At 64.4% G+C, this 113,660-nt stretch carries 105 protein-coding genes and 1 pseudogene (2 of these 106 running past the window's edge); 49 read left to right on the top strand and 57 right to left on the bottom strand.

Features of this window, described 5'->3' with window-relative positions:
* Positions 1-920, bottom strand: partial view of a branched-chain amino acid ABC transporter permease gene (locus ABIB00_RS01580; protein WP_354103144.1) — the 5' portion only. It extends 232 nt beyond the left edge of the window; only the first 920 of its 1,152 coding nucleotides appear in the window; its start codon is at positions 918-920; the stop codon falls past the left edge of the window.
* A gap of 5 nt (positions 921-925) precedes the next feature.
* Positions 926-1,801 (bottom strand): branched-chain amino acid ABC transporter permease, encoded by an 876-nt coding sequence (locus ABIB00_RS01585; RefSeq protein WP_354051374.1) that lies wholly within the window; start codon positions 1,799-1,801, stop codon positions 926-928.
* Positions 1,802-2,064: 263 nt separating this feature from the next.
* Between ABIB00_RS01585 and ABIB00_RS01590 the strand changes: the two genes are divergently transcribed.
* The 7 genes from ABIB00_RS01590 to ABIB00_RS01620 all read left to right on the top strand — a co-directional run bounded on the left by ABIB00_RS01590 (position 2,065) and on the right by ABIB00_RS01620 (position 7,706).
* The gene (locus ABIB00_RS01590; RefSeq protein ID WP_354103145.1) at positions 2,065-2,814 is read left to right on the top strand and encodes an ABC transporter ATP-binding protein; all 750 of its coding nucleotides are present in this window, start codon (positions 2,065-2,067) and stop codon (positions 2,812-2,814) included.
* Positions 2,811-4,337, top strand: coding sequence for a permease (locus ABIB00_RS01595; protein WP_354103146.1), 1,527 nt, complete (start codon positions 2,811-2,813; stop codon positions 4,335-4,337). Before ABIB00_RS01590 ends, ABIB00_RS01595 begins: the two co-directional genes overlap by 4 nt.
* Positions 4,338-4,424: 87 nt before the next feature.
* Entirely contained in the window at positions 4,425-4,679 is a 255-nt protein-coding gene (locus tag ABIB00_RS01600; RefSeq protein WP_354103147.1) for an AbrB/MazE/SpoVT family DNA-binding domain-containing protein, read from the top strand.
* Positions 4,676-5,080, top strand: coding sequence for a type II toxin-antitoxin system VapC family toxin (locus tag ABIB00_RS01605; RefSeq protein ID WP_354103148.1), 405 nt, complete (start codon positions 4,676-4,678; stop codon positions 5,078-5,080). Before ABIB00_RS01600 ends, ABIB00_RS01605 begins: the two co-directional genes overlap by 4 nt.
* Before the next feature lie 59 nt (positions 5,081-5,139).
* On the top strand, positions 5,140-5,952 hold the full coding sequence (locus ABIB00_RS01610) for an MBL fold metallo-hydrolase (RefSeq protein ID WP_354103149.1): 813 nt from the start codon (positions 5,140-5,142) through the stop codon (positions 5,950-5,952).
* 65 nt (positions 5,953-6,017) lie between these two features.
* Positions 6,018-6,539, top strand: a complete 522-nt coding sequence (locus ABIB00_RS01615; protein WP_354103150.1) for a hypothetical protein — start codon at positions 6,018-6,020, stop codon at positions 6,537-6,539.
* A 117-nt stretch (positions 6,540-6,656) separates the two neighbouring features.
* Entirely contained in the window at positions 6,657-7,706 is a 1,050-nt protein-coding gene (locus ABIB00_RS01620) for an amidohydrolase family protein (protein ID WP_354103151.1), read from the top strand.
* 97 nt (positions 7,707-7,803) lie between these two features.
* Here ABIB00_RS01620 and ABIB00_RS01625 read toward each other — a convergent pair whose 3' ends face one another.
* Positions 7,804-8,259: a cupin domain-containing protein gene (locus ABIB00_RS01625; protein WP_247344256.1), complete on the bottom strand. Its 456-nt coding sequence runs from the start codon at positions 8,257-8,259 to the stop codon at positions 7,804-7,806.
* 237 nt (positions 8,260-8,496) lie between these two features.
* Here ABIB00_RS01625 and ABIB00_RS01630 point away from each other — a divergent pair, with 237 nt between their 5' ends.
* On the top strand, positions 8,497-9,051 hold the full coding sequence (locus tag ABIB00_RS01630; protein ID WP_354103152.1) for a hypothetical protein: 555 nt from the start codon (positions 8,497-8,499) through the stop codon (positions 9,049-9,051).
* A 157-nt stretch (positions 9,052-9,208) separates the two neighbouring features.
* Here ABIB00_RS01630 and ABIB00_RS01635 read toward each other — a convergent pair whose 3' ends face one another.
* Entirely contained in the window at positions 9,209-10,465 is a 1,257-nt protein-coding gene (locus ABIB00_RS01635; protein WP_354103153.1) for an aminopeptidase, read from the bottom strand.
* Positions 10,466-10,578: 113 nt separating this feature from the next.
* On the bottom strand, positions 10,579-11,940 hold the full coding sequence (pcaB, locus tag ABIB00_RS01640) for a 3-carboxy-cis,cis-muconate cycloisomerase (protein WP_354103154.1): 1,362 nt from the start codon (positions 11,938-11,940) through the stop codon (positions 10,579-10,581).
* A gap of 302 nt (positions 11,941-12,242) precedes the next feature.
* On the opposite strand from pcaB, the gene ABIB00_RS01645 reads away from it, so the two are divergent.
* Positions 12,243-13,802, top strand: coding sequence for a winged helix-turn-helix domain-containing protein (locus ABIB00_RS01645; RefSeq protein WP_354103155.1), 1,560 nt, complete (start codon positions 12,243-12,245; stop codon positions 13,800-13,802).
* 49 nt (positions 13,803-13,851) lie between these two features.
* Here ABIB00_RS01645 and ABIB00_RS01650 read toward each other — a convergent pair whose 3' ends face one another.
* Both ABIB00_RS01650 and mddA read right to left on the bottom strand, forming a co-directional pair.
* A complete protein-coding gene (locus ABIB00_RS01650; protein WP_354103156.1) occupies positions 13,852-14,274 on the bottom strand; it encodes a GFA family protein in 423 nt (140 codons plus the stop codon).
* 227 nt (positions 14,275-14,501) lie between these two features.
* A complete protein-coding gene (mddA, locus tag ABIB00_RS01655) occupies positions 14,502-15,287 on the bottom strand; it encodes a methanethiol S-methyltransferase (RefSeq protein ID WP_354103157.1) in 786 nt (261 codons plus the stop codon).
* A 134-nt stretch (positions 15,288-15,421) separates the two neighbouring features.
* Here mddA and ABIB00_RS01660 point away from each other — a divergent pair, with 134 nt between their 5' ends.
* On the top strand, positions 15,422-16,972 hold the full coding sequence (locus tag ABIB00_RS01660) for a winged helix-turn-helix domain-containing protein (protein ID WP_354103158.1): 1,551 nt from the start codon (positions 15,422-15,424) through the stop codon (positions 16,970-16,972).
* An 18-nt stretch (positions 16,973-16,990) separates the two neighbouring features.
* On the opposite strand, the gene ABIB00_RS39045 is transcribed toward ABIB00_RS01660, so the two are convergent.
* A complete protein-coding gene (locus ABIB00_RS39045) occupies positions 16,991-17,224 on the bottom strand; it encodes a hypothetical protein (protein WP_502917783.1) in 234 nt (77 codons plus the stop codon).
* 172 nt (positions 17,225-17,396) lie between these two features.
* On the opposite strand from ABIB00_RS39045, the gene ABIB00_RS01670 reads away from it, so the two are divergent.
* The 7 genes from ABIB00_RS01670 to ABIB00_RS01700 all read left to right on the top strand — a co-directional run bounded on the left by ABIB00_RS01670 (position 17,397) and on the right by ABIB00_RS01700 (position 24,173).
* The gene (locus tag ABIB00_RS01670) at positions 17,397-18,947 is read left to right on the top strand and encodes an ABC transporter substrate-binding protein (protein WP_354103159.1); all 1,551 of its coding nucleotides are present in this window, start codon (positions 17,397-17,399) and stop codon (positions 18,945-18,947) included.
* Between the two features lie 199 nt (positions 18,948-19,146).
* On the top strand, positions 19,147-20,118 hold the full coding sequence (locus tag ABIB00_RS01675; protein ID WP_354103160.1) for an ABC transporter permease: 972 nt from the start codon (positions 19,147-19,149) through the stop codon (positions 20,116-20,118).
* Positions 20,115-20,954, top strand: coding sequence for an ABC transporter permease (locus tag ABIB00_RS01680; protein ID WP_247344285.1), 840 nt, complete (start codon positions 20,115-20,117; stop codon positions 20,952-20,954). The genes ABIB00_RS01675 and ABIB00_RS01680 overlap by 4 nt, the downstream gene beginning before the upstream one ends.
* Positions 20,955-20,956: 2 nt before the next feature.
* Positions 20,957-22,576 carry an ABC transporter ATP-binding protein gene (locus ABIB00_RS01685; protein ID WP_354103161.1) on the top strand — a complete coding sequence of 540 codons (1,620 nt, stop codon included), beginning with the start codon at positions 20,957-20,959 and terminating at the stop codon, positions 22,574-22,576.
* 187 nt (positions 22,577-22,763) lie between these two features.
* Complete coding sequence (locus ABIB00_RS01690) at positions 22,764-22,928, top strand: hypothetical protein (RefSeq protein ID WP_354103162.1); 165 nt, start codon at positions 22,764-22,766, stop codon at positions 22,926-22,928.
* A complete protein-coding gene (locus ABIB00_RS01695) occupies positions 22,925-23,134 on the top strand; it encodes a hypothetical protein (RefSeq protein WP_247344293.1) in 210 nt (69 codons plus the stop codon). The genes ABIB00_RS01690 and ABIB00_RS01695 overlap by 4 nt, the downstream gene beginning before the upstream one ends.
* Positions 23,135-23,237: 103 nt before the next feature.
* Positions 23,238-24,173: an AEC family transporter gene (locus tag ABIB00_RS01700; protein WP_354103163.1), complete on the top strand. Its 936-nt coding sequence runs from the start codon at positions 23,238-23,240 to the stop codon at positions 24,171-24,173.
* A gap of 17 nt (positions 24,174-24,190) precedes the next feature.
* Here the strand turns inward: ABIB00_RS01700 and ABIB00_RS01705 are convergent, their stop codons facing one another.
* Positions 24,191-24,481 carry a hypothetical protein gene (locus ABIB00_RS01705; protein WP_247344298.1) on the bottom strand — a complete coding sequence of 97 codons (291 nt, stop codon included), beginning with the start codon at positions 24,479-24,481 and terminating at the stop codon, positions 24,191-24,193.
* A gap of 444 nt (positions 24,482-24,925) precedes the next feature.
* Here ABIB00_RS01705 and ABIB00_RS01710 point away from each other — a divergent pair, with 444 nt between their 5' ends.
* The 6 genes from ABIB00_RS01710 (at position 24,926) to ABIB00_RS01735 (ending at position 34,921) form a co-directional block, all read left to right on the top strand.
* Positions 24,926-25,246, top strand: a complete 321-nt coding sequence (locus tag ABIB00_RS01710; RefSeq protein ID WP_247344301.1) for a hypothetical protein — start codon at positions 24,926-24,928, stop codon at positions 25,244-25,246.
* A gap of 222 nt (positions 25,247-25,468) precedes the next feature.
* Complete coding sequence (locus tag ABIB00_RS01715) at positions 25,469-26,194, top strand: outer membrane protein (RefSeq protein ID WP_247448423.1); 726 nt, start codon at positions 25,469-25,471, stop codon at positions 26,192-26,194.
* Positions 26,195-26,357: 163 nt separating this feature from the next.
* Positions 26,358-28,517 (top strand): methyl-accepting chemotaxis protein, encoded by a 2,160-nt coding sequence (locus ABIB00_RS01720; RefSeq protein WP_354103164.1) that lies wholly within the window; start codon positions 26,358-26,360, stop codon positions 28,515-28,517.
* Between the two features lie 128 nt (positions 28,518-28,645).
* Entirely contained in the window at positions 28,646-29,707 is a 1,062-nt protein-coding gene (locus ABIB00_RS01725; RefSeq protein WP_354103165.1) for an MBL fold metallo-hydrolase, read from the top strand.
* A 201-nt stretch (positions 29,708-29,908) separates the two neighbouring features.
* Complete coding sequence (gene hemA, locus ABIB00_RS01730; RefSeq protein WP_247448421.1) at positions 29,909-31,138, top strand: 5-aminolevulinate synthase; 1,230 nt, start codon at positions 29,909-29,911, stop codon at positions 31,136-31,138.
* Positions 31,139-31,411: 273 nt separating this feature from the next.
* Entirely contained in the window at positions 31,412-34,921 is a 3,510-nt protein-coding gene (locus tag ABIB00_RS01735; RefSeq protein ID WP_354103166.1) for a PAS domain-containing hybrid sensor histidine kinase/response regulator, read from the top strand.
* Positions 34,922-34,931: 10 nt separating this feature from the next.
* Here ABIB00_RS01735 and ABIB00_RS01740 read toward each other — a convergent pair whose 3' ends face one another.
* From ABIB00_RS01740 to ABIB00_RS01750, 3 genes are all read right to left on the bottom strand, one after another.
* Complete coding sequence (locus ABIB00_RS01740; protein ID WP_354103402.1) at positions 34,932-35,435, bottom strand: cytochrome P460 family protein; 504 nt, start codon at positions 35,433-35,435, stop codon at positions 34,932-34,934.
* 119 nt (positions 35,436-35,554) lie between these two features.
* A complete protein-coding gene (locus ABIB00_RS01745) occupies positions 35,555-36,586 on the bottom strand; it encodes an alpha/beta fold hydrolase (RefSeq protein WP_354103167.1) in 1,032 nt (343 codons plus the stop codon).
* Positions 36,587-36,626: 40 nt separating this feature from the next.
* Positions 36,627-37,046 carry an organic hydroperoxide resistance protein gene (locus ABIB00_RS01750; protein WP_354103168.1) on the bottom strand — a complete coding sequence of 140 codons (420 nt, stop codon included), beginning with the start codon at positions 37,044-37,046 and terminating at the stop codon, positions 36,627-36,629.
* 198 nt (positions 37,047-37,244) lie between these two features.
* Here ABIB00_RS01750 and ABIB00_RS01755 point away from each other — a divergent pair, with 198 nt between their 5' ends.
* Positions 37,245-40,082: an ATP-binding protein gene (locus ABIB00_RS01755; RefSeq protein WP_354103169.1), complete on the top strand. Its 2,838-nt coding sequence runs from the start codon at positions 37,245-37,247 to the stop codon at positions 40,080-40,082.
* 744 nt (positions 40,083-40,826) lie between these two features.
* Here ABIB00_RS01755 and ABIB00_RS01760 read toward each other — a convergent pair.
* A complete protein-coding gene (locus tag ABIB00_RS01760; protein WP_354103170.1) occupies positions 40,827-41,498 on the bottom strand; it encodes a response regulator in 672 nt (223 codons plus the stop codon).
* A gap of 330 nt (positions 41,499-41,828) precedes the next feature.
* On the opposite strand from ABIB00_RS01760, the gene ABIB00_RS01765 reads away from it, so the two are divergent.
* Entirely contained in the window at positions 41,829-43,454 is a 1,626-nt protein-coding gene (locus tag ABIB00_RS01765; RefSeq protein WP_354103171.1) for an MFS transporter, read from the top strand.
* A gap of 67 nt (positions 43,455-43,521) precedes the next feature.
* On the opposite strand, the gene ABIB00_RS01770 is transcribed toward ABIB00_RS01765, so the two are convergent.
* Positions 43,522-43,995 (bottom strand): secondary thiamine-phosphate synthase enzyme YjbQ, encoded by a 474-nt coding sequence (locus ABIB00_RS01770; protein ID WP_354103172.1) that lies wholly within the window; start codon positions 43,993-43,995, stop codon positions 43,522-43,524.
* Positions 43,996-44,003: 8 nt separating this feature from the next.
* The gene (locus ABIB00_RS01775; RefSeq protein WP_354103173.1) at positions 44,004-44,525 is read right to left on the bottom strand and encodes a hypothetical protein; all 522 of its coding nucleotides are present in this window, start codon (positions 44,523-44,525) and stop codon (positions 44,004-44,006) included.
* Positions 44,526-44,884: 359 nt separating this feature from the next.
* Between ABIB00_RS01775 and ABIB00_RS01780 the strand changes: the two genes are divergently transcribed.
* From ABIB00_RS01780 to ABIB00_RS01800, 5 genes are all read left to right on the top strand, one after another.
* Positions 44,885-45,259 (top strand): AtpZ/AtpI family protein, encoded by a 375-nt coding sequence (locus tag ABIB00_RS01780; protein WP_018459992.1) that lies wholly within the window; start codon positions 44,885-44,887, stop codon positions 45,257-45,259.
* A 112-nt stretch (positions 45,260-45,371) separates the two neighbouring features.
* On the top strand, positions 45,372-46,121 hold the full coding sequence (locus ABIB00_RS01785) for a F0F1 ATP synthase subunit A (protein WP_247448414.1): 750 nt from the start codon (positions 45,372-45,374) through the stop codon (positions 46,119-46,121).
* Between the two features lie 53 nt (positions 46,122-46,174).
* Positions 46,175-46,405 carry a F0F1 ATP synthase subunit C gene (locus ABIB00_RS01790; protein ID WP_007599451.1) on the top strand — a complete coding sequence of 77 codons (231 nt, stop codon included), beginning with the start codon at positions 46,175-46,177 and terminating at the stop codon, positions 46,403-46,405.
* 59 nt (positions 46,406-46,464) lie between these two features.
* Positions 46,465-47,031: a F0F1 ATP synthase subunit B family protein gene (locus ABIB00_RS01795; RefSeq protein ID WP_247352371.1), complete on the top strand. Its 567-nt coding sequence runs from the start codon at positions 46,465-46,467 to the stop codon at positions 47,029-47,031.
* Positions 47,032-47,036: 5 nt separating this feature from the next.
* Positions 47,037-47,522: a F0F1 ATP synthase subunit B family protein gene (locus ABIB00_RS01800; RefSeq protein WP_247352370.1), complete on the top strand. Its 486-nt coding sequence runs from the start codon at positions 47,037-47,039 to the stop codon at positions 47,520-47,522.
* Between the two features lie 201 nt (positions 47,523-47,723).
* Here the strand turns inward: ABIB00_RS01800 and ABIB00_RS01805 are convergent, their stop codons facing one another.
* The 5 genes from ABIB00_RS01805 to ABIB00_RS01825 all read right to left on the bottom strand — a co-directional run bounded on the left by ABIB00_RS01805 (position 47,724) and on the right by ABIB00_RS01825 (position 53,060).
* The gene (locus ABIB00_RS01805; RefSeq protein WP_354103174.1) at positions 47,724-48,380 is read right to left on the bottom strand and encodes a hypothetical protein; all 657 of its coding nucleotides are present in this window, start codon (positions 48,378-48,380) and stop codon (positions 47,724-47,726) included.
* 137 nt (positions 48,381-48,517) lie between these two features.
* The gene (locus ABIB00_RS01810) at positions 48,518-49,105 is read right to left on the bottom strand and encodes a GNAT family N-acetyltransferase (protein WP_247448411.1); all 588 of its coding nucleotides are present in this window, start codon (positions 49,103-49,105) and stop codon (positions 48,518-48,520) included.
* 39 nt (positions 49,106-49,144) lie between these two features.
* Positions 49,145-50,434 carry a M16 family metallopeptidase gene (locus ABIB00_RS01815; RefSeq protein WP_247352364.1) on the bottom strand — a complete coding sequence of 430 codons (1,290 nt, stop codon included), beginning with the start codon at positions 50,432-50,434 and terminating at the stop codon, positions 49,145-49,147.
* A complete protein-coding gene (thrC, locus tag ABIB00_RS01820; protein ID WP_247352362.1) occupies positions 50,431-51,849 on the bottom strand; it encodes a threonine synthase in 1,419 nt (472 codons plus the stop codon). The genes ABIB00_RS01815 and thrC overlap by 4 nt, the downstream gene beginning before the upstream one ends.
* Before the next feature lie 566 nt (positions 51,850-52,415).
* Positions 52,416-53,060 (bottom strand): response regulator transcription factor, encoded by a 645-nt coding sequence (locus ABIB00_RS01825; RefSeq protein WP_247352361.1) that lies wholly within the window; start codon positions 53,058-53,060, stop codon positions 52,416-52,418.
* An 85-nt stretch (positions 53,061-53,145) separates the two neighbouring features.
* On the opposite strand from ABIB00_RS01825, the gene ABIB00_RS01830 reads away from it, so the two are divergent.
* The gene (locus ABIB00_RS01830; RefSeq protein ID WP_354103175.1) at positions 53,146-54,486 is read left to right on the top strand and encodes a histidine kinase; all 1,341 of its coding nucleotides are present in this window, start codon (positions 53,146-53,148) and stop codon (positions 54,484-54,486) included.
* On the opposite strand, the gene ABIB00_RS01835 is transcribed toward ABIB00_RS01830, so the two are convergent.
* The 9 genes from ABIB00_RS01835 to coxB all read right to left on the bottom strand — a co-directional run bounded on the left by ABIB00_RS01835 (position 54,483) and on the right by coxB (position 61,575).
* Positions 54,483-54,848 (bottom strand): nuclear transport factor 2 family protein, encoded by a 366-nt coding sequence (locus ABIB00_RS01835; RefSeq protein WP_247352356.1) that lies wholly within the window; start codon positions 54,846-54,848, stop codon positions 54,483-54,485. The two genes, ABIB00_RS01830 and ABIB00_RS01835, sit on opposite strands and share 4 nt — an antisense overlap.
* A gap of 114 nt (positions 54,849-54,962) precedes the next feature.
* Positions 54,963-55,715 carry an SURF1 family protein gene (locus tag ABIB00_RS01840; RefSeq protein ID WP_354103176.1) on the bottom strand — a complete coding sequence of 251 codons (753 nt, stop codon included), beginning with the start codon at positions 55,713-55,715 and terminating at the stop codon, positions 54,963-54,965.
* Positions 55,712-56,113: a DUF983 domain-containing protein gene (locus ABIB00_RS01845; RefSeq protein ID WP_354103177.1), complete on the bottom strand. Its 402-nt coding sequence runs from the start codon at positions 56,111-56,113 to the stop codon at positions 55,712-55,714. Before ABIB00_RS01845 ends, ABIB00_RS01840 begins: the two co-directional genes overlap by 4 nt.
* A 96-nt stretch (positions 56,114-56,209) precedes the next feature.
* Positions 56,210-57,106, bottom strand: a complete 897-nt coding sequence (locus tag ABIB00_RS01850) for a cytochrome c oxidase subunit 3 (RefSeq protein ID WP_247352351.1) — start codon at positions 57,104-57,106, stop codon at positions 56,210-56,212.
* 79 nt (positions 57,107-57,185) lie between these two features.
* Positions 57,186-57,836 carry a cytochrome c oxidase assembly protein gene (locus ABIB00_RS01855; RefSeq protein WP_247352349.1) on the bottom strand — a complete coding sequence of 217 codons (651 nt, stop codon included), beginning with the start codon at positions 57,834-57,836 and terminating at the stop codon, positions 57,186-57,188.
* 5 nt (positions 57,837-57,841) lie between these two features.
* A complete protein-coding gene (locus tag ABIB00_RS01860) occupies positions 57,842-58,018 on the bottom strand; it encodes a cytochrome c oxidase system small membrane protein (RefSeq protein WP_247352347.1) in 177 nt (58 codons plus the stop codon).
* Entirely contained in the window at positions 58,015-58,959 is a 945-nt protein-coding gene (locus ABIB00_RS01865) for a heme o synthase (protein WP_354103178.1), read from the bottom strand. Before ABIB00_RS01865 ends, ABIB00_RS01860 begins: the two co-directional genes overlap by 4 nt.
* A gap of 61 nt (positions 58,960-59,020) precedes the next feature.
* Positions 59,021-60,646 carry a cytochrome c oxidase subunit I gene (ctaD, locus tag ABIB00_RS01870; RefSeq protein ID WP_247352344.1) on the bottom strand — a complete coding sequence of 542 codons (1,626 nt, stop codon included), beginning with the start codon at positions 60,644-60,646 and terminating at the stop codon, positions 59,021-59,023.
* Between the two features lie 89 nt (positions 60,647-60,735).
* On the bottom strand, positions 60,736-61,575 hold the full coding sequence (coxB, locus tag ABIB00_RS01875) for a cytochrome c oxidase subunit II (protein WP_247352342.1): 840 nt from the start codon (positions 61,573-61,575) through the stop codon (positions 60,736-60,738).
* 449 nt (positions 61,576-62,024) lie between these two features.
* On the opposite strand from coxB, the gene ABIB00_RS01880 reads away from it, so the two are divergent.
* A complete protein-coding gene (locus ABIB00_RS01880) occupies positions 62,025-62,570 on the top strand; it encodes an invasion associated locus B family protein (RefSeq protein WP_247352340.1) in 546 nt (181 codons plus the stop codon).
* A gap of 53 nt (positions 62,571-62,623) precedes the next feature.
* Here the strand turns inward: ABIB00_RS01880 and ABIB00_RS01885 are convergent, their stop codons facing one another.
* The gene (locus ABIB00_RS01885) at positions 62,624-65,584 is read right to left on the bottom strand and encodes a TIR domain-containing protein (RefSeq protein ID WP_354103179.1); all 2,961 of its coding nucleotides are present in this window, start codon (positions 65,582-65,584) and stop codon (positions 62,624-62,626) included.
* A gap of 219 nt (positions 65,585-65,803) precedes the next feature.
* Positions 65,804-66,028 carry a DUF433 domain-containing protein gene (locus ABIB00_RS01890; protein WP_354103180.1) on the bottom strand — a complete coding sequence of 75 codons (225 nt, stop codon included), beginning with the start codon at positions 66,026-66,028 and terminating at the stop codon, positions 65,804-65,806.
* Between the two features lie 149 nt (positions 66,029-66,177).
* Here ABIB00_RS01890 and tldD point away from each other — a divergent pair, with 149 nt between their 5' ends.
* Positions 66,178-67,605 carry a metalloprotease TldD gene (gene tldD / locus ABIB00_RS01895; protein ID WP_026233924.1) on the top strand — a complete coding sequence of 476 codons (1,428 nt, stop codon included), beginning with the start codon at positions 66,178-66,180 and terminating at the stop codon, positions 67,603-67,605.
* A complete protein-coding gene (gene lepB / locus ABIB00_RS01900; RefSeq protein WP_247448401.1) occupies positions 67,602-68,378 on the top strand; it encodes a signal peptidase I in 777 nt (258 codons plus the stop codon). The genes tldD and lepB overlap by 4 nt, the downstream gene beginning before the upstream one ends.
* Positions 68,379-68,459: 81 nt before the next feature.
* Here lepB and ABIB00_RS01905 read toward each other — a convergent pair whose 3' ends face one another.
* The 3 genes from ABIB00_RS01905 to ABIB00_RS01915 all read right to left on the bottom strand — a co-directional run bounded on the left by ABIB00_RS01905 (position 68,460) and on the right by ABIB00_RS01915 (position 71,115).
* Entirely contained in the window at positions 68,460-69,032 is a 573-nt protein-coding gene (locus ABIB00_RS01905; protein ID WP_247352332.1) for a PAN domain-containing protein, read from the bottom strand.
* Positions 69,033-69,145: 113 nt separating this feature from the next.
* A complete protein-coding gene (locus ABIB00_RS01910) occupies positions 69,146-70,516 on the bottom strand; it encodes a glutamate--cysteine ligase (protein WP_354103181.1) in 1,371 nt (456 codons plus the stop codon).
* 101 nt (positions 70,517-70,617) lie between these two features.
* The gene (locus ABIB00_RS01915; RefSeq protein WP_247352328.1) at positions 70,618-71,115 is read right to left on the bottom strand and encodes a MarR family winged helix-turn-helix transcriptional regulator; all 498 of its coding nucleotides are present in this window, start codon (positions 71,113-71,115) and stop codon (positions 70,618-70,620) included.
* 127 nt (positions 71,116-71,242) lie between these two features.
* Here ABIB00_RS01915 and gstA point away from each other — a divergent pair, with 127 nt between their 5' ends.
* Positions 71,243-71,857: a glutathione transferase GstA gene (gene gstA, locus ABIB00_RS01920; RefSeq protein WP_247448398.1), complete on the top strand. Its 615-nt coding sequence runs from the start codon at positions 71,243-71,245 to the stop codon at positions 71,855-71,857.
* Between the two features lie 72 nt (positions 71,858-71,929).
* Here gstA and ABIB00_RS01925 read toward each other — a convergent pair whose 3' ends face one another.
* From ABIB00_RS01925 to ABIB00_RS01940, 4 genes are all read right to left on the bottom strand, one after another.
* Positions 71,930-74,143 (bottom strand): FAD-dependent oxidoreductase, encoded by a 2,214-nt coding sequence (locus ABIB00_RS01925; RefSeq protein ID WP_354103182.1) that lies wholly within the window; start codon positions 74,141-74,143, stop codon positions 71,930-71,932.
* Positions 74,144-74,161: 18 nt separating this feature from the next.
* Complete coding sequence (locus ABIB00_RS01930) at positions 74,162-75,370, bottom strand: acetyl-CoA C-acetyltransferase (RefSeq protein WP_354103183.1); 1,209 nt, start codon at positions 75,368-75,370, stop codon at positions 74,162-74,164.
* A gap of 70 nt (positions 75,371-75,440) precedes the next feature.
* Complete coding sequence (locus tag ABIB00_RS01935) at positions 75,441-77,231, bottom strand: acyl-CoA dehydrogenase C-terminal domain-containing protein (RefSeq protein WP_354103184.1); 1,791 nt, start codon at positions 77,229-77,231, stop codon at positions 75,441-75,443.
* A 38-nt stretch (positions 77,232-77,269) separates the two neighbouring features.
* Positions 77,270-77,653, bottom strand: a complete 384-nt coding sequence (locus ABIB00_RS01940) for a nuclear transport factor 2 family protein (protein WP_247448394.1) — start codon at positions 77,651-77,653, stop codon at positions 77,270-77,272.
* 206 nt (positions 77,654-77,859) lie between these two features.
* On the opposite strand from ABIB00_RS01940, the gene ABIB00_RS01945 reads away from it, so the two are divergent.
* The 4 genes from ABIB00_RS01945 (at position 77,860) to ABIB00_RS01960 (ending at position 84,252) form a co-directional block, all read left to right on the top strand.
* A complete protein-coding gene (locus tag ABIB00_RS01945; RefSeq protein WP_354103185.1) occupies positions 77,860-78,450 on the top strand; it encodes a PadR family transcriptional regulator in 591 nt (196 codons plus the stop codon).
* Between the two features lie 344 nt (positions 78,451-78,794).
* Complete coding sequence (locus tag ABIB00_RS01950) at positions 78,795-82,256, top strand: tetratricopeptide repeat protein (RefSeq protein WP_354103186.1); 3,462 nt, start codon at positions 78,795-78,797, stop codon at positions 82,254-82,256.
* Between the two features lie 311 nt (positions 82,257-82,567).
* Positions 82,568-83,485, top strand: coding sequence for a sulfite exporter TauE/SafE family protein (locus tag ABIB00_RS01955; RefSeq protein ID WP_247352313.1), 918 nt, complete (start codon positions 82,568-82,570; stop codon positions 83,483-83,485).
* On the top strand, positions 83,482-84,252 hold the full coding sequence (locus tag ABIB00_RS01960) for a TIGR02186 family protein (RefSeq protein WP_354103187.1): 771 nt from the start codon (positions 83,482-83,484) through the stop codon (positions 84,250-84,252). The genes ABIB00_RS01955 and ABIB00_RS01960 overlap by 4 nt, the downstream gene beginning before the upstream one ends.
* Before the next feature lie 103 nt (positions 84,253-84,355).
* Here the strand turns inward: ABIB00_RS01960 and ABIB00_RS01965 are convergent, their stop codons facing one another.
* Together ABIB00_RS01965 and ABIB00_RS01970 are read right to left on the bottom strand one after the other, a co-directional pair.
* Positions 84,356-85,147, bottom strand: a complete 792-nt coding sequence (locus tag ABIB00_RS01965) for an MBL fold metallo-hydrolase (RefSeq protein ID WP_354103188.1) — start codon at positions 85,145-85,147, stop codon at positions 84,356-84,358.
* Between the two features lie 11 nt (positions 85,148-85,158).
* Complete coding sequence (locus tag ABIB00_RS01970) at positions 85,159-86,073, bottom strand: DMT family transporter (RefSeq protein ID WP_354103189.1); 915 nt, start codon at positions 86,071-86,073, stop codon at positions 85,159-85,161.
* A 96-nt stretch (positions 86,074-86,169) separates the two neighbouring features.
* On the opposite strand from ABIB00_RS01970, the gene ABIB00_RS01975 reads away from it, so the two are divergent.
* Complete coding sequence (locus tag ABIB00_RS01975) at positions 86,170-87,033, top strand: LysR family transcriptional regulator (protein ID WP_354103190.1); 864 nt, start codon at positions 86,170-86,172, stop codon at positions 87,031-87,033.
* Here ABIB00_RS01975 and pdeM read toward each other — a convergent pair.
* The 4 genes from pdeM to ABIB00_RS01995 all read right to left on the bottom strand — a co-directional run bounded on the left by pdeM (position 87,030) and on the right by ABIB00_RS01995 (position 92,818).
* A complete protein-coding gene (gene pdeM, locus ABIB00_RS01980) occupies positions 87,030-87,701 on the bottom strand; it encodes a ligase-associated DNA damage response endonuclease PdeM (RefSeq protein WP_354103191.1) in 672 nt (223 codons plus the stop codon). The two genes, ABIB00_RS01975 and pdeM, sit on opposite strands and share 4 nt — an antisense overlap.
* A 53-nt stretch (positions 87,702-87,754) precedes the next feature.
* The gene (locus ABIB00_RS01985; protein ID WP_354103192.1) at positions 87,755-90,343 is read right to left on the bottom strand and encodes a ligase-associated DNA damage response DEXH box helicase; all 2,589 of its coding nucleotides are present in this window, start codon (positions 90,341-90,343) and stop codon (positions 87,755-87,757) included.
* Positions 90,344-90,546: 203 nt separating this feature from the next.
* Positions 90,547-91,776, bottom strand: a complete 1,230-nt coding sequence (locus ABIB00_RS01990; protein ID WP_247338625.1) for an ABC transporter substrate-binding protein — start codon at positions 91,774-91,776, stop codon at positions 90,547-90,549.
* Between the two features lie 115 nt (positions 91,777-91,891).
* Entirely contained in the window at positions 91,892-92,818 is a 927-nt protein-coding gene (locus ABIB00_RS01995; protein WP_354103193.1) for a methyltransferase domain-containing protein, read from the bottom strand.
* Positions 92,819-92,885: 67 nt separating this feature from the next.
* On the opposite strand from ABIB00_RS01995, the gene ABIB00_RS02000 reads away from it, so the two are divergent.
* The 5 genes from ABIB00_RS02000 to ABIB00_RS02020 all read left to right on the top strand — a co-directional run bounded on the left by ABIB00_RS02000 (position 92,886) and on the right by ABIB00_RS02020 (position 98,551).
* Positions 92,886-93,923: a ligase-associated DNA damage response exonuclease gene (locus ABIB00_RS02000; protein WP_354103403.1), complete on the top strand. Its 1,038-nt coding sequence runs from the start codon at positions 92,886-92,888 to the stop codon at positions 93,921-93,923.
* A complete protein-coding gene (locus ABIB00_RS02005; protein ID WP_354103194.1) occupies positions 93,920-95,794 on the top strand; it encodes an ATP-dependent DNA ligase in 1,875 nt (624 codons plus the stop codon). Before ABIB00_RS02000 ends, ABIB00_RS02005 begins: the two co-directional genes overlap by 4 nt.
* 314 nt (positions 95,795-96,108) lie before the next feature.
* A complete protein-coding gene (locus ABIB00_RS02010) occupies positions 96,109-96,411 on the top strand; it encodes a DUF6460 domain-containing protein (RefSeq protein WP_354103195.1) in 303 nt (100 codons plus the stop codon).
* Between the two features lie 78 nt (positions 96,412-96,489).
* Positions 96,490-97,224, top strand: coding sequence for an MBL fold metallo-hydrolase (locus ABIB00_RS02015; RefSeq protein WP_354103196.1), 735 nt, complete (start codon positions 96,490-96,492; stop codon positions 97,222-97,224).
* 1 nt (position 97,225) lies between these two features.
* Positions 97,226-98,551: an MATE family efflux transporter gene (locus tag ABIB00_RS02020; RefSeq protein WP_354103197.1), complete on the top strand. Its 1,326-nt coding sequence runs from the start codon at positions 97,226-97,228 to the stop codon at positions 98,549-98,551.
* A gap of 9 nt (positions 98,552-98,560) precedes the next feature.
* Here the strand turns inward: ABIB00_RS02020 and ABIB00_RS02025 are convergent, their stop codons facing one another.
* Positions 98,561-99,658 (bottom strand): quinone-dependent dihydroorotate dehydrogenase, encoded by a 1,098-nt coding sequence (locus tag ABIB00_RS02025; RefSeq protein ID WP_247448381.1) that lies wholly within the window; start codon positions 99,656-99,658, stop codon positions 98,561-98,563.
* Positions 99,655-99,999: a DUF952 domain-containing protein gene (locus tag ABIB00_RS02030; protein ID WP_247338639.1), complete on the bottom strand. Its 345-nt coding sequence runs from the start codon at positions 99,997-99,999 to the stop codon at positions 99,655-99,657. The genes ABIB00_RS02025 and ABIB00_RS02030 overlap by 4 nt, the downstream gene beginning before the upstream one ends.
* A gap of 279 nt (positions 100,000-100,278) precedes the next feature.
* On the opposite strand from ABIB00_RS02030, the gene ABIB00_RS02035 reads away from it, so the two are divergent.
* The gene (locus ABIB00_RS02035; protein ID WP_354103198.1) at positions 100,279-100,932 is read left to right on the top strand and encodes a S24 family peptidase; all 654 of its coding nucleotides are present in this window, start codon (positions 100,279-100,281) and stop codon (positions 100,930-100,932) included.
* A gap of 187 nt (positions 100,933-101,119) precedes the next feature.
* Here the strand turns inward: ABIB00_RS02035 and ABIB00_RS02040 are convergent, their stop codons facing one another.
* From ABIB00_RS02040 to ABIB00_RS02060, 5 genes are all read right to left on the bottom strand, one after another.
* A complete protein-coding gene (locus ABIB00_RS02040) occupies positions 101,120-102,763 on the bottom strand; it encodes a lysine--tRNA ligase (protein ID WP_354103199.1) in 1,644 nt (547 codons plus the stop codon).
* 180 nt (positions 102,764-102,943) lie between these two features.
* Positions 102,944-103,879, bottom strand: coding sequence for a transporter substrate-binding domain-containing protein (locus ABIB00_RS02045; RefSeq protein WP_354103200.1), 936 nt, complete (start codon positions 103,877-103,879; stop codon positions 102,944-102,946).
* Positions 103,880-103,972: 93 nt separating this feature from the next.
* On the bottom strand, positions 103,973-104,563 hold the full coding sequence (locus ABIB00_RS02050) for an SCO family protein (protein ID WP_354103201.1): 591 nt from the start codon (positions 104,561-104,563) through the stop codon (positions 103,973-103,975).
* A 24-nt stretch (positions 104,564-104,587) separates the two neighbouring features.
* Positions 104,588-104,782, bottom strand: coding sequence for a hypothetical protein (locus ABIB00_RS02055; RefSeq protein ID WP_354103202.1), 195 nt, complete (start codon positions 104,780-104,782; stop codon positions 104,588-104,590).
* Between the two features lie 110 nt (positions 104,783-104,892).
* Positions 104,893-105,417, bottom strand: a complete 525-nt coding sequence (locus ABIB00_RS02060) for a hypothetical protein (RefSeq protein ID WP_354103203.1) — start codon at positions 105,415-105,417, stop codon at positions 104,893-104,895.
* Positions 105,418-105,692: 275 nt separating this feature from the next.
* Between ABIB00_RS02060 and ABIB00_RS02065 the strand changes: the two genes are divergently transcribed.
* From ABIB00_RS02065 to ABIB00_RS02075, 3 genes are all read left to right on the top strand, one after another.
* Positions 105,693-107,351 (top strand): FAD-binding dehydrogenase, encoded by a 1,659-nt coding sequence (locus tag ABIB00_RS02065; protein WP_354103204.1) that lies wholly within the window; start codon positions 105,693-105,695, stop codon positions 107,349-107,351.
* Positions 107,352-107,354: 3 nt separating this feature from the next.
* Positions 107,355-108,272, top strand: a complete 918-nt coding sequence (locus tag ABIB00_RS02070) for a CE1 family esterase (protein ID WP_354103205.1) — start codon at positions 107,355-107,357, stop codon at positions 108,270-108,272.
* Between the two features lie 94 nt (positions 108,273-108,366).
* On the top strand, positions 108,367-108,717 hold the full coding sequence (locus tag ABIB00_RS02075; protein ID WP_247338655.1) for a RidA family protein: 351 nt from the start codon (positions 108,367-108,369) through the stop codon (positions 108,715-108,717).
* A 70-nt stretch (positions 108,718-108,787) separates the two neighbouring features.
* Here ABIB00_RS02075 and ABIB00_RS02080 read toward each other — a convergent pair whose 3' ends face one another.
* The 6 genes and pseudogenes from ABIB00_RS02080 to xylA form a co-directional block, all read right to left on the bottom strand.
* Positions 108,788-109,630 (bottom strand): amidohydrolase family protein, encoded by an 843-nt coding sequence (locus tag ABIB00_RS02080; protein ID WP_354103404.1) that lies wholly within the window; start codon positions 109,628-109,630, stop codon positions 108,788-108,790.
* 6 nt (positions 109,631-109,636) lie between these two features.
* Positions 109,637-110,611: pseudogene (locus ABIB00_RS02085) on the bottom strand (aldo/keto reductase); the annotation flags it as partial.
* A gap of 136 nt (positions 110,612-110,747) precedes the next feature.
* A complete protein-coding gene (locus ABIB00_RS02090; RefSeq protein ID WP_354103206.1) occupies positions 110,748-111,680 on the bottom strand; it encodes a sugar-binding protein in 933 nt (310 codons plus the stop codon).
* 94 nt (positions 111,681-111,774) lie between these two features.
* Positions 111,775-112,857 carry an ABC transporter permease gene (locus tag ABIB00_RS02095; protein WP_247448371.1) on the bottom strand — a complete coding sequence of 361 codons (1,083 nt, stop codon included), beginning with the start codon at positions 112,855-112,857 and terminating at the stop codon, positions 111,775-111,777.
* Positions 112,857-113,615 (bottom strand): ATP-binding cassette domain-containing protein, encoded by a 759-nt coding sequence (locus tag ABIB00_RS02100; protein ID WP_247448370.1) that lies wholly within the window; start codon positions 113,613-113,615, stop codon positions 112,857-112,859. Before ABIB00_RS02100 ends, ABIB00_RS02095 begins: the two co-directional genes overlap by 1 nt.
* A gap of 12 nt (positions 113,616-113,627) precedes the next feature.
* On the bottom strand, positions 113,628-113,660 hold the final stretch of the coding sequence (xylA, locus tag ABIB00_RS02105) for a xylose isomerase (protein WP_354103207.1). It continues 1,290 nt past the right edge of the window; only the last 33 of its 1,323 coding nucleotides appear in the window; the start codon falls outside the window, past its right edge; its stop codon occupies positions 113,628-113,630.

Below are 113,660 nucleotides of genomic sequence, written 5' to 3' on the forward strand. Positions count from 1 at the left end.
GCTCCGAACGCCGCGGCAATGCCGGCGATGATGCCGGGCATGTCGTCCTTGAGGTAGGTCAGGAACGGATCGATCATCACGATGAAGATCGCCCCCAACACCGCGCCGTGCAGGCTGAAGGTGCCGCCGATCAGGATCACGATGATGAACTCGATCGAGAGCTGCAGCGTGAACATCTCCGGTGAGATGAAGGAGAGCTTGTGCGCGAACAGCACGCCGGCGAAGCCGGTGATCGCCGCCGAGATCGCAAAGGATTTGACTTTGTACAGCGCGACATTGACGCCCATGCTGCGCGCCGCGGTCTCACTGTCGCGGATCGCGACGAAGGCGCGCCCGGTCGGCGAACGCAGCAAATTGAGCGTGCCGACGATGGTCAGCACCAGCACGGCAAGGCAGAGAAAATAGAAGGTCGGGCTGTCGCGCGAGACTGTGACCCCAAACAGCGCCACCGCCTTGATCCGCATGCCCTCGTTGCCGTTGGTGACGCTCTCCCAGCGCGCCAGGATCTCTTCGACAATGAAGGCGAAGGAGATGGTGGCGATGACGAGATAAATGCCTTGCAGCCGCAGCGCGGGGAAGCCGACCAGCGCACCGATCAGACCGGTCAGGAGCCCGGCCGCGAGGAAATAGACCGGGAACGGCACTCCATATTTCTGCAAGTACGCCGCCGTATAGGCGCCGATCGCGAGAAACGCCGCATGGCCGAGCGAGGCCTGCCCGGTGAAGCCCGTCAAAATCAGCAGCGCCACACCGACGGTCGCATAGATGCAGACGAAGACGAGCTGGCTCATCAGATAGCTGGAGAGCACATAGGGCGCGATCAGCAGCACGGCCAGCAGAAGACCGTATGAGACGAAATAGCCCGAGTGCGGGAACAGCTTGATGTCGTCTTCATAGTCGGTCTTGAACAGGAAGCGCATGGCGTTCAGACCTTCTTGCGGACGTGACGGCCGAACAGGCCTTCGGGCTTCAGCAGGAGCACGGCGAGCAGCACGATGTAGGGCGCGACGTCCTTCCAGCCCTCGACCAGATAGAAGCCGGCCATGCTCTCGATGACGCCGATCAGGACGCCGCCGACGACGGCGCCGGGGATCGAGCCGAACCCGCCGAGCACGGCGGCCGGGAACGCCTTCAGGCCAAGCACCAGACCGACATTGGAATGGATGAAGGTGATCGGCGCCAGCAGCACGCCGGCGCAGGTCGCAACCGCCGCGCTGATCGCCCAGACGATCGACACCACGCGCTTGACCGGGATGCCCATGTAATAGGCTGCCAGCATGTTCTCGGAACTGGCGCGCATCGCGGTGCCGAGCATGGTCTTGTTGAAGAACAGCCAGAGCAGCGTGCAGAGGATGACGGTGGCCGCGATCACCGACAGCTTGTCGTAGGCGAGCACCAGCGAACCAATGCGCAGCACGCCCTGGCTGAACGGCGTGTCGATCTTGAAATCGTCGGTGCCCCAGATCATGCCGGCGACCGAGCGCAGGAAATAGCCGAGCCCGATGGTCGCCATGATGATGGAGAATTGCGGATAGCCGAGTATCGGCCGCACCACCACGCGCTCGGCCAGCATGCCGAACAGCGCCATCGCTGCCACCGCGCCGGCAAAGCCGACCCAGTAGTTCAGGCCCAACATGCCGATGAAGGTGAAGGCGAAGAAGCCGCCCAGCATCATCAAATCGCCCTGGGCGAAATTGACGACCTCGGTGGCCTTGTAGACGAGCACGAAACCGAGCGCGATCAGGCCGTAGACGCAGCCGAGCGCAACACCGCTGACCAGCTGCTGAACGAAATCCAGCATCGTTGCGCATCCTCCCGATACAACCGGCGGTTCTTCCTGACCGCCTTGCCGCATCTTGTGTTCAGTCGCTACGCAGTCGTTTCGCCGCGTTCGCGCCATTCGTCCCTTGGCCAATTCAGCCTGAACCGCCAAGCGCTGTCAACAAACGGTGACTTGCCTTTAGTCCAATCCGGATGACGGAATTTGCGGCAGCGCGATTCACGGTGCCGAAACATCTTCGGATCATGGTCGCGAGCGATGCAAAACCGCAAAGTGTGGCCGTCATGAAGCCGGACGACTCGGCGCTCGAAGTCCTGGGGTTAACGAAGCGTTTTGACCGCCTGGCGGTCGATAGCCTCGATCTCACCATCCATGCCGGCGAATTCTATGCGCTGGTCGGCCCCAATGGCGCCGGCAAGACCACCACTTTGCGCATGGTTGCCGGCTTGCTGCGGCCCGATGCCGGCGCGGTCTCGATCTTCGGCATCGATGCGCTCCAAAACCCCGTCGCCGCCAAGCAGGTGATGGCGTGGGTCTCCGACGAGCCCATGATCTACGACAAGCTCACCCCGCTCGAATATCTCGAATTCGTCGCCGGTCTGTGGGGCATCGCACCGTCGGTCTCGGAACCGATCGCCGAGGGGCTGCTCGCCTCGCTCGGGCTCGAGCCGCACCGGCACGAACGCTGCGAGGGCTTTTCCAAGGGCATGCGCCAGAAGGTCGCTCTCGCCGGCGCACTGGTGCACGATCCCCGCCTCATCATTCTCGACGAGCCGCTGACGGGACTGGACGCCGTCTCCGCCCGCCACGTGAAGGGATTGCTGAGCGATCGCGTGCGCGCCGGCTGCACCGTCATCATGACCACGCATATCCTTGAGGTCGCCGAACGCATGGCCGACCGCATCGGCGTGATCGCAGCCGGGCGCCTGGTCGCGGAGGGCACGCTGACCGAGCTGCGCCAGCAGAACGGCCACGCCGACACCAGCCTGGAAGATCTCTTCATCGCGCTGGTGACGCTGCAGGAAGCCGCATGAGTTCGGCCACCGCGCTCTCCTGGTTTGCCCGCCACGAGCTCCGGCTCGCCTGGCGCGAATGGTTCGCCATGATGACCGGCGGGCGGCGCAAACGGGCTCGTGTCGCGGTGATCGGCCTGCTGTTGTTCGCGGCGCTGCTGCACGTGCCGGCCTGGGCGGTGATCGGCCGCTTCGCGGACCTGGAACTGCCGCTCGACAAATCCTCGCTGATCGTGATCTCGGCGACCATCTTTCTCGCCTGGACGCTGATGCTGTCACAGGCGATCGAATCGGTGACGCGGGTGTTTTACGCCCGCGCCGATCTCGACCTCATCATGTCCTCGCCCGCGACGCTGGCCAATCTGTTCTCGGTGCGCATCGCCGCGATCGCGCTCACCGTCACGGTGATAGCGCTGCTGTTCTCCACGCCCTTCATCGACGTGCTGGTGTTCGGGGGCGGCGCACGCTGGCTTGCGGCGTTCGGCCTCGTCGTCGCCATGGGCCTGTCGGCCGCGGCGATCGCGATTGCCGTCACCATCCTGCTGTTCCGCCTGATCGGCCCGGCGCGGACACGGTTCGTCGCGCAGATCCTCGCCGCGATCATCGGCGCCGGCTTCGTGATCGCGCTCCAGGTCGCGGCAATCATGTCCTACGGCACGTTGTCGCGCTTCACCATCCTGACCTCGGGTAGCGTGGCTGACCATGCCCCCGACGTCGACAGCATCTGGTGGTGGCCGGCGCGCGCGGCCATCGGCGACAGCGAAGCGCTGCTGCTGCTTCTGGCGCTCGGCCTCGTGCTGCTCGGGAGCGTCATGGCGATCTTCTCGGGCCGCTTTGCAGACACCGCGATCGATGCCGCCGCCTATGGCGCGTCCGGCCGCACAAGCGCGAAGGAGCGCCCGTTCCGCGGCGGGTCGCGGCAGCACGCGCTGCGGCGCAAGGAGTTTTCGCTGCTGTGGCGCGATCCCTGGCTGATCTCGCAGACCCTGATGCAGCTGCTCTATCTGGTGCCGCCGGCGCTGCTGCTCTGGCGCAGCTTTGCCGACAGCTCGGCGGCGCTGACGCTGATCACGCCCGTCATCGTCATGGCGGCGGGACAACTCGCCGGCGGGCTCGCCTGGCTGACGATCTCGGGCGAGGACGCGCCTGATCTGGTCGCGACCGCGCCGCTAACTTCGTCCAGCGTCATCCGCGCCAAGATCGAAGTGGTGCTGATCGCGATTGCCGGCATCTTCTGCCCGCTGATCGCCGCGCTCGCTTTCGTCTCGCCGTTCCAGGCCGCGGTCAGCGCCGGCGCGGTCATCGTCAGCGCGGCGTCCGCGACCGCGATCCAGCTCTGGTTCCGGGTGCAGGCCCGGCGCAGCCAATTCCGCCGCCGCCAGACTTCCTCCCGGCTTGCGACCTTCGCGGAGGCGTTCTCCTCGATCGGCTGGGCTGCCAGCGCAGCGCTGCTGCTCGCGCTGCCCATCGCCGGTCTCGTCAGCGGCCTGATCACCGCAGGCCTGGTCGCCATCACCTGGAAGTTCAGCCCAAGGCGTGAATAATTAGAAGGCGGGAGTGAAGGCGGCCTCCCTTGAAAGTAAGGATAAATTGCCTTACTTATCGAAGATCTCAAGGATTGAAGGAATCCCATGAGCACGCTCACCGTCACGGCAAAGGGGCAGGTTACGCTGCGGAAAGACCTCCTGGAGCACCTTGGTGTGCATCCGGGCGACAAGATTTCGATAGAAAAGCTTCCTGGGGGGCGAGTTGAGGTGAAGGCAGTTCGGCCCACCGGGAATATCTCGAATGCCTTCGGCTTCCTCAAAGGAAAGACGAACGGTCGATCGCTCTCGATCGGGGAGATGAACGCGGTCATTGCTGATGGCTGGGCCGGCAAGCGATGAAGATAACACCCGACACCAACGTCTTGGTGCGGGTGTTGGTCGGCGATGATGCCGAACAGAGCAAGTTGGCCGAAGCCCTTCTGGAGAACGCGGACCTAATAGCCATCTCGATTCCCGCATTATGCGAGTTAGCTTGGGTCCTCTCACGAGGCTACAAAACCTCTGCTGGAAATATCGCGGCTTCGATCCGGCACTTGATCAATGCCTCCAATGTGGTCGTCAACCGGCCCGTAGCTGAGGCTGGATTAGCGCTCCTCGACGCCGGGGGCGATTTTGCCGATGGCGTCATCGCCCACGAAGGCAATTGGCTTGGGGCCGATACTTTCGTGTCGTTCGACAAAAAGGCCGTGAAACTGATCGAGGCGAGCGGCGGAATGGCGCGGCTCGCCAGCACCACATGACGCGAGGATAATTCGTAGATACACTCATCAGATCGTCGATAAGCGGCGGACGGTTCCTGATGTCTCGACTATTGCTGACGGTCTGTGCGCTTCTCGGTTGGCTGGTAACACCTGCCTTCGCCCAGCAGCCTCAGCGCAGCGAATGCCTGGCGATGGCGAATGCGGCCCCCCGCGTGACGCCTGTCGCGTTCCGGCAGGCCGCGGCCTCGGCTGAAGTCCAGATCACCTATGCCGGCCATTCCACCTATTTCATCGACACGCCCGGCGGCTTGCGCATCGCCACCGATTATAGCGGCGCCTATCAGGTGGGACGGCTGCCCGATGTCGCCACCATGAACCGGGCCCACAGCACGCATTACTCTCTGCATCCCGACAGGCGCATTCCTCATGTGCTGCATGGCTGGGGCGAGGACGGCAAGCCGGCGCTGGTTTCGGAGCGCATCGGCGACACCTTCATCCGCAATGTCACCACCGACATCCGCCGCTATTTCGGCGACGATTCCGGCGCCGACATGATCCGCGACGGCAATTCGATCTTCATCTTCGAGGTCGCGGGCCTCTGCATCGGCCATCTCGGCCATCTCCACCACAAGCTCGACGACAGCCATTTTGCCCAGATCGGGCGGCTCGACATCGTGATGGTGCCGATCGACGGCACCTACACCATGTCGCTCGACGGCGTCTCCGAGATCACCAAGCGGCTGCGCGCCTCGGTGGTGCTGCCGATGCACCGCTTCGCGACCCCGCTCGACGAGTTTATGCACCTCATCGGCCAACAGTTCGAGATCGACCGGCGCATGGAGCGAAGTTTCCGGATGTCGCGGGATGCGCTGCCGTCGAAGCCGACGGTGATTATCCTCGACGGCGTCTGACGCGCAATTTTCTCCAAGCCGGCCATCGGCCGGCCGTGCTGGTCTCCTGAACAGAGGAGATCGACATGACAGACTTTGCGAGATTATTGCATGCGGACGGACCGAACCCCGAGCACGCGGCGGCGCTCCAGCTTTATGGCCGCTTCGTCGGCGATTGGGACGCCGAGATCAGCGCCCATGGCCCCCACGGAACGAAACACACCGCGTCCGGCGAAATCCATTTCGGCTGGGTGCTGGAGGGCCGCGCCGTGCAGGACGTCTGGATCATCCCGCGCCCGACAGGCAGCCCGGCCTTGCCGATCGCCGGCAATTGGTACGGCACCACGCTGCGGGTCTACGATCCGACCATCGACGCATGGCGGATTTCCTGGTTCGATCCCGGCCGTAGCGTGTTCCGCCAACAGATCGGCCGTCCGCGCGGCGAGGACATCGTGCAGGAAGGCACGACCGAAGCCGGCGACCTGACGCGCTGGAGTTTTACGGAGATCACCGCCGATTTCTTCCACTGGCTCGGCGAGGTCAGGCAGGCCACCGCAACCGACTGGCGGCTGGTGGTCGACGTGAGGGCGAAGCGGCGCAGGTTTTGAGGACGGCGCCGCTGTGCCCGCGATGACGGGTGCGGTTGCGCAACGCGCGCTGCTGCGTGCGAGGACGAGGTGCTAGGCTCCCAGAACAAGAAGCATACATCAGGGGAGCGAACGCCGATGGTTGCAAGCGGTCTGCCCGCCAACACGAGCGGGTTATTCGTCGAGCCGCGCGAGGACTGGCTCGCGCTGCATCGGGAGGAGATCATCGATCCCTTGCGGCCGATCGTCGATCCCCATCACCATCTCTGGAATCGCGGACACCGCTATCTGATCGAGGAGATGGCAGCCGATGTCGCCTCCGGCCACAACATCATCGCCACCGTCTATGTCGACTGCCGCTCGATGTATCGCGCGCACGGGCCCGAAGCATTCCGGCCCGTCGGCGAGGTCGAGTTCGCCAACGGCGTGGCCGCGATGAGCGCGAGCGGCGGTTACGGCAAGGCCGCGATCTGCGCCGGCATCGTCAGTCACGCCAATCTTCTGCTCGGCGACGCCGCAAAGCCGGTGCTGGAGGCCGAGATCGCCGCGGGCAACGGTCGCTTCCGCGGCATCCGGCATTCCTCGGCCTGGGACGAAGACCCCGCCGTCGCCGGCATGTATGCGAACCGGCCGAAGGGATTGTTGCAGGACCCGACGTTCCGCAAAGGCTTTGCCTGCCTCGCGCCGCTGAACCTCAGCTTCGATGCCTGGTTGTTTCATCCGCAGATCGGCGAGCTGACCGAACTTGCCCGCGCCTTCCCCGACACCAGGATCGTGCTCGACCATTGCGGCGGTCCGGCCGGAATCGGCCGCTTTGGCGGGCGGCGCGAGGAGGTGTTTCCGCAGTGGCGCGCCTCGATCCGGGAGATCGCGAAATGCGAGAACGTGGTGGTGAAGCTCGGCGGGCTCGCAATGTGTTTGCTCGGCCACGACTTCCATTTACGCGACAAGCCACCGTCATCCGAGGAACTCGCCGCGGCATGGCGGCCCTATGTCGAGACCTGCATCGAGTCATTCGGGGTGAAGCGCGCAATGTTCGAGAGCAATTTCCCGCCGGACAAAGGCCAGTGCAGCTACCAGGTGATCTTCAACGCCTTCAAGCGCATCGCCGCGCCCTTGAGCGAGACCGAGAAGACGGCGCTATTCTCGCAGACCGCGAGCGACTTCTACCGGCTCGATTTGCCATGAAAAGGTTTGCGCCATGACGGAAAGAGGGGCCGGGATGTTGATCCCGACCCCTCTTCCGTCGTAGCCGCTGGGAAGCGTCCTTGAAACTGTTTGAGTGCTAACCGGCGCCCATCAGCGAGGCGGGGCGGCGCTCGCCGGCGGAGACGAACATCCGCTTAAGCCTGTTGACGACGCGGATCAGGAAACCGATCATCGCGGGATTGGTCTTGCGGCAGAAGGCGATCTTCTTGACGTGGCCTTCGACGTGCCACTTGGCATGCGCGCCGTCGCGGAAGAAAATGACGTCGCCTGGGCCGTAGCGCTTCGGCGGCATGCCGTCGCTTTCGAGCACGATCGATCCTTCCATGATCATGATCGTCTCGTCGATATCGTAGTACCAGTTGAAGCGCCCTTCGGTGCAAGCCCAGATGATGGTCGAAGCGGTACCATCGGAGCTGGTGGACAGGACGCGCGAGCGCGACACCGGGTTGCCCTCGATGATCCAGGACGGCTCGATCGGCCGCAGCTCGAGGTCCACACTGCAACTACCGATTTCAATCAATGAGCGCGACATCTTTTTCCCCTGGGAATAAAATATGACCGGCCGGGCTCGGCCCGGATTGTTTCAAAAGATGTTGGAACGCTAATAGCCGGCTTTTAATTCTTTCTTACGCGGGCCTCGACAATCAGCCGCAAGTTGCAGACCCGAAGCGGTTAACGTCGCGATTCCCCTGCATTTTCGTGCACATGAACCCACTTTTTCCGGGGTGCGACAAAGTGCGCGAACGTGACAATCGAAGGAGCCATGCCGATGCCCCTCACCCCGGAGGTCCTGATAGCCCAAGGCGAATCCGTCGCCTGGCTCGGCAGCCTCGACGTCTCCTTCACAACCGACGAGGAGCCCTGGTTCACCGTCGACGGCATCGACAGCCCCCGGCAGATCGGCAGTGACGGCTCCGGCGGCGCGTTCGTGCTGCTGCCGTCGCAGAATGTGCTCTACGTCTCATCGGAAGGCCGCGCGGGAATTATCGCGGAGAGTTTCGAGGCTTTCGTGCAGCTCGTCATCGCGCGCCCCTATTGGCTCGACATCCTCAAATTTTCCGCCGGCGGCGACCTCCCGGAGATGCGGCATGCGGCCGATGAGCTGGAGGCGACGCTCGACGACGAGGACGACGTCAACGAGGCCCGCGAGGAAATCCGCAGGGGCCTCGACTTGCCCGACTCGAGCGATCCGGTCGGTGCGCTCTACGACGCGGTGGCGGCTTCCGACGCCATCGTCCGGGCCACCGACGGCAGCCCGTTCACGACGCTGTTCAACCGCTTCAGTATCGACAATAGCCCGATGCTGCGCAACGCGGCGGCGTGAGAGGGGCTTGAGGGTACTTGTCCGGCCTGCATGGTTCGAGACACGCCGTAACGCGGCGCTCCTCACCATGAGGGTCTAAGATGTCGCAACGAAGCAAGACCTCATCCTGAGGAGCCCGCCAATGGCGGGCGTCTCGAAGGATGGGCCGCAAGACGCGTTACTTCGCCCATTCGCCCTTGCGAAACACCGGCACCTTGCTTCCGTCGGCGAGAATGCCGTCGATGTCGGTCTCGGCCGAGCCGATCATCCAGTCGATATGGATCAGGCTCTGGTTGCCGCCCTGCGCGGCGATTTGCTGCGGCGTGAGCTGCGCGCCGTTGACGAAGCACTTCGAATAGCATTGGCCGAGCGCGATGTGCGAGGCCGCATTCTCGTCGAACAGCGTGTTGTAGAACAACAGCCCGCTCTGCGAGATCGGCGACGAATGCGGCACCAGCGCGACTTCGCCGAGACGGCGCGCGCCCTCGTCGGTGTCCAGCACCTTGTTCAGCACCTCCGCGCCGCGCGAGGCTTTTGCGTCGACGATCCTGCCGTCCTCGAAGCGCACCGCGATGTTGTCGATCAGCGTGCCCTGGTAGGACAGCGGCTTCGAGCTCACGACATGGCCGTAGACCCGCCGGCAATGCGGCGTGGTGAAAACCTCTTCAGTCGGAATGTTGGCGTTGCAGCTGATTCCGTTCTTGGACAGCGAGGCGCCGCCCTCCCACTCGTGTCCGTCGGCAAGCCCGATGGTGAGGTCGGTGCCGGGACCTGAATATTGCAGCGCGCGAAAATGCTGGCCATTGAGCCAGTTGGTGCGTTCACGCAGCACCGCATTGTGGCTCGCCCAATTGCCCATCGCGTCCTCGCGGTCGACGCGCGAAGCGGCAAAGATCGCATCCGCCAGCTTGCCGATCGCAACGTCTTCCGGATCGTTCGGAAACACCTGCTTCGCCCAGGACGGGCTGGGATAGGCGATGATGTTCCAGTTGGTGTCGAAATTGACGATTTTCTCCAGCGCCGGCTGATAGGCCATCGAATTGGCCTTGCTGGCGCGCGCCACCTTGGACGGATCTTCGTCCGACAGCAGCATCGGATTGTCCCCGACGATGGCGAGCCGCGCCGTGTTATTGGAGAATGCCTTCGCCATGCCATCATAGAGCCAGTTGGCGGCGCGATCGAAGCTGTTGTCGTGGCCGTGGCGGTACCGCGCCAGCGTCATCTCTTCGTCGGAGAGTATCGGCGTCACGATGCCGGCGCCGGCTTTGTAGGCATGCACGGCGATCCGCCGCACCAGCGGCAACGCGATCGCGGGCGCCGTCAAAAGCAAATCCTGGCCCGGCCGCAAGCCCAGGCCCACCTTCACCGCCACCTCGGCCAGCCGGTCGAGCTTCACGGGATCGATGGGAGGGGAGGTGATGCGTTGATCAGTCATGCCAGATCCTCTGCCGAACGTCTCTCACTCAATCTAAGTCTAGCATCGCGAGACACAAGTGTGCGAGTGCCTTGCGACACGCCAAAGATACGCAGTTTCACGCATTTTGGTTTTCAACGCGTTGCCGATTTCAGCACCCGGTCGACCATGGCGGGAGCAAGGCCGAGGTAATTTTTCGGTGATGTGAGCGCCTCGATCGTGGCACGGTCGATTCTGGCAGAGACACGGGCGTCGGACGAGAGCGCGTCCGCCAGCGTCAGGCCGTTCTCATTGGCGAGCCGGCAGGCGTCATAGACCACGTCATGCGCCTCCTGCCGCCCGATCTGCGGCGCGAGCCCCATCATGACCGCTTCGGCCACGATCAGACCGCGGCTGACGCCGAGATTCTCGTTCATCTTGCTTTCGTCCACGATGAGGCCGGCGAGCGCGAACTTCGCCTGGTACAAGGCGCCGGCGGTCAGCACGAAGCTTTCCGGGATCGCCATCCATTCGGCGTGCCACGGCCCGGTGGCGCGCTCGAAATCCTGCACCATGGCATCCAGCATGAGGCCGGCGTGCTGGCGCACCGCCTTGGACGCAGCGAGCATCAGTTCCGAGGAGATCGGGTTGCGCTTCTGCGGCATGGTCGAAGAAGCGCCGCGCCCCTTGACGAAGGGCTCGTAAACCTCGCCGAATTCGGTCGAGGCCATGATCATGATGTCGAGCGCGATCTTGCCGAGCGAGCCGGTGACGAGTGCGAGAAAGTTCACGGTCTCGGCAAAGCCGTCGCGTGCGACGTGCCAGGTCGAGGCGGGAACGCCGAGCTTCAGCTCGGCGCAGAGCGCTTCCTGCACCTCAAAGCCCTTGTCGCCGAGCGAGGCCAGCGTGCCGGCCGCGCCGGCGAACTGGCCGACCAGGACGCGCGGCTTCAATTGTGCCAGACGTTCGGCGTGGCGGTCGAACATCGCAAGCCAGATCGCGGTCTTGTAGCCGAAGGTGACCGGCAGTGCGTGCTGGAGATGGGTGCGGCCCGCCATCGGCGTGTCGCGGTAGCGCTTCGAGATGTCAGCGAGGATCTTGCGCAGGGCGGCGACGTCCTGTTCGACGATCTCAAGCCCGGCGCGCAGTTGCAGCACCACGGCGGTGTCCATGATGTCCTGCGTGGTCGCACCCCAATGCACATAGCGGCCGGCCTCGCCGCATTGCTTCACCATCTGATGCACCAGGGGCAAGATCGGATAGCCGACGACATCGGTCTCCTGCCGCAACAGGTCGAAATCGAGTGCGGCAACATCGGTCCGCGCCGCGATCTGATCGGCGGCATCCTGCGGGATCACCCCGCACTTCGCTTCCGCCTTCGCCAGCGCCACTTCGACCTCGGCATAGCGCGCGACCGTCGCAACGTCGGAAAACACCTCCCGCATCTGCGGCGTACCGAAGGCATCGCGGAACAAGATGGAATCGAGCACGGTGGTCGAGGCGGGAAAAGCGGGCATGAGCGTTTCTTCGTGGTTTGTGTTCTGTGTGAGGCAGCTTACGCAGACGGAGCTGTTCGGCAATGGACAAAGCCCCCTACTCCCGTCATTCCGGGGCGGGCGTAGCCCGGTGCATCCGGTCGCGACCATCCGGCTTTAATCGCCACATTCTCGTTGAAGTTGCATTCCTCCTCATAAACCGCATGGCAGCCATCACGCGATCGTGGTGAACCGGGCAGGCCCCTCGGCGGACTCACAGACTTCAGTCAAATCCGTTTTGATTTTATTATTGCCGATGTCATTGTAAGGTCTGAGTCTTCGACGTGCAGTTTCTGTTCCGGGATCATCTGCTCGATACCGACTTGCGCGAACTGAGCCGCGAGCAGGTTCCAGTTGCCGTGGAGCCGCAGGTCTTCGATCTCGTCGTCCACCTCATGGAGAACCGCGACCGGGTGGTCAGCAAGGACGAGCTTATCGACAAGATCTGGCACGGGCGCAGCGTCTCCGAATCCACTCTGACCAGCCGGATCAATGCGGCACGCAAGGCGGTCGGCGACAGCGGCGCGAGCCAGGCACTGATCCGTACCATCTCACGCAAGGGTTTTCGTTTCGTCGGCGATGTCGAGACCAAGCGTGGGGCGACCGCTCCGGAACCCGGTTTCGGCGCGAAGGTTCTGCAGGCCCCGCTCGCACTACCGGACCGGCCGGCGATCGCGGTGCTGCCCTTCACCAACATGAGCGGCGACCGCGAGCAGGATTATTTCTCCGACGGGATCAGCGAGGACATCATCACAGCGCTGTCGAAGCTGCGCTGGTTCTTCGTCGTCGCGCGCAACTCCTCCTTCGTCTACAAGGGCCGCGCCGTGCACATGCACGAGGTCGCGCGAGATCTCGGCGTGCGCTACGTGCTCGAAGGCAGCGTGCGGCGGAGCGGCGATCGCGTGCGCATCTCCGCGCAGCTCAACGACGTCTCGACCGGCAGCCATCTCTGGGCCGAACGATACGATCGCGAGCTTGCCGACATCTTCGCCGTGCAGGACGAGATCACCGAGGCGATCGTCGCCGCGATCGAGCCGCAGCTCTATACCGCCGAAAGTTTTCGCGCCCAGCAGAAGCCGCCGGGAAGCCTGGATGCCTGGGACCTCGTGATGCGCGCCTTGTCGCATTACTGGCGCATCACCCGCGAGGACAATGCCGCCGCGCAAGAACTGCTCGAAAAGGCCGTCGCGCTCGATCCCGCCTATGGCAAGGCGCTCGGCCTGCTCGCGACCAGCCACATCTTCGGCGCGCATATGGGCTGGGCCGGCATGGCCGCGACCGTGCCGGTCGCCGAGCGCGCGGCGCTCGCGGCGGTGGAGGCCGATCGTGAGGATGCCTGGGCCCATCACGGCCTCGCTTATACTTATCTATTCCGCCGCCGTTTCGACGACGCGCTGGCGGAATTCGAGCTGACGCTGGAGCTCAATCCGAACTTTGCGATGGCGCACGCCTTCCACGGCGTGACGCTGTGCTACGCGGGACGATGGCAGGACGGCGATGCCGCCGCGCGCCGCGCGCTGCGGCTCAGCCCGCGCGATCCGCTCGCGGCGATCTATTGCGGCGTTGCCGCCTATGCCCGTTTCATCGGCCACGACTACGAAGGCGCCACGCAGATGGCGCGCGAATCGATGCGGCAGCGCGCCGATTTCGTCGGCGCGCATCGCGTGCTGACGGCCGCCGCCGGAATGTCAGGGGATTCCACGCTCGCGGCTTCCGCACTGGAAGGCCTGCGCCGCGCCCAACCCGGCATCTCGCTCGCCTGGATCACGCGCGAGCTGCCGATGCTGCGGGAAGAGGATCGCGAGCATTACCTCGAGGGATTGCGGCGCGCAGGGATGAGGTAGCTAACCTCTCCTCTCCTCTCCCGCTTGCGAGGAGAGGAGAAGGGCACCGCTACTCCTGCATCATCTCGCCGCTGCCGCCGAACTCGGCCGGAAAATCCTTCAGCTTGGGCAGGCCGTCGCGCATCGGCAGCACCGTCTCGGCGTAATTGACGTGAACGCCGGGCGCGAATGCCAGCGTAGGGATGGTGGCGGTGAAGACATCGACCAGGCCGAGCGGCGGATGGTTGGTCATGAGATGGCCGCCGCACTTCCGGCAATATTTGCGCTGGCTGAGCGGTGTCCTGGTAAAGGTCTCGACGTTCTGTGCGCCTTCGGTGATGCGCACGGCTTCGGGCTTCCACAGGCTGAAGGCGTTCACCGGTCCGCCCGACCACGAGCGGCAGGAGCGGCAATGGCAATAACCCATCGCCTCCGGCGCGTCCGTGACCTCGATTGTGACCGCGCCGCAGAAGCAGCTTCCGACATGTTTCATTTGGTCGTCTCCGTTGATGAAGGTTTAAATTCCTCTCCCCGCTCCTGTTTGCCGGTAACTCGGCAAAACGGATGCGGGGCCGCGACGAGCTTTGCTCGCACTGATAGCGTCGGGGTGAGGGGGATTCACCCCGAGACACGTTGAAGGCCGGGTCGGCAAGCTCCGTTACGCGCCTCGGCGCCGCCGCGCATCCTCCGTTCGGCCGACGCGGCGGAAATGCGCGCCAACTATACTGACTTGCGCCAGGGAATAAGCATCGACACACGTTGTTTGTACTGCCGATACTCGTCGCCGAAGAGATCGACGAGGTCGTGCTCCTCCAGCGCAATGCCGACGAAGATGTAGAGCGTGGTCACGGCGGCGAACAGCAGATGGCCCGCGGTCATGACCGGCGCCGCCCAGAACGCGATGATGAAGCCGAGATAGATCGGATGGCGAACGAACTTGTAGAGCAGCGGCGTCTTGAAGCGCGGCGGCGACGCCTCCTTGCCGACGAGATGATTGGTCACCTGATGCAATCCGAACAACTCGAAGTGATTGATGATGAAGGTCGAGGTGAACACCAGGACCCAGCCCACCAGCGACAGCGTGACGATCGTCACAGCAAGATCCGGGTTCGCGACGTCCCATATGACCGTGGGCAGCGGACGCCACTGCCAGAACAGGAGCAGCAATGACAGGCTCGCAAACAGCACATAGGTGCTGCGCTCGACCGGCTTGGCGACGTACTGCGTCCACCATGCCTTGAATTGCTGCCGCGCCATCACGCTGTGCTGGACCGCAAACAGGGCCATCAGGAGCAGATTGATGATGACGGCCTCGGCCACGGGCGTGTCGGTCCCGGTGTCGATGGTCTTCGGCACCACCAGCCCCATGACGAAGCCGATGGCGTAGAGAATGGTGACGAAAAACACGAGATACGCCGCAATTCCGTACAGAAAAACGATGAACCTGAAAATGCGTGAGCCCGCAACCGGGCCGACGGGATGAACCTGATGATCAATTTGGGTCATAAACAGCTCCGTTGTGCCAAAACGCCGGCACTTCATTGGTCGCTGCACCATGCCGCATCGGAGTGCCGAAGACTTTTGCGGACGGTTGATTTTCGCCTGAGACGATTTTGATTTTTGCTTGAGACGACAGAAACGTGCGATTTCGCTTTGAAAACAACCTGCTCGACAGCGACCTGCGGGAACTGACCTGCAGCGGAGCCGCCGTGCCGTTGCAGCCGCAGGTGTTCGATCTCCTGCTCTATCTGGTGGCGCAGCGCACCCGTGTGGTCAGCAAGGATGACCTGATCAGCCAGATCTGGAGCGATCGGATCATTTCGGACTCCGCCCTGAACAGCCGGATCAACGCCGCGCGCAAGGCGCTCGGTGACGACGGTGCGAGCCAGCGGCTGATCAAGACCATTCCACGCAAGGGCTTTCGTTTCGTCGGCGAAGTCCGGGAAGAATTGGCAATCGCCCCGGCGTCCGCTGAGCCCGTCGCTGCCTTGCCGCGTGCCCAGACGGAGCGTCCGGCGATTGCAGTGCTCGCTTTCGAGAACATGAGCGGCGATCCCGCACAGGACTATTTCGGCGACGGGATCAGCGAGGACATCCTCACCGCGTTGTCGAAGCAACGCTGGTTCCTGGTGATCGCCCGCAACTCGTCCTTCACCTACAAGGGACGCGCGGTCCACATCCGGCAGATCGCCCAGGAGCTCGGCGTCCGCTACATCGTCGAAGGCAGCGTGCGCAAGGCGGACAACCGGGTGCGCATCACCGCGCAGCTCAACGACGCCACAACCGGCAGCCATCTCTGGGCCGAGCGCTACGACCGCGAGCTGGTCGATGTGTTCGCCGTGCAGGACGAGATCACCAACGCGATCGCCGCGGCGATCGAGCCGCAAATTCATGCGGCGGAAAGTTTTCGCGCCCATCGCAAGCCCCCTGCGAGCCTGGATGCCTGGGACCTGCTGATGCGGGCGCTGTCGCATTACTGGCGCGTGACGCGGCGGGATCACGAGACCGCGCGGACGCTGCTGGAGTGTGCGGTCGAGATCGACCCGAACTACGGCCAGGCGCTGTCGGTGCTCGCGGCGAACCACATGTTCGGCGTGCATCTCGGCTGGACCGAGCTTGCCGTGGTGGCGCCGGCGGCGGAGGCCGCCGCGCTCGCCGCGGTGCGCTGCGACCATGAGGATGCCTGGGCGCATGCCGCGCTCGGCAGTGTCTGCTTCTCGACACGAAGACTTGCGGACGCACTGTCCGAGTTCGAGCAGGCGCTCGCGCTCAATCCGAACTTCTCGCTGGCGCAGAGCTATTACGCGCTGGCGCTGTCCTATGCCGGGCGGCCGAAGGAATCGTTCGAGGCAGCGCAGAGGGCAATGCGGCTCTCGCCGCGTGATCCGTCCCTGGCGATCTATCACGGCATCGCCGGCTACGCCCGCTTCACGGAGCGGCGCTATGGCGAGGCCATCGCGCTCGCGCGCGAGGCGATCCGCCACCGCGGCGACCTCACCGGCGCCTACCGCGTGCTCGCGGTTTCTGCCGGCATGACCGGCGACGGCGTGCTTGCGGAGATGGCGCTGAGCGAGCTCCGCCGCACCCAGCCCGGCATCTCGCTGCATTGGATCGCGACGCAATTGCCGTGGGCCAACGAGGCCGATCGCGAGCACTATATGGAGGGATTCCGGCGAGCGGGCTTGCGTTAGACGATCCGCATGCCGGGTCTACGTCGGGCTTCCGGCGCAGATGGACGACGACGTCGAGAGCCGCGCAATCTCGTGGCCCGGGAGCGCCTCGGGCATTTTGGTGAAGGTCTGGCCCTGGCCTGAGGCGCAGATGCGCTCGCGCGACGGCCCGCAGCGCTCGAGCCGGATGCGGGTGCGGCCATCCTCGACCAGCCGGGTCCCGCCCGGATCGGGCGGCGCTGCGGCGCCGGCTTGGCCGCCAAACGCCATCACGGGACGCGCTGTACATTTTTTGTGCGAACACTGTCGAGACTTTCATCTTGCGGCGCCGAATGGGACTATGTGAGCCTCGATAGCGGATGGGGACTGGGATGGGCCGGCCGCAGCTTAACGCGCCACGACGTGCGAAGCGTTCGCGGCTGGTCTCGCTTGAGAAAGATACGACATGTCGAAACGAGTGTTGCTTGGACTCCTCCTGGCCTGCGGCCTCACGGCCCCGGCGCTGGCGCAAGAGCCGAAAACAGGGGGCGCGATCAATGTCGTGATCCAGCCCGAGCCGCCCGGCCTGATGATGGCGATGGTCCAGAACGGCCCGGTGCAGATGGTGGCGGGCAACATTTTCGAGGGCCTGCTTCGCTACAGCCCCAAGCTCGAACCGCAGCCGGAGCTCGCCGAGAGCTGGAGCGTCAGCGAAGACGCAAAAACCTACACCTTCAAGCTGAGGAAGGGCGTGACCTGGCATGACGGCAAGCCCTTCACCGCCGCCGACGTGCTGTTCTCGGTCGAGATGCTGAAGCAGACTCATGCGCGCGCCCGCAACAACCTCGCGCAGGTCGACAAGGTCGAGGCACCCGACGACACCACGGTGGTGTTCACACTGAAGCAGCCGTTCGGTCCGTTCCTCGGCATCTTCGAGGTCGGCTCGATGCCGATGGTACCGAAGCATCTCTATGAAGGCACCGACTGGAAGACCAATCCCTACAACAACGCCCCTGTCGGCACCGGCCCCTTCATGTTCAAGGAATGGCAGAAGGGCTCTTTCATCCGCCTGGTCAAGAACCCGAACTATTACGAGAAGGGCAAACCCTATCTCGACGATATCTACTGGCAGATCATTCCCGATGCCGCGGCGCGCTCCGTGGCGTACGAGACCGGCAAGGTCGACGTACTGCCCGGCGGCTCGGTCGAGAATTTCGACGTGCTCCGTCTCTCCAAGCTGAAGGACACCTGCGTCACCGGCGCCGGCTGGGAGTTCTTCTCGCCGCTGGCCTGGCTGTGGCTCAACAACCGCCAGGGTCCGCTCGCGGACAAGCGGGTGCGGCAGGCGATCATGTATGCGATCGACCGCGAGTTCGCCAAGGACGTGATCTGGAACGGGCTCGGCAAGGTTGCGACCGGCCCATCGGCCTCGACCATCAAATATTACACCGACGACGTGCCGAAGTACCCCTACGATCCCGCCAAGGCCAAGGCGCTGCTGAAGGAAGCCGGCTACAAGGGCGAGAAGATCCGCCTTCTGCCGCTCGCCTATGGCGAGACCTGGCAGCGCTGGGGTGAAGCCGTGAAGCAGAACCTTCAGGACGTCGGCATGAACATCGAGACTATCGCCACCGACGTTGCCGGCGGCAACCAGAAGATCGGCGACTGGGACTACGACATCGCCTTCACCTATCTCTACCAATACGGCGATCCTGCACTCGGCGTCGGCCGCAACTACGTCTCCAGCGCCATCGCCAAGGGCCAGGTGTTCAACAACGTCGAGGGCTACTCCAACCCGGAAATCGACAAGCTGTTCGCCGACGGCGCGGTGGCGACGCCCGACTCCAAGCGCAAGGAGATCTACGAGAAGGCGCAGAAGATCCTGGTCGAGGACGTGCCGGTGGCCTGGATGCTCGAGCTGCAATTCCCGACCATCATGCGCTGCAAGGTCAAGAACCTGATCACCACGGGCATCGGCGTCAATGACGGCTTCAAGGACGCATGGCTCGACAAGTGACGACAGCCGCGCCGAACTCTCCTTACCTCTCCCGCTTGCGGGAGAGGTCGCTGCGCTCGAAGAGCGTAGCGGGTGAGGGTTCTCTCCACTTGGCAATCCCTCTGCGGAAATACCCTCTCCCCTACCCTCTCCCGCGAGCGGGAGAGGGGGCGCACCGCTGTTGCCGCTGCGTTCAACCTGATCTGATCGCCATCTAACAATGCTCTCCTTCATCGCTCAGCGTGTCCTGAAGGGCGTGATCGTCCTGCTCGCGATCGTCGTCCTCAATTTCTTCCTGATCCGGCTTGCGCCCGGCGACCCCGCGGTCGTGATGGCGGGCGAGGCCGGTGCAAGTGACCAGATCTTCGTCCAGCAGCTCAGGCAGAAGTTCGGCCTCGACAAGCCGCTGCCCGAGCAGCTCTTCGTCTACGTCAAGGGCGTCGTGACGCTCGACCTCGGCTTCTCCTTCCGCCAGCAGGCACCAGTGTCGAAGCTGATCCTGGAGCGGCTGCCGGCGACGCTGTTGCTGACGCTGACCGCGTTCGCGATCTCGCTGATGCTCGGCATCCTGTTCGGCACCTTCGCGGCGCGCTTCGCGGGGACGTGGCTCGACACCGCCATCACGATCTTCGCGCTGATCTTCTACGCCATGCCGCTTTTCTGGGTGGCGCTGATGGGCATCCTGTTGTTCTCGGTCGCTGTCGATTGGCTGCCGAGCTTCGGCTACGAGACCGTCGGCGCCAATTTCACCGGTCTTGCCCATGTGGTCGATGTCGCAAGGCACCTGATCATGCCGGCGATGACGCTCGGCTTGTTCTTCATGGCGACCTACACCCGCATGACGCGCGCCTCGATGCTGGAGGTGAAGCGGCTCGACTTCGTCAAGACCGCGCGCGCGAAAGGCCTGTCCGATGCCGTGATCCAGCGCCGCCACGTGCTCCGCAACGCGCTGCTGCCCGTCGTGACGCTCGCCGGCGTCCACTCCGGCACGCTGATCGGCGGCGCCGTCATCACCGAGACCGTGTTCGCCTGGCCGGGCATCGGACGGCTGATGTACGACGCCCTGCTGCAGCGGGACTACAATCTGCTGCTTGGTGTCTTCGTGATCTGCTCCGCCATGGTCCTGACCTTCAATCTCGTCACCGACCTGGTCTATCGCCTGGTCGACCCGCGCATCGAATTCACCACATGAAACAGTTCTGGAAATCGATGTTGAGGAGCCCGAGCGGCGTCATCGGGCTCATCATCCTGCTTCTTGCGATCGCACTCGCGGTGTTCGGTCCGATGCTGTTCCCGAACTCGCCCTGGCGCATGGTGCAGCGGCCGTTCCTGCCGCCGTTCACGCTCTCGACCGTGCCGCTCGGCACCGACGCGCTCGGCCGCGACGTGTTCGCCGGCATGATCTTTGGCGCTCGCGTCTCGCTGCTTGTGGGCCTTGTCTCCACACTGGTGGCTCTGGTCGTCGGCCTGCCGATCGGCGCCATGGCCGGCTATTTCGGCGGCAAGGTCGACGACGCCTTGATGCGCTTCACCGAATTCTTCCAGACCATTCCGAGCTTTGCGCTCGCGATCGTGCTGGTCGCGATCCTGCAGCCCTCGATCTATTCGATCGTCGCCTCGATCGCATTGGTGAGCTGGCCGCCGGTCGCGCGTCTCGTCCGCGGCGAGGTGTTGTCGCTGCGCACGCGGGAGTACGTCCAGGCCGCCGTGGTGACTGGCCAGAGCAACACCTGGATCATCCTGCGCGAAATCCTGCCGAACACGCTGTCGCCGGTGATTGTGCTGGCCTCGCTGATGGTGGCGACCGCGATCCTCCTGGAATCCTCGCTGTCGTTCCTCGGCCTTGGCGATCCCAATCTGATCTCCTGGGGCTACATGGTCGGTGCCGGCCGCACCGTGATCCGCCAGGCCTGGTGGATCACCGTGTTTCCCGGCGTCGCGATCCTGATCTCGGTGCTCGGCCTCAATTTGATCGGCGAAGGCCTCAACGACGCGCTCAATCCGCGCTTGTCGCGGGAGGGACGCTAGAGATGACCGCACCGCCCGCCGTCTCCATCAAGAATCTGCGGATCGCGCTGCCCAAGGGCGCCGAGCGTCCCTTCGCTGTCGACGGCGTCTCGCTCGACCTGCGGCCCGGCAAGATCGTCTGCGTCGTCGGCGAGTCCGGCTCCGGCAAATCGATGTGCGCGCATGCGCTGATGGGTCTGTTGCCGGACACGGTCTCCGTCACCTCCGGCGAGATCCAGTTCGAAGGCCGCGACCTGCTCAAGCTGGATGACGACGGCTGGCGCGATCTGCGCGGCCGCCGGCTCACGATGATCTTTCAGGAGCCGATGACCGCGCTCAATCCGTTGATGCGGATCGGCGACCAGATGGCGGAGATGTTCGAGGCGCACGGCCTGCTCACCCCGAGGGAGCGGCGCGCAAGGGCACTGGCGCTGGCGCGGGAGGTCGGCCTGCCCGACCCCGAGCGCATCGTGCGCGCCTATCCGCACCAGCTCTCCGGCGGCCAGCGCCAGCGCGCCATGATCGCGATGGCGCTGGCGCTCGAACCGGCGGTGCTGGTCGCCGACGAGCCGACCACGGCGCTCGACGTCACGACGCAGGCACAGATCCTGAAGCTGATCCGCAACCTCCAGCGCAACCGCAACATGGCGGTGATGTTCATCACCCATGATTTCGGCGTGGTCTCCGACATCGCGGATCAGGTCGTCGTGCTCCGCCACGGCAAGGTCGTGGAGGAGGGCCCCGCTGCAACCGTCTTCAACGCGCCGCAGCACGACTACACCAAGGCGCTGCTCGCCGCGGTGCCGTCGATGGATCCGCCGGCGCGCGCGCCGCGGGACGATCAGGCCAGGGCCGTCGAGGTGATCGGATTGGACAAGACTTACGTCACCTCGGGCGGCTGGTTTCGCGAAGACCGCCGCGTCGATGCCGCGCGCGCGGTCAATTTCAACATCCTCAAGGGCGAGACGCTCGGTCTCGTCGGCGAATCTGGCTCCGGCAAATCGTCGGTGGCGCGGCTCGTGATGCGGCTGATCGAAGCCGACCGCGGCACGGTGCGGATCGGCGAGACCGATCTCACCTCACTCTCGGGCAAAGCGCTGCGCGCCGAGCGACATCGCATCCAGATGATCTTTCAGGATCCGTTCGCCTCGCTCAATCCGCGCCGCAAGGTCGGTCACATCATCGCCGACGGTCCTATCGCGGCGGGCACCGATCCGAAAGTGGCATTCGACCGCGCCCGCGATCTGCTCAGGATGGTCGGCCTCGATGCCGGCGCGCTCGAGCGCTATCCGCATGAATTCTCCGGCGGCCAGCGCCAGCGCATCGGCATTGCGCGCGCGCTCGCGCTCGAGCCTGAGATCATCGTCGCCGACGAAGCCGTCTCCGCGCTCGACGTCTCCGTGCAGGCGCAGGTCTTGAAGTTGCTCGAAGACCTCAAGGCACGCCTCGGCCTCTCGATGCTGTTCATCACCCACGATCTGCGCGTCGCAGCCCAAATCTGTGACCGGATCGCGGTGATGCAGCGCGGCGCCATCGTCGAGTTGAAACCGACCGCGCAGCTGTTCGCCGCGCCCGAGCATGCCTATACGCGCGAGCTGCTGGCGGCGGTACCGGGACGCAAGGAGCGCACGCCGGCGGCGTGAGACGAGCGGTATTCCGTTCTGACCGGGCGCCGATACTCGGCCGGATCGTCCTAGGAACAGGGCAGTCACGCGCTTGTTATTGCTCCATCAGCGTTGCTTCGGCTTCAAAGCGGCAAGCGGCGTCCTACATGCATGACATGACACGCGTCATCTAATGATGACGTACCGACCGAGTTTTGGAGCGACCATGGGCGAAATCATTCAGTTTGTCTCGAAATCGGAGCGCGAGCGAGAGCGCCTCATTCGAGAAGCACGCGCGATCTACGACAGCATCTTCCCGCCGGCTGATCCGGTCAGCGACCAGTCGAGCGGAGGTACTGCGCGTCGCAGCGACGGAGGCAACTTCGCGTGATCAAGATCATCGCCGTGCTCTGCAACCTCGCCTCTCCGGCGAATTGCCATGAGCAAACCGTCACCACGTCCGATTTCGCCGAGGTCTCGATGCAGTCCTGCCTGATGGGCGCACCGCAGCTCGCCGAATGGATGAACCAGCATCCGGCCGAGCGCCTCGCCGGATGGCGCTGCGTGATCGGCCAACAGGGCCGCAGGGGCGCCTGAGATCGCAGGGACCGGATCGAACGCCGCGGTCCGGTTGAACCGTGACGGCGGCGCATCTCCAAGCTAGGATGGCATTTATCTGCCTGGCCAAGGGGGAAGCCGGATGGAGGTCGCCAGCCTCGTTCTTCCTGTTTTCGCGATCATCGTCACCGGCTGGCTCGCCGGAGAGCTCGGCTATCTCTCCCGCTCGCTTGCCGATGCCCTGGTGCATTTCGCCTACAACGTCGCGATGCCGGCGCTACTGATCGTGACGATCGCCCAGGAGCCGGCACGCAATCTGCTGGAATGGCGCTTCCTGCTCGCGTTCGGCGGCGGGTCCCTGATCTGCTTTGCGCTGGTGTTCCTGGTGGTCCGCACGAGTGGCAAGCGCGATCTCGCCAGCAGCACCATCCATGGCATGGCCGCGGCGATGACCAATACCGGCTTCGTGGCCCTGCCGATCCTGCACGCGATCTACGGCCAGCCCGCCGTTCTGCCCGCGGCGGTGGCGACGGTGTTCGTGGCCGGCGTGATGTTTCCGCTCACTGTCGTCCTGCTGGAGAGGAACGCGCGCGGGCCGGCACATTCCGCCGGACTGGTGAAGCAAATCCTGCTCAATCCGATGGTCCTGTCGACTCTCATTGGTCTCGCATGGGCGATCACCGGCTTGCCAATTCCAGCGCCGGCCATCGCCTATCTGAACATGATTGCCGCCGCGCTCACGCCCTGCGCGCTGTTTGCCATCGGACTAGGTCTGTCGGTCGAGGGACTGCGGTCGAACCTGAAGGCATCGTTCGCGCTCGCCGCCGTGAAACTGGTGGTGATGCCGCTGATCGTCTACGGACTCTGTGTGGTTTTGAGCCTCAGCCCGCTCGACACGGTCGCCGCCGTCATCTGCGCGGCAGTACCGACGGCGAAGACCGTGTATGTGCTGGCGCACGAACACAAGGTCGAGGAAAAGCTGGTCGCTGCCACGGTCTCGGTCACGACGATGCTGTCGGTCGCGACATTGCTGGTCGCGCTCTATCTTCTCTCTGGCCTCGCGACCGGCACACGGTGACCGGTATTGGACGTTCTCTATCTGAGGGGCGGGTTGGTGTTGTTCCAGGTCGGGACCGTGTTGGTGACGCCGACCGATGGCGTATTATACGTGCCGATTGACGGCGCCGTGACTGTCCCGACCGACTGTCCGGTCGACCCATAGGTCCTGGGCTGTGCCGCCGGCGATCCGGCGCTCCCATAGGTCGGAGCCACCACGCCGGTACTGTAAGATCGGCTCGAGCGGTGCTTTTTGGCTTCAGCCGCAAGCGGCGCGGCAAGCAGCCCGATCGCGACGAGTGCCGCAAGGGCGGGTTTGATGCTTGTCATGGCTGATCCCTTCATACGCTGCCGGCCCCTTGTGCCATTTGTTCACTCAATGGACGATTTCCATAGGCTCCCGTTCATAACTCCGTGCGCGGGCGAAGGTGCCGGAGCGCGACTGCCGTTTCCGCTCCGGTCAATGCCGAACGTGCTGCGCAAGCTCGCTCCAGTCCAGGCATGGACGGCAGAAGATTCGCCTGCTTGCGGATTTCGGTGCCAGCACCGCGCCGAACGCGGAGAGGAAGTGCAATGTCTATTGCACGCCGGATCCCGCGCATTTCGCCACGTTCAACGAAATCTACGTCCGGGCCGGCCCGTTTGACGTCGAGGTCGATTGCGTCGCGCTGGCGAGGTCACATGGATGACATCAGCGGCGGACTGCCTCGCCTTCGGATCGACCCGAATCAGCGCTAGTGCATTGACCTCAACGGCTTCGCGCATTGAGGTGACATGACCGGCCCCGAACTGAAGCAACTCCGCAACGACCTCTCCGAGGCGCTTGAGCGCAAGCTCACCGCGGCCGACATGGCCCGGCTTTGCGGATTGCCCGAGCAGGGCGGCGTCGACACCATCCGACGCTGGGAGGTGAGCGGCCCGACACCATCGGCAACCAAGGTGCTGCGCGTGCTCGCGATGGCGAGCGAGCGCCATCCGATTCTGGAGAAGTTCGACGTCTTCGATCGCCATGACGTGCGCGAGCAAGACCGGCCCGCAAAGCGCGCTGCATTCCGCGAACAGATGCGCGATGAGGCGCGGCGCCGTCTTGGTTAATGAGACACGCGCGCAAGGTACCGGAACAGCGCTGGATTAAGTCTTCCTTCACCACTTCTTAAGCCGGCATTAAGCACGAAAATCATTTACAGGCCAATAAGTTAGGTTGGCTGCCGCTGTGCCATGCATGTGACAGCATTTTCGTCAAAAGCGAGCTATCTGCAAAACCAACGACGGCGCGGAAAGCGCGCCTGCCGGGGACAAAGTGTTGGAGTTTGGACTATGAAGAAGATTCTGTTTGCGACCGTTGCGCTGCTCATGGTGGGCGCTGCTGCGCCGGCGATCGGTGCCGATCTCGGTAACCGCAATTATTACAAGACGCCCGCGCCGGCCTATGCCGCGCCGATTTACAACTGGACCGGTTTCTACATCGGTGCGCATCTCGGTGGCGCATTCTCCAGCGACAATAATTTCAACGGCCTCTCCACCGGCAACAACGGCAATGGCCGCTTTCTCGGCGGCGTGCAGGCCGGTGCGGACTGGCAGTTCCACCCGAATTTCCTGGTCGGTGTCGAAGGCCAGTATTCCTGGCTCTCCGGTAGCGTCGGCGCGGTGTTCCCGGGCGGCGTCGCCTACACCAACGACCAGCGCGGCCTCGGCTCGATCACCGGCCGCGTCGGCTACACCTGGGGTCCGGGCCTCCTCTACGTGAAGGGCGGCTACGCCTACTCCGACAACAACGAGAAGGTCACTGTTGGCGGCGTGCCGGCCGCCTTCGTCATCGCTGGCGATCACCGCAACGGCTACACCGTCGGCGCCGGCCTCGAATACATGTTCGCCCCGAACTGGTCGGCCAAGGCCGAGTACCAGTACTACAATTTCGGCGACGCGCACTTCATCGGAGGTCCGCTGGCGGGCTCCGGCAACTTCACCACCGACGACCACACCATCAAGGCAGGCGTCAATTACCGCTTCAACTGGGCCAACTCGGCGGTCGCGCGCTACTGAACGGTTACCAAGACCTTATCGTGATGAAGGGCCGGCATTGTTGCCGGCCCTTCTTTTTTCGCTGTGCGGAACGCGCGCAACCAATTGAGCAACTTGCGAATTTTTAACCCGCTCCAAGGATACTCCGCGGCGAAAACATAAGATCGTGGGTGGGGGAATTTCGATGGCGATCCGTCTTGGTGGCATTCTTGGCCCTGTCCTTGGCCGTTTCAAGCCTCGCTTCAAGATGCCGAAATGGGGCGTGCGCGGCAGCCTGTTCACGGCCTTCGCAGTGATCGCAGGCATGGGCCTCCTGATCGCCGCAGGCGCCGGCTTCGTCTTCAACCATCTCGGCAGCACCATGATGGACCTGAGCGGCCGCGACATTCCGCGCCTCTCCGCGAGCCTTCAACTCGCATCGCAAAGCGCAACGCTCGCGGCGCAAGGGCCCGGCCTCCTGGCATCGCCGTCCGACGAGGCGCTGAACGAACGCACCAAGAAGGTGCAGGAGATTCAGCAGCTCGCCATGGCCAAGCTTGGCGAGATCATCGAGCTCGGCGCCGACAAGCAGATCGCGACCGCGCTGCGCGACACCGCCAAGAGCATCGACGAGGCGACCCAGAGCCTGGTGTCGGCCGCGCGCGAGCGGCTCGATACCGGCGCGCTGCACGACAAGCAGTATGAAGCGCTGCGCAAGGCGCAGCTCACCTTCGTCGGTGCGGCCGGTCCTGCCATGCTGGATGCGCAAACGCGCCTGAACGCGATTCTCGGCGCGGCGGAAGTTTCCGCCGATGATGCCACCGAAGCCGCTCGCACCGTCTCCCAGGTCGCGACCATCTCCGCCAACGGGAATTTGATGGCCGCCGACATGATGGCGGCGCTGTCGGCCAACAACAGCGACACGCTGGAGGCGATCGAGAAGGAGTTCAAGGCGACGCGCGACCGCGTCAAGTCGAACCTCGAGGACCTGCCGAACATGACCTCGATGCAGGCGGTGCGCGACACCGTGCAAAAGCTGTTCGCCTTCGGCGAGGGCAAGACCGGCGTGTTCAAGATCCGCCAGAAAGAGCTCGACGCCATCGACTACGGCCAGACCATTCTGGACGAGACCCGCAAGCTCAATGTCGGCCTCGGCATCAGCGTGCAGCAGCTCGTCGAGGGCGTGCAGAAGGAGACCAACGCGTCGACCTTCCAGGCGCGGCAGGAGATCTCGCTGGCGACGACCGCGATGCTGGCGCTCGGCGCGCTGATGCTGGTCGGCTCGGCGTTGTTCGTCTGGCTCTATGTCGGCCGCAACATCCTGCGCCGGATCACAGGCCTCCAGCGCGCCATGCAGCTGCTCTCGGCCGGCGATCTCGACACCGAGATCGCGCGCGCGAAGCAGAATGACGAGATCGGCACGATGACGGATACGCTTCAGGTGTTCCGCGACAGCATGATCGAAGCCCGGACCCTCGCCGGCGAGCAGGACAAGGATCGGCTCGCCAAGGCCGAGCGCGCCGAGCGCATGGAGGCGAAGATCGCCGAGTTCGAGGGCACGGTGCGCTCCGCGCTCGACAATCTCGCGCAGTCGGCCAATTCGATGCAGACGACCGCGCAGAGCATGTCGAACACCGCCGACCAGTCCAACGCGCTGGTGAACGCGGTGGCGTCGGCCGCGGAGGAAACCTCGGTCAACGTGCAGACCGTGTCATCAGGCACCGAACAGCTGTCGTCCTCGATCCAGGAGATCAGCAAGCAGGTGATCACCTCCGCCGAGATCGCCAGGAAGGCCGTCGACGAAGCCGGTTCGACGGACGCCACGGTGCAGAGCCTTGCCGACAGCGCGAGCCGCATCAACGTCGTGGTCGATTTGATCCAGACCATCGCCTCGCAGACCAATCTGCTCGCCCTCAACGCCACCATCGAGGCCGCGCGCGCGGGCGAGGCCGGCCGCGGCTTCGCGGTGGTCGCCTCCGAGGTGAAGAGCCTCGCGAGCCAGACTGCCAAGGCAACGGAAGAGATCCGCACCCAGATCGCCAGCATGCAGCAGGTCACCACCTCGGCAGTCGGCGCGATCCAGGGCATCGGCCGGATCATCGGAGAGATCAACGACGTCACCACGACGATCGCCGCCGCGGTCGAGGAGCAGGGCGCGGCGACGCGCGAGATCGCCCGCAACATCCAGCATGCGGCCGGCGGCACCAGCGAGGTCTCCAGCAACATCGTCGGCGTCTCCACGGCTTCGGCGGAAGCCGGCGCAGCGGCGAACGAAGTGCTGGGCGCCTCCGACGCGCTCCGCCGCGAAGCCGACATGCTGCGCGGAGAGATCGACGCGTTCCTCAACAACATACGGGCGGCGTAAGCCGCCGCCGGCCTGTCGTGGCTCCATCCGGGTCACGGAAAAACCCTTCCGGTATGACGGCCATGCGACGGCCGCCGCACGGCTTTTTTCGGCTGGCGCGCCGCAGCCAGTGGGTTTAAGCCGGTAGAATGAACGCAAAAACCGACACCGTGCAGTCCTCCGCCGAGGCCCTGCGCTATCCATGGGAACAGCATCCCGGCTCCGAAGAGGTCGTCGAGGTGAAGCCGGGCGTATTGTGGGCGCGGCTGAAACTGCCGTTCCGCCTCAACCACGTGAACATCTACCTGCTCGCCGACGGCGACGGCTATGCCATCGTCGACACCGGCTTCGGCAACGAGGAGACGATCGAGGCCTGGACCAAGCTGTTCGACGGGCCGCTGAAGGGCGTCAACATCACGCGCCTGATCGTGACCCATTCCCATCCCGATCATGTCGGTCTGGCCGGGTGGATCGTCGAGCGATTCAACTGCCCGCTGGTGATGTCGCAGGTCGAATATCTGCAATCGGTCTATCACCAGAACCGCGGCACGGAGGAGCGCCAGCAGGCGCAACGGCTGTTCTTCCGCCGCCACGGCATGGACGAGTCGCTCACCGAAAAGCTGCTCGGCCGCGGCCAGGATTATCTCAAGCGTGTCTCGGTGCTGCCGCCGTCCTACCGCCGCATCTCGCATGGCGACGACGTCGTGATCGGCACGCGCCGCTTCAAGGTGATCACCGGCGGCGGTCACGCGCTCGACCAGGTGATGCTGTATTGCGCCGACGACAAGCTGTTCCTCTCGGCCGACCAGGTGCTGAGCAAGATCTCGCCGAACGTCAGCGTGTGGGCGGTCGAACCCGACCAGAACTCGCTCGGCGAGTATCTGGCCTCGCTCGCCAGCCTCACCACGACGCTGCCCTATGATGTGCTGGTGCTGCCGGGCCATGGCGTTCCGTTCTACGGGCTTAAGCCCCGCATCAAGCAGCTGGCCGATCACCACGAGGAGCGCTGCCGCCTGATCGCGGAAGCCTGCTGCGAGGTGCCACAGACCTCGCGCGCCTTGGTGCCCGTCGTGTTCAACAAGCACGTGCTCGACGAACACCAGATGGGTTTTGCCGCCGGCGAGTTGGTCGCCCATGTCAACTACATGATCGTCGAGGGCCGGCTGACGGCGGAGACGAAAGACGGCGTGCTTCAATTCAGAACGAGTTGAGCGCTGACTTCAATTCAACTGATGGTGCAGAGCAACATTGCATCTCGCGCGAACTTGATCGGGATCAAGTTTCAAATCGCACGATAGGGCATTTTGCCCAAATGCCCTGCGGGTCCAAATGTGGGATAGCGCATAGACATTAGAGCTGGAATAGCTCTAAGAAGATGCGGCCCTTTGGTCAGTTCCGTTGCAGGTTTGACGATGGATTACAGCCAGTTTTTCAATTCCGCCCTTGATCGCCTCCACACTGAGCGGCGCTACCGCGTGTTCGCCGATCTCGAGCGCATCGCCGGCCGGTTCCCGCATGCGCTCTGGCACTCGCCCAAGGGCAAGCGCGACGTCGTGATCTGGTGCTCCAACGATTATCTCGGCATGGGCCAGCACCCGAAGGTGGTCGGCGCGATGGTCGAGACCGCGACGCGCGTCGGCACCGGCGCCGGCGGCACCCGCAACATCGCCGGCACGCATCATCCGCTGGTGCAGCTCGAGGCCGAGCTCGCCGATCTCCATGGCAAGGACGCCTCGCTGCTCTTCACGTCCGGCTACGTCTCGAACCAGACCGGCATCGCGACCATCGCGAAGCTCATTCCGAACTGTCTCATTCTGTCGGACGAACTCAACCACAATTCGATGATCGAGGGCATCCGCCAGTCCGGCTGCGAGCGGGTCGTGTTCCGCCACAACGATCTCGCCGATCTCGAAGCGCTGTTGAAGGCTGCGGGCCCGAGCCGGCCCAAGCTGATCGCCTGCGAGAGCCTTTATTCGATGGACGGCGACATCGCTCCGCTGGCAAAAATCTGCGATCTCGCCGAGAAGTACGGCGCGATGACCTATGTCGACGAAGTCCACGCCGTCGGCATGTACGGCCCGCGCGGCGGCGGCATCGCCGAGCGCGACGGCGTGATGCATCGCATCGACATTCTCGAAGGCACGCTCGCCAAGGCGTTCGGCTGCCTCGGCGGTTACATCGCCGCCAACGGACAGATCATCGACGCCGTGCGCTCTTATGCGCCGGGCTTCATCTTCACCACCGCGCTGCCGCCGGCGATCTGCTCGGCCGCCACCGCTGCGATCAAGCATCTGAAGACGTCGAACTGGGAGCGCGAGCGCCACCAGGACCGCGCCGCCCGGGTCAAGGCGATCCTCAACGCCGCCGGCCTGCCTGTGATGTCGAGCGACACCCACATCGTGCCGCTGTTCATCGGCGATGCCGAGAAGTGCAAGCAGGCTTCCGACCTCTTGCTGGAACAGCACGGCATCTACATCCAGCCGATCAACTATCCGACGGTTGCCAAGGGCACCGAGCGCCTGCGCATCACGCCCTCGCCCTATCACGACGACGGCCTGGTGGATCAGCTCGCCGAAGCCCTGCTGCAGGTATGGGACCGCCTCGGTCTGCCGCTGCGCGAGAAGTCGCTGGCGGCGGAGTAGCTCCGGGTCGTCCTGGCGAAAGCCTGGACCCATTACCCCGACTGTGAATTGTTGCGCTCGCTGGGGCCATCATAGGGGTGCCCATAACCATGTCCGGCTGTTATGCGTCCCGGGCTTTCGCCAGGACGACGTTGGGGTTTGCACCTTAACGAAAACCCCAGTTCCAGGGCCCACACGGCATTTCGCTGTCGCCTGCCGCCGGCCATCGCGCTAGATTTGCAGGGAAAATGAGATCGGGCGCTGCCAGCGCGCCCAGGGAGAAGCACGCTCGCCATGCTGCACGACTGGGGCGTGATCGCCGCCGCCTTCGGCTATATCGGCTTTCTGTTCCTAGTGGCGAGCCATGGCGACCGCCGCTCGCCGGCCGGGCGCGGCCGCGCCTCCGGGCTGATTTATCCGCTGTCGCTGGCGATCTACTGCACCTCCTGGACCTTCTTCGGCTCGGTCGGCTTCGCCACCCGCACGTCCACCGACTTCCTCGCGATCTATGTCGGCCCGATCCTGATGATCGGGCTCGGAGCCGGCGTACTCCGCCGCGTGATCCAGCTCGCGAAAGCCCACAACATCACCTCGATCGCCGACTTCATCGGCGCGCGCTATGGCAAGAGCCAGGCGGTGGCGGCGACCGTCGCGCTGATCGCGATCATCGGCTCGGTGCCCTATATCGCGCTCCAGCTCAAGGCGGTCGCCTCCTCGCTCGAAACCATCCTGGGCGAAGACCAGGCCTTCTCTCACATCCCCATCGTCGGCGACATGGCGCTGATGGTGACGCTGGCGATGGCGGCCTTCGCGGTGCTGTTCGGCACGCGGCAGACCGACGCCACCGAGCATCAGCACGGCCTGATGCTGGCGGTCGCAACCGAATCCATCATCAAGCTGGTCGCCTTCCTCACCGCCGGCATCTTCGTCACGTTCTGGATGTTCTCGCCGCACGAACTGATCGAGCGCGCCATGAAGACCCCGGAGGCGGTGCGCGCCATCAACTATTCGCCGTCGATCGGCAACTTCCTGACCATGACGCTGCTGTCGCTGTGCGCGATCATGCTGCTGCCGCGCCAGTTCCACGTCAGCGTGGTGGAAAATTCCTCGGATGCCGAGGTCGGCCGCGCGCGCTGGCTGTTTCCGCTCTACCTCGTCGCCATCAATCTGTTCGTGATCCCGATCGCGCTCGCCGGCCTCATCAGCTTCCCGTTCGGCACCGCCGATCCTGACATGTACGTGCTGGCGCTGCCGATGGAAGGCGGCGCGAATCTGCTCAGCGTCGCCGTCTTCGTCGGCGGCCTGTCGGCGGCGACCGCGATGGTGATCGTCGAATGCGTCGCGCTCTCCATCATGGTCTCGAACGACCTCGTGATGCCGCTGGTGCTGCAACGACGGCCGGAAGGACGCACCGGCGGCGCCGATTTCAGCGACTTCCTGTTGCGCTCGCGCCGGCTCGCGATCTTCGCCATCATGGTGATGGCCTACTTCTACTACCGCGCGCTCGGCAACACCCAGCTCGCGGCAATCGGCCTGCTGTCTTTTGCCGCCATCGCCCAGCTTGCACCAAGCTTCTTCGGCGGGCTGCTGTGGCGGCGCGCGACCGCGCGCGGCGCCATCGGCGGCATGCTGGTCGGATTCGCGGTGTGGCTCTACACGCTGTTCATCCCGAGCTTCATGGATTCCTCGACTTCGGGCATCCTGCTGCTCCAGCACGGCCCGTTCGGGATCGAGGCGCTGCGGCCGCAGGCGCTGTTCGGCGCCGACCTGCCGCCACTGATGCACGGCGTCATCTGGTCGCTGTCGCTCAACATCCTCACCTATGTGCTGCTGTCGCTGGCGCGCCGGCCGTCTTCGATCGAGCTGGTGCAGGCCGATCTGTTCGTGCCCAACACGCTGGCGCCGATCTCGCCGAACTTCCGCCGCTGGCGCACCACGGTCACGGTGCAGGACATCCAGACCACGGTGGCGCAATATCTCGGGCCGGACCGCGCGCGGCATTCGTTCGAGGCATTCTCCGCGCGGCGCAATGTGCGGCTGGAGCACGGGGCACCCGCCGATTTCGAGCTGCTGCAGCACGCCGAGCACCTGATCGCCTCCTCGATCGGCGCGGCCTCCTCGCGGCTCGTGATGTCGCTGCTGCTGCGCAAGCGGACGGTCTCCGCCAAGGCTGCACTCAAGCTGCTCGACGATTCCCATGCGGCGCTGCATTTCAACCGCGAGATCCTCCAGACCGCGCTCAACCATGTGCGTCAGGGCATCGCGGTGTTCGATGCCGATCTGCAACTGATCTGCTCCAACCGGCAGTTCGGCGATCTCCTCAACGTTCCCCCGCATTTCATCCAGTTCGGCACGCCGTTGCGTGAAATCCTCGAATTCATGGGCGTGAGCGAGCCGAACGATCCGGTCGAGCGCGAGGCCATGCTGGAACGCCGGCTCGCAGCTTACACCACCGACGGCGAGCCTTATCTGGAGCGCCTGCCCGATCGCCACATGGTGATCGAGATTTTGACCAACCGCATGCCCGGCGGCGGCTTCGTCATCACCTTCACCGACGTCACCCCCACCTTCGAGGCGGCCGCAGCGCTGGAGCGCGCCAATGCGACGCTGGAAAAGCGGGTGCGCGACCGTACCGAGGAGCTGACCCGGCTGAATTCCGAGCTGGCTCAGGCCAAGAGCGCGGCCGAAGACGCCAGCATCTCCAAGACGCGGTTCCTTGCCGCCGCCAGCCACGACATTCTCCAGCCGCTGAACGCGGCGCGGCTCTATGTCACGAGCCTGGTCGAGCGCCAGCACAGCGGCGAGGAGACGCGGCTGGTCGAGAACATCGACGAATCGCTGCAGGCGATCGAGGAGATCCTCGGCGCGCTGCTCGACATCTCCCGGCTCGATGCCGGCGCGATGACGACCTCGATCTCGAGCTTCAAGATGGCCGATCTGATGCGTTCGCTGGAGATCGAATTTGCGCCGATCGCACGCGCCAAGAATTTGGAGCTCGCCTTCGTGCCCTGCTCGCTGCCGGTCGAGTCTGACCGCTTGCTGCTGCGGCGCCTGCTTCAGAACCTGATCTCCAACGCGATCAAATACACACCGCGCGGCCGCGTGCTGGTCGGCTGCCGCCGCCAAGGCCCCTCGCTCAATATCTGCGTCTACGACACCGGCGTCGGCATCCCGCCGGTCAAGCGCAGCGAGATCTTCAAGGAGTTCCACCGCCTCGAGCAAGGCGCGCGGATCGCGCGCGGCCTCGGGCTCGGGCTGTCGATCGTCGAGCGGTTGGCACGGGTGCTCAATCACGGCATCGCCATCGACTCCAATGTCGGCGGCGGTTCGGTGTTCTCCGTAACTGTGCCGACGGCGAAGGCGATCACCCACACCGCCGCAGTGACGAGCGCGACGCCGCTGGCGCGCGCGCCAATCTCGGGCGCGCTCATCGTCTGCATCGAGAACGACGCGGCGATCCTCGACGGCATGCGCACGCTGCTGAAGGCGTGGGACGCCGAGGTGATCGCGGTCGCCGATCCCGAAGGCGCGATCGCCGCGATCGAAACTGCCGGCGGCCGCGTCACCGGCCTGCTGGTCGATTATCATCTCGACCGCGGCAACGGCATCGCCGCGATCCGCGACATCCGCCGCCGGTTCGGCGACGGCATCCCCGCAATCCTGATCACCGCCGACCGCAGCCCCGCCGTGCAAATGGCTGCACGCGACGAAAAGGTCGCGGTGCTCAACAAGCCGGTGAAGCCGGCATCGCTGCGCGCCCTGCTCGGCCAGTGGCGCACCCAGCAGATGGTGGCGGCGGAGTGAGCCTCCGCACTCACGGCGCGAGCCGCGTGAAGACGTAATCGCGGCTCCTGACGCGGGCTTCGTGGCAGGCAAAGCAGGTGCGATGCTGGGCCTCGTCGACCGGCTTGCCGTTGACGAAGCGGCCAAAGCCCCAGCCGCCGGTCGAGGCATATTTTCCGGAATCCTTCACCATCACCTGGACGGTGGTGGGCTCACCGGGAATCGTCGCAGACGAAAATTCGGGCGACTGTTTCCGCTTCCAGGCGCGTTTGACCAGAATGGTGCCGTCCGGGAACGGAAGCTTGTTGTCTTGATAAGCATCGATCGCAGTCTTGTTGCCGACGATGGCACGCAGCTCGTCCAAGGGAGCCGCCTCCTCGGCCGGTGCGATCAGCTGCCACTGCTTGTAGCCGGGCGGGACAGTGATGCCGAAGATCGGCGAGGCATCCGCCGGTTCCTCCGCAAAAGCGATCGTGACCAGATACGGCACGCATGTCAGGACAACGACGAGGAGGAGCGCAGCCAGCACGATCATCGTCGTGTAGGATGGAAATTTGGTCTTTTCAGATTTCATCGTCATGACGCTTCATCAAGCTGGGATCACGTGCGAGGCCTCGGCCCAGCCGTGCTGGACCGAGGTGTCGAGCAAAATCCTCAGGCGCCGCCGTCGGCATCGATGACGGCCTTGGCAAAGGCTTGTGGAGCTTCCTGCGGCAGATTGTGGCCGATGCCGCCGGTGATCAGGCGATAGTCGTACCGACCGGAGAATCTCTTGGCATAGGCGCTTGGGTCGGGATGCGGCGCGCCGTTGGCGTCGCCTTCCATCGTGATCGTCGGCACGTCGATGACCGGAGCCGCCGCGAGCTTCTTTTCGAGTTGCTCGTATTTCGCTTCGCCCTGGGCGAGCCCGAGCCGCCAGCGGTAATTATGGATCGTGATCGCGACGTGATCCTTGTTGTCCAGCGCCGCCGCGCTGCGGGCGAAGGTGACGTCGTCGAACTTCCATTGCGGCGAAGCGAGCTTCCAGATCAGTTTTGCGAAATCATGCGTGTACTTCTCGTATCCGGCGCGGCCGCGCTCGGTCGCGAAATAGAACTGGTACCACCATTGCAGCTCCGCCGACGGCGGCAGCGGCGCGTTGCCCGCGGCCTGGCTGGAGATCAGATAGCCGCTGACCGACACCAGCGCGCGGCAACGCTCCGGCCACAGCGCGGCGATGATATCGGCGGTGCGCGCGCCCCAGTCGAAACCGGCGACGACCGCCTTCTTGATGTCGAGCTTGTCCATCAGCGCAATGATGTCGACGGCCATGGCGGCGGGCTCGCCATTGCGGGGCGTCTCGCCAGAGAGGAAGTGCGTCGAGCCGTAACCGCGCAGATAAGGGATGATGACGCGATAGCCGGCCTTTGCCAGGATCGGCGCGACATCGACGAAGGCGTGAATGTCGTAAGGCCAGCCGTGCAGCAGGATCGCGACGGGACCGTTCGCAGGACCGGCCTCCGCGTAGCCGACGTTGAGGACGCCGGCATCGATCTGCTTGATCGCGCCGAACGACGCATTCGTCGCGGAGGAGCGCGGCGCTTCCGATTCGGCGCGGGCGAGGCCGATCACGCCAAGGCCGGCGGCGACGGTTCCCGCGGCGACGCCGAAAAACTGGCGCCGGTGCTGGTCAATGATCTGTTTCATGATGTTGCTACCTTGTTGATGGTTGGTTGGTGTTGGTGCGTCAGATCAGCGCGACCGTGACGTCGATGTTGCCGCGAACGGCCTTGGAATAGGGGCAGGTCTGGTGCGCCTCATCGATGAGGCCGCGCGCGATCTCGCGATCGAGACCGGGAAGGCTGACATCGAGGCGTGCCCTGAGCGAATAGGCGCCCTCCTCCAGCACGAGGTCGATCTCCGCGTCGATCGCGCATTTCCTTGGAAGCTGGATCTTCCGCTTGCGGGCCGCGATCTCCATCGCGCCCTCGAAGCAGGCCGACCAGCCGGCCGCGAACAATTGCTCGGGATTGGTGCCGATACCCGCGCCGCCCGGCGGCGACAGCTTGACGTCCAGGCGGCCGTCGGAACTGCGCGACATGCCGTCCTGTCGCCCGCCGCTGGTGTGGGTCCGGGCCGTGTAGAGCAATTTTGCCGCTTGGGTCATCGAGGTCTCCTTGCCGTCGCACAACTGACTAGCAGCGGCGGCCTCAGGACACCCGTTTGGACTTGTGAGAAGTTGTGAGGTCTCGGCTCGCACCCCTCGCAAGGCCTGCATCCGCGGTCTGACGCCGATGCAGGGACGGCCTTGCCGGATCGCGATCATCTGGCTATCCGGTCCCTTCGAAACGATCAGGATTCCGCCATGACCGAGCCGGCCGGCACCGCAACGGGAACCCTGTCGTTTGGACCATTCACCGTGATGCCGCATGAAAGACTCGTGATGCGCGATGGCGTCGCGCTGCCGCTCGGTGCAAAGGCCTTCGACACGCTGATCGCGCTGATGTTGAGGCCGAACGAGGTCGTCAGCAAGTTTGATCTGATGGCGCTGGTGTGGCCCGGCATCACGGTCGAGGAAGCCAATCTGCGCTTTCACGTCGCGGCGCTTCGCAAGGTCCTTGGCGACGGCAAGGACGGCACTCGCTACATCGCCACACTCTCCGGCCGCGGCTATTGCTTCGTGGCGCCGATCTCGCGGGTGGAACTCCCGGCACAGCGGCGCGCCGCACGGCGAACGGAATTGCCGCCGGTCAAACTGCCGAACCGGCTGCAACGGATGGTCGGGCGCGACGATGAAGTCGCCGCCGTCTCCGACAGGCTGATCGGCTCGCGCTTCGTCACGATCGTCGGCCCGGGCGGCGTCGGCAAGACTGCCGTTGCGGTTGCGATCGCTCACGACCTGCTCGAAACATTCTCCGACGCGGCGCACTTTGTTGATCTTGCCGCATTGAGCGATCCCGATCTCGTGATCACCTCGATCCTGCTGATGCTCGGCCTGCCGGCGCAAACCGACGATCCCCTGCCCGCGCTGCTCGCCCATCTCCGGGACAAGCGGATGCTGCTGATCCTCGACAATTGCGAACACGTCGTCGCAGCCGCAGCGCCGCTGGCCGCCGAGATCTTCCACGCCGCACCGCATGTCCACATCCTGGCGACGAGCCGCGAAGCGCTGCGCGTCGAGGGCGAGCAGGTCTATCGATTGGCCCCGCTTGCCGTTCCGCCCGACAAGCCCGGACTGACGGCGGCCGCGGCGCAGGCCTATCCCGCGCTTCAGCTCTTCCTCGAACGTGCCACGGCCGGCGGCGCGCAGATTGCGCTCGACGATGCCAACGCCGCAATCGTCGCCGGCATCTGCCGCAAGCTCGACGGCATGGCGCTGGCGATCGAACTCGCCGCCGGCCGGGTCGAAGCCTACGGCCTGGAGCAGACCGCGACGCTGCTCGACGAGCGCCTCAATCTGCTCTGGCAGGGCCAGCGCACGGCGCCGCCACGACAGAAGACATTGCAGGCGACGCTGGCCTGGAGCTACGGGCTCCTGTCCGACATCGAGCGCCTGGTGCTGCGCCGGCTCGCGGTCTTCGCCGGTCACTTCACCATCGATGCCGCACTGGAGATCGTGCCGGACCAACGGGTCGACCGCTCCCGCCTGTTCGACGCCATCGACGGCCTCGTGGCCAAGTCGATGGTCGCGCCGCGGCCGATCGGCGCCATGATGCGCTATCGTCTGCTCGACACGACGCGCGCCTATCTGCGCGATGTCGGGCCTGATGACGCATCGCTCGCCGCCCGCCACGCAACCTACTACCGGCGATGGCTGGAGCAGGCCGGTAGGACATGGGCCACGGTGCCGAGCGCCGACGAGCGCGCGATCCATTTCTCCGCGCTTCACAACGTCCGCGCCGCGCTGGACTGGTGTTTTGGCGTGAACGGCGATGCCGGCATCGGCGTTACACTCGCTGCTGCGGCGGCTCCCATCTTTCTCGCCATGTCGCTGCTGATCGAATGCCGGCGCTGGTCTGAACGGGCGCTGCTTGCAATCGATCCGTCCTCGCGCGGCAGTGCCGAGGAAATGCACATCCAGGCCGCGCTCGGACTGACCTTGATGTTCACGCGCGGCGGCAGCGAAGCGGCGCGTGCCGCCTTGAGCCGGAGCCTTGCGATCGCCGAGGCGCGCGGCGACGCGCCGAACCAGCTCCAGCTGCTCGGCCGCGTGCATATCTTCCACGAGCGGATGGGACAGTTCGACGCCGCGCTCGGCTATGCGCAGCAAAGCCTCACGGTCGCCGAGACACTCGGCGATGCCGCCTCGCTCGCCCTCGCCCATTCGCTGCTGGGTGTCTCCTTGCATCTGGCCGGCGAGCATCGCGACGCGTTGACCATGCTGGAGGCCGCCTGGCACGGGCCGGGCACGGAACGGATCAGCACCGTCTATGGCTTCGATCACCGCAACCGGGCCGGCATCTCGCTCGCGCGAGAGTTTTGGTTGCAGGGCCGCCCCGCCGATGCGCTGCAACTGGCCCGGCAGACGGTCATCGAGGCCGCGCAGATGGACCATCCGATCACGCTCTGCATCGCGTTGATCTGGGCGGTCTCGATCGATCTCTGGAGCGGAGATCTCGATGGCGCGGAAGAGAACATCGACCGCTTCATCGCCCATGCCGAATCGCGCTCGATGGGCCCTTATCTTGCGGTCGGCCGCGGCGTCAAAGGCGAGCTGGCGATCCGACGCGGCGACTCTGATGGCATCGTGACGATCAGAGCCTGTCTGCGCGAGCTCCACGATGCCGGCTACGAACTGCTCACCACGACGTTCAACATCGCGCTTGTGAACGGTCTTCTGGCGCTCGAGCAAGTCGAACAAGGTGCGCGCCTGCTCGACGATACGATCAGCCTCGTCGATCAGAGCGGCGATCATATGTACATGCCCGAGCTGCTGCGCATGAAGGGCAGGGTTCTCCTGGCCCGCCCGCAGCCCGGGGCCGATCAGGCAGAAGCCCACTTCGTGCAATCACTGGAATTGAGTCGTCGCAAAGGCGCCAAAGCCTGGGAGCTGCGGGCCGCGATCGATCTTGCCGGATTCCTTGCCGAACGCGACCGGCGCGAGGAAGCGAAACGATTGCTTCAATCGGCGCTCGAAGGTTTTGTCGAGGGATCAGAGACGGCGGATATCAGAATAGCCAATGCTTTGCTGCAGACATTATAGGGCGCACCGCATCGTCATTGCGAGCAAGGGGCGGCATCGCCATCCTCCAATGCACATTTGAACTCGCAGACACGCCTTCGCATCCTCGCGGCGCATGCGCCCGAGCTTTGCTTGGTCGCTTCACCCTCTTGTCCAGGAGGGCGCAGGGAAGGCCGGGTGCCGGCTGGCACCCGCGGTCCGCTGCGCGAAAGGTAGCGCAAGGAAACCGCACAGCAGCATACAGGTGTAGCCAAATCACTCGGCCTTCCCTGCGCAGTGGCTTTACGGCTTATGCCGTGCTCTCCCGGGAGCCGAGTTCCTGTTGGCCTCCCTCGCCTTCACGAAAGTCGCGGACACCGCGCCGGTTGACGCGAATGCCGCTTCCGCAAAGGCTTGACCGTAGCAACGACGGCCAGGACCACACGGTTTTGCCGTACGCACGGCCCGCCATTTCGCCACAGGGTCCGACGGCGTTGTGCACGTTGCCATCGAAATACTGGCGAGACGAACCTGACAGCGCCGCTCGTCGGCACGAAGCCTCGGGCTCACGGAGAGCAATCCGCCCTGCCCGGACTTTCGCGCCCGACGCTGTCGCGTCCACCGCAAGCCCGGCTCTACGACCATCACGACACATGGTCGCCCCTCAAGGGTGAGCCGGGATGGACGACATATACGCCAAAACCGAATTTCGGTAAAGTGGAATATTTTCGCGCTGGCGGATTGACAGGGGGGCGACACAGACGCGGTCGCGCAGCTCGCTCAGGCTCACCCCGTCGGGGTGCCCTGCCTCCACTGGCCGCCGGCGATCTTCGCGGCGGCGATGACGGCTTGGGTGCGGCTTTCGACGCCGAGCTTTTGCAGGATGGCCGAGACGTGCGCCTTGATGGTGGCCTCGGAGACGCCGAGCTCATAGGCGATCTGCTTGTTGAGCAGCCCCTCCGACAGCATCATCAGGACCCGCACCTGTTGCGGCGTCAGCGTCACCAGACGGTCGCGCAGCTTCGTCATGTCCGGGTCGGCGGCGGCCGACAGGTCGGTGTCGGCGGGAACCCAGACGTCACCCTCCATCACCTTGAGGATGGCATCGCGCAGGGTCTCGACGCCGAACCGCTTCGGGATGAAACCCGAGGCGCCGAAATCGAGCGAGCGGCGGATCGTGGCGCTGTCGTCGGAGGCCGAGACGATGACCACCGGGATCGCCGGATATTGGGCGCGCAGATAAATCAGACCGGAAAATCCGGAAATCCCGGGCATCGAGAGGTCGAGCAGGATCAGGTCGACGTCAGAGGTCTGTTCCAAAAGCTTGGTCAGATCCTCGAACGATCCGGCCTCGTCGATCCTGGCCGAGGTCAGGACGCCCGCCACCGCCTGCCGCAACGCGTCACGGAACAGCGGATGGTCATCGGCAATGACGAGATGGGTGGAAGGAGCGTTCATCGATCTCTTGCTGTCGTTCGCGCCGGGCGGCGAGTCAACGCCGCGGCACCCTAATTCTTCCCTGAGCGGGCGTGGCATGCAAGGGCGCATTATTCCTTTGCAGCAAAGGGGTTAATCCGGAGGCCACGCGGCGGCCCGATATCCGCCGTCAGCTGCGCGTCAGTGCGAAAGGCCGAAAGTCGTATTGGGGCGGGTTTCACGCCAATGTTACCTTGAGGGCAAGACCTAGGTTGATCCGGCCCGCCCGGACACCTAGGGCGTGAGGAAACGATTTTCGGGGAGCGACTCAACATGTCGACAATGGCTGTGTCTCAAGCACGCGCGGGAGGGATGACGAAAGACGAACGGTTCGTCATTCTCGCCTCCTCGCTCGGTACCGTCTTCGAGTGGTACGACTTCTATCTTTACGGGTCGCTGGCCGGCATCATCGGCGCGCAGTTCTTCTCGGCCTATCCCCCGGCAACCCGCGACATCTTCGCGCTGCTGGCCTTCGCGGCAGGCTTCCTGGTGCGCCCGTTCGGCGCGATCGTGTTCGGCCGTATCGGCGACATCGTCGGCCGCAAATACACCTTCCTCGTCACTATCCTGATCATGGGTCTGTCGACCTTCATCGTCGGCCTGCTGCCCAACGCGGCGACCATCGGCATCGCGGCCCCGATCATCCTGATCGCGCTGCGCCTCGCCCAGGGCCTGGCGCTCGGCGGTGAATATGGCGGTGCGGCAACCTACGTCGCGGAGCATGCTCCGAACGGCAAGCGCGGCTACTACACCTCCTTCATCCAGACCACGGCGACGCTCGGCCTGTTCCTGTCGCTGCTGGTGATCCTGTTCACGCGCTCCGCGCTCGGCGAACCCGAGTTCGCGGCGTGGGGCTGGCGCATTCCGTTCCTGGTCTCTGTGCTGCTGCTTGGCGTCTCGGTCTGGATCCGGCTTCGTCTCAACGAATCCCCGATCTTCCAGAAGATGAAGGACGAGGGGAAGAGCTCGAAGGCCCCGCTGACGGAAGCCTTCGGCAATTGGCAGAACGGCAAGCTCGTGCTGCTGGCGCTGCTTGGCGGCGTGATGGGCCAGGGCGTGGTCTGGTACACCGGCCAGTTCTACGCATTGTTCTTCCTGCAATCGATCCTCAAGGTCGACGGCTACACCGCCAACCTGCTGATCGCCTGGTCGCTGCTGCTCGGCACCGGCTTCTTCATCGTGTTCGGCATGCTCTCCGACAAGATCGGCCGCAAGCCGATCATCCTCGGCGGCTGTCTGATCGCGGCGCTCACTTTCTTCCCGATCTTCAAGATGATCACCACCAACGCCAATCCTGCGCTGGAAAAGGCGATCGAGTCGGTCAAGGTCGAGGTGGTGGCGGATCCCGCAGGTTGCGGCGACCTGTTCAACCCGGTCGGCACCCGCGTCTTCAGCTCGCCTTGCGACACCGCACGTGCCTACCTGTCGCAGTCGTCGGTCAAGTACACGACCACGCCAGGTGCGGCCGGCTCCGGCGTGAAGGTGATGGTCAACGGCAAGGAAGTTGCCTACGCCAACGCCAAGGACGGTAATCCGGCGCTCCTCGCCGCCGCGCAGGCAGCCGGGTATCCGAAGGCCGGCGATACGGGCATCGTGAAGATGGCGCATCCGTTCGACATCTTCCGTCCGCAGGTAGCCGCGGTTGTCGGACTGCTGTTCGTCCTGGTGCTCTTCGTCACCATGGTGTACGGCCCGATCGCCGCGATGCTGGTCGAACTGTTCCCGACCCGCATCCGATACACCTCGATGTCGCTGCCCTACCATATCGGCAACGGCTGGTTCGGTGGCCTCTTGCCGGCGACCGCCTTCGCCATCGTGGCCTCGACGGGCGATATCTATGCGGGCCTCTGGTATCCGGTCATCTTCGCATCGATTACCGTCGTGATCGGCTTGTTCTTCCTGCCCGAGACCAAGGACGTCGACATCAAGGCGACCTGATCGGCGGCATATCCAAATCAACACGAACCGGCCGCGGATCGCTCCGCGGCCGGTTTTCTTTTGGGCTCTACTGATTGCCGCCGATGAATTGCAGCACGATTTCGCGCCGGTGCGGGCGCTTGCGGTGCTCGATCAGATAGATCGCCTGCCAGGTACCGAGCATGAGCTTGCCGTTCAGGACCGGGACCTGAAGCGAAGTCTGCGTCAGCATGGTCTTCACGTGCGCCGGCATGTCGTCGGGTCCCTCGGTATCATGCGTCCATCCGGCGTTCTCCGGCGCGAGCCGGGACAGCGCGGTGGTGAGATCGACGAGCACGGAGGAGTCGGCGTTCTCCTGGATCGTCAGCGACGCCGAGGTGTGACGGATGAACAATGTCAACGCGCCGTCTCGCGCGCCCGCCTCGGCGACGAATTTCGCAGCTTCGCCGGTGAGATCGGTGAAGCCGCGGCCCGGCGTCTGCACGGTCAGCAGCGACGATGCGATGGCGGTGACTTGCACAGTCGACGGCGCAGAGCGTGCGAAGCGTTTCTCAGATGCCATTCAAACTCTCAAATCTTCCCCGACACGTCCTTCTGCACGCGGTTGGCCATGTCGATCAGCCGGCGCCAGGCCTTTTCCAGGAACGACATCACGCGATCGACGTCCTGGTCGCTCGGCAGGGGGATCTCGATCCTGCGGTCACCCTCGGCGGCCTTCGGCTCCGCCTTCTTGAACTGATCGGATTTCGGCAGCGCCTCGTCGATCTTGCCTGATACGGTCGGCCCCGCCGCGAGCCGTCCCTTCAGCGTCTCGACTTCAGCCTGCAGCCGGCCGATCTCGGCGTCGAGCGCGGTCCGCTCGTCGGGCACCGCGTAGCAGGCCCAACCGGCGCCGCTCCGGGTACAGGTCGATACCGTGCCGGTGCGGGTGTCGAGCCGCAGCACGCCCTCAGGGATGGGGGTCATGCTGTAGCGGCCGTTTTCACTGTCGGGTGCGGATTGCGCAGCGAGGCAGCCGCCGCTGATGGTCATCACCGCGGCGAACGCCGCAGCCGCAAGCCATGATGTTGTGGATGAATTCGCTGGTCTCATCGCGCTCTCCGCCACGACGCGAAAGGTGGCTCTCGCAAATTCTACACCCCCGCGAGGCGATCCGTCGCCCAAAACGCGCCCCTGATATCAACGAGGGCAGTGCCCTCTTTGATCCCGACAGCGGGGCGAAATGGCGACGGCATTCGCCGATCATGCGGAGAGCTGCTGCGGTGCGGCGTCACGCTGTGTGCAGCACTGCCGCGCGCGCCAATATTGTAAAATAAATCAGATACATAACAGGAATGGACACAATCGTGACTTGGCTTGACTTGATTATGGCCCATCAGTATGGTCCGCGCGGCTTTTGAGGGTGGCGGGCGTAATTTCCATTCAGCCGCGGCGTTTCGGGTCTTCGTTGCATGACACAGGGCACGGGACACGGCGAGAATGGAGATCGCGATAGATCGCCCGAGGAAGCTGCGCTTTCCGAACGGCTCGGAAATCTTGATCAGCGGTTGTCCGAATTTCGCGGCCGCCACGTCAAGACCGAGCAACCCGCAGGTGACGGTGAGGACAGAGCGGCCAGAGCCTCGGCGATGGCGCTTGGTTTCCGGTTATCCTCCGAGTTGGTCGCCGGGGTCGTTGTCGGAGCGGGGATTGGCTGGGGTTTCGACCGCTTGCTGTCGACGTCGCCTTTCGGATTTATCGTGTTCCTGCTGCTGGGCTTCGTGGCCGGCGTGGTGAACGTGGTGAGAACGGCAGGCGCGGGTCAAAACAGACGCGGTGGTTCTTAAGCGATCCACACCAGGAGAGGAATGATCGTGCCGGCTTCGCCGGTACGGGCCGGCCCGACCGGCAGACCGAGACCCGCCGGCATTGCCCGGCAGACCAAGAGATGCTGCGCTGATGAAAATCGACCCGATCCACCAGTTCAACATCGAGCCTCTCTTCACCCTGGGCCATATCGGCAATCACACGATCGCCTTCACCAATTCGTCGCTCTACATGCTGGTGGCGGTCGCGATCATCTCGATCCTGATGCTTGCCAGCGGCACGCAACTGGTTCCCGGGCGCCTTCAGTCGGTCGCCGAAATCTCCTACGAGTTCGTCGCCTCGACCATCCGTTCGACGGCCGGCGCGGAAGGCATGAAGTTCTTCCCGCTGATCTTCTCGCTGTTCATGTTCCTCTGCGTCTCGAACCTCGTGGGTATCATCCCCTATACCTTCACGATTGCGAGCCATCTGATCGTGACGGGAGCGCTCGCGCTGCTGGTGTTCTTCACCGTCCTGATCTACGGCCTCTACAAGAATGGCCTGAAATTCTTCAAGATTTTCGTTCCCCAGGGCGTCCCGATCTACATCCTGCCGCTGGTCATGTTCATCGAGATCCTGTCGTTCTTCCTGCGGCCGGTCTCCCACAGTGTCCGTCTCTTCGCCAACATGCTGGCCGGCCACATCGCGCTGAAGGTGTTCGCGGGCTTCGTCGCCATGCTCGGCTTCTCGCTCGGCGCCGTCGGCTGGGTCGGCGGCGTGCTGCCGCTGGCGCTCACGGTCGCGCTGTACGCTCTCGAGATTCTGGTCGCGTTCCTGCAGGCCTATGTGTTTGCGATCCTGACCTGCATCTACCTCAACGACGCCATTCATCCGGGACACTGAGCGGTCCGGGGAATTTCCACCCACAACCCAATCTTTCTTCCAAGGAGTCTAAAATGGATCCGGCAGCAGCAAAACTTATCGGCGCGGGCATCGCATGCATCGGCATGGGCGGCGCGGGCGTCGGCGTCGGCGTGATCTTCGGCAACTACCTCGCCGCAGCCGTTCGCAACCCTTCGGCTGCTCAGGGCCAGTTCGGCAATTTGATCTTCGGCTTCGCCGTGACCGAAGCGCTCGGCATTTTCTCGCTGCTGATCGCGCTGCTGCTGCTGTTCGTTCCGCTCTGAGGACGTGTTTCGCGCCGCTTCAACCGAAGCGGCGCGCATGACTGCAACAGGAGTACTCCATGGCTGAAAGTCATGGCGGCGCAAAAGGTCCGGCGGCGGGCGCCCACACCGAGGCTGACGGTAGTCACCACGGTGGCGGCTTCCCGCCGTTCGAGAGCAGCAGCTTCGCTTCACAGCTGGTGTCGCTCGCGATCTTCTTCGTCCTGCTTTACGTGATCGTGTCCAAGCTCGCTCTGCCGCGTATCGGCGGTGCGATCGAGGCGCGTCAGAACAAGATCGAGGGTGACCTCGCCGAAGCGCAGAAGCTGAAGGACCAGTCCGACGCCGCGCTGAAGGCCTATGAAAGCGAGCTCGCCTCGGCGCGCACGCGAGCACAGGCGATCGGCAACGAATCCCGCGAGAAGGCGAATGCGCAGGCGGAAGCCGAGCGCAAGACGCTGGAAGAACAGCTGGCGGCCAGGCTCGCCGGGGCCGAGAAGACCATCGCCTCGACCCGCACCGCCGCCATGAGCAACGTCCGCGGCATCGCAGCCGATGCGGCCGGCCAGATCGTGCAGCAGCTTACCGGCGTCGTTCCCGACGCCGCGTCGGTCAATGCCGCGGTCGATGCGTCCTTGAAGGGTTAGTCGATATGTTCTTCGAACCTGAATTTTGGGTCGCCGTCGCCTTCGTCATCCTGATGCTCGTGTTTGCCTATCTCGGCATCCACAAGACCCTGCTGACGACGCTCGATCATCGCGCAGCCCGCATCAAGGCCGAGCTCGACGACGCGACGCGCCTCAAGCAGGAGGCGGCCAAGGTGCTCGCCGACTACAAGGCGCGCACCGCGACGGCCGAGCGCGAGGCTGCCGACATCATCGCCAACGCCAAGTCCGAAGCCGAGCGCATCGCGACCGAGGCCAAGGCGAAGATGGAAGACTTCGTCGCCCGCAGAACCAAGACCGCGGAAGGCAAGATCGCGCTCGCCGAGGCCCAGGCGGTGGCCGATGTCCGCGCCGCAGCCGCGGAAGCTGCCGTCCAGGCCGCCTCCACGATCCTGTCGCAGTCGGTCAAGGGCAACGTCGCCGACGATCTGCTCGCCAAGGGCATCACCGAGGTTCGGCAGAAGCTGAACTGAGGGGTCTCGCTTCACCAATCAGAAAGCCGGCGCGATGAGTGCCGGCTTTTTTGTTTGTCGGGCACTGCATCGGCAAGCCTGATGTCATCGCCTGCGAAGGCGGGCGATCCACAGTATTCCAGAGACAGTCCTGATCAATCGAGAAGCCGCGGCGTACTGGATGCCCCGCCTTCGCGGGGCATGACAACTATCTTTTCGTGGTTACTTCTTCTTCCCCCGCGCCTTCGGCTCGGGCGAGAGCGCTTGCGGGTCGAAGCCGACATAGAAGATGTAGGAATCGGCGGCCTTGGCCGAAGGCATCGGGTAGGCCAGATCCTCGGCGACGAACGTGAAGGGCACGCTGCCGCCCTCCGACATCTCGACGGTGGTCCGGTAGGCCTTCGAGGCGATCACCTTCTCGCCGACGCCGCCCTGCACCACGGCGATGCGCAAGGGCACCTCGACGGTCGCAGGCGCACCGGCGGGACCGGCGATGACGCGGCCCTGAATGCCGATCCGGGCCGTGATATCGGCACCGTTCCGGGTACATTCACGCGCCATCTTGGTGATCGTAGCCTGGAAGCGGATCTCATTGCCGACGGCCGGCTTGCCGGTGGCGCCAACCGCGTAGGTCGAGGCCCCCGCGCGCACCGTAACCTGCGGACAATCGACGTCGTCTTCGGCCGCCGGCTGGCCTGGCGCAGGCGCCGGCTTGGGCTGTGCCGGCTCGTCGGACTTGCCGCCGAACAGGCCCTTGAATCGATCGGTCAGCGATTGCGCCGCGACCGGCGAGACGGAGACGAGCGCAACCGACAACACCAGCGCGACCGCTGTCACCCGCCGCAACGCATTCCGCGACGACCGAAACTTCTGCACCATCAACGCCCATACTCCACGACAACATCCCGGCCGATCGCCGGCCGGCCTTGCGCCGTTATATCGTCAAAACCGGCGAACCCAAGGCAAGCACAACAAGGCAGCAAACAAGGAGACTTTGGCCACATGAATGAACGGGCTCAGCCGCGGAAATCCTCGTGCAGCAGGCCGAACAGCAGATGGTCCTGCCAGACCCCGTTGATGCAGAGATAGCGGCGCGCCAACCCCTCGCGGGAGAAGCCGCACTTTTCCAGCACCCGGATCGACGGCGCATTGGTCGGAATGCAGGCGGCCTCGACCCGGTGCAGATTGAGTTCGCCGAACAGCGTCGGCAGCAGCACCCGCAGCGCGGCCGTCATGTAGCCGCGCTGGGCGTTGGGCTTCCCGACCCAATAGCCGATGGTGCCGGCCTGGACGATGCCGCGCCGGACATTGGCGAGCGTGATGCCGCCGAGCATGGCGCCGTCGAGCTCGCGGAAGATCAGAAAGGGATAGGAACGGTCCGCGGCGATGTCCTCGGAATAGCGGCGCAGGCGGCGACGGAAGCCGGAGCGGGTGAGATCGTCCGACGGCCAGATCGGCTCCCAGGGCGTCAGATAATCGCGGCTGGACTCGCGCAGATGCGCCCACTGCAGGAAGTCCGACATCTGCGGCGCGCGTAGCAACAGGCCGTTGCCGCGCGGCGCCAGCGCGGCAGGTCCACTGGATGGCAGGCGAAAGAGGGCCATGGTGATGCTTCCCGGGGCAGATCAGCCCGTGCGCGGCTCCTAATGCAGCCGCGCTTTGGCGCGTGCCCGGGTCAATCCTTCCGCAAAAGACACCGCCGTGTCCAGACCCCTGCCGCTGCCTAATGCGACAACCGCAGGGCGGCTGCGCGAAAGCAGCGCACGCGCCGCATCCCGGGTCGATTCGACGCTGACGGCGTCGATCCGGGCCACCAGCTCCTCGGCGGTCTGGGGCCGGCCATAGGCCAGCACATGGCGGGCGAGCTGCTCGGCGCGCGACGAGCAGCTCTCCAGCGCCATCAGCAGGCCCGCCTTCATCTGCGCCTTGGCCCGCGCGATTTCGACCTCGGTCAGGGTCTCCACCGAATCGTTCATGATGTCGACCACGACTTCCATCATCTCGGGCGCATCGGCCGGATCGGTGCCGGTGTAGAGGCCGAAGAATCCGGTGTCGGTATAGGGCGCGTGGAACGAGTAGATTGAGTAACAGAGGCCGCGCTTCTCGCGGACCTCCTGGAACAGCCGCGACGACATCCCGCCGCCGAGGATGTTGGTGAAGACCTGGAGCGAGAACAGCGACAGATCGCCCTGCGGCACGCCTTCCAGCGCCAGCGTCAGATGCGCCTGCTCGAGCTCGCGATGCACCACCTTGGTGCCGCCCTTGCCGAACTGTGCGGATTGCGGCTTCGGACCCGGCGTCCCCTCAAAACTGGCAAAGCGGTGCTCGACCTCGGCGACCACCTGCTTGTGATCGACCGCGCCGGCCGCCGCCACCACCATGTCGGGCCCGCGATAATGCGTCGACAGATAGTCGCGCAGCGAGTCGCGGCTGAAGGCACGCAAGGTCTTCGCAGTGCCGAGTAGCGAACGGCCCATCGGCTGGTCGGGATAACAGAGCTCGTTGAGATGCTCGAACACCACGTCGTCGGGCGTGTCCTGCGCCGCGCCGATCTCCTGCACGATGACGTTCTTCTCGCGCTCGAGCTCGTCGGGCTCGAAGGCGGGATTGGCGAGGATGTCGGCGAGCACGTCGAGTGCGAGCGGCACGTCGGCCTTCAGCACCCGCGCGTAATAGGACGTGGTCTCGGTCGAGGTGCCGGCATTGAGGTCGCCGCCGACCGCCTCGATCTCCTCCACGATCTCGCGCGAGGAGCGTTTCGTCGTGCCCTTGAACGCCATGTGTTCGAGAAGATGCGAGATGCCGTGCTCGTTGGGCTTCTCGTCGCGCCCGCCGACGCCGGCCCAGACGCCGAGCGCCGCCGTTTCGAGATGCGGCATCTTGTCGGTGACGACGGTCAGGCCGGACGCAAGCTTGGAAATCTCGACGCTCATCCGGCAACTCCCTGTTTCGCGGCGCGGCTGACCGACAGCACGAACCGCTCGACCTCGGCCTGGTCGTTCTTCATCACCTTCATGTGTTCGGATTTGGTCATCAGACCGTCGAGCCAGGCCGGCAGTTGCGGCCGCTGGCCGCAGGCCGCCTCGACCGCGTCGGGGAATTTGGCCGGATGGGCGGTGGACAGCACGATGCTGGGAACCGTCGTGTCGGTGGTGTCGCGATCGGCGACCGCGAGCGCGACCGCGGTGTGGGGATCGACCAACTCGCCCGCCTCGCGCCAGGCGGCGCGGATCGCGGCCGCGGTCTCGGTCTCGTCGGCGCGGCCCGCGTCGAATTCCTCGCGGATCGCGGCCAGCGTCGCATCGGGCAGCACGAAGCGCCCCGACTGCTTCAGCGAATCCATCAGCCGGCGCACGCCGGCGGCATCGCGCCCGCCAGCCTCGAACAGCAGCCGCTCGAAATTCGAGGAGATCTGGATGTCCATCGACGGCGACGCCGTCGCGTGCACCTCGCGCACCTCGTAGATCCCGGTCTTCAGCGTGCGCGCCAGGATGTCGTTGACGTTGGCGGCGATGCCTAGAGTCCGCACCGGAAGACCCATGCGCTTGGCGACATAGCCGGCAAAGATGTCGCCGAAATTGCCGGTCGGCACGACGAAGTCCACCGCGCGCGCCGGCGCGCCGGCGGCAATGGCGGAGGTGAAATAGTAGACCACCTGGGAGACGATGCGCGCCCAATTGATGGAATTGACGCCGGACAGCGAGGTCGCATCGCGGAAGCGATGGTTGTTGAACATCCCCTTCACGAGCGCCTGGCAATCGTCGAAATTGCCTTCGATGGCGAGCGCGTGGACATTGGCCGCGCCTGTCGAGGTCATCATCCGCCGCTGCACCTCGGAAATGCGGCCGTGCGGAAACAGCACGATGAGATCGACATTCTCGAGCCCCGCGAACGCGTCGACCGCAGCACCGCCGGTGTCGCCGGAGGTCGCGACCACGATGGTGGTGCGCTGGCCGCGCTTGGCAAGCACATGGTCCATCAGCCGCGAGATCAGCTGCATCGCCACATCCTTGAAGGCGAGCGTCGGACCGTGGAACAGCTCCAGCACGAACTGGTGCGCCGCCATCTGGCGCAGCGGCACCACCGCCGGATGGCGGAAGGTGGCGTAGGCCTCGTTCGCCATGCGGCCGAGTTCGGCATCCGATATCTCGCCGCCAACAAAGGGGCGGATCACCTCGACCGCGACCTCCCAATAGGGACGACCGAAGAAGCCGGCGATGGCCTCAGTCGAGAGTTGCGGCCAGACGGCCGGCACATACAGGCCGCCGTCGCGGGCAAGCCCGGTCAGCATCACGTCGCAGAAGCCGAGTTCGGGGGCCTCGCCCCGGGTCGAGATATAACGAGTCAAACTGCCCTCCAAAGGCCGGCCGAGCCTGAGCTCGATCCGCAAGCCTTTGATTTTACGAAACTACTTGTTAACAGCCAGAGGCTTGGGCCACCATAAAGTGTTTTGCGGCATCGGGAAACCGCTTCGCGTCCCTGCCGATCCAACGAAAAAGGGCTGCCCAATAAAAAGGGCTGCGGCAATGCCGCAGCCCTCTCTCTTGGAAGGTCTGTCGTTGATGTGTGCAGACCAGTTTGCCTCTTGGGGTCGCTGCCCCGCTAAAACTGTTCGCGCAAGCTTTCGTCGCCTGTCACGACATCGTCAAGAGCCAAAACGGCGCGTGAGAGAAGATGTTCCTATTTTTCCCGGCAATGCCTCGGCGTCAACAAATGCTCGCGAGCGATTTCTTGTCGCACATTGCCATTATTTCCCGAATGACCGGACAGTTCCGGAACGAACTGCCGGCTCGGTCCATTGTGTCGGCGGATGGTATCGGCGCTATCCATGCATTGCCCGGCTCAGCGCCGAGACCGCTCCGCCCCGCCGAACCGGCAGCATCCTGGAGCAGCCGGTTCGGCGCTCTGGGCGTGTCAGCTCATCCCGATTTCCACCGCGATCCGGATCAGATCGGAATGGTTCTTGGCACCGAGTTTCTGCTTGAGCAGGGACGTGGTGTTGGCCACGGTCTTGTAAGAAATGCCGAGCGCCTCGGCGACCTCCACGATCTTGTCGCCTCGCCCCAGCAGGCGAAGAATCTCGAGCTCCCGCGGCGTCATCTGCGAGGCCGGGTTGGCCTTGATCGCCGCGCCGGAAAACGTCACGGCTTCCGCGAGCTGCGGCGAGATGAAATTGTCGCCCGCGACCACCTTGCGCACCGCCTTGAGCAGGATCCGGGGATCGTCGCCCTTGGAGACATAGCCCTGCGCCCCAAGCTCGACCGCCCGCACCACGAAGGCCGGATCGTCATTCATGCTGAACATGATGATCTTGGCGTCCGGATCGTCCTTGCGAATGCGCCGCATGAGTTCGAAGCCGGAGACATCCGGCAGGCTGATGTCGATCACGGTGACGTCGGGCCGCTTGCTGACATAGGCGCGATGCCCGGATTTGGCGTCGGCCGCCTCTTCGATCCGGATCGAATGGTCGGAGGCGAACAGGGTGCGGCAACCGGACAGCACCACGGGATGGTCGTCAACGATCAGGACTCGGGTTGCCGGCTTAGTGGAATCTTGCATCGCAGCTCTCTTGCTTTTCGACTCATAGACCCCCGGGAACAAATGGAAAGAGCAAATCCGGCCGATGCGCGTTAGAATTGACCTAATGTGGCAACGCCTCTCGTTCAGAACCCAACTGTTCCTGCCGCTCGGCACGGGCTTCCTCGCCGCGCTGATCATGGGCGGCGTGCTGCTTCAAACCTTCGCGGCCGGGCAACTGGCCGACGAGAACGAGCCGGGGCGGCGTTTGACCCAGACGGTTGCCGCCGCGCTCAACAACACCCTGCGCACCTCGAACACTCCGCGGCAGACCCTCGACGCCTTTGTCCATTCTCTGGACATCTCCTCTGATATCCAATTCCGTGCTGTGGACGCCGGTCCCGCATCTTCAGCGAAGGACGGTCTGCGCAAGCCGCATGGCGTGCCGCAATGGTTTGTCGACCTGCTCACCATTCCGGATATGGACACGGCAACTCCGGTGATGATCGGCGGCCAGCGTGTCGGCGATCTCCTCTTCCTGCCGGACCTGTCGGCCGACCTGTTCGAGAAGTGGATCGGCTTTCTCGCGCTGACCACCCTCGTCGCCGTGCTGATGGTGCTCACCGGCACAATTGCGTATGTTTTCGCCGGATCGGCCCTGCGCCCGCTGCAATATCTCGGCGAAGGCCTCACGCGGATACGGCGCGGCGACTACGCGACGCCGATCCCGGTCGGAGGTCCGCCGGAAATCCGGCAAAGCTGCGAGGAGGCCAATGCGCTGGCCGCAACGCTGGCCCAATTGAGCCAGGACAATCGCGACCTGCTGCACCGCCTAGTGTCGCTCCAGGACGACGAGCGGCGCGATCTCGCGCGCGAACTGCACGACGAACTCGGCCCGTTGCTGTTCAGCATTCGCGTCGGCACGATCGCATTGGTCGAGGCCTCGCCTACGGCGGGACATCTCGGCAATTCGGCGGAAGAGGTGTTGCAATCGGTCGAGGCACTCCAGCAGACCAACCGCCGCATCCTCGACCGCTTGCGACCGCTCTACATCGAGGAATTGGGTCTGGAGACCAGCGTGCAGACGCTGCTCCGCAACTTTCGCAAGCAAGCCCCGTATGTCGGCCTGACGGACACGATTGATCCGGATCTCAACGGGATCGACGGGCCGCTGGCTCAGACCGTCTATCGCGTGATTCAGGAGGCGCTGACCAACGTGCTGCGCCATGCCGGCGCCAGCAATGCCCATGTGCAGGCGACCTTCGCCGGCGAGACGGTCGTCATCGAGATTTCCGACGACGGCGGCGGCTTTCCCGAAGGCGATTTGTTCGGCCGTGGCCTGACCGGCATGCATGAGCGCGTGCGCGCGCTCAGCGGATCGCTGTCACTGCTGCGCGCGGATGAACGAACCTATGTACGCTGCCGCCTTCCCGCCGAACCGGCAGGCGAGGCACCGGTCACCGATTAGCACGCACAGCCAAGGTGCGTGTTCTGCCGCGCCGGCTCGCACAGCGTGGTGCGTATCTTGCCGTCCGGGCTGAAGCAAAACGAGGCGCGGATGCGCAGGGCGCCGGCGACGGAATATTCGAGATCGACGCCGTGGGGCGCGGGATGGATTTCCTCCAGCCCGAAACCTGCCGACGAGAAAGCGCTGAGCCGCGGCTGCCAATAGGCTTCGAGCTCGGTGCGGCCGCGATAGCGCTGCGTGCCGTTACACGTGCATTCGACCTGGCCGTCGTCCGCATAGAGGTCGAGCAGCGTCGCGAGATCGCCCTTCCTGCAGGCATCCACCCAGTCGACGACAATTCCCATCTGGTCGAAATCGCTCACGCCGCAATCCTGTCTGCCGCGGAAAATCACCGGTTGCTTAGGACTACACTCGTGAATGTGCGCTGAATGGTAAACCCCGGGCGATACCGGGTTCCCTCGAGCTATCTGCGGAGTTCAGCTCTGCCGCCGCCCTTTAGCCCACACGGCGAAGGCGATCAGCACGGCGCCTGCGAGCGTGAACCAGGTGATGGCGTATTGCAGGTGATCGTCCTTGAGATGGACGTCGAGGGGCCCCGGCCGCGGAATGCCGTTCTCGGGTGCGGGCTGCTCGAGGTCGATATAGAATGGCGCAACCGCGCCCCAGCCCAGCGTGCTCGCGATCGCCACATGATCGCGCACGAACCAGAGCCGCTTGTCGCGGTTCTCCGCCGGGGTCAGCCAGCCAGGTGCCTCGGGAAAGCGAAGATAGCCGGTGAACGAGACCACCTGCCCCGTGATGAGCTTCTTGACCGCGCGATCCTCGACGCTGCGATCCTGCATGGTGTTTTCGACGAAGCCGGCATCGATCACGACGGTTTCGCCGCTTGGCAGCCGCGCCGGCAGGAACGCCCAGGTACCGGGGCTTGCGGCATCCTTGCGCACGGCGGACCCGGGCGAATAGACCATCGCATCGGGCAACGGCGCATACGTCGCGGTAAAGCTGACACGGCGGAATTCATCGCGCGCGGGACTTAGCGCGGTCCATCGTGCTGGCGGCGGCAGCGCGACCGGTGCCTCCGCAAGACGCTCGGTGAGCGCTGTGATCAGCTCGTGCTTGGCGAGGCGGCGCTGCAATTGCCAGAGGCCGAGCGCGACGCAGACCGCGGCCAGGAAAAGCGTGAACAGCGCGAAGCCGGCCACGCGAGGCTTGCGCGCGGTCTCGTTCATTTCGCGCGGTCGACCAGCTGGCCCGGCGCCGCCTTGTGGTGGAATTGCAGCGCGATCAGCAGCGACTTCATCGCGCGCAACGGCAGCAGCGTGGTCGCGAGGATCAGCGGCAGCCACAGCACCGCGTGCAGCCAATACGGCGGCTGATACTTGACCTCGACGACGAGCGCGCAGCCGACCACGATCGCGCCGGCCAGCATGATGATGAAGATCGCAGGACCGTCGCCGGAATCGATGAAGGCGTAGTCGAGGCCGCAACGGTCGCAGGCGGGCGCAAGCGTCAGGAAGCCCGCATAGAGCTTGCCCTGGCCGCAGCGCGGGCATTTGCAGGCAAGCCCGCGCAGCGCGCTTTGCAGGACAGTGGCTTGTGGCTGGGACGTATCGGAGGCTTGGTTCATGATGAAGGAGTCTATCACAGTTCTGCCGAAACCTCCGGCGCGTCGAAAGCGAAAGGGCGGCCCTGCGGCCGCCCTTTCTGATCAATCCAAGGCTGCTCAGTGCGCGCCGTGGGCCATGGACTCGGCGCCGTGTCCCCACACATAGATGCAGAGGAACAGGAACAGCCAGACCACGTCGACGAAGTGCCAGTACCAGGCGGCAAACTCGAAGCCGAGATGCTGCGTCGGCGTGAAGTGGCCGGCATAGGCGCGGAACAGGCAGACCAGCAGGAAGATGGTGCCGATCAGCACGTGGAAACCGTGGAAGCCGGTCGCCATGAAGAAGGTCGCGCCGTAGACGTTGCCGGCGAACGAGAACGCCGCGTGGCCGTACTCATAGGCCTGCACGCAGGTGAAGAGCGCGCCGAGCACGACGGTGATGATCAGGCCGTATTTCAGGCCCTGGCGGTCGTTCTCGAGCAGCGCGTGATGGGCCCAGGTCACCGTGGTGCCGGAGGTGAGCAGGATCAGCGTGTTCAGGAGCGGCAGATGCCAGGGATCGAAGGTCTCGATGCCGTGCGGCGGCCAGGTGCCCGGCACAGCGCAGGCGCCGGCCGCGGTACCGAGACCGCAGCCGAATATCGCATCGCGCGTGGCGTGGACGGCGTCGGCCGGGAACAGCGCTGCGTTGAAATAGGCCCAGAACCAGGCGACGAAGAACATCACCTCGGAGGCGATGAACAGGATCATGCCGTAGCGGTGATGCAGCTGCACGACGCGGGTGTGGTCGCCCTTGTACTGGGCTTCCTTGATCACGTCGCCCCACCAGCTCGCCATGGTGTAGAGCACGCCGACGGTGCCGACGCCGAAGATGATTGGCGCCGCCGAGAACATGTGGTGCATCCAGGCGATCGCACCGACCGCCATGATGAAGGCCGAGATCGAGCCGACGACGGGCCACGGCGAGGGATCGACCAGATGGTAGTCGTGATGCTTGGTGTGCGCCGTTGCCATTTGCGGTCTCGCTCCTCAATCCCGTGCCTGTCCGGCACTTATCCCCTTGTTTCCAACCCCCTGAGCGTGAGCCCGGCGATCAGAGATTTCCCTTGCGTTTGTCGCCCTCGCCAGAGGCAACCGGCTTCACCACCGGATCGCGCACCGGATAGAACGTGTAGGACAGCGTGATCGTGTTCAGCCCGTCGTTATCGTGGTCGTCCGCGATCGACGGATCGACGTAGAACACAACCGGCATCTCGCGCTTCTCGCCGGGCGCCATGGTCTGCTCGGTGAAGCAGAAGCAGTTGATCTTCTGGAAATAGGACCCGACCGTCAGCGGCGCGACATTGTAGGCGGCCTGGCCTGCGGTGGTCCGCGCGGCCTGGTTGGTCACCGTGTAAAAGACTGTCACGACCTGACCGATATTGACCTCGATCTCGCTCTGCTCCGGCTCGAACTTCCAGGGCAGGCCGGGCGCGACGTTGGAATCGAAGCGCACCGCGATCTTCCGTGCGATCGGACCGCTCGCCGGCGCCGAGGTCGCGACCTGGGTCGTGCCGTTGAAGCCGGTGGCACGGCAGAACCAATTGTAGAACGGCACCGCCGCGTAGGAGGCGCCGACCATCAGCGCGACCACGCCGCCGCAGATCGAGGCGACCAGCACGTCGCGGCCGACACCCCTGAAAGGCCGACGCCTCTTGGTGGCCGTCCGGCTCTGATCCGGCGATATGGTCGGCTTCTGATCCATGTTTCCTACATCGGCCGGATGAGCACGGCCGGTCCCTTGACCATGGTCACGGCGAAGAACAGCACCACGAGCACGCCGAGCGCGAGCGCGATCGCGATCGAGCGCTGTCGACGGCTCTTCTTCTGCGCCTCGGTGAGGACGATTCCATCGATTTCAGGTTTGTCGGCCATTCCTGCGATCATGCGCCCCCTACCATCGGAGCAAGCGCCCGGAACACGACCTCGGCCAGCAAAGTCGCGAACAGCGCGAACAGATAAAGGATGGAGAACGCAAACAGCTTGCGCGTCGCCCGCAACGATTGGCTGCGCTCGCGGCGGATATAGACGTTGATGGCGAACGCCAGCATGCCGGCGCCGAGGATCAGCGAGACGATGCCGTAAATGGCATCAAAATAGCCGAGCGCCCACGGCGCAGCGGCGACCGCGATCAGCACGATGGTGTAGAGCAGGATCTGAAGCCGCGTCGCGTCGGGGCCGGCGACATTGGGCAGCATCGGAATGCCGGCGCGTGCGTAATCGTCGGAGCGAAATAGCGCCAGCGCCCAGAAGTGCGGCGGCGTCCAGAAGAAGATGATGGCGAACAGCAGCAGCGGCTCGACGTCGACCGTGCCTGTGACCGCGGCCCAGGCCACCACCGGCGGCAGCGCGCCGGCGGCACCGCCGATCACGATGTTCTGCGCGGTCCAGCGCTTCAGGCCGATCGTGTAGATCACGACGTAGAAGAAGATGGTGAAGGCGAGCAGCGCGCCCGCGATCCAGTTGACCAGGATGCCGAGCGTCATCACCGAGAAGAAGGCGAGCGTCATGCCGAAGGTCATCGCCTCGGGACGGGTGATACGACCGCGCGGAATCGGCCGGTTCGCTGTGCGCGACATCTTGGCGTCGATGTCGCCTTCCAGCGCCATGTTGAGCGCGCCCGAGGCGCCGGCACCGACCGCGATGCAGAGCAGCGAGGTGAAAGCCAGCACCGGGTGGAAATGCCCGGGCGCCAGCGCCATTCCGACCAGCGCGGTGAAGATCACCAGCGACATCACCCGCGGCTTCAAGAGCGCGATGTAGTCGCCAACCTCCGCTTCGGAGATGCGGGGATTGATGTCGACGGCGTTGTGGTCGAGGACGGACACTTAGTTTGACTCGCTTTGTTGTAGAGCCGCGGCGCCCGTCACGGGCGCCGCGAGAGATTGATTACTGCACGCGGGGCAGCACTTCGAACTGGTGGAACGGCGGCGGCGAGGGCAGCGTCCATTCCAGCGTGGTCGCACCGGCACCCCACGGATTGTCGCCAGCCGGCACCTTTTTCGCGAAGGCGTCGATCACGCAATAGAGGAAGATCAGCACGCCGAAGCCGGAGATGTAGGAGCCGAGCGACGAGACCAGGTTCCAGCCCGCGAACGCGTCGGGATAGTCGACGTAGCGGCGCGGCATGCCCGACAGGCCGAGGAAGTGCTGCGGGAAGAACACCAGGTTGACGCCGATGAAGGTGACCCAGAAGTGAGTCTTGGCCAGCGTCTCGTTGTACATGTAGCCCGACATCTTTGGGAACCAGTAGTACCAGCCCGCAAAGATCCCGAACACCGCGCCGAGCGACAGCACGTAGTGGAAATGCGCGACGACGTAGTAGGTCTCCTGCAGCACGCGGTCGACGCCGGCATTCGCCAGCACGACGCCAGTGACGCCGCCGACGGTGAACAGGAAGATGAATCCCACCGCCCAGATCATCGGGGCGCGGAACTCGATCGAGCCGCCCCACATCGTGGCGATCCACGAGAAGATCTTCACGCCGGTCGGAACCGCGATGACCATCGTGGCAGCGACGAAATAGGCCTGGGTCGCCGAGGACATGCCGACCGTGTACATGTGGTGCGCCCACACCACGAAGCCGATGCCGCCGATCGCGACCATGGCGTAGGCCATGCCGAGATAGCCGAACACTGGCTTGCGCGAGAAGGTCGAGACGATCTGGCTGACCATGCCGAAAGCCGGCAGGATCAGGATGTACACTTCGGGGTGGCCGAAGAACCAGAACAGATGCTGGAACAGCACGGGGTCGCCGCCGCCTTCGGGGTTGAAGAATGTCGTCCCGAAATTGCGGTCGGTGAGCAGCATGGTGATGGCACCGGCGAGCACCGGCAGCGACAACAGCAGCAGGAACACCGTCACCAGGATCGACCACACGAACAGCGGCATCTTGTGCAGGGTCATGCCCGGCGCGCGCATGTTGAAGATGGTGGTGATGAAGTTGATCGCACCGAGGATCGAGGAGGCACCGGCAAGATGGATCGACAGGATTGCGAAGTCGACGGCCGGCCCCGGATGGCCCGAGGTCGACAGCGGCGCATACATCGTCCAGCCCGCGCCGACGCCGTTGGCACCCGGCTCGCCCTCGACGAAGGTCGACATCAGCAGCAGCGCGAACGAGGCCGGCAGCAGCCAGAACGAGATGTTGTTCATGCGCGGGAACGCCATGTCGGGCGCGCCGATCATCAGCGGCACGAACCAGTTGCCGAAGCCGCCGATCATCGCGGGCATGACCATGAAGAAGATCATGATCAGGCCGTGAGAGGTCACGAACACATTGTAGGTGTGCGTCTCGTGGAAGATCTGCACGCCCGGATACATCAGCTCGGCACGGATCGCGATCGACATCGCGGCGCCGATGATGCCGGCGATGACCGCGAAGATCAGGTACATCGTGCCGATGTCCTTGTGGTTGGTCGAATAGACGTAGCGCCGCCATCCAGTCGGATGGGCGTGCTCGTCATGTCCGTGGTCTTGCGCGTGATCGCCGTGTGCCGCTGCGCTCGTTGCCATTTTCAAATCCTGCCTTGCGTCCCGATCGGACCCTTTGGAGGTCCCGCCTTTATGTCGCTTTCAGTCCCCTCGAGCCCCTCGCCCGGCGCTTACTGCGTCGGGCCGGCCGTGGAGGCGTAGGTGCTGGTGCCGCCGCTCGCAAATTTCTTCTTCGCCGTCTCAACCCAGGAGGCGAACTCCTGGTCCTCCACGACGCGAATCGCGATCGGCATGAAGGCGTGGTCCTTGCCGCACAGCTCCGAGCACTGGCCGTAGAACATGCCGGTCTTGGTGGCCTTGAACCAGGTTTCGTTCAGTCGTCCCGGAATGGCGTCGATCTTGACGCCGAAAGCCGGCATCGCGAAGGCGTGGATGACGTCGGCGCCGGTGACCTGGACACGAATCACCTTATTGACCGGCACCACCATCTCGTTGTCGACACCGAGCAGCCGGGGCTGCTTGTCCTGGGCCAACAGCGAGTCGAACTCGAACTTGCCGTTATCAGGATAGGCGTAGGACCAGTACCACTGCTTGCCGGTCGCCTTGATGGTGATATCCGCCTTCGGCACGTCGAGCTCCAGGAACAGCAGGCGGAACGACGGCACCGAGATACCAACCAGAATCAGCACCGGAACGAGCGTCCACGCCACCTCGATCAGCGTGTTGTGCGTGGTCCGCGACGGCACCGGATTGGCCTTCGAGTTGAACTTGACGACCACGATCACGAGCAGCGCCAGAACGAACAGCGTGATCACAGTGATCAGCACGAACAGGAAATTGTGGAACCAGACAATATTGTCCATCACCGGGGAAGCGGACCGCTGAAGCGTCCACTCCCACGGCGCCGGTTGCCCGAGTTCGGCGAATGCCGCGCCGCTCGTCGCCAGCGTCAGACCCGCCACGGCCAATCCCAGCAAGTGCCGGCCCACCGGGCCCATCGACAACTTCATGCCGTTCGCGCTCCCCTAACGAAATCACCCCAAGTGCATTCCCCTAATTTTCGGGAAACGCATTATTCGATCCGCCCGTCTGACAAACCGCCGCGCAAGAATACCTCTAAGAGGAACTGGGGCCGGATCGCTAGAACGCCGAAATCAAGCCTCTCAAACCATAATTCTTGATCTATCGCAATGCAGTCTTAAGCCCGGTCTGTCAGCCATCGCCCGCAAGATATTTCCTAGTAACATCAGACAAAAATACCGTTTCCCGCGATGCTGCGGCTTGACAGCGGAATTGCCCGCGTTAGGCACTGGCAGACAGCCGCACCGGAACCTGATTCGTGCGGGCGGCGGCGGCCGTGGCGGCGTGGAATTTGCTTGCGAATCGCCTTCAAGACGCCGTCATTCCCGTATCAGTCCGCCAGGTGCGAGCGACCCAGGCGAGCAGAGGGACCGACCCGATGGGGTTTTCGAGATGCATGGCAAGGCCGGCGACAAGCCAGGCTAGCGGCCTCACGAAGCTGGCTGCCCTGCTGGCTGCTGTCGTCGTCCTGGCGTTCCCGGGCCTCGCCCATGCGCAGGGCGCGGTGCGCTCCGTCCATGGCGACTGGCAGATTCGCTGCGACACCCCGCCGGGCGCCCAATCCGAGCAATGCGCCCTGATCCAGAGCGTGGTGGCCGAAGACCGCTCCAATGCCGGCCTGACCGTGATCGTGCTCAAGACCGCCGACCAGAAAAGCCGTCTGATGCGGGTCGTCGCCCCCCTTGGCGTTCTCCTGCCCTCCGGCCTCGGCCTCAAGCTCGACAACCAGGACGTCGGCCGTGCCGGCTTTGTCCGCTGCCTGCCCAATGGCTGCGTCGCCGAGGTCGTGATGGACGACAAGCTGCTCGGCCAGCTCCGCACCGCCAAGACCGCGACCTTCATCATCTTCGAGACCCCGGAAGAAGGCATCGGCTTCCCGCTCAGCCTGAACGGGCTCGGCGAGGGATATGACAAGCTGCCATAGGCGAGTTCCGCTCGGCAGGCTGAGCACGGCGGTTGACGGAACTTACGTTAGATTCATCCCGCGGTGGGGGGTTCCGAGCGAAGTTGATCAATCAGCGAAGACACATCCGCCTCCCACGGGAGCATCTGCCCCTGGGCACGACTCTGCTCAGGCAAAGGCGGCAACTCGGCGCCCAGAGTTCTTAGTATCTCCTCCGCGGCATCAAGATGACAACGTGCGACGTAAGCATCCCACTTTTTACCGAAACTATACACCGCTGCCGCGTCTTCGATCGCCCTTTTCTCCTCCCCCAGCACCTGCCACAACTCGGCCATCGCCAAACTGCAGCGCACGCTAGTAGTCTCGATTTCGTTTGCTTGGTTCGTCGCGTCAAATTCCTCGCCAGCCAGAATTCTGGCTAAGATAAGACGAGCTTCACAGTATGAGCTACCAAGCCCATTTTCCTTGTACATCGCCAGCGCGCGAGAAAAGTGCTCAGCTGCGCAACGAGGCTCCTTGCGCGTGAGATGCCATTCTCCACGAATTTCATGTAGGGAATTAACCATGCGACGATTGCCTCCCCGCTTAGCTAATTCCTCCGCCCTCAATATCGCCTCTTCGGTCAGCTTCCCGCGATACAGCAAATCGCGAGCTCGCGCGCCCTCCGCATCGCCGGGCCTATAGTTTCCCGGAGTCCAATCCCGGCCAAGAGTTTCAATTTCGGTCCACAGGGCGTCAGCTAATGCCCAGTCACTCCCAAGTACAGATGAGGCGTATTCCCTGAGCTTCGAAATGAAGACCAACTCCGGATCTCGCGAAACCTTCGCGAGATGGAGACTGAGCGAACGAAGCCTTAGGCTGTCGGCCATTCTGCACCCATCAGCGAGCGCATTAGCGAAGCCGTAGATCGAGACGTAGACGCAGTTGATCATTCGCTTTTCAAGGCTAAGACGGATAGCCCGTTCAAAAAGGTCTTGGGCACGCTCTTGAGAAATTGGCGAGATCGATGCAGCTGCGAGATTTGTGATGTACCAGCGTTCCTCCGGTTCATTCAGTGATGGGTCGCGATCCAATCCATCGGGAAAGAAGCCTTCGGCTAACGCAATCAGTTCGGCGATCGCACCAAGATTGAAATATAGAGCGTTGGCGAGGTCTCCTTGTAAGGCGTAGAAGCCTTCAGAATATCGCCGCATTCTCAGGAACGTGCTCACTACTTGGATGCCGTCAGCAACCTCTTCAAGAGTGTCGGCATTCACCCAGGGATCGTGCTGCCGACTAGTAAAATAATCGACGATACCTTGACCAAGCCAATCCGTTTCCTGTTTTTCAATTCGACCAGCTGCAACACTGCGAACGACAGGATGCAGGTCATATCGCTTCTCTGTGGTATCGTACTGCAGCAGTCCGCGTTTCTCGAGGTCGCGAAGCGTCGTATTAAGGTCACGCGAATTAGGGCGCGGCTGGACAATTATTTCCGCATCTTTGGGCTGGCCCACGGGGTTGGCATCATCGCGGGCCTGACTCAGAGCCTCTAAAGTCCGGAAATCGACAGCTCCTTGCAAAATTGAGAGAAGATGCAGCAGCCGCCTACCATTCGAATCCAAAGCATCGATAGCTGCCAGCAAAATATGGTTCTGGCGTTTCACAAGGCCAAGCTCACCTAGCTTGAGCGCCATCCCACCATTGTAATCGCGGACCCAATGGTCAAAATTGCCTCGGTCATAAGGATAATCGCTAACTAGACCTGCGAGCACCCCCACAACAAGTGGATGGCAATCACAGTTGTGTTGGAGATAAGCACGAATTTCCCTCGAATTGCCGGTAACTCCGCATCGCCTAAACAGAGCCTCCGCATCAACCGGGCGGAGGCCGGGCAATATTTCCCGACGCACGCCCGGCACAGCCATGTGCGACGAATTGATCAAGATTCGCGGCGTTAATCTTGAGGACACCAGAACTTTCGATGGTGCTGCCGCCGCCAACCGGCGTAGTAGCTCGCCATCTTCGGGGCGTATTGCGGCAGAAGGATCTCGGTGTGCTAGTTGATCAACTTCAGAGCCAACATCGGAGTCCGGTGCTTGCGCGGCATCATGCCTATGATAGGCGACAAGAATGCGCTCGAGTCCGTCTAACACTAAGAGCCACGGACGCTGCTGCAACTCTCCGACAAGATATTCGCTGAGTGTCGTCGGCCCCAACTTTCTAAACTCTCCGATTGGCCTCTGCGTTATGTAGGCGAGCGCTTGGCAGCAAAAGTCTGCCATGACTGCTCCCTTCTCGTAGAACGAGTACCAGAACAGACCCGCCCAATCGGGCCTCGCTGTCTGCGCGTGTTTCGTCGTCCACTCCCAAGTGAGCATGCTTTTTCCTGATCCTCCGATGGCTTCGAGAAGCAACATTGGATTCGGGTCAGCCGCCGCGCACCAATCAGAAAGTGTCTGCAGTTCTGATTCTCGCCCGACGAAATCGTGCGAGCCGAGATATCTCGGCACAGCAGCCAAGAGTGGTGGTCGAGGTAAGTTCAAATTCCGAGCGTCGTTACCTAGCGCGTCCAATACAGACGGGCCTGTCCCAGGAAATGCGTAATGATTTGTTGCAGGCTGCTGCTCACGCGGGAACGGAATTGGTCGGGGCGGCTTGGATGCTGGCGTCAGAAAACTCGCAAGCTTCGACCTCGCAGCTGCCTCACCCAGGCCATGCAGATCACAGCGCTTCAGCGGCGCGAGCAGAGTGGGTGGCTCGCAGGGTTCAACAAAAATTGGTATCAGGAAGCCCGGCCGGGCTGTGGTTGCGGCCCAATGAGCCGCGCGACGCTCCCAGCTCGAATAAGGGGCGTTGAGATAGGCAGCGCTCACCACGCATAGAACGTGATCGGCGCTGTGATGTCTTTCCTCCATCCATTGAGAAATATCGCCTCCGGCGGAGATTTCCCATTCATGAAGCCGTGGAATATGTCCCAGCTTCTCAAGTTCCTGCCCTATCCAGAAGGCCCAATCGCGGTCCTTAGACGTATAACTGACAAAGATGTCGGCCACATCCGCTCCCAAAAACTGACCTTACTCGCCATCCCAAACCTCGCAGGATTCGCGATGGCAGAATATCTTGTCGCCGACCCCACACGCAAAGGAAGAATCGCTTGCGTACAGCAACCTCCTCTAGGCCATTTTGCCAAAAAGCGAGCACAAAAGGACAAAAGGGATGAGTTCACCGGCCTGGCAGCTCTGCAAAGCTGAGGTTCTGATCGAACAGCAGCCTCATATCGGTGCGGTCACCAATCGCCTCTCGCGGTCGGCGGCATAGGCCAGGCAGGCGCGGATATCGTCCTCGGTCAGTTCGGGGAAGTCGTCGAGGATTTGAGCGTGGGTCTGACCAGCAGCCAGCCAGCCGAGCACATCTGCCACAGCGATCCGCATGTGGCGGATGCAGGGTCGCCCCCCACGCTTGCCAGGCTCAATCGAGATGGTGTCTCGGTAATTCATGAAAGCAGCATAGCATCGATCTGTATCAGCGTTAGGGCCCCCTGCTTCCAGCCCAATCCTATCGTTTCCGTAATGTGACGGCCAAGCCCCTCGCGGAACCGCCGGGAAACCATTATCTTGCCTCACATCCCCCGATAATGGACGGACGCATGACCAACCCTGCCACAACCTCCCTGCTCGACCGCGCCAATCTCGACCGCGACCAGGTTCGCAACGAGCTCGCGCGCGGGCTTGCCGGTGCCGACGACGGCGAATTGTTCCTGGAATATAGCCAGACCGAAGCGCTGATGTTCGACAACGGGCGGCTGAAGCAGGCGACCTACGACACTTCGCAGGGCTTTGGGCTGCGCGCCGTCAAGGACGACGCGGTTGGCTATGCGCACTCCTCCGACGTTTCGCTGCCGGCGCTGATTCGCGCTGCGGACGCGGTCGCGGCCGTGCGCGGCGGTTATTCCGGGAGCTTCGCAGCGCCTCCAGCGCATACCAACGTGCGGCTTTATAGTGACGACAATCCGCTCGATGCCCCCGGCTTCGAGACCAAGGTAAAACTGCTTGCCGAGATCGACGCCTATCTGCGCGACAAGGATCCGCGGGTACGGCAGGTCAGCGTCAGTCTGGGCGCGACCTGGCAGGTGGTCGAGATCCTGCGGCCCGACGGCGAAAGCTATCGTGACATCCGCCCGCTGGTGCGCGTCAACGTCTCCGTCGTCGCCGGCCAGGGCGACCGCCAGGAGAGCGGCAGCAAGGGTTATGGCGGCCGCGCCGGCTACGCCGAATTCATCGAGAGCAAGAACTGGCGTGACGCCGCCGACGGCGCGCTGCGCGAGGCCCTCGTCAATCTGGAATCGATTCCCGCCCCCGCCGGCGAGATGGACGTCGTGCTCGGGGCCGGCTGGCCCGGCGTGATGCTGCATGAAGCGGTCGGCCATGGCCTCGAGGGCGACTTCAACCGCAAGAAGACGTCTGCGTTTGCGGGCCTGATGGGCCAGCAGGTCGCGGCCAAGGGCGTCACCGTGGTCGACGACGGCACCATTGCCTCGCGCCGCGGCTCGCTGTCGATCGACGACGAGGGCACGCCGACCAACCGCACCGTGCTGATCGAGGACGGCGTGCTGGTCGGCTACATGCAGGACCGCCAGAACGCGCGCCTGATGAACATGAAGCCGACCGGCAACGGCCGTCGCCAGGGCTATGCCCATGTGCCGATGCCGCGCATGACCAACACCTACATGCTCGCGGGCGACCGCGATCCGGCCGAGATTCTCGCCTCGGTGAAGAACGGCGTCTTCGCCGCGAATTTCGGCGGCGGTCAGGTCGACATCACCTCGGGCAAATACGTGTTTCAGTGCACCGAGGCCTACAAGATCGAAAACGGCAAGATCGGTGCGCCGTTGAAGGGCGCCATGTTGATCGGCAACGGGCCGACCGACCTGCATCGCATTCGCATGATCGGCAACGATCTCGCGCTCGATACCGGCATCGGCACCTGTGGCAAGAACGGCCAGGGCGTGCCGGTCGGCGTCGGCCAGCCGTCGCTTCTGATGGAACGCATTACGGTGGGTGGAACGGGCGGATGAGTGTCGAGAAGGTAACTGTCACCACGAAGCGGAAGAGCAGCGGCTGGGCCGGCCAGCTCGCGCAGCTCGCCGGCATCGTCGCCGCGGTGTTCATCGCAAAGGGCGCGCTGGCCGAGCCGTTCTACGTGCCGTCGGGCTCGATGGAGCCGACATTGTTGATCGGCGACGCCTTGATCGCCTCGAAATTCCCCTACGGCTACGGCACCTCGTCGCTGCCGATCCAGATCAACCTGCCCGAGAGCGGCCGCGTCTTCGCGGAAACGCCCAAGCAGGGCGACGTCGTCGTGTTCCGCTGGCCCGGCGACCGCTCGCAGGCCTGGGTCAAGCGCGTCGTGGGTCTGCCCGGCGACCGCATCCAGCTGCGGCAGGGCCAGCTCTTCGTCAATGACCGTCCCGCCGAGCTGAAGCCGGACGGCGTCGGCGCCGCCGAGGACGACAATGGCGGCAGCGAGCCCGCCTATCGCTATGTCGAGACGCTGCCGAACGGCGTCTCGCATCTGATCTTCAAGATGCGCGACAACGGTCCGCTCGACAACACGCAGGAAGTGACGGTGCCGGCAGGCCATCTCTTCGTGCTCGGCGACAACCGCGACAATTCCGCCGACAGCCGCGTGCCCTTGCGCTCCGGCGGCGTCGGCCTGTTGCCGATCGACAATCTGGTCGGCCGTGCCGATGCCGTCCTCGGATCCTGGGATCTCGGCATCCGCGGCCAGCCGGTGTGGACCTGGCTGTCCGGATTTCGCATGGCGCGGTTTTTCACCGCCGTGCATTGAAGGCCGGAATGTCTCGCCCTCTCCCGCGCGCGGGAGAGATTGCTTAGCTATGCTCGCAATGACGGCGGTGAGAGCTGCACGCTAGCGCACCACGCCCGACGTAAACCCCGCCTTCCGGCGCGGCGGCTTGATTTCCTTTTTCAGGAAGCAGCGCGCCTCGCGTCCGGTGTAGCCGGGGCGTGCATAGGTGAAGGCGCGGCATTTGTTGTCGGCGGTGCAGGCGGCCTTGCAGGCCTCTCCGCCTTCGCCGGCCTTGATCTCGAAATTGCGCAAATCGCCGCCGGGACGGTCGATCGAGGTCTCCACGCCTGCGACGCGCGGCTCGATCACGCCGGCGCCACGCACACCGGAGATGCAGCAGCTTTCCGGCACGCGCGCCGGCACCGCGTTCTTGAGCCAGCACACCGCCGAGCCGCCTTCGACGTCGGGATAGCTGAAGCTCCAGGAGCGGCAGCGGCGGTCGCGCTCGCATAGCAGCGCGCAATCCTCGGGATCACCTGACGTGACCGGCGTGCTGAAATAGTCTCCGCCGGGCCGATCGAACGCCGTCTGGGCGCGCACAGGCCAGCTCGCAAACACGAGCGAAAGCAGCGCGGCACATGCCACGACGCTTGCCAGGACGCTCGCCATGACGGCCAGGCGGCCCTTCCCCATCGAAACAGCTTTCGGGTTATTGACGACGCTCAGGTTTTTCAGCCGGCCATTTGATCGCCGCAAACCTGTATGGGCGATGAACGGCTCGGGTCCTGATCGTTGGCCTCTCAGGTCTAGAACGCGTATTCCGCGTAGGCCGGTTCCACCGAGCCGTTCCAGGGACCGTTGAACTTCTCGAGCATCTCCTCGGCCGGCGTGCGGCCGGAATCGATGATGCGATCGAGCGGCTCCAGATGCCGGGTCTCGTCGCGGCCGAGCTGATCGATCCGGCCGCGCCGGCGCAGGCCGGCATGTGCCAGAACGAGGCATTCCTTGGCGATCTCGAACAGATAGCGGTCCTTGATCCGCGACTTGAAGCCGAAGCGCGGCACGTCGTCGCGCAGGCCCTGACGCTCATGCGCGGTCCAGTGCTTCACAAGGTCCCAGGCGGCATCGAGCGACACGTCGTCGTAGAGCAGCCCCGCCCAGAACGCCGATAACGCCGGCAGACGGCCCCATGGGCCACCGTCGGAGCCGCGCATTTCGAGATAGCGCTTGAGACGCACCTCCGGGAAGATCGTCGAAAGATGGTTGGCCCAGTCCGACAAGGTCGGGCGTTCCCCGGGCAAATTGTTGTTGCGGCCATCGAAGAAGGCGCGAAACGAAGAGCCGGAGACGTCGATGTAATCCTCGTCGCGCTTGACGAAGTACATGGGTACGTCGAGCGCGTAGTCGACATAGCGCTCAAAGCCCATGCCGTCCTCGAACGCCCACGGCATCATGCCCGAACGCGCATTGTCGGTGTCGCGCCAGATCTCGGACCGGAAGGAGAGGAAGCCGTTCGGCTTGCCCTCGGTAAACGGCGAATTGGCGAACAAGGCGGTTGCGACCGGCTGTAGCGCGAGCGAAACACGCAGCTTCTTGACCATGTCGGCTTCGGAGGAAAAGTCGAGATTGGTCTGCACCGTGCAGGTCCGGTACATCATGTCGAGGCCGTATTGGCCGACCTTCGGCATGTAATTGGTCATGATCTTGTAGCGGCCCTTGGGCATCACCGGGATGTCGGCGCGCGACCAGGACGGCGTCATGCCGAGCCCGAGGAAGCCGATGCCGAGCGGCGTTGCGATCTCGCGCACCTGCGCCAGATGCGCCATCAGCTCGCTCTGGGTCTGGTGCACGTTCTCGACCGGCGCACCGGAGAGCTCGAACTGTCCGCCGGGCTCGAGCGAGATCGCGCCGCCGCCGGTGACGTCGTAGAGGCCGATGATGTTGCCCTTCTCCATGATCGGCTCCCAGCCGAGCAGGAGCTTCATGCCTTCGAGCAGCGCACCGATACCGCGCGCGCCTTCGTAGGGCACCGGGCAGTGGCCTTCGAGCGTGAACGGCGTCTTCTCGTGCTCGGTGCCCATGCGGAATTCGGACGGGTCCTTGCAGCCTTCCTCGAACCACGTGACGAGCTCGTCACGCGATTGCAGCGGCGTCATATCGATCTGGTCTCGCGCCATATCAAACTCTAATTAAAAGGGCGCTTCGACAGAAGGCGCGCGGGTGACGGGGACGGTCCGCGCACCCATCGGGTGCACGGACGAGCTGGTGTGCCGCGCGCTCATCGCGACGGCGTGGTTTCGTTGGCGTGGACGACCGGCGGCAGTTTCATCTCGCCGCACGAGCAGCCCAGGCGGTCGAGCAGACCGCTGAGCTTGACGGCATCCGCGTCGGACAGTTTCGAACCGACATATTTCTCGATTGCGGCCGAATAGGCGCCCCACATCCGCTTCTGCAATTCGCGGCCGGCTTCGCTGATCTCCACGAACTGGCCGCGCTTGTCGATCTTGCATTCACGCCGCGAGGCGAGGCCTTCGTCGACCAGACGGTCAATCAGCCGCGATGTCGAATATTGCGGGATCAGCATCTGCCGTTCGAGTTCGACCGGGCGCAACTCACCCGAAGGCGCCCGCGACAATTCGAGCAGGGCGTCGTACCATGCCAGCGGCGGGAACCCCGCCTTCTTCAGGTCCTGCTCGACGCAATCGAGCACGCGGCTCTGCACCCGCATCAGGCGGATCCAGGCGGAAGTCGCCTCGGTCGATGGTTTGCGTTTCATGGTCCCGCTCAAGCTCGTCGCCCGTCTCTTACCCTACTCGATGCACCTGCATCAATCTTGACTATTTCAAGCAGATGCATGTAGTCGTTCTTTCGCCTGAACCAAGCAACAAGAGGAGGAAATTCCAATGAAATTGTACTATTCGCCCGGTGCCTGCTCGCTATCCCCCCACATCGCGCTCCTGGAAGCCGGCCTGCCCTATGAGCTGGTCAAGGTCGATATCCGGGCGAAGAAGCTCGAAAATGGTGAGGATTATCTGAAGCTGAACCCCAAGGGCCAGGTCCCTGCGCTGGGTCTCGATAGCGGAGAGATCGTGACCGAAGGCCCGGTGATTGTCCAGATCATCGCCGATCAGGCCTCAGCCAAGGCGCTGGCGCCGGCCCACGGCAGCTCCGAGCGCTACAAGCTGCTCGAATGGCTGAACTTCCTCACCTCGGAGGTCCACAAGAGCTTCGGCCCGATGTTCGCGCCGGCGCTGAACGACGAGGCCAAGGCGTTCTTCAGGGATCGCGTCATGGGCAAGCTGAAATACATCGACAGCCAGCTCGCCGGCCGCGATTACCTCATGGGCAAGCAGTTCACGGTGGCTGACGGCTATCTCTTCACGATGCTGACCTGGGGCGACCGGATGAAGTTCGACCTCTCGGCGATGCCGAACCTTGTCGCGTACAAGACCCGCGTCGCGGCGCGGCCGCAGGTGCAGGAAGCGATGAAGAAGGAAGGGCTGATTCCGGCCGCCTGAGACGCAAATGCGAAAGGCCGGATCGAGAATCCGGCCTTTCGTATTTTTCATCCCGGCTACGGGTTCAGAGAATTACGCCGCCGCTTTCTTGGGGGCGAAGCGGCCGTAGAAGGTTTCTCCCTTCGCGGCCATCTCCTCGAGGAGTTTCGGCGGGGTGAAGCGCGAGCCGTATTTCGCCTCCAGCTTGTGGCAGAGCTCGACGAAGGTCTTCGGGCCCATGAAGTCGATGTAGGAGAGGGTGCCACCGGTGAACGGCGCGAAGCCGAAGCCGAGGATCGAGCCGACATCCGCCTCGCGCGGATCGGTGATGACGTGATCCTCGACCGTGCGGGCGGCTTCCACCGCCTGCACCACCAGGAAGCGCTGCTTCAACTCCTCGATGTCGAGCGTATCGGGGTCGAGCTGCTTCGGCTGCAGCGCCGAGAGACCCGGCCACAGGCCCTTCTGGCCCTTGCCCTTCTCGGGGTAGTCGTAAAACCCCTTGCTGTTCTTGCGGCCGAGGCGACCCTGCTTCTCGACCATCTCCACCATCAGCTTCTTCTGATCGGGATTGATGGCGTTGGGACCGAGGTCGGCTTCCGTCGCCTTCATGATCTTGAGGCCGAGGTCGAGCGCGACTTCGTCGGAGAGCGAGAGCGGGCCGATCGGCATGCCGGCCATCTTGGCGCAGTTCTCGATCATCGCCGGCGGCACGCCCTCGAGGAACATCTCGTTGCCCTCGGCGACGTAGCGGCCGACGCAACGATTGGCGAAGAAGCCGCGGCTGTCGTTGACGACGATCGGCGTCTTGCCGATCTGCCGGACGTAGTCGAGCGCGGTCGCGATCGCGAGATCGCCGGTGTTCTTGCCCTGGATGATCTCGACCAGCATCATCTTCTCAACCGGCGAGAAGAAGTGGATGCCGACGAACCTGCCCTGGTCCTTGAAGCTCTCGGCCAGCGAGGTGATCGGAAGCGTCGAAGTATTGGACGCGAAGATCACGTCCGGCTTCATATGCTCCTGCGCCTTGGCAAAGGTATCAGCCTTGACCTTGCGGTCCTCGAACACGGCCTCGATGACGAGATCGACGTCCTTCAACGCGGCATAGTCCGCGGTCGGCGTGATGCGGGCGAGCAGGGCTTCTGCGTCACCGGGCTTGGCGCGGCCCTTCTTGATCTGCTCCTCGATCACCTTTTGCGCATGCGCCTTGCCCTTGTCGGCGCTCTCCTGGTCGCGATCGATCAGGACGACATCGAGGCCCGCACGGGCCGAGACATAGCCGACGCTCGCGCCCATGAAGCCGGCGCCGATCACGGCGATCTTCTTCACCTTGGTCGGCGGCACATCCTTCGGACGGCGCGCGCCCTTGTTCAATTCCTGCATCGACAGGAACAGGCTGCGGATCATCGCGGCCGCTTCCTTCGAGCGCAGCACCGAGGTGAAGTAGCGTGACTCCACCCGCAGCGCGGCGTCGATCGGCAGCTGCAGGCCTTCATAGACGCAGCTCATGATCGCGCGCGCGGCCGGATAATTGTCGTAGGTCTCGCGGCGATAGATCGCGTTGCCGGCCGGGAACATCATCATGCCGGCCTTGGAGAACACGGGACCGGCGGGGAGCTTGAAACCCTTCTCGTCCCAGGGCGCAACAGCCTTGCCGCCGCCCTTGATCCAGTCCTTTGCCGCCTTGACGAGATCGGCGGCGGGAACGATGGCATGGATCAGATTGAGGGCCTTGGCCTTCTCAACCGTGACAGGATCGCCCTTGAGCAGGATCGTCATCGCGTCCTGCGGCGGCACCAGGCGCGGCACGCGCTGCGTGCCGCCGGCGCCGGGGAACAGGCCGACCTTGACCTCGGGCAGGCCGAGGCGCGTCTTGGGATTCTCCGCGGCCACGCGATAGTGGCAGCACAGCGTGATCTCGAAGCCGCCGCCGAGCGCGAGGCCGTTGATCGCCGCCGCCCACGGTTTGCCGGAGGTCTCGATGGAGCGCAGCACCAGCGAAAAGCGCCGGCTCTGGTCGAACAGCATCTGGTTCGCGGCGGTCTCGCCCTGCTCCTTGAACAGTTTTGCGTAGGCCTGGTTCATGCCTTCGAGCATGGACAGGTCCGCACCGGCACAGAACGCCTCTTTCGCAGAGGTGATGACGACGCCCTTCACCGCGGCGTCAGCCGTGGTTTCCTTGACGATCGCGTCCAGCTCGCTGGTCGAGGTCTCGTCGAGCACGTTCATCGAACGGCCGGGGATATCCCAGGTGACGAGCGCGATGCCGTCGGAATCGGTCTCAACCTTGAAATTCTTGTAAGCCATGTTGGTTGCTCCCTACCCTTAGACGCGCTCGATGATGGTCGCGGTGCCCATGCCGCCACCGATGCACAACGTCACCAGCGCGGTCGCCTTGTTGGTGCGCTCGAGCTCGTCGAGCACGGTGCCGAGGATCATCGCACCGGTCGCACCGAGCGGATGGCCGAGCGCGATCGCACCGCCATTGACGTTGATCTTGGCGTTGTCGATGTCGAAGGCCTGGATGTAGCGCAGCACCACAGAGGCGAAGGCCTCGTTGAGCTCGAACAGGTCGATATCCGACTTCTTCATGCCGGAGCGTGCGAACAGCTTCTCGGTGACGTCGACCGGACCGGTCAGCATCATCGCCGGCTCGGAGCCGACATTGGCGAAGGCGCGAATTCTTGCACGCGGCTTCAGGCCGTATTTGCTGCCGGCTTCCTTGCTGCCGAGCAGAACCGCGCCGGCACCATCGACGATGCCCGACGAATTGCCGGCGTGGTGCACGTAATTGACGCGCTCGATCTCGGGATGCGACTGCACCGCAACGCCGTCGAAGCCGCCCATCTGCGCCATCATCGTGAACGCCGGCTGCAGCTGTGCCAGCGACTGCATCGTCGTCGACGGACGCATATGCTCGTCCTTGGCGAGGATGGTGAGGCCGTTGATGTCCTTCACCGGGACGATCGACTTGTCGAAGCGGCCTTCATCCCAGGACTTCGCCGCACGCTGCTGGCTCTGCACCGCATAGGCGTCGACGTCGTCGCGCGAGAAACCGTATTTGGTGGCGATCAAATCGGCCGAGACGCCCTGCGGCATGAAGTATGAGGGCACCGCCATCGATGGATCCATCGGCCAGGCACCGCCGGAGGCGCCGATGCCGACGCGGCTCATCGATTCCGCACCGCCGCCGATCACCAGCTCATGCTGCCCGCTCATCACCTGGGCTGCGGCAAAATTCACGGCGTCCAAGCCGGAGGCACAGAAGCGGCTGATCTGCACGCCGGGCACGGCCTCGCCGAGGCCCGCCTTCAGCGCCGCAAAGCGCGCGATGTCGGAGCCGGCTTCGCCGACCGGATCGACCACGCCGAGAATGACGTCATCGACGGAATCTTCCGGGAGGTTATTGCGGTCCTTCAGCGCCTTCAGCGGCACGGTCGCGAGCGCGAGCGCGGTGACTTCGTGCAGCGCGCCGTCCGCCTTGCCGCGGCCGCGCGGGGTGCGGACGTGGTCGTAAATATAGGCATCTGCCATGGGAGCCTCCTGATTGCGGTTATTGGTTACGACCGCCGCGCGGTCGCTATCATTCGTGGGGCGGAAATCCTCAGAACGCTTCCGCGGGCAGTTCCATGATGGTGGCGCAGCCGGCCTGGATGCGCGCAAGATTGGCGGCGGTCTCCGGAAGCATCCGCTCCATGAAGAAGCGGCCGGTGACGAGCTTGGTCGAGAGATAGGGGGTTGCCCCGCTCTCGGCAATCTTCACCTGCGACACCTTCGCCATCTTCGCCCACATGTAGCCGAGAGCGACGAAGCCGAAGAGATTCAGGTAATCGGTCGCGGCGGCACCGGCATTGTCGGGCTTCGCCATCGCGTTCTGCATCAGCCAGGTGGTGGCCTGCTGGAGATGGCCGAGCGAAGCGGAGAGCGGGGTGATGAAGGGCTTCATCGCCTCGTCGCCGCCGTTCTCCTTGGCGAAGGCCATGACCTCGCCGAAGAACGCCATGATGGCGCGGCCGCCGTCGCGCGGCAGCTTGCGGCCTACGAGGTCGAGCGCCTGGATGCCGTTGGCGCCTTCATAGATCATGGCGATGCGGGCATCGCGCACGAACTGCTCCATGCCCTGCTCGGCGATGTAACCGTGGCCGCCATACATCTGCTGCGCCTGCACCGCGTTGGCGAAGCCGTAATCGGTCAGGAAGCCTTTCAGGACCGGCGTCATCAGGCCCATGTGATCGTCGGCGGCCTGGCGGTCCTTAGGGTCCTCGGAGCGGTGGGCGACGTCGCTCTTCAGCGCGGTCCACATCACGAAGGCGCGCGCGGCCTCGTTGAAGGAGCGGATCGACAGCAGCGTGCGGCGCACGTCGGGATGCACGATGATCGGGTCGGCCGGCTTGTCCGGCGCCTTGACGCCGGTGAGCGAGCGGCCCTGGATGCGATCCCGCGCATAGGCCACCGCGTTCTGATAGGCGACCTCGGACTGCGCGAGACCCTGAACGGCGACGCCGAGGCGAGCCTCGTTCATCATCACGAACATGCCCTGCATGCCCTTGTTCTCTTCGCCGATCAGCCAGCCGATGGCGTTGTCGTAGTTCATCACGCAGGTGGAATTGCCGTGGATACCCATCTTGTGCTCGATCGAGCCGCAGACCACGCCGTTGCGTGTGCCCACCGAACCATCGGCATTGACGAGGAATTTCGGCACCACGAACAGCGACACGCCCTTGATGCCGGCGGGCGCGCCCTCGATGCGGGCGAGCACGAGGTGGATGATGTTGGGCGCGAGGTCATGCTCGCCGGCCGAAATGAAGATCTTGGTGCCGGTAATCTTGAAGCTGCCGTCGGCCTGTCGCACCGCCTTGGTGCGGAGCATGCCGAGGTCGGTGCCGCAATGCGGCTCGGTCAGGTTCATGGTGCCGGTCCACTCGCCCGCCACCATCTTCGGCACGTAGGTCTGCTTCTGCTCGGGCGTGCCGTGGACGATCAGCGCCGCGGTCGCGCCCATGGTGAGGCCGCCATACATCGAGAACGCCATGTTGGCGGAGATCTGGAATTCGTTGACCGCCTGGCTCAGCGTCACCGGCAGACCCTGGCCGCCGAACTCGGTCGGGGCCGACAGGCCGAGCCAGCCGCCCTCGGCGACCTGCTTGAACGCGTCCTTGAACCCCTTCGGCGTGGTGACGCTGCCGTCATCGGCGCGCTTGCAGCCTTCGAGATCGCCCACACGATTCAGCGGCTGGAGCACCTCTTCGGCGAGCTTGGCGGCTTCGCCCAAAATGGCTTCGCGCACGTCGCTCGACGCGTCGGAGAAGCCGGCCAGATTGTCATAGCGGTCGATCTGGAAGACGTCGTTGAGCAGGAAGTTCACGTCTTCGACGGGGGCTTTGTAAATCGGCATGGCGTTCTCCCGGCATAGATTTGAAGTGGTGGAATTCTTTATGATTGGGCGGCAAGCTGTTCGGCCATCAGGCGATGCAGCATGTTGATCGCCTTGAGCGGCCGCACCATCACCTTGAAATGGGTGATGCGTCCCTCGCCGTCGAAGGTGATGATGTCGACGCCGTTGATCTCGAGGCCGTCGATCAGGGTCTTGAATTCGAGCACGGCGCCGCTCTCACTTGTCCACTCTCCGACATAGGTGAAGCCGGGACCGCCAAGCACCTTCTCGGCGCTCGCGAGATATTTGAAGGTGATGTCGCGTCCGCGCTGCGGCGAATGCACGACGGGGCTTTCGAAGACGGCGTCGGGATGCAGGAGGTCCCAGAGCGCTTTGCCGTCGTGGGACTTCATGAAGGCGTACCAGGAGTCGAGACCGGTCATTGTCAGAATGCCTCCCGTGGATAAAAGGCCTTGGCAAAAAACTCGAAAACAACCCCATGCACAGTAGCTATGAGTTTGATTCCGCTGGGTTTTCGGATCGGGTCTTTGGCCCCGGTCTTAGCCCCTCCATATGCACGTTGACGCATATGCACCAATACGCATAAAGTCAAGTCAATAGGTCGAGACCTCGAACGGGAGCTGGCGCAATGGCACTGGGCGACGCGATCCTCGCATGCCTGACGGAACGTCCGATGACGGGCTACGAGCTCGCCAAGACATTCGACTCCTCGATCGGCTTCTTCTGGAAGGCCGACCACCAGCAAATCTACCGCGAGCTCTCCAAGCTGCGCGACCGCGGCTACATCCAGGGCCGCGAGGTCGTGCAAACAGGCAAACCCAATAAACTGATCTATACGCTGACTCCCGAGGGCCGAACAGCGCTGCGGCACTGGGCCGCGCGGCCAAGCACGCCGCCCTCGATCAAGGACGACCTCCTGGTGCGGCTGCACGCGCTCGACAGCATCGACATCGAGCCCCTGCGCGCCGATCTGATGGCCCGGCTGGAGCACCATCGCGACCGGCACGAGAATTACGAGCGGATCCTCAAGAAGCGATTTCCGGAAGGCGCGGCGTCGGGCGTGCTCGACCTCGGTAATTTGCTCCTGCTTCAGCTCGGTGCCCGGCACGAGCAGATGGTGGCCGATTTTTGCGAAGAGGCGCTCGAGGCCCTGTCGGTCACGAGCGGCAAGGGCACCGTGGTGCCGCTGGAGGAAGGCAAGCGCGAGGGCAAGGACTAGACCGGCTTCGGTGGTGCTCGTCGCCTCTCCGGCTTGCGGAAGAGGTCGCGCCGAAGGCGCGGGTGAGGGCTCTCTCCTCTTGGGGGTTTTCGATTGCGGAAGCACCCTCTCCCCAGCCCTCCCCCGCAAGCGAGGGAGGGAGCGCACCTGCTCCTTGGGCTGGTAGGCCCCACCCAACTTTAAGACCCCGTCAACGAGTTCCTTAACCCGTTATTTACCGTAACAGACAAAAGTCGGTTTTCGAGGCAGACGACCCGCGCCAAATCCGATTGTCTTTGCAACCGGCACGCGAGGGAAGACTGGAGGCGCCGGGTGGGGCGCCGGAGTCGGAACCGGACAGAGTCATGAATTCGCGCGTATCGTGGAGTGTTGACGGTATCGATCCATCGGTCAGGGAGCGGGCCGAAGCTGCTGCGCATCGCGCCGGCATGTCACTCAACGATTGGCTGAACTCCACGCTCGGCGAAACTGCCCCGCCAAACTTTCGCGGACCTTACGACCAGCGTCCGCAAGCTCCGACCGTTCCGAGCCAGGCACCGAGTCAGGAAAGCCGCGAAGTCGCCGACATCCACCAGCGGCTCGACGCCATCACTCAGCAGATCGAGCGGATCTCGAAGCCCGCGCCGCGCCAGGACCCTTCACGCCAGGACCCTTCACGGCAGGACTCTTCGCGACCGGACGTCTCGCGCGAGCAGGGCGTGGCACGGCAGCTCAACGATGCGATCTCGCGCCTCGATGCGCGGCTGTCGCAAATCTCAAAGCCGCAGCACCCCCAACCGCAGCAGCCACAGGCCCCGCGCCTCGCTCCCGTCGACAGCCGCCAGCGCCAGGCCGATGCGGTCGAGCGTGCGGCAGCGCAGGTCTATCGCAACTCACCGCCCCTGAGCCCCGCTTCGTTCGACGTTGCCGTCGCCGAGATCACCGCACGCCAGAGCGAGCTCGACGGCTTTGCGACGCGGCAGATACCGCCGCGCGCCGCGCCCTCGATCGCGCCTGCGGCAGCTCCTTTCGCGCCCCCGATGGCGCCGCCCGCGCCTGCCTACGCTCCGCCGCCACCGCAGCCGGGGCCGGATTTCTCCGCGCTCGAGCGCCATCTGCTCAAGATCACGAGCCAGATCGAATCGCTCCAGCGCCCCGACAATACCGAGCAGGCGATCAACACGTTCCGCAGCGAACTTGCGGAGATCCGCAACGCCATCACCGAGGCGATGCCGCGCCGCGCGATCGAATCGATCGAGAACGAGATCCGCTCGCTGCATCGGCGCATCGACGAGACGCGTTCCAACGGCACCGACGGTCAGGTCCTGTCCGGCATCGAGCACGCGCTGTCCGACATCAAGCAGGTGTTGCGCACGCTGACGCCGGCCGAGCAGCTCACCGGCTATGACGAGGCGATCCGCAATCTCGGCGCCAAGCTCGATCTGATCCTGCGCGCCAATGACGATCCCTCGACGGTCCGCCAGCTCGAAGGCGCGATCTCGGCGCTGCGCGGCATCGTCTCCAACGTCGCCTCCAACGAAGCGCTGGCACGGCTCTCGGACGACGTGCAGCTGCTGTCGTCCAAGGTCGACCAGGTCACCCGCTCGTCCGGCTCCGGCGATAGCTTTGCGGTGCTGGAGCAGCGCATCGCGGCGCTCACCGCCGCGCTGGAAACGCGCGAGCGGCCTCAGCCATCCGAAAGCAGCGAGCATCTGGAAGATGCGATCCGCGCGCTGTCGGACCGTTTCGACCGCATGCAGGTCGGCAACGATTCGGCTTCGACCTTCGCTCATCTTGAACAGCGGGTCTCGTATCTGCTGGAGCGGATCGAGACCGCCTCCGATCCGCGCAACGGCAATTTGAGCCGCGTCGAGGACGGGTTGCACGACATCCTGCGGCACCTGGAACGGCAGCAAGCGACCTATTCCGCGCTGGCCGAGAGCCGCAGCTCCGCGCCGGCCGAATCCGGAATGGTCGATATCGTCAAGCGCGAACTCTCCGACATCCGCTTCAGCCAGGCCGAGACCAACCGCAGCACCCAGGATTCGCTGGAGGCCGTCCACAACGCACTCGGCCACGTCGTCGATCGTCTCTCGATGATCGAGGGCGATCTGCGCAATGTGCGCACCGCGCCGCCGGCCGCAGCGCCGCAGCCGATGCCGTTGCCGATGGCCGCTCCGATGGAGCCCGCGCCGATGGCGCGCGAGCCGCGGCCGCAGCAACAGCCGCCGAAATACGATCCGAAGCCGGAACTGCCCAATCCCGCCGCGGCGCAGGCGGCGCAAGCCGCCTTCGTCGCCGCGCCGCGCGAATTCCACGCCGCTGCACCCGCCGCGCCGCCGCCGATGCCGATGGCGCCCCCCGTTCCGCCCCGCGCGATCAGCGAAATCCTCGAGCCGCATACGGTGCCCACGCGGGCTGCGCTTGCGCCCGAACTGCCGCCGGATCATCCGCTCGAGCCGGGCACCCGGCCGGGTGCACGCGTCGCCACGCCGTCGGAGCGCATTGCCGCGTCTGAAAGCGCAATCAGCGAAATCCCGGCCGCGCCGAAGGAGCCGGTGTCGTCGTCGAGCTTCATCGCGGCCGCGCGCCGCGCTGCCCAGGCCGCCGCCGCACAGCCGGAAAAGCCGGCCCGCGGCGCCAAGGCAGGGGCCGATCGGTCCAAGGACAAGGGCAAGGACAACGGTAAGGACGGCGGTTCGACCATCACCTCGAAAATCCGCTCGCTGCTGGTCGGCGCGAGCGTGGTCGTGATCGTGCTCGGCACCTTCAAGATGGCGATGAATCTGCTCGATGGCGGCAGCTCGGCGCCGTCGCCGCAGGCAATGGAGAACTCGTCGAGCGCACCCGCGCCGCAGGCGGCGCCGCCGCCGGTCGAGAACAAGCCCGCCACGCCCGAGCAGGTCACGCCGTCGATGACATCGCCGACCCCGATCGGGCGGCAATCCCAGAACAATGCCGCGCCGGCGCCCGCCGCCGGTTCGGGCAATTCGGCCTCGGTTGAAATTCCGCCGGTGCCCGCCGTAGCCCCGCCGCCTGTCACCAGCGACGTCACCGGCGCGCTGTCGGGCACGAGCCGCGCGAAACTCGCGATGATCCAGGTGCCGCCGAGTGAAAAACTGCCTGACGGCATCGGCGGCCCGAGCTTGCGTACCGCCGCCATGAAGGGCGATGCGAACGCGGCCTACGAGCTCGGCGTGCGCTTTGCCGAAGGCAAGGGCGTGGCCGCGAATTACGACGAAGCCGCCAAATGGTACGACCGCGCGGCGCAGGCCGGCGTGGTGCCGGCGACCTTCCGCCTCGGCACACTCTACGAGAAGGGCCTCGGCGTGAAGAAGGACGCCGACATCGCCCGCCGCTACTACACCCAGGCGGCCGAGCGCGGCAACGCCAAGGCGATGCACAATCTCGCAGTGCTCGACGCCGATGGCGGCGGACATGGCGCCAATTACAAGAGCGCGGCGCAGTGGTTCCGCAAAGCCGCCGACCGCGGCGTCGCCGACAGCCAGTTCAACCTCGCCATCCTCTATGCCCGCGGCATCGGTGTCGAACAGAACCTCGCCGAATCCTACAAATGGTTCACCCTCGCAGCCGCCCAGGGTGACGCGGATGCCGCCGGCAAGCGCGACGATGTCGCCAAGCGGCTCGACCCGCAATCGCTCGCGGCCGCCAAGCTCGCGATTCAGACGTTCAGCGCCGAGCCGCAACCCGATGATGCCGTCAATGTCGCGACACCCGCCGGCGGCTGGGACAGCGCGCCGCAAGCAGCCGCAAAACCCGCGCCGAAGCCGGTCGCGAGCAAGCGCTCGGCGTCAGCGGTGCGTTGAAGCGAATTAGCATTAGATCAGACCAAAGGGGCCGCAGGCTCGGTGTACCTCTCCCGCTTGCGGGAGAGGTCGGCGCGTAGCGCCGAGGCTTTGTCCTCTTGGGGAGTCTTACTGCGGAGACACCCTCTCCCCGACCCTCCCCCGCAAGCGGGAGAGGGAGCGCACTTTCTCCGTAGCAATCAAGTCTCATTTGCCTCGCGGGCTAGCCGCGCCCATTCACCACGCCCAAAATTCCTGATCACTCCCGCCAGCGAATTCGGCTATTGAGGGACGCGGCAATCGATCCGTTTTCGCCGGAGCGTGGTCCTTCGATGCAGCTCTATCTCCCGATCGCCGATCTTCCGGTCAACGTCTTCCTGGTGCTGGCGATGGGCGCGGCGGTCGGCTTCGTCTCCGGCATGTTCGGGATCGGCGGCGGCTTCCTGATGACGCCGCTTTTGATCTTCATCGGCATCACGCCGGCGGTCGCGGTCGCTTCCGTCGCGAGCCACATCGCGGCCTCGTCCTTTTCCGGAGCCCTCGCCTATTGGCGGCGGCGCGCAATCGACCCGGCGCTGGCGAGCGTCCTGTTATGCGGCGGCGTGACCGGGACGGCGCTCGGCGTGTGGACCTTCACGCAGTTGCGCGCGCTCGGCCAGCTCGATCTGATGATCGCACTGTCTTACGTCGTGCTGCTCACCACCGTCGGCAGCCTGATGTTCTCCGAAGGCCTGCGCGCCCTGCTACGGACCCGGCGCGGCGCGGTGCCGCCACGGCGCACGCATAACTGGATCCACGGGCTGCCGCTGAAGATGCGGTTCAAGCGCTCCAAGATCTACCTTTCGGTGATTCCGGTCGTGATCGTCGGCATCGTGATCGGCTTCATCGGCGCCATCATGGGCATCGGCGGCGGCTTCATCCTGGTGCCGATCATGATCTATCTGCTGCGGGTGCCGACCTCGACGGTGATCGGCACGTCGATGGTCCTGACGCTGGTCACGATGCTGTTTGCGACCTTGCTGCACGCTGCGACCAATCACCTCGTCGACGCGGTGCTGGCGCTGATCCTGATGGTCGGCGGCGTCACCGGTGCACAGTTCGGCGCCCGCGCCGGCCAGAAGATCCGCGGCGAGCAGCTGCGGCTGCTGCTCGGCCTCTTGATCCTTTCGGTCGGTGTTCGCTTCGCCATCGAACTGGTGATCCGGCCCGAGGACCTCTTCACCATCCGCGAGCTGGGGGTGAACGGATGATGCGCGCAGCTCTCGCAGTCCTGCTTGTCCTGCTGCTCGGCTCCGCCGCACGCGCCGAGCGGCTGATCGTGTCGGTCTCCAACCATCGTGTCACGGTGACGCCGAACTATTCCGGCGAGGAGCTGGTGTTGTTCGGCTCGGTCGAGAAGGACGCTACCACGCCCGCCGACCGCAAGACCTACGATCTCGTCGTCACCGTGATGGGCCCGCGCGCCGATATGGTGACGCGGCGCAAGGAGCGCACCTTCGGGATCTGGATCAACACCGACTACCGTCAGTTCCTGGAGGTGCCGAGTTATCTCGCGCTGTTCGCCAACCGCTCGTTCGAGGCGATCACCTCGCCCGAGGTCGCGCGGCGACAGCAGATCGGGCTCAACAACGTGCGGCTGACCCAACGCGTCAGCGGCGACTACGCCGACGTGGTGCCGAACGACGCGTTCCGCTCGGCCTTCATTCGCCTGCGCACCGAGCGCGGGCTCTATCGCGAGGATTCGAGCGCGGTGACGTTCCTGACACCGACGCTGTTCCGCACCGGCATTCCACTGCCGGCGGAGGTGCCGATCGGCACCTACCAGGTCGAGATCAAGTTGTTTGCCGACGGCGCGTTCGTCGGCAAGACAGAGACCGCGTTCGAGATCGTCAAGGTCGGCTTCGAGCAGTTCGTCGCCACCACTGCGCGGCAGAACGGGCTGATCTACGGCCTCATCACCGCCGCGATGGCGCTGATGACGGGTTGGATGGCCTCGATCGTGTTTCGGAAGGATTGACTGCATTCTCCGTCATTGCGAGCGCAGCAAAGCAATCCAGACTGCCGCCGCGGAGGGATTCTGGATTGCTTCGCTTCGCTCGCAATGACGGCTGCGGTGCTAGCTACGGCGCCTGCACCACCGTCGGCACGCCGGGCTCCAGCAATCGCAGCCGCGTCCCGAAGCCGAGCGCGTCGAAGGTCTTGCGCAGATCCTCGCTGTTCTGGCGGAAATGGGCCCAGCCCTCCGTATGCACCGGCACGATCATCGCATCGGGGAAGGCGCGTGCGGTCTCGATGGTGTCGTTGGTGTCCATGGTGAGATGGAACGGCCCGCGCGTTTGCGCAGCGCCCGCGAAAGGCATCACCACGCCGCACTTGAATCGGCGTGCGACCTCGGCGACGCCATCGAACCAGGTAGTGTCGCCGCTGATATAGACCGAAGTTGTGTCGGTCCGGCTCGACGACACCACGAAGCCGATGACGTCGCCTGACAGCGGCTCGATGCCGGCCGGGCCGTGACGCGCCGGGGTCGCGGTGATCGTCAGCGAATTGCCGTCACGATCTTTCAGACGCGTCGTGCCCCACGGCACCAGGCCTTCGACATGCAGGCCTTCGAATTGGCCACCGAGGCGCTTGGCGCCGGCTTCTGTCGTCAGGACGCGCTTTGCATGCCTGAGATACTCGCGGCCGGAATTGTCGAGATTGTCCGAATGCTGGTCGTGGCTGAGCAGGACCGCATCGATCGGGCCGATTGCATCAGCCTTGAGCGCAGGGCCGATTGTCTTCTCCAGCTTCACATGCGGCAGCTGATAGGCGGTATTTGCGTCGTCGAAAGTCGGATCGGTGAGCAAGCGGAAGCCGTCGATCTCGATCAGCGCGGTGGGACCGCCGATCAGGGTAATGGAAATGGGCATAAGAACTCCTCCTACGACACAGGCTTCGCGGCAGGCCGCGTCACCAGATAGATCCCGAGCGCCACTGGAATGATTCCGAGCAGATCGCGGGCCTCGACATGCTCGGCGAGCACGAGATACGCGAACAACATGCCGAGCGGCGGCATCAGGAAATGATAAGCGCTGGCAGCCGTTGCGCCACACACTTTCAGGAGATGAAACCAGAGCCAGTAGGCGAGGATCGAGCCGCCGAGCACGAGGAAGGCGAAGGCGCCGATCAGGCCCGGCGTAACGTCGATGGCATGAACGTCGGCGAAGGTCAGCGCGACCGGCGTCAGCACGATGCCGGCGGCAAGATTCTGCACGCCATTGCCGATCCACAACGAGCCCCTCGGCGCGAGCAGCTTGAACAGGATCGTGCCGGCGACGATGGAGGCGAGCGAGGCCAGCGTGAACATGATGCCGTGCAGTGAGTCAGTGCCGACCGACAGCCGATGCCAGACGATCAAGGTCACGCCGACGATGCCGAGCAGCAGGCCGCTCGCCTTGCGCCAGGTCATGCCCTCGCCGAGCAGGAGCGCGGCGAGGCCCGCCGTGAACACCGGATTGGCGGACACGATCAGGCCGCCGAGGCCCGCCGAGACCGTTTGCAGACCGGTGTAGCCGAGCCCGAGATAGAGCGCGTTGTTGGCGATGCCGAGCACGGCGAAGATCGCGGCATCGCGCCAGGACAGCGACCAGTCGCCGCCGCGGATCAGCGTGGCACCGAGGATCAGGATGCCGGCAAGCGAGAAGCGCGCGGCGAGCAGGATCAACGGCGGGCAATGGGTCACCCCGATTTTGCCGGCGACAAAGGCGTAGCTCCAGAGCAGGCAGAACAGGCCGATAGCGAAGGGCAGCGTGTTGAAACGGCTGCGGGGGACGGCAAGCGAGGGGACGAGCGACATGTGGAATCTCCTGAGCCCTCGATCTAGGAACCCGGCTTGTCATTTGGAAATTAAATGATTAACTCACTGCCAGTTGATTTTCGAATGGAGACATCCATGCTCGATCTGGAGCTCCTGCGCAGCTTCGTCTCGGTGGTCGATTCCGGCGGCTTCACCCGCGCCGGGGAGCGCGTCCACCGCACGCAATCGACCGTCAGCCAGCAGATCAAGCGGCTGGAGGAGGATGTCGGCCAGGTGCTGCTGCACCGCGACGGCAAGGACGTGCGTCCGACCGAGGCCGGCGAGCGGTTGCTGTCCTACGCGCGGCGGCTGTTATCGCTCGCCGAGGAGGCGCGCGACGTGCTGAGCCAGCCCGACGGCGAAGGCGCGATCCGGCTCGGCATCCCCGAGGATTTTGCGGCATATCGGCTGGCGAAACTGCTTGGCGCATTCTCGCGCTCGCATCCGGGCCTGCGGCTCGATGTGCGCGCCGACCAGAGCAAGAACCTGTCGCGCGACCTCGATCGCGGCGAACTGGATCTGGCGCTGTTCAAGCGCGAGGCCGGTGCGAAGGGCGCAATTGCGGTGTGGCCGGAGCAGGTGCACTGGGTCACCAGCAAGAGCCATCCGATCCATGCCGACGTCGCCTCGGTGCCGTTGATCGGCTTTCCGCTCGGCTGCCTCTACCGCGCCGGCGCCATCCACGCGCTGGAAAGCGCGGGCCGCATCTGGCACATGTCCTACACCTCATCGAGCCTCGCCGGCATCCAGGCCGCCGTTGCCGCCGGCATGGGACTGAGCATCCTGTCGGAGATGTCGATCCAGGCGGATCACCGCGTGCTGACGGCGAAGGACGGCTTTGCACCGATCAACCGGACCGAGGTGGCGCTGATGGCCGCGCCCGGCGCCAGCCCAGCGACGCTACGGCTGGCGGATCGCCTTGCGGAGTTTTGCGATGACGTGCAGGCGAAGGCGGCTTAGCTGCACCGCGACGCCGCGATCGCGTGGACGCGGCGGTCGCCGAGCAGATGCGCGACAAAGCCATTTTTCGGAAAGATCTTTGCGAACGCGGCATCGCGGATGCTGAGGCCGCCGGCATAGGCGCCGAAGGCGGGCATCACGGCGCGCATCCCGTCGGACGCGAAGCAGCGGCGCTCCATCGAGCGGCCGCGCGCGGAGACACGGGCCTTGGGATGCAGATGGCCGGCGATCTCGCCGCACGCGCCGGTCGGCTCATGGCGGAAGGTGATCGGGCCGATCGCCACTTCGTCGGCGACGGTGCCGCCGAGATCACGCGGCAGCGCCGGATCGTGATTGCCTGAGATCCAGATCCAGTCGCGGCCGGCCTGCAAGCCGGCGACCGCGTCGCGATCGTCCGCCGACAGCCGTCCATGTGCAGTGCGATCATGAAAACTGTCGCCGAGCGCGATGACGATTCGGGGATTATGGCGGGAGATGACAGCAGCGAGCCGGCCGAGCGTCGCGATGGTGTCGTAAGGCGGCAGCAGCACGCCGCGCATGGCGAAGCTGGAACCTTTTTCCAGGTGCAGATCGGAGACGACCAGCATGCGCTGCTCTTCCCAGAACAGTGCGCCGGAAAGATCGGCCGCGAACGTCACGCCGCTGATGCTGACATTTGAAACGCGCATGTCCTCGATATCCCCTGAAACCAGCGCGCCTATCGTCACGTCCGAACCTGCTCTTATCCCATCGCCTCTTTGACGAGCTCGTCGGCGGCCTCCGCCAACAGCTCGTCTCCAGCTTCGCCATAGACTGACTCGCGGCCGATTTCCAGCATCACGGGGACGGCGAGCGGAGAGACACGGTCGAGTTCCCGATGTGTGATGCGGCCCTGGATGCGGGTGAGCATATCGCTGAGACGGCGCAGATCGAGCAAGCCGGTGGCGGCATCGGCGCGGGCGGCGCGCAACAGCACGTGATCGGCCTGGTGTTTTCGCAGGACGTCGTAAACGAGATCGGTCGAGAACAGCACCTGGCGGCGGCTCTTCTCCTCGCCGGTATGCCGGCGCGCGATCAGGCCGGAGATGATCGCGCAATTGCGGAACGTACGTTTCATAAGAGCGGATTCGGCGAGCCATGCTTCGAGGTCGTCGCCGAGCATGTCGGGATCGAACAGCGCGTCAAGGTCGATCCTGCCGTCCCGGATCATGAAGGACATGTCGCCGAGCGCCCAGACGGCGATCGCATATTCGTTGGCGACGAAGCCGAGCGGCCGGGCGCGGGCACGCTCCAGCCGGCGCGTCAAGAGCATGCCGAGCGTCTGATGCGCGAGACGGCCTTCGAACGGGTAGCAGACGATGTAATGCTTGTTGGCGCGCGCAAAACTCTCGACCAACAGCTCGCGCACGGCCGGCACGCGGGAGACGTCCTTTTGCAGTGACAGCCAGTCGCGCACCTGCTCCGGCAACGCGCCCCACGCGCGCGCGTCATCGAGCAGGCGACGCACGCGTTCGGCAAGATAGGTCGAGAGCGGAAACTTGCCGCCCATATAGGACGGCACTTTCGGGTCCTTGTCGTTGGCGCGCGAGACATAGACCTGGTCCTCGACCAGGGTCTCGTAGCGCACCACCTCGCCGCTGAACACGAAAGTGTCGCCCGGACTGAGGCCCTCGATGAAGGCTTCCTCGATCTCGCCGAGCAACCTGCCGCCGCGGGCGATCACGCCCGTTGACCCGCCTGCTTTTCCCTGGCCGCCGCCGCGCGATCGCACCAGCCGCACCTTCAGCATGTCGTCCTCGACGATGGTGCCGACATTCATCCGGTAGCTCTGCCGCACCTTTGGATTGGCGACGCGCCAGCGACCCTGCTTGTCCTGCTTGATGCGCGCGAAGCGCTCGTAGGTTTTCAGCGCGTAGCCGCCGGAGGCGACGAAATCGACGACGTCGTCGAAATCCTGCCGCGTGAGATCGGCGTAGGGCGCCGCGGTGCGCACTTCGTCGTAGAGTTCGTCGGAGAGAAACGGCTCGCCGCAGGCGCAGCCGAGCACGTGCTGGGCCAGCACGTCGAGCGCACCGGTGCGCAGCGGCGGCGTGTCCTGTGCATTCTCGGCGATGGCGTCAATGGCGACGCGGCACTCCAGCACCTCGAAGCGGTTCGCCGGCACCAGCACCGCGCGCGAGGCTTCATCAAGGCGGTGGTTGGCGCGGCCGATGCGCTGCATCAGGCGCGAGGCCCCCTTCGGCGCGCCGATATTGACGACGAGATCGACGTCGCCCCAGTCGACGCCGAGGTCGAGCGAGGAGGTGCAGACCACGCCGCGCAATTTTCCCGCCGACATCGCATCCTCGACCTTGCGGCGCTGCGCGACATCGAGCGAGCCGTGATGCAGGGCGATTGCAAGGTTGTCATCGTTCATGCTCCAGAGATTCTGGAACAGCATCTCGGCCTGGCTGCGGGTGTTGACGAAGACCAGCGTGGTCTTGTTCGCCTTGATCAGCTCGTAGATCTCGGGAAGCGCATGGCGCGCACTGTGACCGGCCCAGGGCAGACGTTCGCGCGTATCCATCATCTCGACCAGCGGCGGCGCCGCGCCGCCGGCGATGACGATCTCGGCCGCCGCTTCCTTGCCGCCGGGCTGCGGCACCAGGAAGCGCGCCAGCGATTCCGGCTCGGCCACCGTCGCCGACAGGCCGATCGCCCGCATCTGCGGCGCCAATCGCCACAACCGCGCGAGCCCAAGCGAGAGAAGATCACCGCGCTTGGAGGTCACCAGCGCATGCAGCTCGTCGAGCACGATGCGCTTCAGCGAGGAGAACAGGAACGGCGCGTCGTCGGAGGAGAGCAGCAGCGCGAGCTGTTCGGGCGTCGTCAGCAGAATGTCCGGCGGATAGCGCCGCTGCCGCTGGCGCCGCGACGTCGGCGTGTCGCCGGTGCGGGTCTCGATCTTGATCGGCAGCGCCATCTCGGCGACCGGCCGCTCCAGATTGCGTGCGATGTCGACCGCGAGCGCCTTGAGCGGGGAGATGTAGAGGGTGTGGAGGCCGCCGCTGCGTTGCAGGGTGCGGCCGGTGGAGACAAGGCTTTGCTTCGCGCCTGTCGTCGGTTCGACCGTCTGCATCGAAAGCTCCACCAGCGTCGGCAAAAATCCCGCCAGCGTCTTGCCGGCACCGGTCGGCGCGATCAGCAGCGCGGAACGGTCCTCGCGCGCTTTCTCCAGCAGCGCCAATTGATGTTCGCGCGGCGACCAGCCGCGGGCTGCGAACCACGCCTGGAAGCGGTCGGGCAACAGCGCGGCCGGCTCGGCCGGAGATTTGAGGATGCGAGGCGGCACGGCATCACAGGTAAGCCGTGGGGGTGGGTTCGTCGAGGGGTGGGTGGGCGGGATGCACCCACAGGCGTCATGGCCGGGCTCGTCCCGGCCATCCACGTTCTTGCCACACGGAAGCGAAGACGTGGATGCCCGGGACAAGCCCGGGCATGACGAGATTGTATAGAGCTATCGCCCTTCAACGCTCCGCGCATTCGCGGAGACCCCTACTCCGTCACCGGCTTGTCGGACACGGCCCAATCCTTGCCGTTGAAGGTCGAGATATAGAGCGTCTTCATCGGTGTGTAGTCGCCGGGCGTGTAGTTGTAATTGACGCCGTCGAGGAAGAACGGCGAGTGGAAGCCGTTGAGGTTCGCGGCCTGCTTGAGCACGCTTTCGCGCGTGAGCTCATCGCCGCAGCGGCGCAGAATCTCGCCCATGGTCACCGCCTGGCCGTAACCGGCATAGGCGATGGTGTTGTCGGGATCGACGCTCGGCAGGTAATTCTTGCGCAGCGTGTCGAACGCGATCACATCTTTATCGTTCTCCCAGGGGCCGGGGCCGGCATCCTTGGAATAACGGATCGCGACGATACCGGTGGCGTTCTCCAGCCCCGCGGCATTGAGGATCGAGCGGCCGGTCGATCCGGCCGACAGCAGCTGCAGCGGCTTCCAGCCGAGCTCGGCGACCTTGCGGATCGACTGCGATGACGCCTTGCCGGTGGAGATGTTGTAGAAGACGTCGGCGCCCGATTTCGAGAGATTGATGAGCTGGGAATCGACGGTCGGATCGGTGAGATCGTAGGTCTGCTCCATGATCACCTTTGCGGTGCCGCCGGAGTCTTCCAAAACCTTCTTGAAGGGCCCGAGGAAGTCGCGGCCAAAATCGTCGTTCTGGTAGAGAATGCCGACCTTGGCATTCGGCTTCACGCTGAGGACGTGCCGCGCCAGGATGCGCGCTTCCGTCGGATAGAGCGGCAGGCCCGCCATCGTCCATTTGAACTCTTTCGGATTGTTCCACTTGGAGGCGCCAGTGTTGAGCAAAAGCTGCGGCACGCCCTTTGAATTCAGGTATTTGTGCACAGCCGTCTGCGGCGCGGTACCGAGCGAGCCGTAGAGCGCCAGCACCTCCTCCTGCTCGACCAGGCGCCGCGTCGCCTCGACACATTTCGGTGCGCTGTAGGCATCGTCCATGGTCAGGAATTTGACCTTGCGTCCGTTGATGCCGCCCTTCTCGTTCAGCATCTGGAAATAGGCCTCGCCGATGCGCCCGAGCACGCCGTAGAGCGAGCCGGGGCCGGAATGCGGCACGGTCTGCCCGATCTTGATCTCGGTGTCGCTGGCACCGGCATCGTATTTCTTCTCCGCGGCCCAGACGTAGGGCGCGGGCAAGGTGGATGCCGCGATGGTCGCAAGCGCGGCGGCGCTGAAATCGCGCCGCGATGGATTCCTGGTCATTGTTTGTTTCTCCCTTGGCGCGCGCATTGTGCTGGCATCGCCGCACGGCTCGCAAGCGGGAAGTCGCCGCTTTGCGACGCAATGACGTCCAAAGCGTCGCGTATAGCGCCTAGACTCAAGTTTTCTCGGCGACCACGACGAGGCCACGCACCGGCTCGTTATTCTCGATGCGTGGCGAGGCCGGCTCCAATGTGAGGAGCTTGAGGCCGGCCTTCGCCAGCGCATCGCGCGCATATTCCGCCGAATGGGCATAGCGCAGGCCTTCGCCGAGAACGATGCCACTGCCGTCATGCGTCTCCAGCGTGAAGGCGAGCACGCCACTGGGCGCGAGCAGGCGCCTGGCTTCGCCGAGCACCGGCGCGAGATCGGGCAGATAGACGAACGCATCGGCAGCGACGACGAGGTTTGCACTCGCGTCACTCTTGGCGCGCAGGCCTTCGATCATGTCGGCGACTTCGAGCTCGGCATAGAGGGCGGTGGCTCGCGCCTCCTTGATCATGCCGGGCGACAGATCGATGCCGATGAAATGATCGACCTGCTTTGCGAAGGCCGCGGCCGCCAGCCCCGTACCGCATCCGAGATCGATGGCGCGCTTGAACAGGGCGGGCTTCTTCGCGGCCACGCGGGCAGCCACCACTGCCTTGAAGATCAGCGACGGTGCGCGATAGTCGAGATCGTTGATCAGGACGTGCTCGAAACGCGGCGCGTATTGATCGAACAAGGCCTGCACGTAGGCCTTTGGCATCTCGGACAATTGCGCGGCGCCGAGGCGTATCAGATGCAGATGAGCACCATGCTGATCGCTCGCGTCGCACTCGCGCGATTTTCGAAAGGCCGCAATGGCCTTGTCGCGCTCACCGAGCTGCACGCGGATTTCGCCGAGCGTGAACCAGGCCGAGGTGAAATTCGGCGCAAGCTCGATCGTCTGCTCGAGCAGGTCGGCGGCGGCCGGCAGATCGCCCTTGAGCTGGAGGTCGCGCGCGAACTCGAAGCGGCGGTCGGCCATGAGATCGCCGGAGGTCAGGAACAGGCGCAGGGGCATTGGGGGAACCAGAAAGCGAAGCGGGCGGGTGACTCGAACACGCGGTGGCGCAACCTATATAACAGGCATGCGTCCGCAAGACATCCTGCTGCCAGTCGCGAGCGGCCTGTGCTGTAAGCCCGGCGGCTTCCACATCGACCCCATCCGGCCGGTCGAACGGGCCGTGATCACCCACGGCCATTCCGACCATGCCCGCGCGGGCCACGGCGCGGTGCTGGCGACGCAGGAAACGCTGGACATGATGCGGCTGCGCTACGGCGATAACTTTGCCGGCTCGACGCAGGCGATCCGCTATGGCGAGGAGATCCGGCTCGGCGAGACCAGCGTGAAATTCCATCCGGCCGGCCATGTGCTCGGTTCGGCGCAGGTCGCGGTCACCTGCAACGACACCTGCATCGTCGCCTCCGGCGACTACAAGGACGCGCCCGACCCGACCTGCACGCCGTTCGAGCTCGTCCCCTGCGACGTCTTCATCACCGAGGCAACGTTCGGCCTGCCGGTGTTTCGCCATGGTGATGCCGCCGACGAGGTGAAGAAGCTGCTGGCGTCGGTGGCGCTGTTTCCGGAGCGCGCGCATCTCGTCGGCGCCTATTCGCTCGGCAAGGCGCAACGCGTGATCGCGCTGCTGCGCCAAGCGGGCTACGACGCGCCGATCTATCTGCATGGCGCGATGGAGAACATCACGCATTACTATCAGAGCCGCGGGATCGCGCTCGGCGAGTTGCGGCCGGTGAAGGGCGTGAAAAAAGCGGCGCTTGCCGGCACCATCACGCTGGCGCCACCATCGGCGACCTCGGATATCTGGACGCGGCGGTTTCCCGATCCGGTCACCGCATTCGCCTCGGGGTGGATGCGGGTGCGTGCTCGCGCCCGGCAACGCGGCATCGAGCTGCCGCTGGTGATCTCGGATCACGCCGATTGGGACGGCCTCACCGCCACGATCGCGGCGACCGGCGCCGGCGAGATCTGGGTCACCCACGGCCAGGAAGATGCGCTGGTGCATTGGTGCCAAAGCAAAGGCTTGCGGGCAAAGCCGCTCGATCTCGTCGGCTATGGCGACGAGGAGGAGACCGAGACACCGCTCGCTGACGAGGCCGAAGCATGAACCGCTTCGCCGAACTTCTCGACCGCCTCGCCTACGAGCCCGGCCGCAACAACAAGTTGCGGCTGATCACCGGCTATTTTCGCGAGGTCGCCGATCCCGACCGCGGCTATGCACTGGCCGCGCTGACCGGCGCGCTCAGCTTCAAGCACGCCAAGCCCGCGCTGATCCGCGACCTGATCGCGTCGCGCACCGATCCGGTGCTGTTCGGGCTGTCCTACGACTATGTCGGCGACCTCTCGGAGACGGTGGCGCTGATGTGGCCGAAGTTGCATGGTAACGCGCCGTCTTTTCCGGGCTACCCCTCTCCCCCGCCCTCCCCCACAAGGGGGGAGGGAGCGCAGTTGCGCGCGGCGCTGTCAGTGAGCACGACAACTGGTAGCGATTCCCAAAGTGATGGACGCACGAACCTAACCGTTCCCTCCCCCCCTGTGGGGGAGGGTCAGGGAGGGGGGTACTCCGGAAGAGATGGCGATGAGTCCCCTCATGCCCGCAACCACAACAACCCACCACCGCCGACACTGACCGAGGTCGTCACCACGCTGCGCACGCTCGGCAAGACCGAGCTGCCAAAGCAGCTCGAGCGCTGGCTCGACGAGCTGGATGAGACCGGCCGCTGGGCGCTGCTGAAGCTCGTCACGGGCGCGTTGCGCATCGGCATCTCTGCGCGCCTGGCAAAGACCGCGGCTGCCGCGCTCGGCGACAAGGACCCGCATGAGGTCGAGCTGATCTGGCCCGGTCTCGCGCCGCCCTATCTCGACCTGTTCGCCTGGCTGGAAGGCCGCGGCGACAAGCCGGTCAACCGCGATCCCGCGCCGTTCCGCCCTGTGATGCTGGCGCATGCGATCGAGGACACCGATTTCGCACCACTGGATCCGGCCGATTACATCGCCGAATGGAAATGGGACGGCATCCGCGTTCAGGCAGTCGCCGGCCGAGACGAACGCGGCCACATCACCGCGCGGCTCTATTCGCGCACCGGCGAGGGCATCACGGGCAGCTTTCCGGACCTCGTGCCCGCGCTGCGCCTGCCGGGCGCCATCGACGGCGAGCTTCTGGTCCTGCGCGAGGGACGGGTGCAGACCTTTAACGTTCTGCAGCAGCGGCTCAACCGCAAGGTCGTGTCTCCGAAGCTGATCAAGGAATTTCCGATTCACCTGCGCGCCTACGATCTGCTCGGCGACGACGAGAACGATCTGCGCGAGCTGCCGTTCGCGGAGCGCCGCGAGCGGCTTGAGACGTTCATCGCAAAGCTCGACGATCCACGCATCGATCTCTCGCCCACCGTCCCGTTTGCGAGCTGGGAGGCGCTGACCGCCGCACGCGCCGATCCCGCCGGCGCCGGTGCCGGCGACGACGCGGACGCCGTCGAAGGCGTGATGCTGAAGCGGCGCGATGCGCCCTATTTGCCGGGACGGCCGAAGGGCCAATGGTGGAAGTGGAAGCGCGACCCGCACATCATCGACGCCGTGCTGATGTATGCGCAGCGCGGTCACGGCAAGCGCTCGTCCTATTATTCCGACTACACCTTTGGCGTCTGGACCGCAGGCGCGGGCGGCGACGAGCTGGTGCCGGTCGGAAAGGCCTATTTCGGCTTCACCGACGAGGAGCTGTTGCAGATCGACCGCTTCGTGCGTCGTAATACGACCGAAAAATTCGGCCCCGTCCGCCACGTCGTGCACGAGGGCGACAAGGGGCTGGTGCTGGAGGTTGCCTTCGAGGGGCTGCAGCGCTCGCCGCGGCACAAATCCGGCGTCGCGATGCGCTTTCCCCGCATCAGCCGCCTGCGCTGGGACAAGCCGCCGCGGGAGGCCGATCGGCTGGAAACGCTGGAAAAGATGCTGAAAGCGGAGGCGGCAGAGGTTGATGCGTGAGGGGAGACGGAGATCGGCCCGAGCGCCGCCACGAAGGCAGCGCGCCCCCTCGCCCGCTTGCGGGAGAGGGTTGGGGTGAGGGTAGCTCCGCAGTGGGATTCCCCAAGAGGCGAGAGCCCTCACCCGCGCCTTCGGCGCGACCTCTCCCGCAAGCGGGAGAGGTTGCAGCGAGCCTGCGGCACGATCATCCCACAACCAAGGCGAACCCGCCCGCCCGAATTAAAATCCCGTAAGCCGATTGACGCGTCGTTGCGGGTTCCCCATGTCCCCCGCCGTGCCCTATGATACGGTCGAATCCGCCCAAGGAGTTTGAGATGGCCCACGACGTCAGAGATTTGCCGGCCGGCCGCACGGATGGCCTGAACCGCTTTCTCGGCGGCTCGCCGCTGGCAGTCGCGTTTCGCCTGGTCCTGCTCTCGATCCTCGTCGGCGTCGTGCTGGCGGCGATCGGTTTCGATCCCTGGAATATCATCACCAGCATTCGTCTCTTGTTCCAGCGTTTGTGGGATCTCGGCTTCGACACCGTGAACTGGCTGTGGCGCTACTTCCTGCTCGGCGCGGTCATCGTGATTCCGATCTGGCTGCTGATGCGCGTTTTCGGCGCGCCGCGCAGATAAGTCGTTAGTTTTGAGCATGATCTTGCCGGAAAACCGCTTCACACTTTTCCGGATCTTGCTCCAGGGAGCTAGCAGCCGATGCAATTGCGCTTTGTCGGCTGCGGCGACGCCTTCGGATCCGGCGGCAGGCTCAACACCTGCTTCCACGTCTCGGGGCGCGAGACTAACTTCCTGATTGATTGCGGCGCGTCGGCTCTGCCGGCGCTGAAGCGACTCGAGATCGACCGCAATGATATCGATCTCATCCTGATCACGCATTTCCACGGCGACCATTTTGCCGGGCTGCCGTTCTTTCTGCTCGACGCGCAATTCTCGCGGCGGACGCGGCCGCTCACGATCGCCGGACCCAGAGCCATCGAGACGCGGCTGCGTGCGGTGATGGAGGCTCTGTTCGAGCACTCCTCGAAGACGAAACAGCGCTTCGAGCTGTCCTTCGTCGAGCTCGCGCCCGAGCAGCGCCGGAGCTTCGGCGCGGTGACGGTGACGCCCTACCCCGTCGTGCACGGCGAATCCGGCGGTCCCTTCCTCGCCTATCGCGTCGAGGCCGAGGGCCGCACGCTGGCCTACAGCGCCGATACCGAATGGACCGAGACGCTCATTCCACTGGCGCATGGTGCGGACCTTTTCATCGCCGAAGCCTATATGTACGAGAAGGTGGTCAAGAATCACCTCAGCCTGAAGACCTTGGAACAGCACCTTCCCGAAATCGGCACCAAACGCCTCGTCCTCACCCATATGAGCGAGGACGTGCTGTCCCGCCTCGACGACATCGCCCATCTCGCCGCCGAAGACGGCATGGTGCTCGTGTTCTGACATGCACGCACCCGTTCATCCCAGAGTCGGCTCCCGCCAGGTGTTCGCCATCGCAGGTCCCGCGATGGTCGCGAACCTCACCACGCCGCTGATTGGCGTGGTCTCGACCACCGCGATCGGACGGCTGGACGATGCCGCGCTGCTCGGCGGCGTCGCCATCGCGTCCGTCATCTTCGATTGCCTGTTCTGGCTGTTCGGATTCCTGCGCATGAGCACGCTCGCCTTCACGGCGCAGGCGCTGGGCGCCGGCGAGACGCGCGAGCTGACCGCTATCCTGGTGCGCGGCTTCATCGTGGCCGGCCTGATCGGCGTAGCGCTGATCGTGCTGCAACTGCCACTGGCCGCCGTGCTGTTCAACCTGATGGGCGGCAGCGAAGGCGTCACGCGCGCGGCCAAAACCTACTTCGTGATCCGGATCTGGTCGGCGCCGCTGGCGCTCGCGAACTACGTCATCCTCGGCTGGCTGGTCGGCCAGGCCCGCGCCAATCCGGCACTCGCGCTCCAGGTCGTCATCAATCTCGTCAATGCGGCGGCGACGATCCTGCTGGTGCTGGTCTACGACACCGGCATCGCGGGTGCTGCGATCGCGGCGCTGCTGTCCGAAGCGGCCGGATTCGGACTAGGCCTGATCGTCTGCCGCCGCTATGCGGACAGCGGGTTCGCGGTGCCATACGCGGCCCTGTTCGACCGGGCCAAGCTGATGCGGCTGCTGGCGGTGAATTCCGACATCCTGATCCGCACCGCAGCGCTGATCGCCGTGTTCCTGTTTTTCACCGCCAAGGGCGCGCGGGCCGGCGATGTCACGCTGGCCGCCAATTCCGTGCTCAACAACTTTCTGCTGGTCAGCGCCTTCTTCCTCGACGGTCTTGCGAACGCAGCCCAGCAGCTCTGCGGCCGCACGCTTGGCGCACGCGACGCCAAGGGATTTGCGGATTCGACCCGGCTGGTGCTGCTATGGGGGCTCGGCTTCGCGTTGGTCGTGTCCGCGCTGTTCGCGCTGCTTGGGCCGAGCTTGATCGATTTCATGACGGCGAGCGAAGCCGTCCGTCGCGGCGCGCGGGAATTCCTGCCGTTCGTCGTGCTTGCACCCATTCCCGGCGTGTTCGCCTTCGGCTTCGACGGCATCTATATCGGCGCGACCTGGGCGCGCGAGATGCGCAATCTGATGCTGGCCTCGCTCGCGATCTTCCTCGCCGCATGGTGGGCGCTGCAATCGTTCGGCAATGCCGGACTGTGGAGCGCGCTGATTGCCTCCTACGTCTCGCGCGGCGGCTTGCAGGCCGCGCGCTATCCGGCGCAATTCAGGAAGACGTTTTCCAAGCCGTAGCCCGCTTGGCTACATCCCCGGCCAGTCTTCCGCCGTCAGCGTCGCGGCGTCGGCGCCGACGATCTCGGAGAGAGAATCCCTCCCGGTGCGCAAGAGCGTCGAGGTGAGGTCGCGCTTGATCTCGTCGACGAGGCCGAGGCCCTTGTAGATCAGCGACGAATAGAGCTGGATCAGGCTCGCGCCGGCGCGGATTTTGGTCAGCGCGGCGCCGCCCGAGTCCACGCCGCCGACACCGATCAAGGGGAATGCGCCCTCGACCCGCACATAGGTCTCCGCGACCATCCTCGTCGACAGCCGGAACAGCGGCCGGCCGGACAGCCCGCCCTGCTCCTTGGCGCGCATCTCCTCGCGCAACGTGCTCGGCCGCACGATCGTGGTGTTCGAGACGATCATGCCGTCAACCCGGCGCGAGCGCGCGACCTGCACGACGTCGTCGAGCTGGGCGAGGCTGAGGTCCGGCGCGATCTTGAGCAGCACCGGCGTGTCGCCGGCCTTCTGGCGCACCCGCTCGCGCGCGTCGATCACCCTGGCGAGGAGATCGTCGAGCAGCGCGCCTTCCTGCAAATTGCGCAGGCCCGGCGTGTTCGGCGAAGAGACGTTGACGGTGAAATAGCTCGCCACCGGCGCAAAAGTCTCGATCAGCTTGACGTAATCATTGACGCGGTCCGGCGAGTCCTTGTTGGCGCCGACATTGACGCCGACGATACCGCCATGCTGCGCGCGCGCCGCGAGCCGGCGCAACGCGACTTCCGCGCCGTCATTGTTGAAGCCCATGCGGTTGATAACGGCCTCGTCGCGCTCCAGACGAAACAGCCGCGGCCGCGGATTGCCGCTCTGCGGCTTCGGCGTCACCGAGCCGATCTCGACGAAGCCGAAACCGAGCCGCAGCAGCGCATCCGGCACTTCGGCGCTCTTGTCAAAGCCCGCAGCCATGCCGATCGGATTGGAAAAGTTGAGCCCGAAAGCGCGCACCGCGAGCTTGGGATCGTCAGCGCGCGGCTTGACCGGCGGCAGGAAACGCAGGCCCTGGATGGCGAGTCGATGGGCATCCTCCGGATCGAGCCAGCGCAACACCGGCAGCGAGAAAGCGTCGAAAGCGCGGATCACGGGGCAAGCTCCGGGACGTCGTGGCCGCCATCGGAGCGCGTGTTGAGGTTGATCACCGCGATCACCGCGCCGAAATCGAGCTCGCCATAAAGATGCGGAAACAGCTCCTCATTGCGCGAGCGCTCCCAGCGCAATTCGCTGCCGAGCGCATCGCCGTCAACCTCGACCAGGAACAGCGCGCGCTGCCCGAAATAATGCTTGCGCAAGGTCTCGGGAACCTGGGCCGCGGTGGAGAAATGGATGAATCCGTCGCGCGCATCGTCCGCGCTGCCGCGGTAGACACCCTGCCGTTCCGCCTCGCGCCAGGCCGAGGCCGGACAGATTTTGTAGATCTTGACCACCGCTTGCGGAGCCCTTTGAGTTTCTTGGGTTTTTTCGTCTCTTGCGGGTCTTAAAACCCGGGCGCGACCGTAATGGCGCCCCCGTCCGAACTCAAGAGTTAGAGCCATTTCCGGTCCGATGAAATCGAACCGGGACTCTAAATTCTTGTTTGACGCGCTTTCTTTGCGCGAACCGGCATCCACTTCGCTTGAGAACGCTTTCCCGCCCCCTTGCGCGAAAACCGGAAAACCGGTTGATTTGAGGATAGTTTTCCTGGGTTGCGACGGGCTGGACCTTCCATGGTCAGGCAGGCCAAAGCGCAGAGGATCCTCACTCACGACCAGATCTGGGTCGCACTGGATCGGCTGGCCGAGCGTGCCGGCTTGTCACCGTCCGGCCTTGCCAAGCGCGCCGGGCTCGACCCCACCACCTTCAACAAGTCCAAGCGCGTCACCGCCGACGGCCGCGAGCGCTGGCCCTCGACCGAATCGATCGCGAAAGCGCTGGCGGCGGCGGATTCGTCGATCGATATTTTTGCCAGGCTGGTCGACGACGAGGCCGGCGACGGCCGCTCGGTACCGCTGCTCGGCTTCGCGCTGGCGGGCGCGAGCGGCGCCTTCGACGAGTCCGGCTTTCCCATCGGCAAGGGCTGGACCGAATTTGCGCTTCCCATCGCCGAGGACAGCCGCAGCTTCGCGCTGCACATTTCCGGCGAAGCGCTGCAGCCCGCCTATCGCGACGGCGACGTCATCCTGGTCTCACCCGGCGCGCCGATCCGCAAGGGCGATCGCGTGGTGGTGAAGACAAGAGCGGGCGAGGTCACGGTGGCGACGCTGAAGCGCCGCACGGCAAAGGCTCTGGAGTTGCAGCCGCTCGATGCCTCAAAGGCCGAGCGCACGATCGCGGCGAGCGACGTGGCGTGGATCGCAAGGATCGTATGGGCAAGCCAGTGAGGGAGCGTTATGCGCCGCACACTCGGCGTCGTCCTGGCGAAAGCCAGGACCCATTACCCCAGGGAGCAGTAGTCACGAGAGGTGGTCACTCCGAATCTCCGTAACCACATCCGACGGTGGTTATGGGTCCTGGCTTTCGCCAGGACGACATTGTGGAGAGATCACGCAAACAACAAATTGGACACCCTCACGCACTCCGCGCCAGCGCGCCGTCGATCATGTTGATCGCGTTCTGCACGCCATACACCGCGACAAAGGAGCCGAAGCGCGGGCCCTTTTCCTGGCCGAGCAGCACCTGGTAGAGCATGTTGAACCAGTCGAGTGTCACGCCCGGACGACCGTCCTTGCCCTTCTTGACCTGGTCGAGGAAGGGCTCGCGGCGGCCGATCTCGTAGACGACGTTCTGGATGTCCTCCGGCGTTGCGTCCTGGGAAAGCTGCGACAGCGCGTCGCGCAGATCCTGGAGCGCTGCGCGCTCCGTCTCGGTCGGTTCGCGGAACGTCTTCGTCGGCGCCACGAAGTCGCGATAATAGTTGATGGCATAGCCGACCATCGCATCGAGCTTGGGATGCGTCTGCGGCGACACGCCCGGACGATAACGGCCGATAAAACCCCACAGCGTCTCGGCATTCTCCGCGTTCGACGACGACACCAGCGTCAGCAAGAGCTGGAACGTGACGGGCATATCGAACTTCGGCGGGTTGCCACTGTGGACATGCCAGACCGGATTGCCGAGCTGCTGCTTGGCGTCCTGCTTGGCAAAGCCGTCGATGAACTGCTGGTAGTCGTCGACGTTGCGCGGGATGACGTCGAAATACAGCCGCTTGGCCGCCTTCGGCTCGCGATACATGAACAACGACAGCGATTCCGGCGAGGCGTAGCGGAGCCATTCGTCGATGGTGAGGCCGTTGCCCTTCGACTTCGAGATCTTCTGGCCCTTGTCGTCGAGGAAGAGCTCGTAGTTGAAGCCTTCCGGCGGCGTGGCGCCGAGCGCCCTCGCGATCGCGCCGGAGAGTTTTACGGAATCGATCAGGTCCTTGCCGGCCATCTCGTAATCGACGCCGAGCGCGACCCAGCGCATCGCCCAATCGGCCTTCCATTGGCACTTGACGTTGCCGCCGGTCACGGGCGTCTCGACTTCCTGGCTGGTATCGGGGTCGACATAGGTCACCGTGCCGGCCGCAACGTCGCGGCGGATCATCGGCACCTGCAGCACGACACCCGTGGTCTTGCTGATCGGGAGGAACGGCGAATAGGTCGCGCGGCGGTCGGGTCCGAGCGTCGGCAAAATGATCGCCATCACCTTGTCGTAGGCCGCCAGCATCTTGAGCAGCGTCGCGTCGAAACGGCCGGACGTATAATGGTCGGTCGAGCTCGCGAATTCGTAGTCGAAGCCGAAATGATCGAGGAAGGCTCGCAGCCGCGCATTGTTGTGGTGCCCGAACGACGGGTACTCGTTGGAGAACGGATCCGGCACGCGCGTCAGCGGCTTGCCGAGATGCGCGGCCAGCATCTCCTTGTTGGGGACGTTGTCGGGCACTTTCCGAAACCCGTCCATGTCGTCGGAGAACGCGAGCAGGCGCGTCTTGATCTTGTTTTCGGTCAGCACATGGAAGGCGTGCCGCACCATCGATGTGCGCGCGACCTCGCCGAAGGTGCCGATATGTGGCAGGCCGGACGGGCCGTAGCCGGTTTCGAACAGCACCTCGTCCTTCGGGCTTTTCTTCAGCCGCGCGACAATGGCCTTCGCCTGCTCGAACGGCCAGGCGTTGGATTGTTCGGCGAGCGCACGCAGATCGCTCGGATTCGCGGCAAGATCGATAACGGACATCTAGGAGCCTCCGGGCCGCGGAAAATAGCGATTTCCGGGCAGAATGCAATTTTGCGAGACCGTGCAACCGCACGCACCGTCATTGCGAGCGAAGCGAAGCAATCCAGAATCTTCCCGCAGAAGCACTCTGGATTGCTTCGTCGCTGCGCTCCTCGCAATGACGACGAGGAGGCAGCGAAGTTAAAACGGGCTCACCGAGAAATACCGCAGCCACAGATCCGTGTAGCGGCCTTTTTCCCAGACACGGAACATCGCCCAGTTCAGGGCCTGGCGCAGCACGTCGTTGCCCTTGCGCACGGCGATGCCGATGCCCTCGCCGAAGAAGCGGCTCTCGACGAAGGGGCCGCCGGAGAAGGCGCAGCAATCGCCGGAATCGGAGCCGTTGATCCAGAACGCGAGCGAGATGGCGTCGCCGAAGATGAAATCGACCTCACCCTTGCGTAAAGCACTCCGCATAACGTCGTCGTTGGGATACGGGTGCAGCTCGGCGTCGGTGAACATCGCCTTGAGATAGGCTTCATGCGCGGAGCCGGCGATGACGCCGACCTTCTTGCCCTCGAGATATTCGGGCCGGATCTCCGGCATCACCGCGTCCTTGCGCGAGGCGAAGCGCGCCGGCACGCGGTAATAGGGATCGGTGAAGTCGACGCGGGCGCGGAGCTGCGGGCTCACCGCCATCGAGGCAATGATGGCATCGCCCCGGTTGGAGGCGAGCGCGTCCAACAGCGTCTCGAAGCGGCGCATCTGCACCGTGCAGGTGACCTTGATCTCCTCGCACAGCGCGCGGGCGAGATCGACGTTGAAGCCGGCCGGATTGCCGTCGGCGCCGGTGTAGTTGAACGGCGGATAGTCGGTCTCGGTCAGGAAACGGATCACGGTCAGACGCGCCAGGTCCGGCCGCTCCGGCCGCCGCCGCGGGTCCCAGAAGCCGGGCACGGCCTGCGGGGCCGCCTGGGGTCTCGCCTGCGGTGTGGCTTCGGGCACCGCGGAAGGCTGCTTGGCCGGAGTCTGGGCTTTTGCGCCGGACAGGCCCGCGAGCAGGCAAACGCCGACGACCAGCCCGGTCATCAAGCCACGGGCGGATTTGGACGATTTCGCCTGTTGCGATGGAGCCATCGGCTGAAAATGAACGAATTTCGTTGGGATCGGAGGGCCTTATAGCCCATCCCGCCGGGAACGCGAGCGCCGATTGCGGTTAGACAAGGTCCTTCAGAGATACCGCTTCAGCTCCACCGCGGCCTCTTCCGGCGTGCGCTTCAGGTTGAATGGCGAGACGAAGCGGCCGTCGCGGTCCATCAGATAGATCAGCGCGGTGTGGTCCATGGTGTAGTCGCCGTCCTTGGTCGGGACCTTCTTGGCGTAGACCCGGTAGGAGGTGATCACCTTGGCGGTCTCGGCGGGATCGCCAGAGAGGCCTTCGAGGTGCGGGTCGAAGCTCGACAGATAGTCCTTCATCGCCGCGGTCGTATCGCGCTCGGGATCGACCGAGATGAAGACCGCGTTGACCTTGTCGGCATCCTTGCCCAGCGCGCGCAGCACTTCCGAGATCTCGAACAGCGAGGTCGGGCAGACATCGGGGCAATGGGTGTAGCCGAAGAAGATCAGGGTCGGCTTGCCCTTCAGGTTCTTGTCCGTGAAGGCCTTGCCGTTCTGGTCGGTGAGCTGGAACGGGCCGCCGATCGCGGCCGGCTGCGCCACCTTGCTGACCCCGCCCATGGCCCAGAATACGATCAGGAGCCCGAGGACGAGGCTTGCAGCGAAGGCGGTCGCGATTACCAGCGGACGGGCGGCTGAACTCATGGGCGGAAAACTTCCTGTCGCGGGTCAGAAGCAGGCGGCAAAGCCAGTCCCGATCATTTCGAAGAACACCTGGCTGCCATAGTGGAACCAGAGCGCGAGCACGCCGAGCACGACCAGGCCGCCGACGCCAGCACCTGCCAACAGCAGCACGAACGGCGTCCGGCCGGCAGTGGGCGAATTGTCCGATACAGGATGGGTAGGGTGCAGTGGTTGAGCCATGACAACGATCGGGGCGAAGGCCCTGGTTCCCAGGCTTTCAGATAGGCTTTGGGCCGCCTGGGGGCAAGGCGCCGCTGGCGACCCAAAAGGATCCCGTCATGCTGAGGATCTCAGTGAAAGACCTGGCCCCGAGCGGACTCGAGCTGTTCCGCTTCCGGCAGAGACCGGCGCGACGGCGGCTTGATCGCCGAGGCCTGCGCGTCCAGGTAGCAGGGCTTGTACATGGCCTGGAGCTGTCTGCCCCTCAGGAACAGCATATGCGGGGTGAGGCCGCCGCGCTGATTGATCCAGCGTTTCACCTGCGACGGATACATCGCATAGAGCATCTGGGTCGCTTCGGAATTGGTGACGGCGCGGCCATTGGTGCCGAAATCCCAGGCGGCGTGGAAGCCCAGCGTCGCATGCGAGGTCACACAGATACGGTCATGCGGGATGGCCCCGAGGACGATGGTGCAGGCCGAGGCGCAGAGGCCGTCGATGATGACGGTGTCGCCTGATTGTCGCAGATCCTGGTATCTGTCGACGTAGGTTCCAATCCGGCCGCCGCGGTCATCTGCGATCCGGACCACCGCGTGAGAAGCCCCCATGCTCGCGATCAGGAGAACCGCCGCGAGCAACCCCGTCAGAAATTTCATTATCCCCCGCCCCAGTCGAATTCGAATCTGTGTGTCAGGTGGTGATGCCCTGCTAGGGTCCGTCGTAACCGCGGTTTTGTCTAGGCATGCCGGCTCGCTCAAAACAAATTCAAATCCAGTGTTGCGCCCGCGCTGCACTCGGGCGGTCTTTTTCCCGAGGTGGAACAAGTTAACGATGGCTTACGCGCCATACTCTTGATCTCAGTTGCAACCGCTGGCTTCAATCCGGGCAACTACAGGGGGAACCGATGGAGGGGAAACACTTGGCTAAACAGATGGCTGAAGAGACAGACGTCATCGTCGTCGGCGCAGGATTGTCGGGCCTCGTGGCCGCAACCGAAATCGCCGATGCGGGCAAGCGCGTGATCGTGGTCGACCAGGAGGGCGAGCAGTCGCTCGGCGGCCAGGCGTTCTGGTCGTTCGGCGGATTGTTTCTGGTCGATTCGCCGGAGCAGCGCCGGCTCGGCATCAAGGATTCCTACGAGCTTGCGCTGCAGGACTGGCTTGGCACCGCCGGCTTCGACCGCGACGAGGATTTCTGGCCGCGCCAATGGGCCGAGGCTTATGTGGCATTCGCGGCCGGCGAGAAGCGCGACTGGCTGCGTGCGATGGGCCATCGCATCTTCCCCGTGGTCGGATGGGCCGAGCGCGGCGGCTATGACGCGATGGGCCACGGCAATTCGGTGCCGCGCTTTCATGTCACCTGGGGGACCGGACCCGGCATCGTCGAGCCATTCGAGCGCCGCGCGCGCGAGGCCGTCAGAGGCGGCCGGCTGAGCTTCAGGTTCCGCCATCGCGTCGATGCGCTGTCCGTCACCAACGGCACGGTGGATGGCGTCAGCGGCGCCGTTCTCACCCCCGACAATGTCGAGCGGGGCAAAAGCTCGTCGCGCAATGTCGTCGGCGAGTTTGCGTTGAAGGCGCAGGCCGTGATCGTGGCGTCCGGCGGCATCGGCGGCAATCACGAGCTGGTGCGGCAGAACTGGCCGAAGCGACTCGGCGCGCCGCCGAAATTCATGATCTCCGGCGTGCCCGAGCATGTCGACGGCCGCATGATCGGCATCACCGAGACATCAGGCGCGCGGCTGATCAACCGCGACCGCATGTGGCATTATGTCGAAGGCATCCAGAACTGGAATCCGATCTGGCCGCGCCACGGCATCCGCATCCTGCCCGGCCCGTCCTCGATGTGGTTCGACGCCACCGGCACGCGATTGCCGGCGCCGCTCTTCCCCGGCTCCGACACGCTCGGCCAGCTCCAATACATCATGTCCACCGGTTATGATTATTCCTGGTTCATCCTGACCCAGAGCATCATCAAGAAGGAGTTTGCGCTGTCGGGCTCGGAGCAGAACCCCGATCTCACCGGCAAGAGCTGGCGGATGACCTTGCGCCGCGCCATCAACAAGGGCGCGCCGGCGCCGGTGGAAGCGTTCAAAAACCATGGTGTCGACTTCATCGTGCGCGACAAGATCGAGGATCTCGTTACGGCGATGAACAAGCTCGCTGGCAGCGACCTCCTCAAGCTGGAGCACATCAGGATGCAGATCGAGGCGCGCGACCGCGAGATCGCCAATCCTTACGTCAAGGATGCGCAGGTGATGAACATCCACAATGCGCGGCGCTATATCGGCGACAGGCTGATCCGCACGGCTCCCCCGCACCGCATCCTCGATCCCGCGCAGGGACCGCTGATCGCGGTCAAGCTCAACATCCTCACCCGCAAGACGCTGGGCGGTTTCGAGACCGATCTCTCCTCGCGCGTGTTCGGCGAGGAGGGCAGCGTCATTCCGGGCCTCTACGCAGTGGGCGAAGCCGCCGGCTTCGGCGGCGGCGGCGTGCACGGCTATCGCTCGCTGGAAGGCACGTTCCTCGGCGGCTGCCTGTTCTCGGGCCGCAATGCCGGACGCGCGGCGGCGAAGGCGGTGAGCTAGATCATGCGGCGGTGGATGCGCATCGCGGCGCTTGTTGCGGCATTGGCCGCCGCCTCGGCTGCGTCCGCCGATACGATCGACATCGACGGCGTGAAGCGGTCCTACACCGCGCAACTTCCGGCGAAGCGGCTTGTGCCGCTCGTGGTCGTGCTGCATGGCAAGACCCAGCGCGGCGCCGACATGATGACGCGGACGGCATGGCCGCAGGTCGCAAAGCGCGAAGGGTTTGCCGTGGTCTTTCCCGATGGCCTCAACCATGCATGGGCCGACGCGAGGACCAAGGCGGGACCCGCGCTCCGTGGCCCGCCCGCAGCCACCGACGACGTCGCCTTCATCGCAAAGCTCGTCGAGAAGCTGGTGGCGAACGGCACCGCGGACCCTCGCCGCGTCTATGTCACCGGCATCTCCAATGGCGGCGCCATGGCGATGACGCTGGTCTGCGCCCGCGCCGATCTGTTTGCTGCCGGCGCGAGCGTGATCATGAATCTCACCGACGAGGCCGCCGTCACGTGCCATCCGTCGCGGCCGCTGCCGATGCTGTTGATGAACGGTACGGCCGACCCGCTGGTCCCCTACGAGGGCGGCCGCGGATCGAGCTATTATGCCGCAGACGGGTTCTGGTCCACCGACGAGACGCTGGCGTTCTGGCGCAAGCTCAACGGCTGCGAGACCGACAACGCCGACATGACCGATTTGCCCGACAGGGCGCCCGCAGACCAGTCCACCGTCACACGGATCTCCTCGCGCTGTCCTGATGGGCACGACGTCGTGCTTTATCGCATCAATCGAGGCGGTCACCGCATGCCCGGATTTTCTCCGGATGCCCGCTTCCCGAAGGTCGCAGCCGGCCTGCTCGGGCCGCAGAACGGCGACATCGACGGCGCCGAGACGATCTGGACTTTTTTCAGCCAGTTTCCGTAGGGAGTGCATGCATCGACGGCGGCGCATGCGTGCTCGGGGTGGCACGGAGCAAGCCGCTGCGCTAGACAGGGCCGCCATTCAAAGGAGATCCCCAATGAGCATTCAGCGTCTTGAAGCCGGCCCGCGCATGAGCCAGGTCGTCGTGCACGGCAACACCGTCTATCTCGCCGGTGTCGTCGCCAACAACGCCGCCGGCGAAAGCGTGACCAAGCAGACCCAGGACATCCTGGCGACCATCGACAGCCATCTCGCCAAGGCCGGCACCGACAAGTCGAAACTGCTCTCGGCCACGATCTACATCACCGACATGAAGACGTTCGGCGAGATGAACGCCGTATGGGACGCCTGGGTCTCGCCCGGCAACACCCCGGCGCGCGCCACCGTCGAAGCCAAGCTCGCAGCGGCGCAATACACCGTCGAGATCATGGTCACCGCGGCGAAGTAAGCTTACGACAGCATTTATGCGCGGCTGAAGCGCGATGAAATATCATCGCGCTTCAGAGCGACCGCCGCAATCACGCCAACCGATACGCAGCCTTCGCATTCACGCCGAACGTCTTGTCGCGCACATGCGCGCCGAGCCTCATCAGGCACGCCTCCAGCGCCCCCTTGATCTCGCCGTAGCTGCCCGCGAGCAGGCACACCGGCCAATCCGAGCCAAAAATCAGGCGATCCTCGCCAAAGCATTTCGCGGCGTGCGCGACGAACGGAAACAGCCGCTCCGCATCCCAATCGTTCCACACCGCTTCCGTCGCCAGCCCCGAGACCTTGCACCAGACATTGCCGCAGGCCCCAAGTGCGGCGATGCGATCGGACCATTCGTTGCTTCCACCGTCTGCGATCGGCGGCTTGGCGGCGTGGTCGAGCACGAAGCGCGCCTGCGGGAAGGCCTGTGCGGTTGCGATCGCCGCCGGCAGCTCGCGGGTGCGGACAAGGAAATCGTAGGCGAGATCGTGTGCGAACACCGCCGTGAGGCCACGCTGGACGTCCTCGCGCAGCAGCCAGTCCGGATCAGCCTCGTCATGCACCTGGTGGCGGATGCCGACCAGCTTGTCCCCGCCGGGCGAAGCGCGCAGCCGGTCCAGCGTTTCACCAAGTGCAGCATCGGTCAGATCAGCCCAGCCGACGACGCCAACGACAAATGGGTTTTCATGCGCGATCCGCAAAAAATCCTCGGTCTCCTCCAGCGCGGAGCGGCATTGCACCACGATGCTCGCGTCGATGCCGTTCGCTTCCAACAACGGCGCGAGATCGGCCGGACCGAGGGCGCGGCGAATCGGCGTGAGCTCGGGCGCGTCCATCCAGGGATAGTCGGCGCGCGCCGGGTCCCAGAAATGCTGATGGCCGTCGATGATCATGCCGTACGCTCCGCTCGGCAATGGTGCGCGGACGTCGACCAGGTTTCGCGCACGCAGCTCCTGCCAGAACGCCGCCGGCACCGTCTTTTCCGACATCGCGATGTTGTCGGCAACTTCCGCGGCATTGCGCGCGCCCATCACGGCGACCGTCACGGCCGGATGGGCCATGCAGAACTGCAGCGCGGCGGCTTTCAGCTCGGTGCCGTGCTTGCGGCAGAGCTCGTCGAGTGCGAGCGCACGGGCAACGAGTGCCGCATCGGCGTCCTGATAGTCGAACTTCGCGCTCGAATGCGGATTGGCCAAAATGCCGCTGTTGTAGATGCCGCCGAGCAGGATGCCGGTGTTCTTCGCGGCGCAGCCCGGGAACAGCGCATCCAGCGCGCCCTGATCGAGCAGCGTGTAGCGGCCGGCGAGCAAGAAGCAGTCGACCGGAACGGCCTCTGCAAACCGCACCAGCATTTCCGACTGGTTCATGCCGGCGCCGATTGCCTTGACCGTGCCGTCGGCGCGCAGGCGCTGGAGCGCGCGGAACGCACCGGCCACGGCGTCGTCATAGTGATCGTCGGGATCATGCACCAGCAAGACGTCGACGCGGTCGAGCCCAAGACGCGCCAGGCTCTCCTCCACCGATCGCATCACGCCGTCATAACTGAAATCGAACACCGGCCGCTCGCGCGACGTGCCCTTGTAATGCGCGTCCTCGGCGGCAGCGCCATCGGGCGCACGCAGCAGGCGGCCGACCTTGGTGGAGATGGCGTAGGAGTCACGCGGCTGCTGCCGCAGGAATGCGCCAAGGCGTCGCTCCGCGAGGCCAAAGCCGTACAGCGGCGCGGTGTCGAAGAAGCGGATTCCGAGCGACCAGGCGCGGGCGATCGTCGCTTCCGCATCGGCATCGCTGACGGGGCTGAACAATCCGCCGAGCGGGGCGGAACCGAGGCCGAGTGACGTGACGTCGAGAGAGCCGAGCCGCGACCTTTTCATTCCCATTGCCTTCCAACAGCCCGCTTTCGAAAGTCCCGCTTCCGAAAGTATCGGTTCCAACAGCCAAGATCATCTCTCCCGCTTGCGAAAACCGCAAGCGGGAGAGGCACGCAGGAGCGCGGGGCTGGGGCCGCTCCTATTTCAACATCTGCGCAACGTTGTCCTTGGTCACGAGATCGAGGCCGGTATAGACGATCTCCGGCACCTTCTCGCCTTTCTTGATGGCGAGCAGCGTATCCATCGCCTTCTCGCCCATCTCCAGGGGACGCTGACCAACCAGCGCATTGGCATAGCCATCGCGCAACAGCTCGAGCTGCATCTTCAGCGTATCGGCGACCACAAGCGTGAACTTGCCGGAATCGATATCCTTCTTGTACCTGGAGGCGAAGGCCTTGAAGCCTTCGGGGGCGAACATCGGCCAGCCGCCGATGGGAACGATCGCGGCGAGGTCGGGCGTTGCAGTGCGCATGTCAGTCATCTGCTGAACCGCCAGCGCGGGATCGTCGTTGCAGAACGTCGGAGAGCCCGCGACTTCGGTCCATTTCGAGCCCTTCAGCGCCTCGCGGACGCCGTCGACGCGTTCGGCGAGGTTCTTGGCGCCGGGACCACCCGAGACCATGGCGTATTTGCCGCCGTCGGGCCGCAGCTTCAACAGTTGCTTGCCGAGTGCGACGCCGAACTCCTTGTTGTTGGTGCCGATATAGGCGATCCGCTTGGAGCCGGGTGCATCGGCATCGAAGGTGATGATCGGGATGCCGGCCGCGGTCGCCGCCTCGATCGACTTCGACATGGCCGCGACGTCGGCGACCGAGATCGCGAGGCCGTCGACCTTCTGAGTGACGAAGTCCTGAATGATCTGGGCCTGCGTCGCCGGCTCGTGCTCCACGGGCCCCTTGTAGATACACTCGATATTGCCGAGCTCCTTGGCACGCTTCAGGCAGCCGTCGCGCGCGAAGTCGAAGAACGGATTGTTCATCGCCTTGGGCACGATCACGAAACGGTAGTTCGCGGCAAACACCGGCGTTGCCATCATCGCGACTGCGATGCCGGCAAGAAGAAATTTCTTCATCGTCTCCTCCACCCTTCTCTGGCGCCCATCCTCTTAAGATCGTCCGGGAAGCGGACAGGCGGCATTTTCGTTGCCTTCCCGGAACGACGTCATTTCAGATCATCCGCGAACGGATGCGGTCGACCAGCACGGCCAGGATGATGATCACGCCCACCAGCGTCTGCTGCCAGTAGGAGCTCACCTGGGCGAGCACGAGGCCGTTGCGGATCACCTCGAGCAGCACGCAGCCGACGATGGCCCCTAACGGACCGCCGATGCCGCCGGCGAGATTGGCACCGCCAATGACGGCCGCGGCGATCACGTTGAGCTCGTAGGATGTCGCCATGTTGGCCGGCGCCGACCCAAGCCAGCCGGAGATGATGATGCCCTGGAGGCCCGCGGCGAGCGCGCAGGTCACATAGACCTCGATCTTCACCCGCACGACCGGGATGCCGGTGAGTTCGGCCGCCTTCTCGTTGCCGCCGAGCGCGAACACGTGGCGGCCGAAGCCCGTATGGTGCAGCACCACAGCCATCGCCAGCGCGAGGACCACGAGATAGATGAAAGGCACGGGCACGCCGAGCACGTCGCCCGAGGTGAGCGCGTAGAAATAATCGGCATCCGGTCCACCAGGAAAGCTGCCGCGGCCGTTGGAGACGACATAGCCGAGCCCGCGCACGATCGAGAGCATGCCCAGCGTGGTGACGAAGGGCGACAGCCCGAGCACGGCGATACAGAAGCCGTTGACGAGGCCGGCGAGCAGCGCGACGCCGAGGCCGGCGAGGATCGAGAGCAGCAGGATCAGGCCGGGAACATTGGCCAGCACGGTCTTGCCGTCGGCCGCCATGTGGACGAACAGGGAGCCTGCGGCCGAGCCGGGTGACGACAGCTCAGTCATCACCATCGAGGTGACCATGGCGGAGAAGCACATCATCGAGCCGACCGACAGATCGATGCCGCCGGTGATGATCACGAAGGTGACGCCCAGGGTGGCGATGGCGATGAAGGAAAAGTTCTTCGCCACGTTCTGGATGTTGCCTTCGGTAAAGAAATACGGGCTGGCGAAATGCATGACCACCAGCAGCACCGCCAGCGCCAGCAGGACATAGCCGGTCTGGGAGGCAAAGATGCCGCGCTGCCACCATCTGATCCGGCCGACATTGGTGAAGCTGATCGGGGATTCCAAGGGCATGGCCATCACGCCGCCTCCTTCGCGCCGGTGATCAGGGCGGTGACCTCCTCGGGGGAGGTCTGGTGGATCGGCTTGTCGGCCCGCTTCTCGCCACGGCGCATGACGACGACGCGATCGCACACCGCGAACACGTCGGGCATGCGGTGCGAGATCAGCATCACGGCAACGCCCTGTTCCTTCAGCCGGTGGATCAGGCCGAGCACCTGCTCGACCTGGCGGACCGAGATCGCGGCCGTAGGCTCGTCCATCATCACCAGCCTGGCGTTGGAGAGCCGCGTCCGCGCGATCGCAACCGCCTGGCGCTGTCCGCCCGACATCTGCTTGACGAGATCGTCGGGGCGCGTTTCAGAGCGCAGTTCGCCGAACAGCTCCAGCGCACGCGCCGCCATCGCCTTGTGATCGAGCAACGCGAGCGGGCCGAACCTGCGCTTCAGCTCGCGGCCGAGGAAGACGTTGGCGGCAGCCGTCAGATTGTCGGCGAGCGCAAGGTCCTGGTAGACGACCTCGATGCCGACACCGCGGGCATCGACGGGCCGGTTGAAATGAACCGCGCTGCCGGCGAAGCGGATTTCGCCGTGGCTGGGGCGGAAATTTCCGGCGATGATCTTGACCAGCGTCGACTTGCCCGCACCGTTGTCGCCCATCAGGCCGACGACCTCGCCGGGGAGGACCTGCAGGTCGACGCTGTGAAGCGCGCGGATTGCGCCGAACTCCTTGCCGATGCCGGTCAGTTCGAGGACCGGTGTCGCTTCAGTATTTGTCATCAGCGGCCTTCCTCAGACGTAGCGGTTGACCAGGGATTCCAGATA

Source organism: Bradyrhizobium sp. LB14.3 (genome assembly GCF_040547985.1).
GTDB lineage: Bacteria > Pseudomonadota > Alphaproteobacteria > Rhizobiales > Xanthobacteraceae > Bradyrhizobium.

Excerpts from the sequence above, each read along its gene's own strand:
- ABIB00_RS01585 (WP_354051374.1), bottom strand. The coding sequence starts at position 1,801 with ATGCTGGATTTCGTTCAGCAGCTGGTCAGCGGTGTTGCGCTCGGCTGC.
- ABIB00_RS01590 (WP_354103145.1), top strand. The coding sequence starts at position 2,065 with ATGAAGCCGGACGACTCGGCGCTCGAAGTCCTGGGGTTAACGAAGCGT.
- ABIB00_RS01595 (WP_354103146.1), top strand. The coding sequence starts at position 2,811 with ATGAGTTCGGCCACCGCGCTCTCCTGGTTTGCCCGCCACGAGCTCCGG.
- ABIB00_RS01600 (WP_354103147.1), top strand. The coding sequence starts at position 4,425 with ATGAGCACGCTCACCGTCACGGCAAAGGGGCAGGTTACGCTGCGGAAA.
- ABIB00_RS01605 (WP_354103148.1), top strand. The coding sequence starts at position 4,676 with ATGAAGATAACACCCGACACCAACGTCTTGGTGCGGGTGTTGGTCGGC.
- ABIB00_RS01610 (WP_354103149.1), top strand. The coding sequence starts at position 5,140 with ATGTCTCGACTATTGCTGACGGTCTGTGCGCTTCTCGGTTGGCTGGTA.
- ABIB00_RS01615 (WP_354103150.1), top strand. The coding sequence starts at position 6,018 with ATGACAGACTTTGCGAGATTATTGCATGCGGACGGACCGAACCCCGAG.
- ABIB00_RS01620 (WP_354103151.1), top strand. The coding sequence starts at position 6,657 with ATGGTTGCAAGCGGTCTGCCCGCCAACACGAGCGGGTTATTCGTCGAG.
- ABIB00_RS01625 (WP_247344256.1), bottom strand. The coding sequence starts at position 8,259 with ATGTCGCGCTCATTGATTGAAATCGGTAGTTGCAGTGTGGACCTCGAG.
- ABIB00_RS01630 (WP_354103152.1), top strand. The coding sequence starts at position 8,497 with ATGCCCCTCACCCCGGAGGTCCTGATAGCCCAAGGCGAATCCGTCGCC.
- ABIB00_RS01635 (WP_354103153.1), bottom strand. The coding sequence starts at position 10,465 with ATGACTGATCAACGCATCACCTCCCCTCCCATCGATCCCGTGAAGCTC.
- pcaB (WP_354103154.1), bottom strand. The coding sequence starts at position 11,940 with ATGCCCGCTTTTCCCGCCTCGACCACCGTGCTCGATTCCATCTTGTTC.
- ABIB00_RS01650 (WP_354103156.1), bottom strand. The coding sequence starts at position 14,274 with ATGAAACATGTCGGAAGCTGCTTCTGCGGCGCGGTCACAATCGAGGTC.
- mddA (WP_354103157.1), bottom strand. The coding sequence starts at position 15,287 with ATGACCCAAATTGATCATCAGGTTCATCCCGTCGGCCCGGTTGCGGGC.
- ABIB00_RS01670 (WP_354103159.1), top strand. The coding sequence starts at position 17,397 with ATGTCGAAACGAGTGTTGCTTGGACTCCTCCTGGCCTGCGGCCTCACG.
- ABIB00_RS01675 (WP_354103160.1), top strand. The coding sequence starts at position 19,147 with ATGCTCTCCTTCATCGCTCAGCGTGTCCTGAAGGGCGTGATCGTCCTG.
- ABIB00_RS01680 (WP_247344285.1), top strand. The coding sequence starts at position 20,115 with ATGAAACAGTTCTGGAAATCGATGTTGAGGAGCCCGAGCGGCGTCATC.
- ABIB00_RS01685 (WP_354103161.1), top strand. The coding sequence starts at position 20,957 with ATGACCGCACCGCCCGCCGTCTCCATCAAGAATCTGCGGATCGCGCTG.
- ABIB00_RS01690 (WP_354103162.1), top strand. The coding sequence starts at position 22,764 with ATGGGCGAAATCATTCAGTTTGTCTCGAAATCGGAGCGCGAGCGAGAG.
- ABIB00_RS01700 (WP_354103163.1), top strand. The coding sequence starts at position 23,238 with ATGGAGGTCGCCAGCCTCGTTCTTCCTGTTTTCGCGATCATCGTCACC.
- ABIB00_RS01705 (WP_247344298.1), bottom strand. The coding sequence starts at position 24,481 with ATGACAAGCATCAAACCCGCCCTTGCGGCACTCGTCGCGATCGGGCTG.
- ABIB00_RS01710 (WP_247344301.1), top strand. The coding sequence starts at position 24,926 with ATGACCGGCCCCGAACTGAAGCAACTCCGCAACGACCTCTCCGAGGCG.
- ABIB00_RS01715 (WP_247448423.1), top strand. The coding sequence starts at position 25,469 with ATGAAGAAGATTCTGTTTGCGACCGTTGCGCTGCTCATGGTGGGCGCT.
- ABIB00_RS01720 (WP_354103164.1), top strand. The coding sequence starts at position 26,358 with ATGGCGATCCGTCTTGGTGGCATTCTTGGCCCTGTCCTTGGCCGTTTC.
- ABIB00_RS01725 (WP_354103165.1), top strand. The coding sequence starts at position 28,646 with ATGAACGCAAAAACCGACACCGTGCAGTCCTCCGCCGAGGCCCTGCGC.
- hemA (WP_247448421.1), top strand. The coding sequence starts at position 29,909 with ATGGATTACAGCCAGTTTTTCAATTCCGCCCTTGATCGCCTCCACACT.
- ABIB00_RS01735 (WP_354103166.1), top strand. The coding sequence starts at position 31,412 with ATGCTGCACGACTGGGGCGTGATCGCCGCCGCCTTCGGCTATATCGGC.
- ABIB00_RS01740 (WP_354103402.1), bottom strand. The coding sequence starts at position 35,435 with ATGATCGTGCTGGCTGCGCTCCTCCTCGTCGTTGTCCTGACATGCGTG.
- ABIB00_RS01745 (WP_354103167.1), bottom strand. The coding sequence starts at position 36,586 with ATGAAACAGATCATTGACCAGCACCGGCGCCAGTTTTTCGGCGTCGCC.
- ABIB00_RS01750 (WP_354103168.1), bottom strand. The coding sequence starts at position 37,046 with ATGACCCAAGCGGCAAAATTGCTCTACACGGCCCGGACCCACACCAGC.
- ABIB00_RS01755 (WP_354103169.1), top strand. The coding sequence starts at position 37,245 with ATGACCGAGCCGGCCGGCACCGCAACGGGAACCCTGTCGTTTGGACCA.
- ABIB00_RS01760 (WP_354103170.1), bottom strand. The coding sequence starts at position 41,498 with ATGAACGCTCCTTCCACCCATCTCGTCATTGCCGATGACCATCCGCTG.
- ABIB00_RS01765 (WP_354103171.1), top strand. The coding sequence starts at position 41,829 with ATGACGAAAGACGAACGGTTCGTCATTCTCGCCTCCTCGCTCGGTACC.
- ABIB00_RS01770 (WP_354103172.1), bottom strand. The coding sequence starts at position 43,995 with ATGGCATCTGAGAAACGCTTCGCACGCTCTGCGCCGTCGACTGTGCAA.
- ABIB00_RS01775 (WP_354103173.1), bottom strand. The coding sequence starts at position 44,525 with ATGAGACCAGCGAATTCATCCACAACATCATGGCTTGCGGCTGCGGCG.
- ABIB00_RS01780 (WP_018459992.1), top strand. The coding sequence starts at position 44,885 with ATGACACAGGGCACGGGACACGGCGAGAATGGAGATCGCGATAGATCG.
- ABIB00_RS01785 (WP_247448414.1), top strand. The coding sequence starts at position 45,372 with ATGAAAATCGACCCGATCCACCAGTTCAACATCGAGCCTCTCTTCACC.
- ABIB00_RS01790 (WP_007599451.1), top strand. The coding sequence starts at position 46,175 with ATGGATCCGGCAGCAGCAAAACTTATCGGCGCGGGCATCGCATGCATC.
- ABIB00_RS01795 (WP_247352371.1), top strand. The coding sequence starts at position 46,465 with ATGGCTGAAAGTCATGGCGGCGCAAAAGGTCCGGCGGCGGGCGCCCAC.
- ABIB00_RS01800 (WP_247352370.1), top strand. The coding sequence starts at position 47,037 with ATGTTCTTCGAACCTGAATTTTGGGTCGCCGTCGCCTTCGTCATCCTG.
- ABIB00_RS01805 (WP_354103174.1), bottom strand. The coding sequence starts at position 48,380 with ATGGTGCAGAAGTTTCGGTCGTCGCGGAATGCGTTGCGGCGGGTGACA.
- ABIB00_RS01810 (WP_247448411.1), bottom strand. The coding sequence starts at position 49,105 with ATGGCCCTCTTTCGCCTGCCATCCAGTGGACCTGCCGCGCTGGCGCCG.
- ABIB00_RS01815 (WP_247352364.1), bottom strand. The coding sequence starts at position 50,434 with ATGAGCGTCGAGATTTCCAAGCTTGCGTCCGGCCTGACCGTCGTCACC.
- ABIB00_RS01825 (WP_247352361.1), bottom strand. The coding sequence starts at position 53,060 with ATGCAAGATTCCACTAAGCCGGCAACCCGAGTCCTGATCGTTGACGAC.
- ABIB00_RS01830 (WP_354103175.1), top strand. The coding sequence starts at position 53,146 with ATGTGGCAACGCCTCTCGTTCAGAACCCAACTGTTCCTGCCGCTCGGC.
- ABIB00_RS01840 (WP_354103176.1), bottom strand. The coding sequence starts at position 55,715 with ATGAACGAGACCGCGCGCAAGCCTCGCGTGGCCGGCTTCGCGCTGTTC.
- ABIB00_RS01845 (WP_354103177.1), bottom strand. The coding sequence starts at position 56,113 with ATGAACCAAGCCTCCGATACGTCCCAGCCACAAGCCACTGTCCTGCAA.
- ABIB00_RS01850 (WP_247352351.1), bottom strand. The coding sequence starts at position 57,106 with ATGGCAACGGCGCACACCAAGCATCACGACTACCATCTGGTCGATCCC.
- ABIB00_RS01855 (WP_247352349.1), bottom strand. The coding sequence starts at position 57,836 with ATGGATCAGAAGCCGACCATATCGCCGGATCAGAGCCGGACGGCCACC.
- ABIB00_RS01860 (WP_247352347.1), bottom strand. The coding sequence starts at position 58,018 with ATGATCGCAGGAATGGCCGACAAACCTGAAATCGATGGAATCGTCCTC.
- ctaD (WP_247352344.1), bottom strand. The coding sequence starts at position 60,646 with ATGGCAACGAGCGCAGCGGCACACGGCGATCACGCGCAAGACCACGGA.
- coxB (WP_247352342.1), bottom strand. The coding sequence starts at position 61,575 with ATGAAGTTGTCGATGGGCCCGGTGGGCCGGCACTTGCTGGGATTGGCC.
- ABIB00_RS01880 (WP_247352340.1), top strand. The coding sequence starts at position 62,025 with ATGGGGTTTTCGAGATGCATGGCAAGGCCGGCGACAAGCCAGGCTAGC.
- ABIB00_RS01890 (WP_354103180.1), bottom strand. The coding sequence starts at position 66,028 with ATGAATTACCGAGACACCATCTCGATTGAGCCTGGCAAGCGTGGGGGG.
- tldD (WP_026233924.1), top strand. The coding sequence starts at position 66,178 with ATGACCAACCCTGCCACAACCTCCCTGCTCGACCGCGCCAATCTCGAC.
- lepB (WP_247448401.1), top strand. The coding sequence starts at position 67,602 with ATGAGTGTCGAGAAGGTAACTGTCACCACGAAGCGGAAGAGCAGCGGC.
- ABIB00_RS01905 (WP_247352332.1), bottom strand. The coding sequence starts at position 69,032 with ATGGGGAAGGGCCGCCTGGCCGTCATGGCGAGCGTCCTGGCAAGCGTC.
- ABIB00_RS01910 (WP_354103181.1), bottom strand. The coding sequence starts at position 70,516 with ATGGCGCGAGACCAGATCGATATGACGCCGCTGCAATCGCGTGACGAG.
- ABIB00_RS01915 (WP_247352328.1), bottom strand. The coding sequence starts at position 71,115 with ATGAAACGCAAACCATCGACCGAGGCGACTTCCGCCTGGATCCGCCTG.
- gstA (WP_247448398.1), top strand. The coding sequence starts at position 71,243 with ATGAAATTGTACTATTCGCCCGGTGCCTGCTCGCTATCCCCCCACATC.
- ABIB00_RS01925 (WP_354103182.1), bottom strand. The coding sequence starts at position 74,143 with ATGGCTTACAAGAATTTCAAGGTTGAGACCGATTCCGACGGCATCGCG.
- ABIB00_RS01930 (WP_354103183.1), bottom strand. The coding sequence starts at position 75,370 with ATGGCAGATGCCTATATTTACGACCACGTCCGCACCCCGCGCGGCCGC.
- ABIB00_RS01935 (WP_354103184.1), bottom strand. The coding sequence starts at position 77,231 with ATGCCGATTTACAAAGCCCCCGTCGAAGACGTGAACTTCCTGCTCAAC.
- ABIB00_RS01940 (WP_247448394.1), bottom strand. The coding sequence starts at position 77,653 with ATGACCGGTCTCGACTCCTGGTACGCCTTCATGAAGTCCCACGACGGC.
- ABIB00_RS01945 (WP_354103185.1), top strand. The coding sequence starts at position 77,860 with ATGGCACTGGGCGACGCGATCCTCGCATGCCTGACGGAACGTCCGATG.
- ABIB00_RS01950 (WP_354103186.1), top strand. The coding sequence starts at position 78,795 with ATGAATTCGCGCGTATCGTGGAGTGTTGACGGTATCGATCCATCGGTC.
- ABIB00_RS01955 (WP_247352313.1), top strand. The coding sequence starts at position 82,568 with ATGCAGCTCTATCTCCCGATCGCCGATCTTCCGGTCAACGTCTTCCTG.
- ABIB00_RS01960 (WP_354103187.1), top strand. The coding sequence starts at position 83,482 with ATGATGCGCGCAGCTCTCGCAGTCCTGCTTGTCCTGCTGCTCGGCTCC.
- ABIB00_RS01965 (WP_354103188.1), bottom strand. The coding sequence starts at position 85,147 with ATGCCCATTTCCATTACCCTGATCGGCGGTCCCACCGCGCTGATCGAG.
- ABIB00_RS01970 (WP_354103189.1), bottom strand. The coding sequence starts at position 86,073 with ATGTCGCTCGTCCCCTCGCTTGCCGTCCCCCGCAGCCGTTTCAACACG.
- ABIB00_RS01975 (WP_354103190.1), top strand. The coding sequence starts at position 86,170 with ATGCTCGATCTGGAGCTCCTGCGCAGCTTCGTCTCGGTGGTCGATTCC.
- pdeM (WP_354103191.1), bottom strand. The coding sequence starts at position 87,701 with ATGCGCGTTTCAAATGTCAGCATCAGCGGCGTGACGTTCGCGGCCGAT.
- ABIB00_RS01990 (WP_247338625.1), bottom strand. The coding sequence starts at position 91,776 with ATGACCAGGAATCCATCGCGGCGCGATTTCAGCGCCGCCGCGCTTGCG.
- ABIB00_RS01995 (WP_354103193.1), bottom strand. The coding sequence starts at position 92,818 with ATGCCCCTGCGCCTGTTCCTGACCTCCGGCGATCTCATGGCCGACCGC.
- ABIB00_RS02000 (WP_354103403.1), top strand. The coding sequence starts at position 92,886 with ATGCGTCCGCAAGACATCCTGCTGCCAGTCGCGAGCGGCCTGTGCTGT.
- ABIB00_RS02005 (WP_354103194.1), top strand. The coding sequence starts at position 93,920 with ATGAACCGCTTCGCCGAACTTCTCGACCGCCTCGCCTACGAGCCCGGC.
- ABIB00_RS02010 (WP_354103195.1), top strand. The coding sequence starts at position 96,109 with ATGGCCCACGACGTCAGAGATTTGCCGGCCGGCCGCACGGATGGCCTG.
- ABIB00_RS02015 (WP_354103196.1), top strand. The coding sequence starts at position 96,490 with ATGCAATTGCGCTTTGTCGGCTGCGGCGACGCCTTCGGATCCGGCGGC.
- ABIB00_RS02020 (WP_354103197.1), top strand. The coding sequence starts at position 97,226 with ATGCACGCACCCGTTCATCCCAGAGTCGGCTCCCGCCAGGTGTTCGCC.
- ABIB00_RS02035 (WP_354103198.1), top strand. The coding sequence starts at position 100,279 with ATGGTCAGGCAGGCCAAAGCGCAGAGGATCCTCACTCACGACCAGATC.
- ABIB00_RS02040 (WP_354103199.1), bottom strand. The coding sequence starts at position 102,763 with ATGTCCGTTATCGATCTTGCCGCGAATCCGAGCGATCTGCGTGCGCTC.
- ABIB00_RS02045 (WP_354103200.1), bottom strand. The coding sequence starts at position 103,879 with ATGGCTCCATCGCAACAGGCGAAATCGTCCAAATCCGCCCGTGGCTTG.
- ABIB00_RS02050 (WP_354103201.1), bottom strand. The coding sequence starts at position 104,563 with ATGAGTTCAGCCGCCCGTCCGCTGGTAATCGCGACCGCCTTCGCTGCA.
- ABIB00_RS02055 (WP_354103202.1), bottom strand. The coding sequence starts at position 104,782 with ATGGCTCAACCACTGCACCCTACCCATCCTGTATCGGACAATTCGCCC.
- ABIB00_RS02060 (WP_354103203.1), bottom strand. The coding sequence starts at position 105,417 with ATGAAATTTCTGACGGGGTTGCTCGCGGCGGTTCTCCTGATCGCGAGC.
- ABIB00_RS02065 (WP_354103204.1), top strand. The coding sequence starts at position 105,693 with ATGGCTGAAGAGACAGACGTCATCGTCGTCGGCGCAGGATTGTCGGGC.
- ABIB00_RS02070 (WP_354103205.1), top strand. The coding sequence starts at position 107,355 with ATGCGGCGGTGGATGCGCATCGCGGCGCTTGTTGCGGCATTGGCCGCC.
- ABIB00_RS02075 (WP_247338655.1), top strand. The coding sequence starts at position 108,367 with ATGAGCATTCAGCGTCTTGAAGCCGGCCCGCGCATGAGCCAGGTCGTC.
- ABIB00_RS02080 (WP_354103404.1), bottom strand. The coding sequence starts at position 109,630 with ATGATCATCGACGGCCATCAGCATTTCTGGGACCCGGCGCGCGCCGAC.
- ABIB00_RS02090 (WP_354103206.1), bottom strand. The coding sequence starts at position 111,680 with ATGAAGAAATTTCTTCTTGCCGGCATCGCAGTCGCGATGATGGCAACG.
- ABIB00_RS02095 (WP_247448371.1), bottom strand. The coding sequence starts at position 112,857 with ATGGCCATGCCCTTGGAATCCCCGATCAGCTTCACCAATGTCGGCCGG.
- ABIB00_RS02100 (WP_247448370.1), bottom strand. The coding sequence starts at position 113,615 with ATGACAAATACTGAAGCGACACCGGTCCTCGAACTGACCGGCATCGGC.